General features: G+C 49.0%; 87 protein-coding genes, 2 tRNA genes, 2 pseudogenes, 3 CRISPR repeat arrays and 1 other annotated feature (1 of these 95 only partly in view). Of the genes and pseudogenes, 64 read left to right on the forward strand and 27 right to left on the reverse strand.

Annotated features, from left to right (window positions below; all coding sequences use genetic code 11):
• Positions 1-611: the 5' portion of an amidohydrolase gene (locus tag ABNN70_RS07200; protein ID WP_353949285.1), read on the reverse strand. It extends 544 nt beyond the left edge of the window; 611 of the gene's 1,155 nt are visible here — the first part of the coding sequence; the start codon lies at positions 609-611; its stop codon lies beyond the left edge, outside the window.
• A 157-nt stretch (positions 612-768) separates the two neighbouring features.
• Between ABNN70_RS07200 and ABNN70_RS07205 the strand changes: the two genes are divergently transcribed.
• Positions 769-1,824 (forward strand): metallophosphoesterase, encoded by a 1,056-nt coding sequence (locus tag ABNN70_RS07205; protein ID WP_353949286.1) that lies wholly within the window; start codon positions 769-771, stop codon positions 1,822-1,824.
• A 55-nt stretch (positions 1,825-1,879) separates the two neighbouring features.
• Here ABNN70_RS07205 and ABNN70_RS07210 read toward each other — a convergent pair whose 3' ends face one another.
• The gene (locus ABNN70_RS07210) at positions 1,880-3,139 is read right to left on the reverse strand and encodes an OFA family MFS transporter (RefSeq protein ID WP_353949287.1); all 1,260 of its coding nucleotides are present in this window, start codon (positions 3,137-3,139) and stop codon (positions 1,880-1,882) included.
• 323 nt (positions 3,140-3,462) lie between these two features.
• Here ABNN70_RS07210 and ABNN70_RS07215 point away from each other — a divergent pair.
• Together ABNN70_RS07215 and ABNN70_RS07220 are read left to right on the forward strand one after the other, a co-directional pair.
• Positions 3,463-3,535, forward strand: a tRNA-Ala gene (locus tag ABNN70_RS07215).
• Between the two features lie 555 nt (positions 3,536-4,090).
• On the forward strand, positions 4,091-6,826 hold the full coding sequence (locus tag ABNN70_RS07220) for a cation-translocating P-type ATPase (RefSeq protein WP_353949288.1): 2,736 nt from the start codon (positions 4,091-4,093) through the stop codon (positions 6,824-6,826).
• Between the two features lie 78 nt (positions 6,827-6,904).
• Here ABNN70_RS07220 and ABNN70_RS07225 read toward each other — a convergent pair whose 3' ends face one another.
• Positions 6,905-7,288 carry a RidA family protein gene (locus ABNN70_RS07225; protein ID WP_353949289.1) on the reverse strand — a complete coding sequence of 128 codons (384 nt, stop codon included), beginning with the start codon at positions 7,286-7,288 and terminating at the stop codon, positions 6,905-6,907.
• Between the two features lie 140 nt (positions 7,289-7,428).
• Between ABNN70_RS07225 and ABNN70_RS07230 the strand changes: the two genes are divergently transcribed.
• The 10 genes from ABNN70_RS07230 to ABNN70_RS07275 all read left to right on the forward strand — a co-directional run bounded on the left by ABNN70_RS07230 (position 7,429) and on the right by ABNN70_RS07275 (position 15,498).
• A complete protein-coding gene (locus ABNN70_RS07230; protein ID WP_129930090.1) occupies positions 7,429-7,647 on the forward strand; it encodes a DUF1659 domain-containing protein in 219 nt (72 codons plus the stop codon).
• Between the two features lie 42 nt (positions 7,648-7,689).
• Complete coding sequence (locus ABNN70_RS07235) at positions 7,690-7,905, forward strand: DUF2922 domain-containing protein (protein WP_353949290.1); 216 nt, start codon at positions 7,690-7,692, stop codon at positions 7,903-7,905.
• A gap of 77 nt (positions 7,906-7,982) precedes the next feature.
• Entirely contained in the window at positions 7,983-8,162 is a 180-nt protein-coding gene (locus ABNN70_RS07240) for a YvrJ family protein (RefSeq protein ID WP_129930092.1), read from the forward strand.
• Positions 8,162-8,365, forward strand: a complete 204-nt coding sequence (locus ABNN70_RS07245) for a hypothetical protein (protein ID WP_353949291.1) — start codon at positions 8,162-8,164, stop codon at positions 8,363-8,365. Before ABNN70_RS07240 ends, ABNN70_RS07245 begins: the two co-directional genes overlap by 1 nt.
• Before the next feature lie 54 nt (positions 8,366-8,419).
• Positions 8,420-8,587: a hypothetical protein gene (locus ABNN70_RS07250; RefSeq protein WP_353949292.1), complete on the forward strand. Its 168-nt coding sequence runs from the start codon at positions 8,420-8,422 to the stop codon at positions 8,585-8,587.
• A 56-nt stretch (positions 8,588-8,643) separates the two neighbouring features.
• Positions 8,644-9,444 (forward strand): L,D-transpeptidase family protein, encoded by an 801-nt coding sequence (locus ABNN70_RS07255; RefSeq protein ID WP_353949293.1) that lies wholly within the window; start codon positions 8,644-8,646, stop codon positions 9,442-9,444.
• 191 nt (positions 9,445-9,635) lie between these two features.
• A complete protein-coding gene (locus ABNN70_RS07260) occupies positions 9,636-11,549 on the forward strand; it encodes a PTS mannitol transporter subunit IICBA (protein WP_353949294.1) in 1,914 nt (637 codons plus the stop codon).
• Positions 11,550-11,631: 82 nt separating this feature from the next.
• On the forward strand, positions 11,632-13,716 hold the full coding sequence (locus tag ABNN70_RS07265; RefSeq protein ID WP_353949295.1) for a BglG family transcription antiterminator: 2,085 nt from the start codon (positions 11,632-11,634) through the stop codon (positions 13,714-13,716).
• 6 nt (positions 13,717-13,722) lie between these two features.
• Positions 13,723-14,874 carry a mannitol-1-phosphate 5-dehydrogenase gene (locus ABNN70_RS07270; RefSeq protein ID WP_129930097.1) on the forward strand — a complete coding sequence of 384 codons (1,152 nt, stop codon included), beginning with the start codon at positions 13,723-13,725 and terminating at the stop codon, positions 14,872-14,874.
• Positions 14,875-15,309: 435 nt separating this feature from the next.
• Positions 15,310-15,498 (forward strand): hypothetical protein, encoded by a 189-nt coding sequence (locus ABNN70_RS07275; protein ID WP_129930162.1) that lies wholly within the window; start codon positions 15,310-15,312, stop codon positions 15,496-15,498.
• Positions 15,499-15,766: 268 nt separating this feature from the next.
• Here ABNN70_RS07275 and ABNN70_RS07280 read toward each other — a convergent pair.
• A tRNA-Gln gene (locus tag ABNN70_RS07280) sits at positions 15,767-15,838 on the reverse strand.
• A gap of 418 nt (positions 15,839-16,256) precedes the next feature.
• On the opposite strand from ABNN70_RS07280, the gene ABNN70_RS07285 reads away from it, so the two are divergent.
• The 5 genes from ABNN70_RS07285 to ABNN70_RS07305 all read left to right on the forward strand — a co-directional run bounded on the left by ABNN70_RS07285 (position 16,257) and on the right by ABNN70_RS07305 (position 23,507).
• A complete protein-coding gene (locus tag ABNN70_RS07285; protein WP_353949296.1) occupies positions 16,257-18,746 on the forward strand; it encodes an excinuclease ABC subunit UvrA in 2,490 nt (829 codons plus the stop codon).
• A gap of 120 nt (positions 18,747-18,866) precedes the next feature.
• Positions 18,867-20,243, forward strand: coding sequence for a sugar phosphate nucleotidyltransferase (locus tag ABNN70_RS07290; protein ID WP_353949297.1), 1,377 nt, complete (start codon positions 18,867-18,869; stop codon positions 20,241-20,243).
• A gap of 25 nt (positions 20,244-20,268) precedes the next feature.
• On the forward strand, positions 20,269-21,681 hold the full coding sequence (gene pepV, locus ABNN70_RS07295; protein WP_353949298.1) for a dipeptidase PepV: 1,413 nt from the start codon (positions 20,269-20,271) through the stop codon (positions 21,679-21,681).
• A gap of 230 nt (positions 21,682-21,911) precedes the next feature.
• The gene (locus ABNN70_RS07300) at positions 21,912-22,652 is read left to right on the forward strand and encodes a gamma-glutamyl-gamma-aminobutyrate hydrolase family protein (RefSeq protein WP_353949299.1); all 741 of its coding nucleotides are present in this window, start codon (positions 21,912-21,914) and stop codon (positions 22,650-22,652) included.
• A 330-nt stretch (positions 22,653-22,982) separates the two neighbouring features.
• Positions 22,983-23,507, forward strand: coding sequence for a hypothetical protein (locus ABNN70_RS07305; RefSeq protein ID WP_353949300.1), 525 nt, complete (start codon positions 22,983-22,985; stop codon positions 23,505-23,507).
• 222 nt (positions 23,508-23,729) lie between these two features.
• Here the strand turns inward: ABNN70_RS07305 and ABNN70_RS07310 are convergent, their stop codons facing one another.
• From ABNN70_RS07310 to ABNN70_RS07325, 4 genes are all read right to left on the reverse strand, one after another.
• Positions 23,730-24,734: an NAD(P)/FAD-dependent oxidoreductase gene (locus ABNN70_RS07310; RefSeq protein WP_353949301.1), complete on the reverse strand. Its 1,005-nt coding sequence runs from the start codon at positions 24,732-24,734 to the stop codon at positions 23,730-23,732.
• An 87-nt stretch (positions 24,735-24,821) separates the two neighbouring features.
• The gene (locus ABNN70_RS07315; RefSeq protein ID WP_353949302.1) at positions 24,822-25,838 is read right to left on the reverse strand and encodes an ABC transporter substrate-binding protein; all 1,017 of its coding nucleotides are present in this window, start codon (positions 25,836-25,838) and stop codon (positions 24,822-24,824) included.
• 47 nt (positions 25,839-25,885) lie between these two features.
• On the reverse strand, positions 25,886-26,647 hold the full coding sequence (locus tag ABNN70_RS07320) for an ABC transporter ATP-binding protein (RefSeq protein ID WP_353949303.1): 762 nt from the start codon (positions 26,645-26,647) through the stop codon (positions 25,886-25,888).
• A gap of 4 nt (positions 26,648-26,651) precedes the next feature.
• Positions 26,652-27,728 (reverse strand): iron ABC transporter permease, encoded by a 1,077-nt coding sequence (locus ABNN70_RS07325; protein ID WP_353949400.1) that lies wholly within the window; start codon positions 27,726-27,728, stop codon positions 26,652-26,654.
• A gap of 241 nt (positions 27,729-27,969) precedes the next feature.
• Positions 27,970-28,239: a binding site (T-box leader), on the forward strand.
• A 131-nt stretch (positions 28,240-28,370) separates the two neighbouring features.
• Between ABNN70_RS07325 and ABNN70_RS07330 the strand changes: the two genes are divergently transcribed.
• Positions 28,371-29,210: an S-adenosyl-l-methionine hydroxide adenosyltransferase family protein gene (locus ABNN70_RS07330; RefSeq protein WP_353949304.1), complete on the forward strand. Its 840-nt coding sequence runs from the start codon at positions 28,371-28,373 to the stop codon at positions 29,208-29,210.
• A gap of 402 nt (positions 29,211-29,612) precedes the next feature.
• Positions 29,613-29,777, forward strand: a complete 165-nt coding sequence (locus ABNN70_RS07335) for a hypothetical protein (RefSeq protein ID WP_353949305.1) — start codon at positions 29,613-29,615, stop codon at positions 29,775-29,777.
• Between the two features lie 75 nt (positions 29,778-29,852).
• On the opposite strand, the gene ABNN70_RS07340 is transcribed toward ABNN70_RS07335, so the two are convergent.
• Complete coding sequence (locus tag ABNN70_RS07340) at positions 29,853-30,761, reverse strand: aldo/keto reductase (RefSeq protein ID WP_129930170.1); 909 nt, start codon at positions 30,759-30,761, stop codon at positions 29,853-29,855.
• 161 nt (positions 30,762-30,922) lie between these two features.
• On the opposite strand from ABNN70_RS07340, the gene ABNN70_RS07345 reads away from it, so the two are divergent.
• From ABNN70_RS07345 to ABNN70_RS07385, 9 genes are all read left to right on the forward strand, one after another.
• Entirely contained in the window at positions 30,923-33,268 is a 2,346-nt protein-coding gene (locus ABNN70_RS07345) for a YfhO family protein (protein WP_353949306.1), read from the forward strand.
• Positions 33,269-33,450: 182 nt separating this feature from the next.
• Positions 33,451-34,515: a PTS sugar transporter subunit IIC gene (locus ABNN70_RS07350; RefSeq protein WP_353949307.1), complete on the forward strand. Its 1,065-nt coding sequence runs from the start codon at positions 33,451-33,453 to the stop codon at positions 34,513-34,515.
• 292 nt (positions 34,516-34,807) lie between these two features.
• Positions 34,808-35,392, forward strand: a complete 585-nt coding sequence (locus tag ABNN70_RS07355) for a competence protein ComK (protein WP_353949308.1) — start codon at positions 34,808-34,810, stop codon at positions 35,390-35,392.
• A 259-nt stretch (positions 35,393-35,651) separates the two neighbouring features.
• Positions 35,652-36,053: an IS200/IS605 family transposase gene (gene tnpA, locus ABNN70_RS07360; RefSeq protein WP_129930199.1), complete on the forward strand. Its 402-nt coding sequence runs from the start codon at positions 35,652-35,654 to the stop codon at positions 36,051-36,053.
• 9 nt (positions 36,054-36,062) lie between these two features.
• Positions 36,063-37,214, forward strand: a complete 1,152-nt coding sequence (tnpB, locus tag ABNN70_RS07365) for an IS200/IS605 family element RNA-guided endonuclease TnpB (protein WP_353949309.1) — start codon at positions 36,063-36,065, stop codon at positions 37,212-37,214.
• 151 nt (positions 37,215-37,365) lie between these two features.
• Entirely contained in the window at positions 37,366-37,596 is a 231-nt protein-coding gene (locus ABNN70_RS07370) for an EAL domain-containing protein (protein WP_353949401.1), read from the forward strand.
• Positions 37,597-37,753: 157 nt separating this feature from the next.
• Entirely contained in the window at positions 37,754-38,425 is a 672-nt protein-coding gene (locus tag ABNN70_RS07375; protein ID WP_353949310.1) for an MtnX-like HAD-IB family phosphatase, read from the forward strand.
• Positions 38,412-39,476, forward strand: a complete 1,065-nt coding sequence (locus ABNN70_RS07380; protein WP_353949311.1) for an iron-containing alcohol dehydrogenase family protein — start codon at positions 38,412-38,414, stop codon at positions 39,474-39,476. Before ABNN70_RS07375 ends, ABNN70_RS07380 begins: the two co-directional genes overlap by 14 nt.
• A 542-nt stretch (positions 39,477-40,018) precedes the next feature.
• Positions 40,019-41,308: an MFS transporter gene (locus tag ABNN70_RS07385; protein ID WP_353949312.1), complete on the forward strand. Its 1,290-nt coding sequence runs from the start codon at positions 40,019-40,021 to the stop codon at positions 41,306-41,308.
• An 873-nt stretch (positions 41,309-42,181) separates the two neighbouring features.
• On the opposite strand, the gene ABNN70_RS07390 is transcribed toward ABNN70_RS07385, so the two are convergent.
• Positions 42,182-43,012, reverse strand: coding sequence for an ABC transporter permease (locus ABNN70_RS07390; protein ID WP_353949313.1), 831 nt, complete (start codon positions 43,010-43,012; stop codon positions 42,182-42,184).
• Positions 43,009-43,995 carry an ATP-binding cassette domain-containing protein gene (locus tag ABNN70_RS07395; protein WP_353949314.1) on the reverse strand — a complete coding sequence of 329 codons (987 nt, stop codon included), beginning with the start codon at positions 43,993-43,995 and terminating at the stop codon, positions 43,009-43,011. The genes ABNN70_RS07390 and ABNN70_RS07395 overlap by 4 nt, the downstream gene beginning before the upstream one ends.
• A gap of 273 nt (positions 43,996-44,268) precedes the next feature.
• Between ABNN70_RS07395 and ABNN70_RS07400 the strand changes: the two genes are divergently transcribed.
• Entirely contained in the window at positions 44,269-45,168 is a 900-nt protein-coding gene (locus ABNN70_RS07400; protein WP_353949315.1) for an ROK family protein, read from the forward strand.
• Between the two features lie 69 nt (positions 45,169-45,237).
• Here the strand turns inward: ABNN70_RS07400 and ABNN70_RS07405 are convergent.
• Positions 45,238-46,655 (reverse strand): annotated as a pseudogene (locus tag ABNN70_RS07405) (NAD(P)/FAD-dependent oxidoreductase).
• A 233-nt stretch (positions 46,656-46,888) separates the two neighbouring features.
• Between ABNN70_RS07405 and ABNN70_RS07410 the strand changes: the two are divergent.
• The 4 genes from ABNN70_RS07410 to uraH are packed head-to-tail and all read left to right on the forward strand — an operon-like array spanning position 46,889 to position 50,607.
• Positions 46,889-48,067 carry an amidase gene (locus ABNN70_RS07410; protein ID WP_353949316.1) on the forward strand — a complete coding sequence of 393 codons (1,179 nt, stop codon included), beginning with the start codon at positions 46,889-46,891 and terminating at the stop codon, positions 48,065-48,067.
• A gap of 23 nt (positions 48,068-48,090) precedes the next feature.
• Entirely contained in the window at positions 48,091-49,713 is a 1,623-nt protein-coding gene (locus ABNN70_RS07415) for a PucR family transcriptional regulator ligand-binding domain-containing protein (protein ID WP_240697350.1), read from the forward strand.
• 24 nt (positions 49,714-49,737) lie between these two features.
• Positions 49,738-50,265, forward strand: a complete 528-nt coding sequence (gene uraD, locus ABNN70_RS07420; protein ID WP_353949317.1) for a 2-oxo-4-hydroxy-4-carboxy-5-ureidoimidazoline decarboxylase — start codon at positions 49,738-49,740, stop codon at positions 50,263-50,265.
• Positions 50,266-50,271: 6 nt separating this feature from the next.
• The gene (gene uraH / locus ABNN70_RS07425; RefSeq protein WP_353949318.1) at positions 50,272-50,607 is read left to right on the forward strand and encodes a hydroxyisourate hydrolase; all 336 of its coding nucleotides are present in this window, start codon (positions 50,272-50,274) and stop codon (positions 50,605-50,607) included.
• Between the two features lie 118 nt (positions 50,608-50,725).
• Here the strand turns inward: uraH and ABNN70_RS07430 are convergent, their stop codons facing one another.
• The 3 genes from ABNN70_RS07430 to ABNN70_RS07440 all read right to left on the reverse strand — a co-directional run bounded on the left by ABNN70_RS07430 (position 50,726) and on the right by ABNN70_RS07440 (position 53,508).
• Positions 50,726-52,063: a nucleobase:cation symporter-2 family protein gene (locus ABNN70_RS07430; RefSeq protein WP_353949319.1), complete on the reverse strand. Its 1,338-nt coding sequence runs from the start codon at positions 52,061-52,063 to the stop codon at positions 50,726-50,728.
• 54 nt (positions 52,064-52,117) lie between these two features.
• The gene (locus ABNN70_RS07435) at positions 52,118-52,378 is read right to left on the reverse strand and encodes a ferredoxin (protein ID WP_353949320.1); all 261 of its coding nucleotides are present in this window, start codon (positions 52,376-52,378) and stop codon (positions 52,118-52,120) included.
• A gap of 89 nt (positions 52,379-52,467) precedes the next feature.
• Positions 52,468-53,508 (reverse strand): aromatic ring-hydroxylating dioxygenase subunit alpha, encoded by a 1,041-nt coding sequence (locus ABNN70_RS07440; protein ID WP_353949321.1) that lies wholly within the window; start codon positions 53,506-53,508, stop codon positions 52,468-52,470.
• A gap of 335 nt (positions 53,509-53,843) precedes the next feature.
• Here ABNN70_RS07440 and allC point away from each other — a divergent pair, with 335 nt between their 5' ends.
• Genes allC through ABNN70_RS07455 form a run of 3 tightly spaced genes read left to right on the forward strand, consistent with a single transcriptional unit; the run spans position 53,844 to position 57,804 of the window.
• Positions 53,844-55,136 (forward strand): allantoate deiminase, encoded by a 1,293-nt coding sequence (gene allC / locus ABNN70_RS07445; protein ID WP_353949322.1) that lies wholly within the window; start codon positions 53,844-53,846, stop codon positions 55,134-55,136.
• Positions 55,117-56,391, forward strand: a complete 1,275-nt coding sequence (locus ABNN70_RS07450) for an alanine--glyoxylate aminotransferase family protein (RefSeq protein WP_353949323.1) — start codon at positions 55,117-55,119, stop codon at positions 56,389-56,391. The genes allC and ABNN70_RS07450 overlap by 20 nt, the downstream gene beginning before the upstream one ends.
• Positions 56,392-56,445: 54 nt before the next feature.
• Positions 56,446-57,804, forward strand: coding sequence for an allantoinase (locus ABNN70_RS07455; RefSeq protein WP_353949324.1), 1,359 nt, complete (start codon positions 56,446-56,448; stop codon positions 57,802-57,804).
• An 819-nt stretch (positions 57,805-58,623) separates the two neighbouring features.
• On the opposite strand, the gene ABNN70_RS07460 is transcribed toward ABNN70_RS07455, so the two are convergent.
• From ABNN70_RS07460 to ABNN70_RS07485, 6 genes are all read right to left on the reverse strand, one after another.
• Entirely contained in the window at positions 58,624-58,881 is a 258-nt protein-coding gene (locus tag ABNN70_RS07460; RefSeq protein WP_353949325.1) for a DUF4430 domain-containing protein, read from the reverse strand.
• Positions 58,882-59,049: 168 nt separating this feature from the next.
• Positions 59,050-59,568, reverse strand: a complete 519-nt coding sequence (locus ABNN70_RS07465) for an ECF transporter S component (protein WP_353949326.1) — start codon at positions 59,566-59,568, stop codon at positions 59,050-59,052.
• 11 nt (positions 59,569-59,579) lie between these two features.
• Positions 59,580-61,808, reverse strand: coding sequence for a ribonucleoside-triphosphate reductase, adenosylcobalamin-dependent (gene nrdJ / locus ABNN70_RS07470; RefSeq protein WP_353949327.1), 2,229 nt, complete (start codon positions 61,806-61,808; stop codon positions 59,580-59,582).
• A 631-nt stretch (positions 61,809-62,439) separates the two neighbouring features.
• On the reverse strand, positions 62,440-64,542 hold the full coding sequence (locus ABNN70_RS07475; RefSeq protein ID WP_353949328.1) for a TRAP transporter permease: 2,103 nt from the start codon (positions 64,540-64,542) through the stop codon (positions 62,440-62,442).
• On the reverse strand, positions 64,539-65,051 hold the full coding sequence (locus ABNN70_RS07480) for a DUF1850 domain-containing protein (protein ID WP_353949329.1): 513 nt from the start codon (positions 65,049-65,051) through the stop codon (positions 64,539-64,541). The genes ABNN70_RS07475 and ABNN70_RS07480 overlap by 4 nt, the downstream gene beginning before the upstream one ends.
• A 106-nt stretch (positions 65,052-65,157) precedes the next feature.
• A complete protein-coding gene (locus ABNN70_RS07485; RefSeq protein WP_353949330.1) occupies positions 65,158-66,141 on the reverse strand; it encodes a TAXI family TRAP transporter solute-binding subunit in 984 nt (327 codons plus the stop codon).
• Positions 66,142-66,865: 724 nt separating this feature from the next.
• Between ABNN70_RS07485 and manA the strand changes: the two genes are divergently transcribed.
• Both manA and ABNN70_RS07495 read left to right on the forward strand, forming a co-directional pair.
• Positions 66,866-67,822 carry a mannose-6-phosphate isomerase, class I gene (gene manA / locus ABNN70_RS07490; protein WP_353949331.1) on the forward strand — a complete coding sequence of 319 codons (957 nt, stop codon included), beginning with the start codon at positions 66,866-66,868 and terminating at the stop codon, positions 67,820-67,822.
• Between the two features lie 25 nt (positions 67,823-67,847).
• The gene (locus ABNN70_RS07495) at positions 67,848-68,291 is read left to right on the forward strand and encodes a hypothetical protein (protein WP_353949332.1); all 444 of its coding nucleotides are present in this window, start codon (positions 67,848-67,850) and stop codon (positions 68,289-68,291) included.
• 58 nt (positions 68,292-68,349) lie between these two features.
• Here the strand turns inward: ABNN70_RS07495 and ABNN70_RS07500 are convergent, their stop codons facing one another.
• Positions 68,350-69,210, reverse strand: coding sequence for an NAD(P)-dependent oxidoreductase (locus tag ABNN70_RS07500; protein ID WP_353949333.1), 861 nt, complete (start codon positions 69,208-69,210; stop codon positions 68,350-68,352).
• A gap of 161 nt (positions 69,211-69,371) precedes the next feature.
• Between ABNN70_RS07500 and ABNN70_RS07505 the strand changes: the two genes are divergently transcribed.
• From ABNN70_RS07505 to ABNN70_RS07525, 5 genes are all read left to right on the forward strand, one after another.
• Positions 69,372-70,280 carry a peptidase U32 family protein gene (locus ABNN70_RS07505; RefSeq protein WP_353949402.1) on the forward strand — a complete coding sequence of 303 codons (909 nt, stop codon included), beginning with the start codon at positions 69,372-69,374 and terminating at the stop codon, positions 70,278-70,280.
• A gap of 37 nt (positions 70,281-70,317) precedes the next feature.
• Positions 70,318-71,541: a U32 family peptidase gene (locus ABNN70_RS07510; RefSeq protein WP_353949403.1), complete on the forward strand. Its 1,224-nt coding sequence runs from the start codon at positions 70,318-70,320 to the stop codon at positions 71,539-71,541.
• A gap of 615 nt (positions 71,542-72,156) precedes the next feature.
• Positions 72,157-73,356: a glycosyltransferase family 4 protein gene (locus tag ABNN70_RS07515; protein WP_353949334.1), complete on the forward strand. Its 1,200-nt coding sequence runs from the start codon at positions 72,157-72,159 to the stop codon at positions 73,354-73,356.
• A complete protein-coding gene (locus ABNN70_RS07520; RefSeq protein WP_353949335.1) occupies positions 73,337-74,470 on the forward strand; it encodes a glycosyltransferase in 1,134 nt (377 codons plus the stop codon). Before ABNN70_RS07515 ends, ABNN70_RS07520 begins: the two co-directional genes overlap by 20 nt.
• A 78-nt stretch (positions 74,471-74,548) precedes the next feature.
• On the forward strand, positions 74,549-75,448 hold the full coding sequence (locus ABNN70_RS07525) for an aldo/keto reductase (RefSeq protein ID WP_353949336.1): 900 nt from the start codon (positions 74,549-74,551) through the stop codon (positions 75,446-75,448).
• Positions 75,449-75,638: 190 nt separating this feature from the next.
• Here the strand turns inward: ABNN70_RS07525 and ABNN70_RS07530 are convergent, their stop codons facing one another.
• Positions 75,639-77,063 carry a C69 family dipeptidase gene (locus ABNN70_RS07530; protein WP_353949337.1) on the reverse strand — a complete coding sequence of 475 codons (1,425 nt, stop codon included), beginning with the start codon at positions 77,061-77,063 and terminating at the stop codon, positions 75,639-75,641.
• Positions 77,064-77,455: 392 nt separating this feature from the next.
• Between ABNN70_RS07530 and cas3 the strand changes: the two genes are divergently transcribed.
• The 11 genes from cas3 (at position 77,456) to ABNN70_RS07585 (ending at position 99,092) form a co-directional block, all read left to right on the forward strand.
• Positions 77,456-79,909 carry a CRISPR-associated helicase Cas3' gene (gene cas3 / locus ABNN70_RS07535; RefSeq protein WP_353949338.1) on the forward strand — a complete coding sequence of 818 codons (2,454 nt, stop codon included), beginning with the start codon at positions 77,456-77,458 and terminating at the stop codon, positions 79,907-79,909.
• A 330-nt stretch (positions 79,910-80,239) separates the two neighbouring features.
• Positions 80,240-80,962, forward strand: a complete 723-nt coding sequence (gene cas5c / locus ABNN70_RS07540; RefSeq protein WP_353949339.1) for a type I-C CRISPR-associated protein Cas5c — start codon at positions 80,240-80,242, stop codon at positions 80,960-80,962.
• Positions 80,959-82,869, forward strand: coding sequence for a type I-C CRISPR-associated protein Cas8c/Csd1 (gene cas8c, locus ABNN70_RS07545; protein WP_353949340.1), 1,911 nt, complete (start codon positions 80,959-80,961; stop codon positions 82,867-82,869). The genes cas5c and cas8c overlap by 4 nt, the downstream gene beginning before the upstream one ends.
• Positions 82,870-82,918: 49 nt before the next feature.
• Positions 82,919-83,779, forward strand: a complete 861-nt coding sequence (gene cas7c, locus ABNN70_RS07550) for a type I-C CRISPR-associated protein Cas7/Csd2 (protein ID WP_353949341.1) — start codon at positions 82,919-82,921, stop codon at positions 83,777-83,779.
• The gene (gene cas4, locus ABNN70_RS07555) at positions 83,769-84,431 is read left to right on the forward strand and encodes a CRISPR-associated protein Cas4 (RefSeq protein ID WP_353949342.1); all 663 of its coding nucleotides are present in this window, start codon (positions 83,769-83,771) and stop codon (positions 84,429-84,431) included. The genes cas7c and cas4 overlap by 11 nt, the downstream gene beginning before the upstream one ends.
• On the forward strand, positions 84,428-85,459 hold the full coding sequence (gene cas1c / locus ABNN70_RS07560; RefSeq protein ID WP_353949343.1) for a type I-C CRISPR-associated endonuclease Cas1c: 1,032 nt from the start codon (positions 84,428-84,430) through the stop codon (positions 85,457-85,459). Before cas4 ends, cas1c begins: the two co-directional genes overlap by 4 nt.
• A gap of 10 nt (positions 85,460-85,469) precedes the next feature.
• Positions 85,470-85,760: a CRISPR-associated endonuclease Cas2 gene (cas2, locus tag ABNN70_RS07565; RefSeq protein ID WP_353949344.1), complete on the forward strand. Its 291-nt coding sequence runs from the start codon at positions 85,470-85,472 to the stop codon at positions 85,758-85,760.
• A gap of 168 nt (positions 85,761-85,928) precedes the next feature.
• Positions 85,929-91,069: direct repeats of the CRISPR family, unit length 32 nt; unit sequence GTCGCACCTTACATAGGTGCGTGGATTGAAAT.
• A gap of 135 nt (positions 91,070-91,204) precedes the next feature.
• Positions 91,205-92,797, forward strand: coding sequence for an IS21 family transposase (gene istA, locus ABNN70_RS07570; protein WP_353948397.1), 1,593 nt, complete (start codon positions 91,205-91,207; stop codon positions 92,795-92,797).
• The gene (gene istB / locus ABNN70_RS07575; protein ID WP_353948396.1) at positions 92,794-93,567 is read left to right on the forward strand and encodes an IS21-like element helper ATPase IstB; all 774 of its coding nucleotides are present in this window, start codon (positions 92,794-92,796) and stop codon (positions 93,565-93,567) included. Before istA ends, istB begins: the two co-directional genes overlap by 4 nt.
• Positions 93,568-93,663: 96 nt before the next feature.
• Positions 93,664-97,838: a CRISPR direct-repeat array (repeat unit 32 nt; unit sequence GTCGCACCTTACATAGGTGCGTGGATTGAAAT).
• Positions 97,839-97,937: 99 nt separating this feature from the next.
• Positions 97,938-98,216 carry a transposase gene (locus tag ABNN70_RS07580; RefSeq protein WP_353949345.1) on the forward strand — a complete coding sequence of 93 codons (279 nt, stop codon included), beginning with the start codon at positions 97,938-97,940 and terminating at the stop codon, positions 98,214-98,216.
• Between the two features lie 171 nt (positions 98,217-98,387).
• Positions 98,388-99,092 (forward strand): IS3 family transposase, encoded by a 705-nt coding sequence (locus tag ABNN70_RS07585; protein ID WP_353949404.1) that lies wholly within the window; start codon positions 98,388-98,390, stop codon positions 99,090-99,092.
• A 204-nt stretch (positions 99,093-99,296) separates the two neighbouring features.
• Positions 99,297-99,528: a CRISPR direct-repeat array (repeat unit 33 nt; unit sequence TGTCGCACCTTACATAGGTGCGTGGATTGAAAT).
• A gap of 268 nt (positions 99,529-99,796) precedes the next feature.
• On the opposite strand, the gene ABNN70_RS07590 is transcribed toward ABNN70_RS07585, so the two are convergent.
• Positions 99,797-100,177, reverse strand: coding sequence for an OsmC family protein (locus ABNN70_RS07590; protein WP_353949346.1), 381 nt, complete (start codon positions 100,175-100,177; stop codon positions 99,797-99,799).
• An 844-nt stretch (positions 100,178-101,021) separates the two neighbouring features.
• On the opposite strand from ABNN70_RS07590, the gene ABNN70_RS07595 reads away from it, so the two are divergent.
• The 5 genes from ABNN70_RS07595 (at position 101,022) to ABNN70_RS07615 (ending at position 108,042) form a co-directional block, all read left to right on the forward strand.
• Entirely contained in the window at positions 101,022-102,203 is a 1,182-nt protein-coding gene (locus tag ABNN70_RS07595) for an aminotransferase class I/II-fold pyridoxal phosphate-dependent enzyme (protein WP_129928824.1), read from the forward strand.
• Positions 102,204-102,228: 25 nt separating this feature from the next.
• Positions 102,229-103,560: a D-serine ammonia-lyase gene (locus tag ABNN70_RS07600; protein ID WP_353949347.1), complete on the forward strand. Its 1,332-nt coding sequence runs from the start codon at positions 102,229-102,231 to the stop codon at positions 103,558-103,560.
• Positions 103,561-103,948: 388 nt separating this feature from the next.
• Positions 103,949-104,482 carry a VanZ family protein gene (locus tag ABNN70_RS07605; RefSeq protein ID WP_129928822.1) on the forward strand — a complete coding sequence of 178 codons (534 nt, stop codon included), beginning with the start codon at positions 103,949-103,951 and terminating at the stop codon, positions 104,480-104,482.
• A 91-nt stretch (positions 104,483-104,573) separates the two neighbouring features.
• The gene (locus ABNN70_RS07610; protein WP_353949348.1) at positions 104,574-105,863 is read left to right on the forward strand and encodes a methyl-accepting chemotaxis protein; all 1,290 of its coding nucleotides are present in this window, start codon (positions 104,574-104,576) and stop codon (positions 105,861-105,863) included.
• A 31-nt stretch (positions 105,864-105,894) separates the two neighbouring features.
• The gene (locus tag ABNN70_RS07615) at positions 105,895-108,042 is read left to right on the forward strand and encodes a methyl-accepting chemotaxis protein (RefSeq protein WP_353949349.1); all 2,148 of its coding nucleotides are present in this window, start codon (positions 105,895-105,897) and stop codon (positions 108,040-108,042) included.
• A 100-nt stretch (positions 108,043-108,142) separates the two neighbouring features.
• Here the strand turns inward: ABNN70_RS07615 and ABNN70_RS07620 are convergent, their stop codons facing one another.
• Positions 108,143-109,375, reverse strand: a complete 1,233-nt coding sequence (locus ABNN70_RS07620) for an aminopeptidase (RefSeq protein ID WP_353949350.1) — start codon at positions 109,373-109,375, stop codon at positions 108,143-108,145.
• Between the two features lie 150 nt (positions 109,376-109,525).
• On the opposite strand from ABNN70_RS07620, the gene ABNN70_RS07625 reads away from it, so the two are divergent.
• The gene (locus ABNN70_RS07625; protein ID WP_129928852.1) at positions 109,526-109,624 is read left to right on the forward strand and encodes a YjcZ family sporulation protein; all 99 of its coding nucleotides are present in this window, start codon (positions 109,526-109,528) and stop codon (positions 109,622-109,624) included.
• A gap of 70 nt (positions 109,625-109,694) precedes the next feature.
• Here ABNN70_RS07625 and rsgA read toward each other — a convergent pair whose 3' ends face one another.
• Complete coding sequence (gene rsgA / locus ABNN70_RS07630) at positions 109,695-110,759, reverse strand: ribosome small subunit-dependent GTPase A (RefSeq protein ID WP_353949351.1); 1,065 nt, start codon at positions 110,757-110,759, stop codon at positions 109,695-109,697.
• Between the two features lie 344 nt (positions 110,760-111,103).
• Between rsgA and ABNN70_RS07635 the strand changes: the two genes are divergently transcribed.
• Both ABNN70_RS07635 and ABNN70_RS07640 read left to right on the forward strand, forming a co-directional pair.
• Entirely contained in the window at positions 111,104-112,132 is a 1,029-nt protein-coding gene (locus ABNN70_RS07635) for a transporter (RefSeq protein WP_353949352.1), read from the forward strand.
• A gap of 305 nt (positions 112,133-112,437) precedes the next feature.
• Positions 112,438-113,643: pseudogene (locus tag ABNN70_RS07640) on the forward strand (Nramp family divalent metal transporter); the annotation flags it as partial.
• A 79-nt stretch (positions 113,644-113,722) separates the two neighbouring features.
• Here the strand turns inward: ABNN70_RS07640 and ABNN70_RS07645 are convergent.
• Positions 113,723-113,899: a hypothetical protein gene (locus ABNN70_RS07645; RefSeq protein ID WP_165364236.1), complete on the reverse strand. Its 177-nt coding sequence runs from the start codon at positions 113,897-113,899 to the stop codon at positions 113,723-113,725.
• A gap of 244 nt (positions 113,900-114,143) precedes the next feature.
• On the opposite strand from ABNN70_RS07645, the gene lacD reads away from it, so the two are divergent.
• Positions 114,144-115,151, forward strand: coding sequence for a tagatose-bisphosphate aldolase (gene lacD / locus ABNN70_RS07650; RefSeq protein WP_353947434.1), 1,008 nt, complete (start codon positions 114,144-114,146; stop codon positions 115,149-115,151).
• Positions 115,152-115,343: the final 192 nt, after the last annotated feature.

Genomic DNA, 115,343 nt, shown 5'->3' on the forward strand with positions numbered 1-115,343 from the left:
TCACTCCCCTTTTCAGGCGTGGCGCCATGCGTACCGATACCTGTGATATCGATGATAAACCGGTCGACAGCGGCCATCAGCGGACCGGAACGGATGCCGATGGTACCCGTCGGTAAAGACGGCATAATGTGCATGCCGCAAATGGACTGCACATCATCAAGCAGACCGGTTTTCAACACCTCAATGGCCCCATTGCCATTCTCCTCGGCCGGCTGAAAGATGATTTTAACGGTCCCCGAAAGTTCCTCCTCACGTTCCTTCAGTAAACGCGCAGCACCCAGCATCGTCGCCATATGCACATCATGCCCGCATGCATGCATTTTTCCCGGATGAACTGAGGCAAAAGGCAATCCGGTCTGTTCTGTTATCGGGAGTGCGTCAATATCTGAACGCAGGGCAATCGTCGGACCCGGTCTCTGCCCGCCGATGACGGCCAGAGCGCCGGTTTTCAAAGGAAATGCAGCCGTTCGAATGGAAAACTGATCCAGCCATTTGCTGATCCGGGCGGTCGTTTTGTATTCCTCAAAAGCGAGTTCAGGCTCACGGTGCAGTTGTCTGCGGCAGCTGACCAGCCATTTTTCCACTTCGGCATCTGATCTTTTTGGAGCCATATGTTTTTCCTCTCTTCCCTGATCCGAAAATTCTGAAGTTAAAGCAAGAATACATGATTTTCACGGTGCCGGCAACTGGTACCTTTTTCATTCAGAGTTCATATTTTACGAAAAAACGGGCATGATAACACAGCTGATGAAATGGGAGGATGCCGTTTTGAGAAAGCTGCGAATCAAATCGATCATGCCTGTTATCTGTCTGTGCCTCCTCGCCTCAGCGTCTGTTGCTTCGAAACCGGATGCCGGCGCTACCCTGGAAACGATCATGCAGCAGGGCACCGCTGACTCCGGTGCCCTGCTGCTCAGAAAGTCAGACTGGCTGATCAGTCAGCTGGAGCCGGTGCAGCGTAAAGTATCCCATCCTCTGTTTCAAGATGCCCCCCATGTCGATTTTACTTTCGGCGTTCTGCCCGACACGCAGTATTACAGTCAGTCCTTTCCGAAAACATTTAAAAAAATGAACCAGTGGTTTGTCGCTAACCGGGCATCGCTGAATCTAAAATATATTTTTCATCTCGGCGATATCGTCAATAACTTCAACCGGAGTTATCAGTGGAAGAGAGCCGATCAGGCGATGAAGATTCTGGATGATGCAAAATTACCTTATGGCGTCGTGACAGGGAATCATGACGTTGGGGATCAGGCCGGACACTACAGCATGTACGGCCAATATTTCGGCGAAGAACGCTTTCGCTGGAACCCGTGGTATGGCGGCTCGTATAAAGATAATCGCGGACACTTCGATCTGATTGATGTAAAAGGTGAGAAGTTTATCATGCTCGGTATCGGCTGGGGCATCGGCGGGGAAGAAGTCGGCTGGATGAATCAGATATTAAAAATCTATAAAGATCGGACCGCTATTCTTTATGTGCATGATTACCTGGGAAATAACGGGAAAAGAGCCGGACCCGGTTCGATGCTGTTTGAGCGCATTGTACGTCCAAATGCCAATGTGAAAGTGGTTCTCAACGGGCACAGATTCGGAGCAGCCAGACGCGTGGATCAACTTGATGATGATTTTGATGGAAACCCGGATCGGAAAGTCCTGCAGATTCTCTCCGACTATCAGTCGATTAAGGGAGGTCAGGGTTATATCCGTCTGCTGGGGTTTGATCTGATCCATCACCGGATCTATGTGCGGACGTATTCACCGGAAACCGGTCGCCACTATGTATTTAAAAAGAACGTCGATAACTTCAGCGTCGGATACTGAAGAAAGAAATGGTTAAACCATAGTAGCAGCCCCCCTTTCGAAGCAGGCTCTGAATTCAGGATTGATGAACCAGCTTTTTCTGATTTGAAAGTTGCTTCCGGGCCATCAGTGAAAGTAGTCCGACCAGAATCAGGCCGATTGCGCTGAGAGCGGCTGCGACAAAGTAGGCGGGAACAAACGATCCGGCCGTCTCGCTGAAGTAGGCTGCGATTCGAGGCCCAACGAAGGCACCGCCGGCATATCCGAGGAAAACGATCGCATAGTTGATCTCGAGATACTTTAGTCCAAACAGCTGACCGGTCAGCGGCGGGAAAAGGACCAGTACTCCGCCGAAGGAAAAGCCGAGCAGGATGATGCAGACGACGAAAACCACTAAGGTATCGGCGAATGCGATCAAAAGAAGCGCGCTGATGGTGATCAGAAGATCGAAAACCAGTGAACCGAATGCGCCCATCTTCTCGAACAGAACGCCAAAGCTCAGACGACCGATAAAGTTTGACAAGGTACTGACACTGACAATGATCGCGCCAAGAGAGGCGGTCAGCCCGATCTGCTGCTGGGCGATGACCGATACGGAGCTGACCAGCATGGTTCCTGCCGTACTGGCGACAATCATAGTAACGAGCAATAGATAAAACAGCGGCGAGGACACCATGACTTTCCAGTTGATATTGATTTTCTTCGGTTTTGTCTGTGATGATGATTTTGAAGGGCGAAAGCCGGGTGGCCGGTATCCCTCAGGGGCACTGTCCAGTTTCCAGGCGACGGCCCACGCCAGAATCAGGAAGGAAACGCCAAAGATGCGAAAGGCATTCAGCACACCGAAGAGCTCGATCACCTTCGCCGCGACCGGTGAAAACAGAAACGGGCCGATCGCTGCACTGGACAGGAGCAGACCGGATATCCTTCCTGATTGTTCGGGGAACCACTTCAGCGCGGTGACAAGAGACGGGTTATAGAGAATACCGGAACCGGCACCGGCGACAATGCCGAATGTGATATAGAACGCCGGAATAGATGAGGCAAAGGATGTAAGGAACCATCCGGCTGCAATGGTGAAACCGCCAACGTACATCATTTTCTTTGCCCCATGTTTATGCATATACATGCCGGCAAATATGGCGGTGACGGCCTGTATCAGCGTATAAATGGAATAAGCAAGGTTAAAGCTGCCAAGAGACCATCCTCTCAGCTGAGTCAGCGGTTCAGAAAAAACACTGTACATCGCAATAGATGAAATAATCAGAATCAGAACCCATGCAGAAGAAAAAACCGACCATCGGTGATGAGCCAGTTTTGCGGGATCATCAGTCATTTGCAGGACCTCCTGTGATATGTAAACGCTATCATTACAGACCTTATTATATAACAGGTTTTGCACTATCCAGCGCGCAAAATGCGACAATCATGTGATATGTGCTGGCGGATCCACCGTTGCAGGAGTATCCGATAGCTGAAAGGTCGCACTCATGCGAAAAGCCTGATGGAAAACGAAAATAAGCGGTATCCCGCCATTGTGCCGGAACGGCGATACGTATGCTGGTATAAAGGATACGCGATGTCATGGAAGAGTCAGAAAAAAGGTTTGACAAAAGGCCCGGTTTTTGTTAATCTTTTTCTTGTCTTGAGCAAGGTTTTGGGGCATTAGCTCAGCTGGGAGAGTGCTTCGCTGGCAGCGAAGAGGTCAGGAGTTCGAGCCTCCTATGCTCCATAAAGCCCGTTGCAGTGGGATTTTTAAGCATACAACAGGGCAAAAATGCACAGCGTTCACTGACAGACCTGGTTTTGACCAGTTTTGAACCTCTGAGGGTGAGTTTTCAGAAACTTACTCCTGGAGGTTTTTTCGTAACGCACGGGAGACATCCTGTCATTTATCGAAACGTAAAAACCGGTTGTGGCGAAAGACTGAGCCATACCGCTGCCTATACTTTCGAGCTGATCACTGAAATATGCTGTAGGCGCTTTAATTGCATCACCCCATACATTGATATTCTCTGACAAATTTGTGAACGATCAGCCCTGAAATTGGCTCAGAGCCCGGGTTCATAGGGATAATACAGGGCGTTTGTAATCGCTATTGTTCAGATGTTTCTGACTGTAAGCGATTGAATAATCCCGCAGAGTCCTTTAGACTTGATTATAGGGCAGCGACATGCGCCCTGTTATCGCATGTGAATGATTTCTCCAGGAACAGATGAATGTCTTCCTGATTGAACCTGTTCATGAATTTGTCGCTTCTGTTCGATAAGCGGTGAAGAAAAGGGTAATGCTAAAGGAAACAGAAATGCAGTCGCTGCGTAGAAACGGTTTTCCGGAGGATGGAGTTGAAGAGATAATGTGGTTTACCAAACCAGCGAAAGATGCCTTCAGAGAATTTGAGGTTGGGCCGGACCGCGGGCTCTCGGCTGAGGAAGCGAAGGCAAGACTGGAAAAGCACGGGGAAAATAAGCTGAAGGGCAAGAAAAAGAAAAGCGTCATTGCTTTGTTTTTTGCTCAGCTGAAGGATATGCTGATTTACGTCCTGCTTGGGGCGGCAGTGATCACGCTGCTCATCGGAGAGTACACCGATGCGGTTATCATCCTGCTTGTTGTGGTATTAAATGCCGTGATCGGCGTTTTTCAGGAATTTAAAGCCGAAAAGGCGATAGAAGCGCTTCAGAAAATGACAACGCCGCGCGCGCTTGTACGCCGTGACGGAGAAGTAAAGGAAATCGACTCCCGTACCCTTGTGCCGGGCGATATTGTTGTTCTGGATGCCGGGCGGTACGTACCTGCCGACCTCAGACTGACAGAAAGCGTCAATCTGCAGATTGAAGAGTCGGCACTGACCGGTGAGTCGGTGCCGACTGAGAAGAGGGCGTCCGACCTGCACGAGGACGCGAAAACACCGCTTGGCGACCAGTCGAATATGGCGTTTATGTCCACGCTGACGACTTATGGACGTGGTGAAGGGGTGGTTGTCGCAACCGGTATGAATACGGAGATCGGCAAGATCGCCAAAGTTCTTGATGAAGATCATGAAGAACTGACGCCACTTCAGAAAAGACTTGCCGGACTTGGGAAAATGCTCGGGTATCTTGCCATCGCGATCTGTGCCCTGATGTTTGTGATCGCCCTGATTCAGAAGCGCGACCTTTTTGAGATGTTCCTGACTGCGATCAGTCTCGCCGTAGCCGCCATCCCGGAAGGACTTCCGGCCATCGTTGCGATTGTGCTTGCCCTGGGCGTAACCCGCATGTCGCGGATCCACGCGATTGTCAAACGGCTGCCAGCTGTTGAAACGCTTGGTTCGGTGAACATTATCTGTTCGGATAAAACCGGGACGCTGACGCAGAACAAAATGACGGTCGTGCATACGTACACGTATCGCCATTTTGAAGATGTGCCGAAGGAAGGTGCAAAGACCGCCGGGTCCCAAGATCTGAAGGACATGATCAAATCCTTTGTCCTCTGCTCCGACGCGACTTATGAGGATGGGGAGAGCACGGGCGACCCCACGGAGGTAGCCCTTGTTGTGCTGGGCCAGAAATATCATCTGGCGAAAAAGGATCTGGAGGGATCCTTTGCACGTGTCGCTGAAAAACCTTTTGACTCCGACAGAAAATTGATGTCTACGCTGAATAAAGAGGGTTCCGGGTATCGTGTCCATACAAAAGGGGCAATCGACAATATTCTGAAAATCGCCACTCGTGCCCTTGTGGATGGACAGGTTGTGCCATTAACGGACGAGATCAGGGCCAATTATCTGAAGGCCGCTGAAGAAATGTCCGACCAGGCACTGCGTGTTTTAGGTGCCGCGTATAAAGATACAGACCGGGTACTGGAGCCGGATGAAATGGAAAATGATCTGATCGTTACCGGACTGGTCGGTATGATCGATCCGCCGCGACTTGAAGTTAAAGATTCCATCAGCAAGGCAAAACGCGCGGGCATCACACCGGTCATGATCACGGGTGACCACCAGCATACAGCGGCGGCGATCGCAACGCAGCTGGGGATTGCCACCTCACTCGATCAGACGATTTCCGGAAGTGAAATTGACGCCATGCCGGCTCAGGAATTCAGAGACAATATTAATCGGTATCGCGTGTTCGCCCGGGTGTCCCCTGAGCATAAGGTAAAAATAGTCAATGCCTTTCAGTCACACGGTAACATTGTTTCGATGACCGGTGACGGGGTTAATGATGCGCCGTCATTGAAAAGCGCAGATATCGGCGTCGCCATGGGGATTACAGGCACCGATGTGTCCAAGGGCGCGAGCGATATGATTCTGACCGATGATAACTTTACGACGATCGTCGCAGCGATTGAGGAAGGCCGGAATATATATAACAACATTAAAAAATCGGTGATCTTCCTTTTGTCCTGTAATCTCGGGGAAATCATCTCGATCTTTGCTTCGGTGCTCTTCTTCTGGCCGGTGCCGCTTCTTCCGACTCAGATTCTCTGGATTAACCTGATTACCGATACCTTCCCGGCCATTGCCCTCGGTGTTGATCCCGGGGATAAACATATCATGAAAAATAAGCCGCGGAATCCCAAAGAAGGATTCTTTGCTCACGGGGCGGCTTTCCACGCGGTTCTGGGCGGAACACTGATCGGTGTCCTGACCTTACTTGCCTTTTATTTCGGCCTGAACGAATACGGCTTTAATATGGGTTCGGATAACATTCCCGGACATGTGCTGGACTATGCGGAAACAATGGCCTTCGTTGTTCTGGCGGTTTCGCAGCTCTTTTACTCACTTGCCATGCGGAATTCCAGAAAATCTATATTCCAGATCGGCCTGTTTTCCAATAAATATCTGATCGGTGCCATCCTGCTTGGTATGCTGCTGCAGTTTGTTGTCATTTCAATTCCTGTTCTCGCCGGCGCCTTCCATGTTCAGATGCTGTCGCTTAGAGACTGGCTGATCGTCATCCTCTTTGCTCTTGTCCCGCTGGTTGTCAACGAATGCATCAAGATCGGTCTGAGAATGCGGAGCCATACTAACGAGGCGTAACTATTTTCCAAAAAAGGAAGAGGATCATGAAACACCGGACAGGTGGGTCATGATCCTCTTTTTTTGACCGAATCGTGATTATTCGCGATAAGCCGTGCAGGAGATTTCCAGCTTCGCGCCCTTTGGCAGTGCAGCAACCTGGACAGCGGACCTGGCGGGCAGAACGCCGCCTTCAAAGTATTTTCCGTAAACGTCATTAACCGCATTGAAATCGTTGATGTTGGTCAGAAAGACGGTAGCAGAGACAACATGTGAAAAATCCAGCCCGGCTTCTTTTAATATCGCGCCGATATTTTGAAAAATCCGGCCGGCCTGACGTTCAAGGCCTCCTTCAACGAGTTTCCCGCTTTCCGGATCCAGTGGAATCTGCCCGGAGACAAAGACGAAGTCACCGGCGGATACAGCCTGTGAGTAAGGACCAACTGCCTGAGGTGCCTGATTTGTTGCAATACGTGTTTTCATAACGATCATCCCTCCCCGTGGGCAGGCGCCAGTTGACGCCGCCCCTCTTATCTATTGTACACGATTTTCATTTTTCAGAAAGAACAGACTCACCATTTTTTTCTCTCTTGTCTACTTATTAGACACAGGAGGTGATAAGCATGGCAAACAGCGCAATTACTCAGTCTGCCTTTGTCCTGACTTTTGATGGCGGGCTGGACGAAGAGGACAAACCGGTTGTCCTGACCAAGGTATTCCGGAATATTAAGCCGGCCGCGTCAGCCGACGCACTTCTGGCCATCGCCGGCAAGCTGGCTCCGCTGCAGCAGCATCCGTTCGTCTCTGTTGAGCGCGATGACACATCGGAAATCACGGCCTGATCCCGCTCATCAGGCTATCCTTAAAGAAAGGAGAGAGGCGAAATGAAGAGACTGAATCTGGTGTTTTTGAATACGGCAGGCAAGAGCGTCACTCTGTCACTTAATGATCCTGTCGAACCCGCTGATCCGGTTGCCGTTCGAAGTGCCATGGATGAAATTATCGCTCAAAATGTCTTTGAATCAACCGGCGGAGAATTGACTCAGGTCAAATCCGCACGTATTTCGGAAAATAACACCACACCGATCGAGATGGCCTGAGTTCCATCAGGCAGAGCCGGAGGGAAAATCTGATCATTCCCTTCGGCTTTTTTTATAAAATGAAAGGAGGAACTCTCATGGACGTATGGCTCCCGATGATCAGGGATGTGGGTTTCCCGGCAGTTGTCACTTTTTTCCTGTTACATCGAATCGAAGGGAAACTGGACGAACTGATTCAATCCGTCAAAGCACTTCCTCTGCTGCAGGCAGCCGCCCGGACAGAGGGGTCTGAATCTCAGCAGATCCATATGAAATAATGATCCAGGCACCCGGTTCACCGGGTGCTTTTTCTTTATACATTGCCTCCGGTGAACGGGTTGGTTGTTTTTCGCTGTACCCGCAGGATTTCGCTTCTTCCGCACAAGCCATAAAAGGCAAAGGCGACGGTTCCGGCAGCGCCGTCGATTTTCTAATCGGTGTTTTTTTCTTAAAAAATGGTTTTTTTGAAATAAATTTTTAACTGCCAGTGTAACCATGATACACTAAAAGTACAGTATCATGAGGAGTGACAGCAATGAGGGAACTGCGGAATATGATGGCGGTTTCCGTTATCCTGTTTATCGGCGTGCTGCTGACAGCCTCCGGGTCTGCTCAAAATCATCCGGTTGTGAAGCATATTCCTGCTGATCACTATGAAACCCGTGAAATTGTCATAAATCCGGTCGAGACCGGGAACACGTAAGAAACCGGGAGGAGACCATCAGAATTTATGCAGCCTCAAAGCGTCAAACCAAAACCATGAGGGTTCAGACCGGAAGGCGTCAGCCGGCAAAGAAAGAACAGCAGCAACAAAAGCCATCGGAAAAATTCAGTAAAAAGGGGACAGTGAACAAAGTGGCGACAAAGTCGAAAAAAGAGAGCAAACCTGCCGCAACCGGAGATGCTCCATCCAAACCGGCGGCTCCACCCAAACCTCAGGCACAGCCCGCCCCGGCAGGCACGCCGGCACCGAAGCCTGCTCAGCCGCCTGTTGCTGAAACCAGGCTTTCCGGCCGAACGGGCCAGATTCTGACCGTTGTGGCTTCCGGCAGCCGGGCGCATATTGAATTTTGGGAGAAAAAAGGTCAGTCCTGGGTCCGGAGCCTGTCGACAGACGGACATGTCGGGACGAACGGGATCGGCCCGACACGTGAGGGTATGAGCAGAACGCCGTATGGTGCTTATCCGCTTGGCTTTGCCTTCGGGACGGAAAATCCGGGGACGTCGCTGCCCTTCAGAAAGATCACCCCTCAGTCCTGGTGGGTAGAAGACAGCAAAGATCCGCAGTACAACACCTGGCAGGAGGGGGCTCATTTTCATGCGCCAAGCGAACATCTTGCCGACTATCCGTTGCAGTATCGTTACGCGGTGGTAATCAATTATAATACGGCACGAAAGCCCTTTGCGGGTTCAGGCTTCTTTGTTCATGTCGATAATGGCCGTCCGACAGCCGGATGTGTTTCACTCCCGGAAGGCGAAATGAAGAAGCTGCTGCAGATCCTCCATCCGGGTGCCTATATCATCAACGTGAACGGGGAAGAAGAGATCAGGCGTTTTTAGTCAAAACGCTTTCAAAGTTTTGTCATCCGTACTGTGACAAAGTTAACTTTAGTTTCTCTTGTTATCCGGTTTTCCTGACCCCTATAATAAAGGCAGAGAGAAAAGGGGTTCAGGCACTTACAAATGTAAGCGCTTATACCCTGCATCTTTTTGCATCATATATAGAGAGATTTATCAGGAGGTTGGAAAATATGTCCGAAGGTAAAGGCATCAAAGTTAAAATTCAGAAATTCGGAAACTTCCTCAGTTCGATGATTTTACCGAACATGGCCGCATTTATTGCGTGGGGGCTGACAACCGCATTGTTTATCCCGACAGGCTGGTGGCCGAATGAAGAACTGGCCAAACTGGTTGGCCCGATGGTCACGTATCTGCTTCCGATTCTGATCGGCTATACAGGCGGTAAAGTGATTTACGACCATCGAGGGGGAGTTGTCGGAGCTATCGCGACTGCAGGTATCATTATTGGTTCTGAAATTCCAATGTTCCTTGGTGCCATGATCATGGGACCACTCGGAGGGTATCTGATCAAAAAATTTGATCATTTGATAGAAGGTAAAGTTAAAGCAGGGTTTGAGATGCTGGTTGATAATTTCTCTGCCGGTATTCTTGGCGGACTGCTGGCAGTCTTCGCTTTTCTTGGTATCGGCCCTGTAGTGGATAGTATCAGCAGCGGACTCGCATCCGGTGTGGAGTGGCTGATTTCAGCCGGACTGCTGCCGCTTGCCAGCCTGTTCATCGAACCCGGCAAGGTGCTTTTCCTGAATAATGCCATCAACCACGGGGTTCTGACACCCATCGGGGTCGAGCAGGTCAGACAGACCGGACAGTCCGTTCTGTTCCTTCTCGAAGCGAACCCGGGTCCCGGCATGGGCGTCCTGCTGGCTTACTGCTTCTTTGGTAAGGGTAATGCGAAAAAAACGGCACCTGGGGCAGCCATTATCCACTTCTTTGGCGGGATTCATGAGATCTATTTTCCTTACATTTTAATGAAACCGCTTCTTTTCTTCGCGACTATTCTTGGCGGAATCAGCGGAGTATTTACTCTGACGGCACTGCATGGTGGTCTGGTCGGTCCGTCATCTCCAGGCAGTATCATTGCCATGCTGATCGCAACGCCGCATTCTCTGGGCGCCTTTACAGCCAACATCCTTGATGTGGCGGTTTCCATGACGATCTCTTTCCTGATCGCAACGCTGATTCTGAAGAGAGATAAGAAGGGTACGGGTGATCTTGATGAAGCCACACGGAAAATGGAAGGTATGAAAGGGAAAAAGAGCAGTGTATCCGGTATGCTGGCAGATGATCAGCCGCTTCATCCGGCAAAGGTTGAGAAAATCGTTTTCGCCTGTGATGCCGGAATGGGATCGAGCGCCATGGGGGCATCCCTTCTGCGGAAGAAAGTCAATGCCGCCGGTCTGAATATTACGGTCACGAATTCGGCTGTCAGCTCGATACCTGGGGATGCTCAGATTGTTGTGACACAGTCGGAGCTGACGCCACGGGCAAAAGATAAAGCACCTCAGGCTTATCACGTATCAGTCGATAATTTTCTGGAAAGCCCGACCTATGATCAGCTGATCGACAAGCTGAAAAAGGGCAGCAGTGATCAGGCAACACCGGCACAGAAAAAGGATGAAACTGGGGGCAATGTTTTCGCGGACGCTAACGTACTGAAGAAACAGAACATTTTCCTGAACAAATCCTTCTCCAGTAAAGAAGAGGCGATCCGGTTTGCCGGGCAGGCACTTGTTGACGGCGGCTACGTGAAGCCAACATATGTCGACGGTATGATTGACCGTGAAAAGGATATGTCCACGTACATGGGCAATGAGATCGCGATTCCGCACGGGACAGAAGCAACGAAGAAGGAAGTCATTAACTCGGGTATTGTCATTGTTCAGGTTCCTGAAGGTGTTGCCTTTGGTGACAACACCGCCCGGATGATCTTCGGTATAGCAGGGAAAAATAACGGCCACCTTGCGATTCTTTCAAAGATTGCCGTGGCCTGCGCAGATATTGAAAATGTGAGGAAAATGGTAAAAGCGGGATCTGCAGATGCTCTTCTGTCGATTATTAATGATACGATAAAGGAAAGCAGCTGATCCCGACGTATCATCAAAGTTAAGTCACACATTTTTATCGATGATCGCCACTGCTGAGAAGGAATGGGTTGATTCGATGTACATGACGAGCAGAGAAAAAACGATCATCGAACTGCTGATCAAAACAGGAGGAAGGCACACGCCGATGTCCATGGCGAACTATCTTCAGGTCAGTGTACGAACCATTGACCGGGAACTGAAAAAGATAGAAAAAATGGTCAGTCGCTTTGGCCTGAAGCTGGAGCGGATGGGCAATGACAGCGTGGAAATTAAAGGACCGGATCAGGCCGTTTTCAAACTGGCTCAGGCCCTGTCGGAAGTTGAACCTCTGGATCTGTCTGTGAAAGAGCGGCGACTGCTTTTGCTGCTCCAGCTGATGCAGGCCCGTGAACCGGTCAAAACGAGCGCCCTGGCTCTGGATCTGAATATATCGGTCACGACACTGATGTCTTATCTGGATCAGCTGACCGACTGGCTCAAAGATTTTGATGTGGCCATTGTGCGCAAACGGGGCGTCGGCGTCACCCTGTCCGGATATGAACGATCGAAGAGGCGGGCACTGGGCAACTTCTTTCTGCTTTATTTTAATGAAGAACTGATTAGATCCATTTTCAGTCTGGATCATTTCGATGCCGCATCAGACAGGCGAATCCTGCATTATTTCAAATCCCGTTATTTGCATGACATTGACCAGGTCATCCGGGATCATATGTCGTCTATGCCGGCTGAGCTGGCCGACAGTGATTATGTGGGATTCATGATTCAGGTTTGTATCACGGTGCAGAGGTTTCAGGATGGCTTTTCGTTGACTGCTGAGGAGGATAAAGGCGGGGCGGCGTCCCATCTGTTTATCGACACCCTGTGCGATGTGCTGGCAACGCGTCTCGGCGTCACCTTGCCGGCTGCAGAGAGGAATTATCTTGACGATATACTGAAAGGTTCAAGGCTGCAGCATGCTGATTCCGTTTACTATGATCAGGCCATCACCGGCAGGGAAATAAAAGAACTGATTCAGCATGTATCCAAAGCGATGCAGGTTGATCTGACCGGAGATTTCTCCCTGTTCCAGGGACTGATGGCCCACCTCGAACCCTCACTGTTCCGGATCAGAAAAAATATCCCGTCAGCAAATCCGCTGACCCGGCAAGTGAAACATCAGTTTCCCGGCCTGTTCAAGGTAACGGCCGATTGTCTGAAACGGGTATTCAGTAAAATTGATTTTCCGGATGATGAGGTGGCCTATGTCGTTCTCCATTTCGGCTCGGCACTCGAACAGAGAAAACAGACGGTACGCCTGCGTGCGCTGGTTGTCTGTCCGACCGGTATCGGGGCGTCAAAGATGCTTGCGATGAGACTGAGAAAAGAGATACAGGAACTCTCATCGGTGACGGTTTCGTCAATCAGCGATATGGAAAAGATGGATCTTAATCACTTTGATCTGATTCTTTCAACCGTGCTGCTGCCAAAGCAAAAAATCCCCTGTATTACGGTCAATCCGCTGCTCAGCCGGGAGAATATTGATGACATCAGGGCACTAGCCTCGGAGCTGATCTCACGACGAAAAGCCGTACCCCGGGCATTTACAGGCCGTGCATCGAAGGAGATCAGGCGCTACCGGGGGAAACCGGAGCGGTCACTCGGGCAATTTCTGAACGAAATGGATAAGGCGCGAACCGGAGTGAAAGACATTCTGGACAGCTTTACTGTCGTGCCCGTAACGGACGCCGGTTCGATGGAGCAGGTGATCCGGATCATGTCGGATCAGGCGGCACGTCTGGCTCTGACCGATCATCCGGACAGCGTCTCCGGAAAACTTCTGAAACGGGAAAAAGCAGCCGGTCTCGCCATTCCGGATACCCGAATGGCGCTGTTCCACTGCCGTGACCGTTCAATCCGCCATATTGCCTTTCTGATCGGTCACACGGATCATCCTTTTAGATTAAGAGGAATGGATGACAGCCGGGTGGACGTAACTGAATTTCTGATTCTGCTGGCCCCGGAGCCGCTGGACGTGATCCTGCAGGAGGTCATCAGCATGATCAGTTCTTCACTTGTTGAGGATGAGGAAGGCATACTGGTCTTTTCCTCAGCGAACGCGAAAATGATTCGCGCGAAACTGGAAGATATTTTTTATAGATTTTTGAAGAATAAATTTTCAAAGGGATGATCTATGATGGAGAAAGTCGTACATTTTGGAGCAGGTAATATTGGCAGAGGATTTATCGGTGCCCTGTTTGCGGAATCAGGCTATCATGTCACATTTGTTGATATTGCCGGACAGATTATTGATGCACTCAACGAAAAGGGAACATACACGGTGCGTACGGCCTCCGAGCCTCAGCAGGCAGTGACGATTACAAATGTGTCCGGGATCAACAATAAAACCGATCCTGAACAGGTTGTTTCGGCGATTCAGGACGCTGTCTATATTACAACAGCCATCGGTCCGAAGGTGCTGCCCTTCATCGCACCGCTGATTGCACGCGGCCTGAGAGAACGCCTGAAAGTGAATGACAAAAAAGTATATGTGATTGCCTGCGAGAATCAGATTAATGCGACGGATCTCTTGAAGAAAGAGGTTCTGAAAGCGCTGGACGATGAGACAAAAGAAAAGCTGGAAGGCACCGTCTATTTTCTGAATTCAGCCGTTGACCGGATTGTTCCGCTGCAGCACAATGAGGAACTGCTGGACGTCCTTGTTGAAGACTATCATGAATGGATCGTCGCGACGGATCAGCAGCTTCCGAAAGTGAAGGGCATGCAGATCGTCCCGGATCTTGCTCCTTATATTGAACGTAAACTGTTCACCGTCAATACCGGGCATGCAGTGACGGCTTATCTTGGCTATCTTGCAGGAAAGAAAAAGATTCATGAAACGCTCCGTGATCAGAAGATTTATCAGGACGTTAAAGGAGCCATCGAAGAAACAGGTGCCTATCTGATCAAAACTTACGGCTTCAAGCCTGAAGTTCATGAACAGTATATTGAAAAAATCCTGCACCGTTTTGAAAATCCGAAACTGAATGATGATGTGACACGTGTCGGACGTTCGCCGATTCGCAAGCTTGGCCCGGAAGACCGGCTGGTTAAACCGGCAAAAGAGGCAGAAAAACTGGGTCTGTCGTACACGTATCTGGCAAAAGCGATGGCGGCAGCGCTTCAGTTTGATGCAGCGGGCGACAAGGAAGCTGTTGAACTGCAGAATAAGCTGAAAGCCTCTTCAGTCACGGATGTTCTGAAAGAAATCAGCGGGCTTGAAAGTGATGATCCGATTACGCGTGAAGTGATTCACCAGTACGAACAGAGATCAGCAGTTAATAAGTAATCCATGATTTCTTTCTTGAGAAGCGCAGTGTCTCAGTCAAAAAAATGCTTCATAAGGACAGGTCGGTGGCGGCCTGTCCTTTTCGGTTATTCAGAGATTTTTTTCTGTTCTGCGGGCCGGTATCATCTGCCCCCTTGTTGCATTCGGTCCTGTTATTGAGCATCTGAATAAAGCAGCAGGATGAAGCTGTAGCCGGCAGGAATGCGATTGCTGCCGAAAACAGGGCGATCAGGATGGACTCAGGCGGCAGGGAAAAAGAACTCAGCCTGCCAGGTGAATGATAACCAATATTTACCTTAATGAAATGGTCAGACAGAAGTCCCACAACACTTTCAAGAGGGGGGTTAATGTTTTCGTTTTGGGATAAAATTATAGAAAAGAACATTAGGAGATGTTAAAAAGAAAAGTAGTGAATATAAAGGAGATGAGCACAAGTTGGCAACACGAAATGAAATGTTGGATCAGGATTTCGTCATTGACGAAGCGGCTTTAGAACGTATGAAGCAAGTTAATGTCCTCCCTGAAGATTTAAAATCTCCTTTCGTCATCTATGAATCTGCAACTCCGGAACAAAGGAAAACGATTGAAGAGAAAATGCGACGTGTATGGGGGCAAAAGCAGTAATGTTTTCTATGGATTTGAATCAATTTACAGGCTTCGCAGGGAAAGAGGGTGTGAAAAATGCACTCTCTAATTTTTATTAATCTGTATGAAGACTTTGGGTTTCGCTATGTTCAAGACCATCCAGTGACAAAAAATCGTCTTGCTCTTTATGATTTTAGATCTTTATCGGCCAACAATCGGTAGTAATAGTATCTCTCACAGCTGTGAGACAGCGCCAGTAAAAAAGCCCGAAACCTTGATTGATCAAAGGTTTCGGACTCTTGTTTGATTACCCCATCTGGATTCGAACCAGAACATCGCGGCCCCAGAAACCGCTGCCTTACCGTTTGGCCATGGGGTATTAAATCAGAACAAGAATTATTATATCCACTATTGACGAATAATGCAAGTCCATTTCCGGGAAAAATTGAAAGTCTATATTTTTACAATTTTCCTGACAACATTTGATCCCTCATGAACGGGCAGTACCCCATCAGGGTCACGAGGGTAAATGAATGGGCCAGGGCGCGGGATCACTGCCCGCAGAAGCCCAATGGATTCAACGAGCAATCAGCGGAGATGAAACAGGCTAAAAATGCGACATCCAGTCACAACGCATGCACGAGCACGTCCTGTTCGCCCGAAACCCCCACTGATTGAAGTTTCATTTGATTCCTCCGCCAGGCATCAGATTTCCTGGAATGATAAAATATGGATAGTGGACCCGAGCCAGGATCACTCGTGCAGGGTTCATGATAACGATAGAGGAATGAGGGTTTATGAACAAACAGCCAGAGAATATTGAGATATATCATGCACGGACTCATAATCTGAAGGATGTGTCGCTCCATATCCCGCTTCATCGTCAGGTTGCGATTACCGGCGTTTCCGGTTCCGGCAAATCGTCGCTCGCCATGGGCGTTCTGTACTCAGAAGGAAGCAGACGCTATCTGGAAGGCTTGTCCGCTTTTGCCAGAAGGAAAATTCATCAGGCGGAGCGTGCAGATGTCGAGCGGATTGATTTTTTGCCTCCGGCGCTGGCACTCAGACAGCGACCGCCGGTTCCGGGACGGAGAAGTACCGTCGGCACGATGACTGAACTTTACAATCTCGTGCGCCTGATTTATTCACGTCTCGGAACGCACCGGTGTCCGCGGGGCCATCAGGTGCCTCCTTCGATGAAGGCCATTTTTGATGAAACCTGCGTCTGTCCGGTGTGCGGAGCCCACTTTAATCTGCCGTCTGCCGAGTCTTTTTCATTCAATTCAGCGGAAGGCGCCTGTCCGGACTGTGGAGGACTGGGCGAACGGGCTGAAGTCGACCCGACGCTTGTGGTTCCCGATCCGGAACTCACGCTTGAGCAGGGCGCAGTTGCTTCCTGGCGGGCAGCCGGACGCGGCTATACGGTCCGGCTGGCTGCGCTCCTTGGTGTTCGACTGGATGTCCCCTGGAAGAAACTTACGGATCACGAGCGCGATATTGTGCTGAATGGACCTGAAACGCGCCGACCGCTGATTTTTCACAACCGGAAGACGGGCGAAGAATATCCGATTACCTTTACATACGATAATGCGGTTGAAGCGGTCCGGAAGTCACTGGCCGGCGACCGAAACCAGACCCGCTATGCCCGGATGAGAAAATTTCTCAGTGTCCGTCCCTGTGAGACGTGCGGCGGCCTGCGCCTTCGCCGGGAAGCGCTGCAGACGACTGTTGCCGGTAAGTCCATTGCCGAGGTTACCGGGATGTCGCTGTCCCGGCTGGATCAACTGGCAGCCGCTCTGCCTGAAGCGCTGCCGGTCTCTGTTCGTGAGGTGGCCGGGAAACTGTCCGCCGGACTCCGGGACGGTCTGAAGCCGCTTCTGGATCTGGGTGTCGGTTATCTGACACTGGATCGTCAGGGAAACACGCTGTCCACCGGGGAACGTCAGCGGCTTGAGCTGTCCATGATGGCAGGCGGGCGTTCGACCGGCGTCCTTTATATCCTCGATGAGCCGTCGGTCGGACTGCATCCGGCAAACGTCGACGGTCTGAAGCAGCTGATGCGGAAAATGGTAGCGAACGGGAACAGTCTGATCGTTGTTGACCACAACCTGGATATCATCCGAAACGGTGATTATATGATTGAAATGGGACCTGGAGCCGGCGACCGGGGCGGAACCGTTGTTGCCCGGGGAACGCCGCACGAGATCGCAGGCGAAGGCAGGACACTGACCGGCCGTTATCTTTCCGGCAGCAGAAAGGTCATTGTCCGGCAGCCTCAGCCGGTATCTGCGAAAGATGAATGGCTGCGGATCGCAGTACGGAGCAGGCATAATCTGCATCACCTCACCGCCGGATTCCCGCTCAGACGGATGACGGCGGTCACGGGGGTCTCCGGGGCCGGCAAGACCGCGCTTGTTTTTGACTGTCTGGTGCCGGCACTGAAAAAAGCACTGGGCAGGAAGAATCCGCCTGATTTTATTGAATCGCTCAAAGGTTTTGAACACATTCGGCGTGTTGTCAGAGTCGACGCGACCCCGATCGGTCGAAATGCCCGTTCCACACCGGCAACCTATACCGGATTATTTGACGGGATCAGGCGGCTCTTTGCCGGGACAGATGCAGCGCGAAAAAGACACTGGTCGTCGAGCATGTTTTCGTTCAATGTCAAAGGCGGCCGCTGCGAAGCCTGTGAAGGCCGGGGGGAAATGCTGCTCGATATGCAGTATCTGCCGGAACAGCGTGTCCGCTGTCCGCATTGCAACGGCACGCGTTACCGGCCGGAAACGCTTGAAGTCAAATATAAAGGCAAATCGATTGCCGATGTCCTTCGTATGAGTGTGGACGAAGCGCTCAGATTTTTCACCGACCAGCCGGATCTGGCTGATCAGCTTGAGACGCTCCATGATGTGGGTCTGGGGTACCTGCTTCTCGGCGAGGCGACGCCCGGACTGTCCGGCGGTGAAGCGCAGCGGATCAAACTGGCCGGAGAATTGAAACGCCGCCATACGGATACGCTGTATGTCCTTGATGAGCCGTCGACCGGACTTCATGTCCATGATATTGAAGTTCTGCTCGGCGTGCTGGATAAACTGATGCAACTCGGGGCGACAATCATTTTGATTGATCATGATCCGGACGTGATCGCAAACTGTGATTATGTTCTTGATCTCGGACCGGGTGGCGGATCAAAGGGCGGACGCATCATCGCTGAAGGCACGCCGGCGCAGGTCGCAGCGTCTCCCGCCAGTCTGACCGGAAAATATCTTCCCGGACATGGAAGACTCTGATCACCGTCTGATGGCAGGATAGACGCGCGATGACGTGTATTGAACACCCTTTATCATTCGTGTCATAATAGAGCTATGATTACAGTCGGTTAAAAAAAGTATAGAACGGGAGAGGTCACTATGCATCTGGTATTATTGTCCGGAGGTTCGGGGAAAAGGCTCTGGCCGTTATCAAATGATGCACGTTCCAAACAGTTTCTGCGTGTGCTGGAAGATGATCACAGGCAGTTACAGTCAATGGTGCAGCGCGTTTTCGGGCAGCTGAAAAAAATTGGGCTCGGCGATTCGACGGTTGTCGCAACCGGCAAGGGACAGGTTGAGATGCTCGAAGATCAGCTGGGCGGCGATGTTCCTCTGATCGTCGAGCCGGAACGCCGCGATACGTTTCCGGCGATTGCACTGGCGGCGACCTACCTGTATTCCCGATCAGGGGTTGATCCCCATGAAGTGGTTGCCGTTCTTCCGGTGGATCCGTTTGTTGATACGTCGTTTTTTAAACGGATTATGGATCTTGCCCCGCTTCTTGACAGAACGCAGGCAGATCTGGCGCTGATGGGCGTCAGACCCACTTACCCGTCAGAAAAATATGGTTATATTGTTCCTGAAAAAGGCGAAAATGCGCACTATATCCGTGTCGATCATTTCACAGAAAAACCGAAAAAGGGGCTGGCGGAGCAGCTGATCCGTGAATCGGCGCTGTGGAACTGCGGTGTGTTCGCTTTCAGACTGAATTTTGTAATTCAGAAACTGGAATCACTCGGGCTGCCGCTGGATTATAAAGAACTGTCCCGGCAATTCACGAAGCTTCCGAAAATCAGTTTTGATTACGCGGTCGTTGAAAAAGCAAAGCATATTGTCGCTCTGCCTTATGATGGATTCTGGAAAGATCTCGGCACATGGAATACCCTGACCGAGGAAATGGACACGCAGAGAATTGGGAAAGGGATCATCAGCAAGGATTCTGAAAACACCCATCTGATCAATGAACTGGATCTTCCTGTAACGGTACTCGGCATCTCCAACGCTGTTGTCGCTGTCAGTCCGGACGGCATTCTGGTTTCCGATAAAGAACAGAGCCCGAGAATCAAGGAAGTCATGAAGGGCTTTGATCAGCGGCCGATGTACGAAGAGCGGCACTGGGGATCTTACCGGGTGCTTGATTACACAAGCTATTCAAAGAACCATGAAGAAGTTCTGACGAAAAAAATCAAGATCAAAGCGGGACTTAATATCAGTTATCACTGCCATCATATGCGTCAGGAAGTCTGGACGATTCTTAAAGGTCGGGGCCGCTATGCTGAGAACGGTGTGATCCGGTCACTGAAACCAGGCGATGTGGTCATTGTTCAGGCGGAGACGATGCATGCGATTGTTGCAGATGAACCGATGGAACTGATTGAAGTGCAGATAGGCAGCCAGCTGATTGAAGAAGACATTGACCGTAAATATCTGAACTGGAAAGAAATTGAAGAAAACTGTGCCTCCATCAGGGGCTGAAGAAATCAGGAAGAGGGATGGATGTATGACGGAAAAAGTAAAGGTCAGGCCGAATAAGGAAGATTTTCTGAAAGACCTGTCGGCGCTCATTGCCATTAAAAGTACGAAGGAGAGTTCAGAAGCGAAAGACGGAGCCCCGTTTGGTCCCGGACCGCTTGCGGCATTAAATCACATGCTTGAACTCGGTAAACGCGACGGCTTCCGGACAAAAAACCTGCTGGGCTACGCGGGGTATATTGAATACGGACCGGAAGATGCTGAGGACTATATTGCCGTCCTTGGACATGTCGATGTCGTGCCGGCGACAGGTAACTGGTCACATGACCCTTTTACCCTGTATCAGGAGGGCGACACGCTCTATGCCCGCGGCGCAATCGATGACAAAGGGCCCACATTAGCGGCGTACCATGCCCTCAAATCCCTGAAAGCGTCCGGCCTGCCGATCAGGCACCGGATCCGGCTGGTTATCGGTACGGATGAGGAGAGTGGCTGTGAATGCCTGATTAAGTACAACGAGCTTGAACCGATGTCGCTGTTCGGTTTCGCGCCGGATGCCGAGTTTCCGTTGATCTTCGCTGAAAAAGGGCGGATCTTTGCCCGCATCGATGTACCGGGGGAAGAGGAGGCAGGCGCTGTCCAACTGGCGGAGTTTACCTCCGGAGAGCGGGTGAACATGGTCCCGGATCATGCGTATGCGGTGCTTTCAGGAGCTGAAGTAGAAAAATGGGCGAATGAGGCGAAGCAAAAATTAAACGATCAGGGGACCCCTTTTTCAGCAGAAAAAACAGCTGGAGGGGTCAAACTGACGGTTAAAGGGAAGTCCGCCCATGGGTCACAGCCGGCGGACGGCATTAATGCGTCCTTTCTCCTTGCATCAGCCCTTAGAGAGATTCCATTTGCCTCATCGGAAAAAGCCTTCATCTCACTCCTGGCTGATACGCTGAATCGTGATTTTTCCGGTGAACGGCTCCATGTCGCTTTCAGTGATGACATTTCAGGAGACCTGACGGTAAACGCGGGACTCTCCCGCTACAAAGGCGGTCAGGGGGGGTCAGTTTCTCTTGATCTTCGTTGCCCGATTAAAGCTGATTTGGAGCAGACGGCAGAAACGCTGACACAGACAGTAGAAGGCTTCGGTTTCAAAATCGGCAGGCTTGAGAAGAGCAAGCCGCTCTATATGGATCCGAAGCTGCCGGGTGTACAGATTCTGAAGCGGGTGTATGAAGAACACATGGGCCAGAAAGATGTGACGCTCCTGACCTCCGGCGGCGGGACCTACGCCCAGTATCTCGACGCAGGTGTAGCCTTTGGCGCCTGCATGCCGGGTTATCCGTATACCGGCCATCAGGTGGACGAGCATGTCAGACTGCATGATCTCCTGAAGGCATCGGAAATTTATGCAGATGCCATGTATGAACTCGGAAATTTGGAGAAATAAGCACTTCGAATAAAGTGAAACTTCAATCAGTGGGGGACTCTTTATCCTCCACTGATTGTTAGTTGAACTAATCGGGCAGCTGCGGGCAGTTGTCCCCACCTGCCCATGTTCATTTACCCTCATACTCCTGAAGAGGAAAAACAGCAGAAAAAAAGGATAAAGTGTTTGACGGTTCGCAAAAAGTCGAATATATTGTTTTTAAAAGCTTTTTGTGAACGGGAGAGATGAGTATGGGAGACAGGCCGGTAATCGGAGTGACGGCGAGCTTTGTCAAGAAGACCGATTTTTCTCTCGGACCTTATACACATCGTGATTATGTGACGGCCCTCTTAAACGCAGATGCTCTGCCGGTGATTTTGCCGATTGCCCCGGAAGAGACGGCAGACGCTTATCTCAGCCTGTGTGACGGTATTATTTTCAGCGGCGGCGGGGATGTCGATCCGAGGTTTTTCGGCGAGTCGCCATCCCTTTATCTGGATACATTCATCACGGAAAGAGACCGGATCGAATTCGCGCTGATGAAAAAAGCAGTTGCTGCGGGCAAGCCCATTCTGGGTATCTGCCGTGGCATGCAGGTGCTTAATGTGATGTATGGCGGTACGCTGGTGCAGGATCTGCCGACCGAATGGAAAAATCCATTGCAGCATGACCAGAAAGTGCCGCGGAAGAAGGCCAGCCACAGCGTGCGTCTGCTTTCGGGCAGCCGTCTTTCGGCACTTTTTGACGATAAAGAGTCGCTTTATGTGAACAGTCTTCACCATCAGGCGATTAAAAAACTGGCTGCGGGTTTTCGTTCGGCCGCTGTCGCACCGGACGGCGTAATTGAGGCCATTGAACACGAGACAAATGACCGGATTCTCGGTGTCCAGTGGCATCCTGAATCAATGGCTTCAGGCGGTGACCCGATGATGTGCCGTCTGTTCCGTCATTTTGTCAGTCAATGTGACCGGATTAAAGAAAAAATGGTGTAAGGGACAAACCGGAGCAGCTGAAGGCTGCTCCGGTTTGTGCTGATATCAGATCCTCACCCGGGAAAACGGCACAAAAAAGACGTAAATTCCGGTTACTTTTCATGTGCGAGGCTGATAGGTTAAGGATGCTGAACATAACTTTTAAAAAAAATTTCCGGGGGATTGTTTTTTCATGACAAAAGGGATTATCTGGCTGATTGCGAGCGTGCTGATAAATGCTTTTGGGAATGCACTGACCGTTAAGGCGGCTCTGGGATCTGCCCGTGGACGGCGGCAGGTCTGAATCTGGCCCATGTTTCCGGGATAACAGTCGGAAACGCGCTGATTATCATGGGACTGGTCGTTCTGGTTGCTGATGATTTTCTGAGACGGCACTGGAACGGGATTAAAGATGTTTTTAATTTTCTGTATCTGCTTTCATTCGGTTATGTGGTGGACCTCTGGCTTTTTGTCATACAGCGCGTGAGTATTGACGGGATCTTGTTCAGGGTCGTCGTCTGTGTATTCGGAGTCGTCTGTATCGGCGCAGCGCTTTCCATCTATTTTCGTGTCAATCTTTGCCTCCACCCTTTTGATGATCTGATGAAAATCCTCCGTGAAAAGTATTTGCATGGGAATGTCGTGCGCGCTCAGCGGATTTCACTTGGCATTCCGCTTTCCATCGCACTCATGATCGGTCTGTCGCAGCATCAGCTGATCGGGATCAGTCTCGGAACAGCGGTCAGCTTTTTATGTATGGGCTATTTTATCATATTCTTCGATAAAAGGCTGCACCTGTATCTGAATCGAAAATGGACGTTCGGCCTGCATCTGCCGCATCGGAGGATGAGTAAAGCCGGCCATTTAAAATCCTGAACAGATTCATTTCAGTAAAGCAATTTTTATGCGTTGGTATTCCCAATTCAGTATGCAATCGTGCAGATGGACAGCTGTCAGGCAAATCTGATGCAGTTTTAATAAGCATTGAAAAATGGTGATGCCTCTGCCTTTTCCATTTCTAATAAAGTTCATTTTATCGTCATTTAGCCCATAGACAAAGCATGAATGTTGTTAACTGACTCAGGCAGCCCGGTTTACTTAATCCTTTTGGACAAATTTTTCATGATGTGTGCTCACCGTTGCCTGAGAGGGCGCCTCCGGATCCAAATCGTGCTTAATAGCATTAACTGCCGCAGCACCTTCAACGAAACCGACAGCAATCAGGTAGAACTTGTTCGGATAAGAGGCAGCGTTGCCGATCGCAAAGATACCCTTAACGGAAGACTCCATCCGCTGATCGACCACTATCCCGTTATTTTCTATTGACAACCCCCAGTTTTCAATCCCGCCGAGCCCAAACCGGAACCCGTGATTAACAATGAGGGCATCCGCAGGAATCACTTTAGTCTGGCTCGTTTTCGTTTCCCGTATCGTCACGGATTGCAATTTATCCGAACCTGACAAGTCGATCAGTTCAGAATTAAGCTTCACATTAACTGAATGCTTTCTCAATCGACGTACTTGGTGCTCCAATGCATGAGTAAACGAATCACCTCTGTACACGACTGTAACCTGCCTGCAAACCTGCGAAAGTTCAGCCGCCCAGTCTAGCGCGGCATCACCGCCACCGGAAATGACTACACGCTTGCCGGAAAATTGCCGGATCTGATGAACGGCATAGAACAGGCTGGTGTTTTCAAAGCGTTCCGCACCATCAAGCTGCAATTTATTCACTTCAAATGTTCCACAGCCAACGGCTAAAATGATCTTACGTGTAACATGCACATCACCATTTGTGCTGGTCAACTGAAAAAGACCATCTTCCTGGACTTTAAGTCGATCAATCACCTGATTTTTTACAATTTTCGGCTGGAATGTTTTCGCCTGCTGTGTCAGTTGTTCAATCAGTTCTTCACCTCTGATTTTTACAATTCCGCCAACATCATAGATGCATTTTTCCGGATAGAAATGCGTGACAACGCCACCTAAATCAGGTTTTGCCTCAATCAGTTTTGTTTTCAGGGAACGCATGCCGCTGTAAAAAGCGGTGTAAAGTCCTGCTGGTCCTCCGCCAATAATCGTCACATCGTATAAATCGTTCATTGCTGTGCTCCTTTACTGTGAAGCTCATTTTCTTCAAAAATTTTTATGCATCAATGATTAACTCGTGCTTTCTCATATTGATGAAGATCAGTGATACAGATCCGGATACATATCTTTTGCCAGCTGTTCAAGCCCGTCCAGTGTATTGTAGCTGTAACTGAACAAATAATTATAATCCATGGTGTATACCTGCCTGTTTTTAATTGCTTTCATACTGGACAGTTTCGGATTGTTATAGAGCGCCTTTCTGATTTCATCCCTGTTATGATGCCATTCGAGAACGATCAGGACATCCGGATCCGACTGAACCAGAGTCTCAACACTGATATCCCCCCGCTTATGGGCAAATATATTATTTAGTTTAACCATCTGAAATGCTTTATTGAAAAAGGTTTCTCCATACGCAGGGTAAACATAGATATTGTTCAGATCCGACATATGCAGATACGCAAAAGATTGTGTCCTGGGGATTTTTGATAATTTGGAGGTAATCTTTTTCTGACGCTCTTTCAATTGATCGGAAAAAGCCTGTGCCCGATCCTGCACGTTGAATATTTTCCCGAGATTCCTGATGTCTGTGTAAATGGAATCAAATGAACCACCAGGAATAGAGGATTCAAGAACATAGGTTCCAATGCCCATATTATTCAGTGAGTCGATGGTACCGACACCCCAGTCTGCATTTTCAAACAATCCTCCGCGACTGACGATGATATCCGGATTCGTTCCGATTGCTGCTTCTTTTCCCACATAAAAATGACTCAGTTTCTTCAGTGATTCATAATCAGAAGAGACAGATTTATCAGGAGTCCCGAAGTCTCCTCCGACACCAACAATTCGGTTTTTCAGCCCGAGATGAAGGAGCAACTCAGCGACGGTCCGTGTCGTTGCCATAATCCTTTTCGGTTCTTTTTGAAAGACCTGATCCTTCCCGTGCCATTCTGCGCTGCCTTCTGCTTTTGTATAGTTATGAACAGTGACCGGATAATGGGATGGATTGCTGCCTGCTTTCCCGTCTGATTCTTCTGTTGCTGAACTCCCACAGCCGGCAATAAGCAGAACCATGGCCAGAGAACCGGCGACCAATACTTTCAACTTATTCATTTTCTATTCTCCCCTTTTGTGAAACAGTAAGTATTGCTTTTGAGTGATCAGAACCCGTAAGCGAAACTGAGGCGATGGGTCACAGGATTTTCATAGGTTTGACATTTTATGTGGTACAGGGCTTCAATCGTTCCAGGTGTAAGTACCTCTTCCGGTTTTCCATGCGCATAAATTTCCCCGTCTTTAATTGCATACAAATAATCACAGTACATCACAGCCAGTTCAAGATCATGCAGAGCTGCAAGAACGCTGATACCCAGATGTTTCACGCAGTTCAGAATTTCATACTGGTAACGAATATCCAAGTGGTTTGTGGGTTCATCAAGGATCATGAGTTGCGGCTGCTGGGCTATGGTGCGTGCAAGAATCACGCGCTGCTTTTCACCGCCGGACAGTGACAGATAGCTGCGCTTGCGGTAATCGAGCAACTGAGTACGTCGCAGGGCCTCTTCGAAAATCTCATAGTCCTGTGCTTTGTCTGATTCAAGCAGTTTTTTATGCGGCGTCCTTCCCAGAAGGACCATCTGCTCAACTGTCAGGTCAAAGCTCATTTCATTAAACTGACCGACAACCCCCAGATGTTGCGACACCTTTTTTTCGGAACTCTTCAAAACATCCAGTTTATCCAGAAATATGGTTCCGCTTTGTGGCTGTATACTTTTATAGATACTTTTCAGCAGTGTTGACTTTCCACATCCGTTAGGACCAATCAAGCCGACAAATTGCCTGTTTTTCACAAAGACAGAAACTTTATTGATAATTTCTTTTTTGCCTCTTCTCACCTTCAGGTCTTCTGCAGCGAGTTTCATAACCTCATCCTCCGAAATTGTAGCCTTTTTTCACGATAATATAGATGAAGAGCGGGGCGCCGATTAAAGAAGTAAGAATACCGATCGGCAGGTCAACATTCGGGATCAGCGTTCGTGACAGAATATCTGCCCAGATGAGGAACAGACCGCCGACAAGTATGCTAGCCGGGACCAACCGCTTATGATTTGAGCCGAAGATACCCCGGCAAATGTGCGGTACAATCAGTCCCACAAAACCGATTGTGCCGGTATAGGCAACCATTGTCCCTGTAATCAGCGCTGCAATAATCATATAAATCTTGCGAAAGGCGCTCAGATTGATCCCAAGGGTAACAGCGGATTCATCACCGAGCAGCATGGTATTTAACACACGGTGCTGGAACAGAAAAATAAAACAGCCGCTCAGCACAACAACAGAGAGAATCGGAATTTTATCCCAGCTCGACTGAGCAAGGCTCCCCATTGTCCAGAATGTTACGTTCTTGATTCCCTCAGCATTGTTGGAAAAGTAAATCACCAGACTGGCAAATGAACTGCAGAATGCACCAACCACGACACCGGAGAGAACGAGCTTCACTGAAGTTGCCCTGCCGCCAATGCTCGAAAGCAAAAGCACTGCAGCTGATGTGACTGCTGCACCGACAAAAGCACCGAATGCTGTGCCAAAATTTGAAAAAAAAGCGCTTGCACCAAAACCGAAAAGGATGGCAACCGTTGCACCAAGTGAGGCACCTGAAGAAATTCCGATAATATAGGGATCTGCAAGCGGGTTCTGTACGACGGCCTGCATAACTGTCCCGCACAGGGAAAGTCCCATGCCGATCAGTAAAGCGAAAATAACCCGGGGCATTCGAATCTGATAGATGATATTGAGATAAGAATCCTCAGTCAGGCCGTCTATTGAACCAAGCCGGCCGTGGGTCAGAACATGCAGTAAAACATTCATTGACTGGTTGAACGGAATATGTACCTGTCCTGTTGATACCGAAAATACTGTCGATACAGCGATCAGAAAGAGAAGGAAAAGTAAGATCGGAAAGAAGAAACAACCAATGATATCATGCCCGGCTCCGCGTTTAATCAAATGATCACCTCGCCATCCTGTTTAACTGATAATGATTATCATTATCTAGTAAAATATTAAGCCTAATGATAAAAAAATTCAAGGGACACCAGAAATAAATTATTCTTGACATTTTGCATGTCAGTCGCAATAATAAGTGTTAATGAAAAACTTCGCGGCACCAGATTTTCACGGCCTGGATTGAACTCCGGCTGCACCGGGGTATGATCTCTGGAGTTTTATCATTTTAAAAATGTGTGAAAAAGCGATGATGAGAAGAAGTAGAAAACGCTGCTTTTCCGCAGAGAGCCTCCGTCCGGTGAGAGGGGGCAAAAGTAGCCTTTCGAACATGGCCTCAGAGCTGCGTGTCTGAATAACGGAATGACCGAAGTAAGACACGACGGGTAAGGATACCCGTTACAACAACCGGAGTATAAGAACTGCACGGCAGTCCCGTACTTACTGAGGCCGGTAATGTGAGTTACCGGTGAATAAAGGTGGTTACACGAATTAAAACCTCGTCCTTATGATTAAGGACGGGGTTTTAAATTTTCCGGCAAATAATAAAGTGAGGCTTCAATCAGTAGGGCCTTACGGGATTAAAATTAGCTGAGAAAGAGACGGGACGCCGCGAAAAAAACAGAAGGAAAGGTGAAGAACATGACTCGAGCATTGGTATTTCAGACAGATTTCGGTTTAGGAGACGGGGCGGTATGTGCGATGTATGGCGTTGCGACCCAGGTTGATCCATCACTCAGAATCGTCGACCTGACTCATGAGATCCCACAATATAATATCTGGGAAGCTTCTTACAGGCTGCGCCAGACGATTGATTACTGGCCGGAGGAGACTGTATTTGTTTCTGTAGTAGACCCGGGCGTAGGTTCCAAAAGGCGCAGTGTAATCGCAAAAACACGGCGGAACCAGTATATCATTACACCTGATAACGGAACGCTGACGCATATTAATAAGGTTGCAGGCATTAAAAGCGTCCGGGTTTTTGATGAAAAGAAGAACAAGCTGGCAAGCGCAGGTGAATCGTACACGTTCTACGGCCGTGACATCTACGCCTATACCGGCGCCCGTCTCGCTTCAGGGAAAATTGATTATGATCACTTCGGCGAAGAGGTTCCCGTCGACTCCATTGTCGAGCTGCCCGTGACCCCATCCTGGTGCGAAGGAAATCAGGTCAACGGCATAATTGATGTCCTGGATGTGCGGTTCGGCAATCTCTGGACAAATATCGGCAATACCCTGTTCCACACACTTGACGTGCAGCACGGCGACCGTCTGGAAGTCAATATCACGAATGACAGCCGGAATGTCTATGAAAACAAAATGGTTTTTGCCCGTTCGTTTGCTTCTGTAGCGATCGGTGAGCCGGTGATCTATGTGAACTCGCTGGAGAATATGGGGGTGGCGATCAACCAGGGCTCATTTGCCAAAGCCTACAGTATCGGAACCGGGACAAACTGGAGAATCTCATTACGGAAAATCTGACTGCCCTTTAGAGGAGGTGACAGACGACCCTTTAACAGGATCGTTATTTTTTTTGCTTAATAAGCGGAGGTTTTCCGCTTAAATGCAGAATAGAACGGGTTTCAGAGTATCATAAGCGGAGAATTTCCGATTAGGCAATGAAAAGCCCCTCATTTTCACGGTTTCCGAGTAAATAGGCGGAGTCCCTCCGTCTATTGAAGCTCGCTTTTATCCTTTTTACTCAGTTAAGCGGAATTTTTCCGCCTAATTTATAGAACTCGCCGGGCAGCGATACCGGGCCGACGTCCGCGATCGGCCGGGCAAAAACACAAAGCGGGAAGTGGGCAACTGCGTCTGGAAAATCCTTCATGCACCGGCCCGGGAGCTGCTTGCCTGGACCGGATCGAGACGATCAGTAACGGTATGGAGCTGCGCGGTTTCGGCAAAAAGAAGAAACGGACATGGTACAGTGCCCGTCCTTTTGCTGCAAGAGATTTCCTCGCCATGGGTTTTTCAGCAGCACTGCTGATCGTCTCGCTGGCTTTGACGCTGATCCGTGGCAGCAGATATTATAATCCCTTCATATAAAAAAGGCATCCCCTGAACAGGGATGCCTTTTTAAGTGAATCCGTACAATGTCTTTCTGCCGGCGGAAAGACCTGATTAGACAATAGCCAGAGGAACTTTCGACGATGGACGCGGGAAGGCGCGGTCAAGTGCGTGCTGTTCCTCTTCAGTGAGAACGACTCCGGCCGCCCTGGCGTTTTCAATGACATGTGCCGCCTGACTGGCTTTCGGGATCGCGATGATCCCATCCGATTCTGTATGACGGATGCACCAGGCGAGTAAAAGCTGAAGTGGTGAGATGTGGTGGGCCTCAGCAATTCGCCGGACCTGTGTGTCTGAAGTCAGCTGGCGTTTAAGGGAGCCGGCTTCGGCGAGCGGACAATAGGCCATTATCGGCATATGATGGCGACGCTGCCACGGGAGAAGATCCACCTCAATCCCGCGTGAGCCGAGGTGATAGAGGACCTGATTTGTGGTGCAGTGCGCGCCTTCCGGCTGGCTTACCAGGTTCTCCATATCAGCTGTATCAAAATTGGAGACGCCCCAGCGCAGAATTTTTCCACTTTTCTTCAGGGCTTCCATCCCCTCAATCGTTTCTTCAATCGGAACGCTGCTCTTCCAGTGCAGCAGGTAGAGATCCAGATGATCCGTGCCAAGCTGCTTCAGACTTCTCTCACAGGCAGCAGCCAGATCTTTCCGGCTGCCATGACTTGGCATGGCTTTGCTGACGAGAAAAACGCGGTCACGGATCCCCCTGATCGCTTCGCCAACCAGATTTTCAGATTTTCCATAACCGTATAATTCCGCAGTATCAATCAGGACCATGCCGAGATCAACCCCGGTTCTGAGCGCTTCAATTTCCTGCTTTCTTTTGGACGGATCGTCGCCCATATGCCATGTACCCTGTCCCACCGCAGGGACCTTTGTCCCGTCAGGTAAAGTCACGCTGCGGGCGGCCAGTTGGGTACGGATTTTTTCTGCTTCCTGATCATTGATCCCTTTCATGACGGTTACATCTCCTGAAAATTTATTTGCAGACATTCGCCGGACGCGCCAATTGAAATTTGACAGAATCCGGTGGTTTCGAAATTCAGACGAAACATGCATAATATAATAGAAGTATAACTTTCTCAGATTCTAAAGAGAGGACGGGAGTCATTATTTTTATGCCGCAATACATGCTGAGAAAAATAGGCAAAAATGATTATACAAAAGTTTTTCTTCTCTGCCTCCTGACTTCAGGAATGATGTTTCTTCCGACACTTCTGATGAATAAAGGTCTGTTCTCCCTTGTCGGAGATTTTAATTATCAGCAGATCCCGTTTAATATCCTCAGCAACCGGGCAATTAAATCGGGGGATATATTCTGGAACTGGTATACGGATCTTGGCAGTAATTTTATCGGTTCCTACAGTTTCTACACACTGGGCAGTCCGTTTTTCTGGCTGAGCCTTCTGTTTCCGCCGTTTGCTTTTCCTTATGTGGTTGCTCCGCTTTTGATGCTGAAATACTGCACGGCCGGTCTGACGGCTTACGCTTATATCCGCCGCTATGTCAAAGACGGTCGTTATGCAATCATTGGTGCGCTGCTCTATGCGTTCTCCGGATTTTCAACTGTGAATCTGATGTTCAATCATTTTCATGATGTCATTGCCCTTTTCCCGCTTTTGTTATTCGGTCTTGACCGGCTGGTTCTGAATAAAAAGTGCGGATGGTTTGCTGCAGCGGTTGCGCTGAATGCGACTCTGAATTTTTTCTTTTTCACCGGAGAAGTGGTCTTTCTGCTGCTCTACTTTATCGTACGCTTTCTGGCGGAAGATTTTAAGCGATATGTCCGGCGCCTGCCGGCTGTCCTGCTTGAAGGCGTGATCGGCGTGGGTATGGCCGGTGTCCTGCTGCTCCCGGCCGTGCTGTTTACCTTGCAGAATCCGCGCCTGGATGCATTTCTTTATGGTCCGACGGCACTGATTTTTGATGGGAGACGGTACCTGGAGCTGCTCAAAGCCTTCTTTATGCCTGCAGATATCATGCCGCACCAGTCCGCCATTTATCCGTCTGATTTTACGTCAAGCGGCGCCTGGCTGCCGCTTTTCGGCCCGGTCGCCGTCTTTGCCCTGCTTATCGGGTCCAAAAAGAGCTGGATGAGCCGGCTGTTCAAAGTCCTTGTCGTGATGGCCTGTGTGCCGCTTCTGAACAGTCTGTTCTATGCGTTCAATGCATCCTACTACGCGCGCTGGCTCTATATGCCCGTTCTGATCATGGCACTGATGACCGCTGTTGTTCTTGAAAAAAGGGAAGCGTATCCTTGCAGCAGAGCACTTCTTGTAACCAGCGTGGTAACCGGTCTGCTCGCTGGTTTTCTGCTCTTCTATCCATGGAGTGAAAGCCAGAAGAGCGCTGTTCTGCAGATGGATCTCTTTCTGTTCTACCTGTGCAGCACGGCGGCCGGTCTGACGACAGCCTATTATCTGCTCATCCGCTTCCGGAATGCCAGGCGCTGGATGCTGTTCACCACGATCGGTGTCGTTCTGTTCTCAGGCGGACTGGGCTTTTTCAATATCGCTTCGATTCATTCGATCTATCCCTGGCAGTCTCCCCAGGCCATTGAGGATACCGTAGTCAAAACGGGTCAGGAAGTGAAGCGGGTCCTTCCTGACCGGGAGGACTACCGGATCAGTATCAGTGATAACGGATGGAATCTGCCGATGGTATCGCAGACGCCGACGGTCAATTCGTTCACCAGTATGGTTAACGGGTCCATTTTTCAGTTCTATGAATCGATCGGTTCACCGCGCGATGTGAAAACGATCATCCCTGAAGACTATTACGGACTGAAGCCGCTGCTTTCGGTCGGCTATGCTGTTCAGACGCAGCCCCGGGCAAAACAGAAGCCTTATGCTTCTTTTTTTAACGGCACGAATACCATCTATATTTATAAAAATCCCGATGCGTTGCCCGTCGGTTTTACCTACGATTACTATCTGACGGAAAGCCGGTTCGACCATATCGCCGATCAGTATAAACATCTTGTCTTACTGAAGGCAGCAGTTCTGCCTGACGGCGAGGTGAACAGGGTCAGGAACAGGATGCTGCCGCTGCCTGAGTCCCAGATCTTCACTTTTGAGAAAAACGATTACAGGAAGGATCTCGAGGCGCGTCAGAAAGAGGCGTCCAGATCGTTTCATCATGATGCGCGCGGCTTCACATCGGAGATCGATGTGGATGCGAATAAGTTCGCCTTCTTCAGTGTCCCTTATGATAAGGGCTGGTCGGCGACCGTGAACGGACGCGCCGTTCAGATTATCAACAGCGACGGCTTTATGATGGTCCCGGTGTATGAAGGAAAAAATATCATTCGTTTTAATTATCATACACCGGGACTCACTGCAGGGATCTTCCTGTCGCTGGTCTCCGGTTCAGGGTTTATCGTCTGGATTTTCCGAAGAAGATTATTCAAAAGGAAAATGATCAGGAAGCGCAGGCTGCCTCAACAGTCGCTTTTCCGGACGTGAAAGGATGACTGGAATCCGCCCGCAGTATGGCGGCTGAACCGGATCACCTTCTTTTTTTGAAGAAATGCTTTAGCGATTAAACGCGTTCTATCGACAAATTAGCTAATTGCTGTTAGAATAGCAGGCACAGGTCTGATTTTTAGTATATAGAGAGAAATGCAAACAGAAGGGTGTGTTGATCCTTGGAAGGTCAGCCGGTTAAAGGGAAAATGTCGGTAAAAACTTTTGTCAATAACATTCTGGTCGGACACGCGATCGGAATCGTTGCCGGACTGGTTCCATCAGCTCTCCTCGGAGAAATCTGCAAGGCACTGCAGAACCAGCTTCCGGTGTTCGGTACGATTTATCAGCTGGTGACAGCCTATATGATTGCCGTACCGCTCCTGATTGGTGCGGCCTGCGCCTTTAAATTCGGGATGAAGCCGATCCCGATGGTCTGCGCTGCTGCGGCAGCCTTCATTGGATCAGGCGCACTGGAATTTACGCCGAATGGGGTTCTGGTTCACGGCATGGGCGACCTGGTCAATACGCTGGTCACAATCAGTCTGACCTGCGGGCTGATTCTGCTCATCGACGGAAGACTGGGCTCGTTCGAACCGCTGCTTATGCCGCCGATTGTCAGCGTCATCGGCGGAGGGATGGGCGTGATTGCCTATCCTTTTGTTCATGCGATTACAGTCGGTATCGGCCGGGTGGTTGACAGCTTTTTCGTCCTGCAGCCAATCCCGATGGCCATTCTGGTCGCCGCCAGTTTCTCAGTGATTATGATTTCACCGGTTTCGACGGTCGCAATCGCTACAGCAATCAGTATGAGTGACCTTGCTTCAGGTGCCGGCAACCTCGGCTGTGTGGCGGCAGCGGTCGGGATGTTTGTCGGCGGTCTGCGTATCAATCCGATGGGTCTGTCTCTCTCAATTGTCCTTGGTACACCGAAAATCATGATCGGCGCGCTGGTCCGCAATCCAAGGATCGCCATACCAATCATGCTGAATGCGGCGGTGCTGGGTATTTTCGGCGTCCTGTTCGACATCAAGGGCACGCCGATCAGTGCCGGATTTGGATTTTCCGGCCTTGTCGGACCGATTAATGCGATCCAGTTTATGGAGGGGGGTGCGACAGCGGTCAATTTTCTGATCCTGGTTCTGGTTTACCTGGTCATTGCTTTTGCCGGCGGTTTCTTTTTTGAATGGTTCTGTCGCCGCGTGCTTCACCTCTATAAAGCGGAGGATTACGGCGCAGATGCGTAAATAGAACGAAATACAGGTCATGGCAGGAACCGGAGGAGTGACGCTCTGGTTCTTATTTTTTGTCTATTTATCGAACAAGTATTCAGCAGTGGACATTTTTTTAACTTAACACATTGTTAATTATTGAATGATTTTTATATTTCTGTATAATTGTGGATATAAGAGATTCCTCATAGATCTGTCGACTCATAAGCAATCCTCAGTTATTGCTTCCAGAACCCCCTTCCCGTTCGCATTTCAGGACAATCAGTAAACACATGGCAAACTAAAAAAGCATAAAGGAGCTGTAAAGATGATGGAAACACTGAATCAGTATATCATTAGGAGAGAAACAATGGCCCTGTTGCCACTTGATGCTGAGGATGGCAGTCTGCACACCATCGTTGTGGAAGAGGGCAGGATGCTTGAAGTTTTACTTTCACCTCTTAAAATTGTCCAGAATTCATGCAACTATTTCGGATCCACCTATAAAGGAAGAAAGAAAGGGGCAGCCTGTCTGGGCTTCAGGAGTATGCCGCCCATCTGCATCTGCAATGAACTGGGCATCTATTTCTATCCCTTAATGTCTGAGTCCCAGCGCGGCTGCATCTGGATCGGGCATTCCCATGTGAACAACTGGGAAGACGGCGGGCAAAAAGATGTTCTCGTACATATGACCCATGATCAGAGCCTGCGACTGCCGGTACCCGTCAGTGTGTTCCGAAATAAAACGATGCGAACCACACAATTCCGGCACCAGATCAGACTGCGTATCTCACCCTATCAGATGATGGAAACCGGTGCATTAATCAGAGAAGACGGGCCGCAGCTTCATATACAGTTCAATGAAAGAGGAACCTTTTCGCTGAAGACAGATCAGGAGATGCGAATGAGATGAGCACCTGCCTGTCTTATCGCGTCCTGAAGATTCTGAGCGGTATGCCCGGTCGCTGTTTCCTGTTGACCATTCTTCTGGACCGCTGATGCTGAATAAACAGGAGCCATAATTTTATTGATTTGTTGCGAACGCACACTCGTGACTTCAGTCATGAGTAAGTGATCATATGTTATTATCGTACATTTAAAAAATACTACAATATCAGTATATTAAGTTCCATAATCTATTAACATATGTTATATTATTAACGGTGATAAAAATGTCAGAAGTTAAACATGGACGGGGATACGTTTATTCCATCCAATATCATATTGTTTGGTGTGTAAAATATCGGCATCAAGTTTTAGTTAATCATATTGAAAATGGACTCAAAGAGATATTGTATAACATAGCAGATGAGAATGATTTCACTATATCTGAATTGGAAGTGAACAAAGATCATGTCCACTTGTTAGTCGATTGCACGCCTCAGCAATCAATACCTAATATGATTAAATCATTAAAAGGGACTTCTGCTCGTATGATGTTCAAGAGATTTCCTGAATTGAAAAATAAATTATGGGGAGGTAATTTATGGAATCCATCATATTTTGTTGCAACAGTAAGTGAAAATACCGAAGAACAAGTAAGAGAATATATTAGAAACCAAAAGAAGAAGTGAGGTGATCGCATGTTACGTCAAAAAGCATACAAAGTCAGAATTTACCCAACGGAAAAGCAAGCGGTTCAAATAGATAAGACGATTGGATGCTCACGATTTGTGTATAATCATTTTTTGGATTTATGGAAGAGGGCTTATAAAGAAACAGGAAAAGGATTAACTTATAATAAATGCTCAAGTCAACTATCAGCCTTTAAAAAGCAATTTATATGGCTTAAAGAGGTGGATAAATTTGCTCTTCAAAATTCATTAAGGAATTTATCTGATGCTTATCATCGTTTCTTTAAAAAACAGTCCCGGTATCCTAGATTTAAGAGCAAAAGGAATCCTCATCAATCATATAAGACCAACTTTACGAATAACAATATTGCAATCGTTGACGATAAATATATTAAATTACCTAAACTAGGCAAAATTAAATATGCCAGGACAAGAGAAATCGAAGGAAGAATTATTTCAGCAACAGTCAGGAAGAATCCAAGTGGTAAGTATTTTATAGCGATTAATACGGAATGTGAAATTAATGAATTATCTAAAACAAATTCTGAGATTGGCATTGATCTGGGATTAGCTGATTTCGCCATCCTGTCTGATGGAACTAAGATACCCAATATGCATTTTTCAAAACAGTTAGAACAAAAATTAAAAAGAGAAAAACGTAAGTTATCTCATCGTCAATTAATTGCTAAAAAGAGGGTTTGGAAGGATCCTAATAAAACATGGGATCAATGTATGAATTATCGAAAGCAAAAAATTAAAGTGGCTAAATTGTATGAACGAATTAATCATTGTAAAAATGATTATTTACATAAGTTATCAAAGCAAATTGTCGAAAGCCAAGATATTATTTGTGTTGAAAACTTAAATGTAAAAGGATTAATGAAGAATCATAAATTAGCTGAATCAATCGCTGATGTATCGTGGTATGAGTTCACACGACAGTTGCAGTATAAATGTGAATGGTATGGGAAGAAACTAGTCAAGATTAATCGCTTCTTCCCTTCCAGTCAAATTTGTTCTAAATGTGGATGTCGATCAGGTAAAAAGACACTGGATATTCGTGAATGGAATTGTGACAACTGCGGAACTCATCACGATAGAGATATTAATGCGGCTAAGAACATTCTTAATGAAGGAATAAGACAGTTACAGACTGTATAAACAAAAACAACCGTTGGGACGACGGAGTTAGCCTATTAAAATAAATCTGCCTCTACTTATCGCTTTATCCAGATAAGCAAACAGATTGTTCATAGGAAATTCTAATTGAGAAGTTAGAAGCACACGACTTTAGTCGTGTGAGGTTCACAAAATCCATACAGATCTGAAGAGCAATCAGTTTGTCAGCACGATCATTTCCATGCTGCATCAGATGAATCTGCCGGTCCTTGCAGAAGGGGTAGAAACAGGCGAGCAGAATGCTTTTCTCGATCTGAATCACTGCGATATCATCCAGGGCTACTTGTACGGTCGGCCGATGCGGATGAAAGAGGTGGATACCCTGCTGAGGAAAGGATCGCCTGAAACCGGCCATGGGCAGTAATCCGCCCGGGTATGCATGTCTGACATCTGATTACGGGAAGAATAATGATGTTTCACGACTTCGCCATATTGGCGACGTTTGCAAAGTCATCCCGCAGTCAGGTGTTTTGATATACTTGGACTGTAATATAACAGAACAAGAAAAGGAGCATTATTGTATGACAAAACAATTCCTTTTTCTCTCTGATTTTGACGGCACGCTTTCGGAAAAAGATTTCTTCCATGTCATCATCGACACGTACTTTCAGAAAGACAGCGAGAAGCTGTATGCAGACTGGGATCATAAAGTGATGACGGATCTCGAATATCTGAGCCGGATTTTCCAGTCGATCGGGCGGGATGAGGCCGGTATTGATGAAGATATTCTGCGTATTCCGTTCGATCCGAATGCAAAAAAAGTGATTGATCACGTTCAGCGGCTTGGCGGTGATTTCGTTGTCATCAGTGCAGGCACAGATTATTATATCCGGAGAATATTTCAGCATTATGGCATTTCGCATGTCCGCATTTTCTCCAATCCCGGGGTTTATGCCAACCGCGGGATCCGGTTGAATGTGGATCCGGCCGGGAAATATTACTCTCCGCTTTATGGAGTTGACAAGGAAAAGATTGCAAGGGATCTGATGCAGGATTATCAAACCGTCTTTTATGCCGGAGACAGCCGTCCGGATCTCGAGGCCGCATTGCTCGCAGATACGATCTTTGCCAAAGGGAAGCTGCAGCCGCTTCTGGATGAAAAAAAGAAACCGTATGTCGCTATCCGTAATTTTGCGGATGTGGAAGATTATCTGAACCGTCATAAGGAGGTGTTTACTGATGGCAGCCGATAACCATCAGATTGTTGTTCCTACTTTGCTGGATGTCAGAAAAGGGAATCTAGGACAGGTTGGACGTCTTCTGACGCGCCATGGACTGATGAAGGTCGTGATTTTTTTTGGAGAGGGTCTGACCGATCTGCTTGGAGGGCAGGTGCTGAATTCGCTGAAAGATTACAGTGTGGACTGTCTGAGCACAGAGGAAGTATCCGATATTGATATCGATGCGGTGGTCGACCGGGCATTCCAGCTTCCGGCACAGACGGAGGCCGTTCTTGGCATCGGCGGTGGAAAAGCACTGGATGCGGCAAAATATACGGCACTTCTGCGCAAATGGCCGTTTATCAGTGTCCCCACTTCATCGTCAAATGACGGATTTTCCAGCTCCAACACGTCACTGACGATCCATGGCCGGCGAATTTCCGTGCACGCCAAAATGCCTTATGGGATCATTATCGATATTGATGTGATTAAAAAGGCACCGGAACGATTTATTTATTCAGGCGTCGGAGATCTGGTTTCAAAAATTACGGCGGCAGAAGACTGGATATTTGAAGAGAAAAACGGACGGATGAGGGTTGATGACTGTGCACTGATGCTTTCGAAAAAGGCAGTCAACAGCTTCGTCCGGACGGACTTCGGGACGATTCACGATGATCTGTTTCTTAAGGAACTCGTCGATTCACTGACGATGGCCGGAATTTCTATGGAAATTGCCGGCAGCAGCGCGCCGACAAGCGGAAGCGAACATCTGATTTCACATGCGCTTGACCGTTACGCCAAACAACCGCAGCTGCACGGTCTGCAGGTCGGTGTGGCGACTTACCTGATGAGCCGTGTGCAGAATCATCGCTATGAGCGGGTAAAGAATGTTCTGACACGGACCGGTTTTTTTGATTATGCTAAAACAACAGGGATGCGGCTATCTGATTTCGATATGGCGATTGACAAGGCGCCTGAGATCAAACCGATGCGCTGCACGTATCTGCACGTTGCGGAATATCGTCAGCTTGCCCATCGCATTTTGCATGAGGATCCGATCCTGCAGGATGTGCTGAGCAGATAAGAAAATCAGGGCGGGGCGGCTTTACCTGTCTGATGGTGATTGGTAATTTATGGATTCCGTTCCTGAAGGTTACGCTGCTCAGGAGTGAAGCCGACACCGTGATTCCAGTGGCGACGGCGTTAGACAGACGCTGCCTTTAACAGGGTGGCCTGGATTATTGGCTGTTTTACGGACTTATACTTGTAACGATCGGAGCTGTTCGGCTCCTTTTTCGTGTCAGGAGAAAGTTTCGGTTACCCATACCGAAAAAGGAAATGCAAAAGATCTGCTCGATCTTCAAAGAGCAGGTATGAGCTTTCCGGGTGACAGTTGCCAGATGATTTATAGCACAGTATAATCGAATCTATGGCTCTGAAGCAGGCACCATAACGCCGGGGGTTATGCATGAACGGTTTATATTGAGCTTTCAGACTGCTTAATCATTTGCACCGTGGACAGATTCGTAAGCATTCGGTAATTTTTAGAGCCTGCTGCTGAAGTATGTTTCAGACCTGCTTCAAGCGGCAGGCTTTTTTGTGTGAACAGGGACAGGAGAGATCGATTTGAAATGGAGCGACTGGGATATTAATCTCAAAGTTCGTTTAATTGGTGAAGGAACTTTTAATCTTCTATTCTGGATGTTCTTTCCTTTCATGGCTATTTATTTTTCTAAACATTTCGGGCAGGAGACGGCCGGGTTGCTGTTGATTCTGTCACAGTTTATCGGGACGGTGATCGGTCTGTTCGGCGGGTACTGTGCTGATCATTTTGGCAGAAAAAAGATGATGGTTTTTTCCGGAGCCGGCCAGGCGGCGTGCTTTATTTTCTTTGCGCTGGCTAACTCTCCCTGGCTGGAGTCACCGTTTCTGACCTTTATCAGCTTTTCACTGCTCGGTCTGTTCGGACAGCTGTACTGGCCGGCGAGCAGTGCGATGATCGCGGATGTCGTTCCTGAGAAGTATCGGCCGGGTGTCTTTGCTATATTTTATACGTCAATCAATGTCTCGGTGGTGATTGGTCCGCTGCTCGGAGGCTTCTTTTTTTTCAAACACCGATTTGCCCTGCTTGTTGCCTGCACCATCGTCAGTTTTATCCTGCTTCAGGCCCTGAGAGTGTGGATTCACGAGACAGTCCCGCAGTCGGCTGCTGCATGTAAAAAAGAAAACGGATCATCTGGATGGATTCCCTTTCTAAAAAATCAGTTTCGGGATTATGGTGTGATTCTCAGAGATCGTATTTTCCTGCTCTATATTCTGGCCGGTGTGCTGGTGGCACAGACTTTCATGCAACTTGATATGCTGATCGCCGTCTATACTTCTGACAAGGTGCCGGATCAGACACTTTTGTCCTTTGGCGGGTGGTCTTTCACCGCCTCAGGTCACCAGCTGTTCAGCCTGATGGTTTCGATGAACGGACTCTGTGTAGCCCTTTTCACCGTGCTGGTTACGAAATGGATGGCGCGATACCGGGAAGGCGGAGTATTCATGATTTCTTCCCTGTGCTATGGTGTGGCGATGATTTTAATGGGATCGACAGTAAATGCGTGGCTGCTGCTTTTTGGTATTGTGCTGTTCTCATGGGCGGAACTGATGACAGTCGGCGTTCAGGACAGTTTTGTTGCAAAACTGTCACCGCCTGAATTGCGCGGACAGTATTTTGCCACATCCGGGTTGCGTTTCTCGCTTGGCCGGACGATTGCCCCGATTGCTATTCCGATGACCGTCTGGTTTGGTTATCCAGCAACCTTTATCATTCTGGCTGCGGTGGCGTTTCTTGGCATGATGCTCTATGGGGTTCTCTTTGCGATGTTTTACCGGAGACAGAGAGTATCCTTAGCATCGAAAAATGTGTAATGAATGATTAAGGGAGCTTCTCCTGATACCAGGAGAAGCTCCCTTTATTTATTATGAAAAGTGGATTTCAAGGTGAAAGACCCACGGCGGTGGGCAGTCAGAATGCTGCTTATCTAACGGGGGGCGAGGAATTCAGTCAGTTACCCGGATAATTCAGCGGGGCTCCCGGATATTCCAGCCGGTTTACCCCTTATTTCAGCCGGGGGCGAGGAATTCAGCCAGATGCCCCTGTTTATCAGCCGGTTGCCCGGATAATTCAGCGGGGTTCCCGGATAATTCAGCCGGATGACGCCATAATTCAGCCGGGGAATGGAATTCAGCCGGTCCCCCGGATAATTCAGCGGGGTTCCTGGATAATTCAGCCGGTTCCCCAAATAATTCAGCGGGGATCCGGGATATATCAGCCGGTGTGCGCTTTATTTCAGCCGGGAAAATGGAATTCAGCCAGTTACACTGGTTTATCAGCCGATCCCCCGGATAATTCAGCGGGACTCCCAGATAATTCAGCCGGTGTGCGCCTTATTTCAGCCAGGGAATGGAATTCAGCCAGTTGGCACTGTATATCAGCCGATTCCCCGAATAATTCAGCGGGACTCCCGGATATTTCAGCCGGTATGCGCCTTATTTCAGCCGGGGAATAGAATTCAGCCGGATTACACCATAATTCAGCCGATTCCCCGGATAATTCAGCGGGGTTCCCGGAGAATTCAGCCGGATGATGCCATAATTCAGCCGGGAAAATGGAATTCAGCCGGATGACGCCATAATTCAGCTGATTCCCCAAATAAATCAGCGGGGCTCCCCGATATTTCAGCCGGAAATGGGAATTCACCCACTCTGCCGGCGAACTGGACCCGTACTGCGCGGGTCAGCCTACCGCTTGTTCCGATAAAGATACATTGTGATCGGTGCAAAAATCAGAACAAGGATTGCAGAAGACAGCAGCACCCAGATGATGTCTGCGGAAGCTGCGCGTCCCTGCATCAGCCCGCGCGCGGCGGTGGTCAGAAGCGAGACGGGGTTGACGTCGACAAAAGCACGGAGCCAGTCGGGCATCGTCGAGGGATCGACAAAAATATTGCTGGCGAAGGTCACCGGAAACAGCAGGGTCATACTGATCCCCATGACGGAGTTTGGTGTCCTCAGGATCAGCCCCAGTACAGTGAACACCCATGAAAGGCTGAACGAGAAAATCAAAACTAGTACAATGGCAAGAATAACGCCGATCAGTCCGCCTTCCGGGCGAAAGCCGAGAATCAAACCAAGAAGCATGACAATCACCGAGGCAATCGTATAACGGAACGTGTCGGCCAGCAACATGCCGACGAGCGGGGACGGGCCCCAGACCGGCAGCGAACGAAAGCGGTCGAAAATCCCTTTGGAGATGTCCGTGTTCAGTGCGACCCCGGTATAGACTGTCGTAAAAACGACGGTCTGGACGAGAATACCCGGGAGCAGAAATTTCAGATATTCACTCGTTGACCCGGCGAGCGCCCCGCCAAACAGATACGTGAACATCAGCGTAAACATCACGGGGAAAAAGGTGACGTCCAGCAGCTGCTCGGGAACATATTTGATTTTCAGCAGAGCGCGCCACGTGAATGTCAGCGATGCGGACAGGGCGCCGGCACGCGGCGGGCGCGTCTGTCCGGAAAAGGCCTCTTGAAGCCGGGATAATTTTTCCTGTGAGTCATTTGTTGTCATGCCTGTACCTCCGCTGTCTCTTTTTCATCCTCCGCCGGCAGACCGGTCAATGTCAGGAATACTTCGTCCAGACTGGGCTGCCCGAGCGAGAAACTGTTGATACGGATCCCCGCCTGACTCAGAGCAGTGAGTGCCTCCGGTGCGCGTTCCGGATGGTTCATTCGCGCGGACAGGGCGGCAGGGTCGGAGGCAAGCTGAACCGGTACGTCCAAATGCTCCGTTAACAGACGCTGCGCCTCCGGTCTTTCATCTGCACTGCTCAGCCGGACATGAAGCACACCGGAACCGATCGACGCTTTCAGCTCACTGCTTGTTCCCTCTGCAATGATCTGTCCCTGATCGATGACGGCGATCCGGTCTGCCAGCTGATCGGCTTCCTCCAGATACTGTGTCGTCAGGAGCACGGTCGTTCCGGTTGAAACAAGGGCGCGGACGATATCCCAGATCTGATTGCGGCTGCGCGGGTCAAGGCCCGTCGTCGGCTCATCCAGAAACAGGAGATCCGGCCGGACGACGATACTTGCGGCAATATCGATCCGTCGTCTCATCCCGCCTGAATATTTTTTGACCTGCCGTTTCGCCGCTTCCTCAAGTCCAAAGGCGCCGAGCAGTTCATCGGCCCTGATTCCGGCTTTTTTCCGGGAATAACCCATCAGACGGGCAATCAGAATCAGGTTTTCTTTTCCGGAAAGGTCTTCGTCGACCGAGGCAAACTGTCCGGTCAGACTGACCCGGCGGCGCACGGAATCCGGTTCAGTCACAAGATCATGGCCGAGAATTTTTGCTGATCCTCCATCCGGCTTCAGCAGGGTCGATAGCATACGGATTGTCGTCGTTTTACCTGCACCGTTCGGACCAAGAAAACCGTAGACAATCCCGCGCGGAATGGCCAGGTCCACCCCGTCAACAGCCCGGTGTTTACCAAATATTTTCACTAGTCCCGAGGCCCTGACAGCCAGTTCTTCTTCAGTGTAGTGATCCAAATCATTTTCCTCCGATGATTTATAGATTTGCTTTTTGTCTATTATGTGTCAATTATACGAAATCTTTTATATATTCACAAACGAGAAGAAACAGAATTCGTAATAAAACAGAAAAATCAAATAAATAAGGGAATATTTATCTATTATTTATAAAAAAATGTCACATAATTACAAACAAAGTAGAGTCAAATATGTTATAATAAATATGTTGAAAAAGCGCTTACATTAATAACGGTGAGCTTACATTAATATTAGTGATTGGATGCGATAGACATGTATTTAGGCGGTATTGAAGCAGGCGGCACGAAATTTGTCTGTGCCGTCGGAGATGATCAGGGCACCGTTTTTGCCAAAGAAAAAATCGAGACAAGGGATCCGGAATATACCATGAGCCGGGTGATCAGTTTTTTTAAAAATTTCAAGATCGAATCACTCGGCATCTGCTCATTTGGACCGGTTGACCTGCACAGGGACAGTGCAACCTATGGATATATTACGTCGACGCCCAAGGCGGGGTGGGCCAATTATCCGTTTGTCCGGACAATGGAAGAGGCACTGCATGTTCCCGCCGGATTTACGACAGATGTGAACGGAGCGGCACTGGGTGAATTGGCATGCGGCGCCGCGAAAGGACTTGACGGCTGCCTGTACATCACCGTGGGTACAGGCATCGGTGCCGGGCTGATTACGGAAAACCGGCTGCTCAATGGGGTGACGCACCCGGAGATGGGCCATATTCTCCCGCGGCGTTACCGGGGCGATGACTTTGAAGGGATCTGCCCGTATCACAGGGATTGCCTGGAAGGGCTTGCTTCCGGCCCGGCACTCAAGGCGCACTGGGGGCGTCCGGCTGCCGAACTGCCGGCCAATCACGAAGCCTGGACGATCGAAGCAGATTATCTGGCACAGGCACTGATGCAATACGTGCTGATTGTGTCACCGAAACGGATCGTCATGGGCGGGGGTGTGATGAAGCAGAAGCAGCTCTTTCCAATGATTCGGAGGAGGCTGCAGGAACTGCTTGCCGGTTACATTGTCGCTTCTGAAGTAAAAGAAAATATTAATGATTATGTGGTTCCGCCTGCGCTCGGTGATAATGCCGGAATAACCGGTGCGCTGATTCTTGCCAGGCAGACCCTTGATGAAAAAAAGCAGGATAAAAAATACGCGTAATCTGAAGTATGATGCACAGGGTGCGCTTCCATTTTGGGAGCGCACCCTGTGCTATTTACACATGACAACTCAGTGGACCCCGGACCACTCAGCGGTAAATTCGGGTTCATCGTAGGCGAAATAACGGTTCAGATACGTCATTTTGTCATCCTGAAAAAGCTGACCGGCAATATCTTTAACAATTGCCGGCAGGCTGTATTTCATCCCTGAGAGAGCGGAAGCCGACAGACCGCAGCTGATCATGCCTGAATAATTATAGGCATAAAGACCGTGGAGCTGCTTTTTTCCGGCTTCATCGCGGCTCTGATAGCCAAACCCCGGACTCAGGCAGGGATGAGCATCAAGAATCGGATTGGCGATTTCCTCCGGTGCGCGGTAGCGGTCGCCCCATCTGGCAATATGTTTTTCAACCAGACGGAGTTCCGGCCTGAGCGCCGGATCCGTGCGCAGGCCGGTGCTGATGATGAGAAAATCAAAGGTGAACGTCTGATCAGGCGTGGTCACAACGGCGAGTCCGCCCTTTTCCGTCACGCTGAGCCAGGGCGAGTGAAGGTGCAGGTGGAATCCCGGTGGGAAGAAGCCCGTCTGAACATATCATTGGTCGGCGGCTGATTCAGTTTGAAAAAGTGAGCCATCACGGCATACTTTTCTGCATCGGTCAGTCTCTGAAAATGTTCGATCAGGCCGGATGGTTCCATTTGCCGGATCAGGTTAACCCGGGGCAGTTTTTTACGTCTGACAAAAATGTGGACCTCCGCGGCGCCTTCTTTTAATGCAAAATCGGCGTTGTCAAACGCAGAAGCTCCGCCACCGAGGACCGCTATTTTTTTCCCTTTCAGCCGGTCAAAAGAAATGTTTTCTGATGTATGCGCGTAGAGCCGGTGCGGCAGATTTTCCGTGACGACCGGCGGCGTATACCAGGTCCCGCCCCCCTGTATGCCGGTGGCGAGGACGACCTTCCGGGCCAGAAGGTGGTCTGTCGAAGCACCGGCGCCTGAAACATGCAGACGGAACAGACCCTCTGAAAGCGGTTCGACCAGATCGAGATGCACCTGATTCTTAACCGGGAGGCTGAGTACGTTCCGGTACCAGCGCAGATAACGCATCCAGTCCTCGCGGGGAATTTTGTCCAGCGCGTCCCAACTCTCCGCGCCATACTGGGCCACCCACCAGGCACGGAAAGTCAGGGACGGGACGCCAAAATTGACTGGAGTCAGTTCTTTCGGCGTACGCAGGGTCGCCATCCGCGCATAGGTCACCCATGGGCCTTCACGGCCTTCTGCGTTTTCATCAAGCACCAGAATATTGAAGATCCGCTCGCGCATCAGTCCGAAGGCAATACCGAGCCCGCACTGCCCGCCGCCGATAATGACCGTATCGTAGACATGTCCCTCCGGATGGCGAAGCGGGCGAACCCAACTTTTACGATTAAAATCAAGAAATGAAAGATCCTGTTTCACGCGTTCATTCAAAGTTGCGAGGGTCATTGTCCTGCCTCCCTTTTAGCCGGTCTGTTTCATTATATGACATCGTCTGTTATTTATATTAACGTCATTCTGCCATGACTTCAATTGTAAAATATCTAAATTTTCTTTAGGACATTGGGCAGATTCAACAGATATGGATTGTATCGCCCGGAATGTTCTATCGCAATGTCTGATTTTTGCAGTATAATAGATAAAAATGAAATTTCTGAAACAGGAAACGGGAGGCGGTCCGGATGAAAAAGGATTACGGCGCGTTTATTGAGGATCAAATGAATCTGGCACCGACCGGGAACGGAGATCTTCGCGGCCGGTCATTTGCTGTAAAAGATATATTTGCAATAAAGGATCACGTCTCAAGTGCCGGAAATCCGGACTGGCTGAAGACGCACCAGGCAGCCGAAGCCGATGCCCCGGCCGTTGCCGTACTGAGGAAAAACGGAGCCCTGCTGCGCGGCGTCACGGTGACCGATGAGCTGATGTACAGTCTGAAGGGGGACAATATTCACTTTCCACCGACCATTAATCCGGCTGTCCCCGATGCGTTCACGGGCGGATCGTCGAGCGGATCGGCGGCTGCCGTCGCCGGAGGACAGGTTGACTTTGCCATCGGTACCGATACCGGCGGGTCCGTCCGTATTCCATCTGCTTACTGCGGCCTGTTCGGGATTCGTCCAACCCACGGCGCGATATCGCTCGAAGGTGTGATTCCGCTTGCCCCTTCTTTCGACACGGTCGGATGGATGGCGCGCTGCGCGAAGGGGCTTGAAAATATCGGATCCTGCCTGCTTCCGGGACAGCCGCTTCGTTCTTACACCCGGTTTTATGTGCTTCAGGAAGCCTGGGATCTGATCCGTGATCCGTCCGTCAGGGAAACGCTGATGGATTTTATCAGGAAAACCTGCCCCGCTATAACGTCCCAACCGGTTCCATTGCCTGTTTCATCGCTGCCTGAGATTGCGGAAACCTTCCGGATCATCCAGGGGACAGAGGCGTGGCAGATGCATGGCGCATGGATTGAAAGGACGCACCCAGCCTTCGGGCGCGATATCGCTGGACGTTTTGAAGCGGCGTCACGGATGACAGATCATGCGCAATCTGAAAAAGCCGCCACAGTCAAGGCACAGTTCAGTCAGGCGATGGCGCGGATGACACAGGCAAACGGACTGATTTTGATTCCGACGACTTATGGACCTGCCCCGAAACGGGTGGCTTCATTTGAAGAAAGTGAACGTGTGCGGTCGCGGACGATGCAGCTGACCTGCATTGCCGGTGTTTCCGGCCTGCCTCAGCTGACGGTGCCCGTCCCGCATCTGGACGGACCGATTGGTTTGTCCTTTATTTCGGGACGGGGGACGGACCGGCAGCTGCTCAGATGGGCAGCTGCACACTTTGCCGGCACGGAAGGCGGATAAACAATAACTACGGGAGTGCTTTAATGATGAAAGTCTCCGATTTATTTCACTATCCGGCGTTCAGTGATTTCCGACTTCTGGCCGGAAAGGACGGAACAGGCCGGGAAATACGGAATGTCAACATGATGGATGCCCCGGATATCATCGACTATCTGAAGCCGGATGACTGGCTGATTACGACCGGCTATCATCTGCAGGATAATCCGGAGTTCTTCTGCCGTCTGGTGGCCCGGATGGCGGAGAAGAGCTGTGCAGCACTCGGGATTAAGACCCGCCGCTTCATCCACGGCGTACCGGCTGAAGTGATTCGGCTCGCCGATCGGTTGTCTTTTCCGCTGATTGACCTGCCCAACAGCCTTGCGCTTGTGGATATTGCCAATCAGACCCTGTCCACGATTCTTGATGCCCGGACGAAGGAACTGCAGTTCGCGATTGACACCCATCAGCAGTTTACCAAACATATTATGCGCGGAGAGGGTATCGACCGCCTGCTCAAAAGGCTGGCCGAACTGATCGGTGCCCCGGTGATTCTTCTGGATTCCTGGTCCAAAGTGATTACTTCCTCAGGCGCGGCGTCTGAGCCTGATTTTCTTTCCCGGCTCGGAAAAATGGGTCAGGTATTTTTTCAGATGAAGTCGCGTGTCACGTCGTTTTCCTTTATTGCGACACGGGAAACCTGTTCTCTATTTACACTCTATACATATAAGCGGAAAAGGTTTTTTCTTTTGATCCGCAGATGGGTACCCTCCACTGAACGGCTGATTACGCTGACGATCGAACAGGCGTCGAATGTGATTGCCTTCGAGCTGATGAAAGACGAGGCTCTGAAACAGACCGACCGAAAAGTTCGTGACGCCTTTTTTGCCAATCTGGTCAGCCGGTCATTTGCGACGGCTGAAGAAGCAGAGGGTCGGGCGAAGGAATTCGGGCTGCACCAGGGGCGGCCCTGCGTCTGTGCCGCGGCAGAACTGGATATGGATCAGACGCCGATCAGTTTCACACATTTTCAGATGGAGACAGGTGAAGAGTTTGAATACCTTGAAGGGGAAGTCGGCCATCTGCCGTTTCCGGGCCATTTATTCGTCAGGGATCATACCTGCATCCTGATTATTGAACTCATGATGAACGGGGAGCATGCCATGCGTTTTCTGAAACCGGCCCTCGCCCATATGCAGGAGCAGGTGGCGCGCTTCTTCCCGCATACGCTCTCTTTTGGCCTGAGTAATATTTTTGATGAAGTGGCCGGTATCCCGGAAGCCTTTCAGGAAGCCGTCGATGCCCTTCATGCCGGTATGCAGATGGGGCGAAGCGCGTTTATCCAGAACTATCAGTCCCGGGGCATCGCCGACCTGTTGCGGAGGCTTCCTGAAGAAGATCTCGCCAAACTCTATGAGGAGACGCTTCAGAGTCTCGCTTTTCCGAAGCGGGAGGAGGATCGGGATCTGCTCCATACACTGTATGTCTATCTGGAGTCAAACTGTCAGATTTCGGAAACAGCGAAGAAGCTCTTTGTTCATCGTAATACGGTCATATACCGAATGGACAAATGTGAACATCTGCTTGGAAAAGATTTGAAGGATCCGGATACTGTCTTTCAGCTGCGTTTTGCGCTGAGGCTGAAACCACTTCTTGGATCAAGACGGTGAAAAATACAGGACGGAGGCAGCACGATGGACATTACGACATGCAATCAGATGGATGAAGAGGCGTTTGTCCGGATGCTGGGCGGCATCTTTGAAAAATCACCATGGGTGGCGCGGGCGGTTTCAGGGAAAAGGCCTTTTCGCTCAGCAGATGACCTGTTCTCGGCCCTGGCGGCGGCCGTCCGCGGGGCTTCACCGGCCGGACGCCGGGCACTGATCAACCATCATCCGCGGCTCGGCGGATCCGGAAAGATGACGGCGCAGTCCGTGAATGAGCAGAAAAGGGCCGGCCTCAGTCAGCTGGAGAAAAAAGAAGCGGCGGATATGGCGGCATTAAACGCGGCTTATGAACAGCGTTTCGGTTTTCCATTTATTCTGGCTTTGCGCGGGAAAAAGAAGCAGGAGATTCTGATCGACATGCGACAGCGTCTGACGCACACTCGGGCCGTCGAGTTCACGACTGCTATTGAAGAAATCATCAAAATCGCCCGTTTCCGTTTTGATGACCTGTTCGATCCGGAGCGGGATCATTCCGGAAACAGGAATGGAGCGTGACAGGCAATGGGAGCATTAACGACACATATTCTCGACCTGACCCGGGGGAAACCGGCAGCGCACGTCCGGATTGACTGTTATGTCTGTGACGGGGCGTCTCTTCGCTTCCTTGGCAGCAGCATGACAAACAAGGACGGACGGCCGGACGAGCCGCTGATCCGATCATTGAAAAAGGGGCGGTATGAGCTGCATGTGCATATTGGCTCATATTTTGGCATCGAGCCGGATCGGACGTTTCTCGATGTACTGACTATCCGATTTACCGTCTCCGATCCGGACCAGAATTTTCATGTCCCGCTGCTTGTTTCCCCATACGGGTACCAGGTGTATCGCGGCAGCTGAGCACAGAAAAAGAGCACGACAGGGATTGTCGCGCTCTTTTTCATGAAAGATGGCTGAAGCCCATCAGGCGGGCTGCTCATCGTCAATATGCGCCGTGCTCTTTCTTTATTAAAGATGATCAGGATTTTGCCGCACTGGTTTCCGCGAGCACCTGGCCGGAGAGGTTGGTGGATGTCTTCTGTTCAGTGTGGCGGCCGGCATTGAAAATGATATTTAAGATCAGTGCAGTGAGACTGCCGGAGACAATGCCGTTGTTGGTCAGGATCTGAATCAGGCCGGGGAATTTGGCAAACAGATCCGGCTGAACGGTGACGCCGAGTCCGACACCAACGGAACAGGCGACAATCATCAGATTTTCCTGACGTGAAAAATCAACCTTGCCAAGCATCCGCACACCGGAAGCAACCACCATGCCGAACATGGCAAGGGTTGCGCCGCCAATCACTGCATTGGGAATCAGCACGGTCAGCGCACCGATTTTCGGAATCAGTCCAAGCGCAATCAGGCAAATCCCACAGACGATGGCCACGCTCCGGGTCTTTACACGTGTCATCTGAACGAGCCCGACATTCTGGGAAAAAGTGGTGTAAGGGAAGGCGTTAAAAAATCCACCAAGGAGAATGGCCAGTCCCTCCGCACGATAGCCCTTCTGCATATCCTTTTCATTGATCGGCTGATCGCAGATCTCACTGAGTGCCAGATAGACGCCTGTGGTTTCAATCATACTGACGATACCGACGATGGACATGGCAAGAATCGCATCAATGTGAAACGTCGGCAGGCCGAAGCTGAACGGTGAGATCAGGCTGAACCAGCCGGCCCCGGAAACGGTAGAAAAATCAACCATGCCCATGAAGGCGGCGACGATGGTTCCGGCAATAATACTGATCAGGATCGACAGGGTCCGCAGAAAGCCTTTGAAAAAGCGGTTCATGAAAATGATCAGGGCAAGTACGCCGAATCCCAGTCCGAGATTCTGAGCACTGCCGAATCCTTCAGCGCCGACTCCGCCGCCAAGGTTGTTGACGGCAACGGGAATCAGTGTAATGCCGATAATCATCACGACCGTACCGACGACAACAGGTGGAAAGAGGTGGACGATTTTTCCGAAAAAGGTGGACATCAGAAGGACAACCAGTCCGGCAACGAGGATCGCTCCGCATATACCGGCCATCCCGTACGATTTTCCAATGATAATCATCGGGGAAACGGCGGTGAAGGTGCACCCCATCACAATCGGCAGACCGATACCGAAATAACGGTTTTTCCATGCCTGAAGCAAAGTAGCGATACCGCAGGCCGCCAGGTCAATCGAGACGAGCAGAGCAAGTTCCGCTCCTTCCAGGCCCACTGAAGCCCCGACAATCAGCGGAACAATGACGGCACCGCCGTACATGGCCAGCATATGCTGGATACCCAGTGAAATGATTCTTCCCGGTTTATCTGTTGTTCCCAAATTTTTCACTCCCATTCTTAAACTCTTTGCAATCGCAGGATGTCGTTAAAAAAATCAGCTTGCCTCATTTTCTGCCTTCAGCGGATTTCCGTTGAACGGCGTATGGCTCATCTTTATCGATTCTGAAGGGCACCCCTCAAAAGCGTCTTCCACATCATCGAGCAGTTCATCCGGAATCTTTGCCGTTCCCTGATTAAGATCCAGCAGGACTTCGGATAATCCCTCCTCGTCATATCCGAATACGTCCGGCGCCGCACATCCGCATGCGCCGCAGGCAATACAGGTATCTTTATCAACGATGACGTATTTTGCCAATTCACTCACCTTCTTTTTTCAGATGATCACGGGATCAGCTTGTAAACGATTTGCCGGGTCTTCTAAGCTCTCTACTATTATGTCCATGATCAGCTCGTATACTGTTTGCCGAGTCCCATCTCTTTCAGCAGTTTACGGTAGGCGATAGACGTTTTGTCGGCCATAATGTGCGCCTCCGCCTGCAGGTCAAGCGGCAGCTCCTCCGGTTTCTGATTTTCTACCATTTCCCGGTCTTCATTGAAGATCCGCAGGTTAAAGGTACAGGCCTCTTCGACTGAAAGATTTTTATCGAAATTCTGGGCGATCGGACAGAAGAGCCGGGTCTTTCTGGCGGAAACCGGGCAGACGGCATTCAGAATCCAGAGCCGTTTTCCCCGGGGAAAATGAACAACCAGCCGAGCCGCGAGCGGCGGGTAGACGTCATATTCACGCAGCCACTTGAAATCAGCCGGTGACGGATCTTCCATTCCCTTCGGATAATTGCTGACCGTACTCAGATAATCGGTATGAATCCCGTAATCCGTGCGCGTGACCTTGTAACTGGGAACAAATGCATTATTCCGGTCGGCAAACGTGTCGGTGTGGACCCAGGCAAAGTGTGCGACGTCCAGGAAACCTTCCACCTGACGCCCGGCCGATCCGTTGATATCAATCACCGGTGCGAGGAAGGACAGGTAATCCGGATCCTGCCATACAGGAAGCGGCGGGATATTTTCATCGGTTCCATTAAGTGTTGTCCAGACCAGTCCGTAGCGTTCGACGACCGGATAGATGGTCAGACAGAGGCGTGGAGAAATTTTCGCACCGGGGTGGGCCGGGATCGAGACGCACCTGCCATCTGCCGCATAGCTGAAGCCGTGATAGGGACAGACGATGTTTTGATTTTCCACCCAGCCCATACTGAGCGGTGTCCCCCGATGGATGCAGAGGTCCCTTGCCACTACGGCTTTCGCACCCGCCCGGTAAACGACGAGCGCCACATCCAGCAGTTTAACCGCGAGCGGCTGATCCGTCACCTCTTCACTTTTTGCTACGGGATACCAGTACTGGGCCAGCACCTTCCAGTCTTCTGGTGTAAATGTGCAATCCGCCGGCAGTGGCGTGCTTCTTTTTACAGACATCATCGCCATATTGGTTCCTCCTTTACTTCTTGCTTGATTCTTTAAAAGCTTATAACAAATCTGAAAAGAACGAAAATAAAATGTCAGCATATCTGACAAAAACAGGCGATTTTTGTACAGATAGTCTAAAGTCCGAAGTGTTTTTGTATTATTTATCTTAAAAAGTGTAAGTCGGGATAACCGGTGCTCAGATGCCCTGTGGATGCCCGGATTTTAGCCATATTAACCAATCCGTCAGGTGAAAATTAGATGAATTGATAATGGTCGGGAAATCATCATTTGCTACAATAAACATGTTTCAATCAGTATATGTCAGGTCATACAACATGAGAAGGTGAGGAATGATGATTGATCAGACCTCAGTGTTAATCAGGGATGAACTCCGTGATTCTATCGAATGGCTGTCCCATTACGGGAAAACGCCGTCCGGCGGCGTCCGGCGTCTGCTTTATGATTCAGCATGGCGCAAGGCCCAGCATGCATTAGCGGAAAAATGGAAGCACATGGGGTTTTCGGTCCGTTTCGATGATGTCGGAAATCTGTTCGGACGCGTCCAGGGAAGAGGGACGGATAAACAGGTGATTTTAACCGGCTCCCATATCGATACCGTGATTGATGGCGGTAAATACGATGGAGCATATGGTATCCTTGCCTCGATGGTTGCTGTCAGCCGTCTTTTAAGGAAGTACGGGACCCCAGAAAGGTCGATCGAAGTTGTTTCGCTCTGTGAAGAAGAGGGCAGCCGCTTCCCACTGTCTTTCTGGGGATCAGGTAATCTGACAGGAAAGTATCGGCCGGATCTGGCCGGACATATTGTCGATTCGGAGGGGATCTCACTCCTGAAGGCCATGCAGGACGCCGGGTTTGGATTGGGAAAATACAGTCAGCCCGAACGCCGGGATATAGCCTGCTTTCTGGAAACACATATTGAGCAGGGGATGACGATGGAAAACCGGCACCAGGTGTGGGCTCCGGTCAGCCATATCGTCGGTCAGAGGCGTTTTACGATCACGCTCACCGGCGCAAGTAACCATGCCGGCACCACGCCGATGGACAGCCGGCGCGATACACTGGCTGCAGCGGCCCGGATGATTGCCGGAGTCAGTCGGGATGCAGCGGAAATGACGAATGGTCTTGTTGCCACCGTCGGCCGGATTGAGGCGGAACCCAATACAGTCAATGTGATTCCCGGCAGATGCCGCTTTTCACTCGATATCCGCCATCATCAGCAGTCGGTTATTGATCAATTCAGTCGTAAACTGACCCGCTTTTTTAAAAAAACAGCGGAGCAGTGTCATGTGGACATTCAGATGGATCAATGGATGGATGTGTCTCCGGTCAGGCTGGATCCACAGCTCCTGGCCTTAAATATGAAGCTGGCGGAAGAAGCCGGCCTCCCCTGTAAGCAGATGGTCAGTGGAGCCGGTCATGATGCGCAGATATTCGGAACATACTGCCCGACTTCCCTGATGTTTGTTCCGAGCCACAGGGGGATCAGCCACGCTCCGGAAGAATTTACCCGGCCGGAGGATCTGGCGACAGGTGTCAGGATGCTGATGAAATTGCTTTATCAGCTTGCCTGGACATCTGAAAAATCAGGGAAGCGAGTGATTCACAATGACGAAAAACCCATCTGAAGCGAGAAATCTGTCGGTGCCTCCGCGCACGATCATGACGCCGGGACCGGTTGAAGTCGACCCGCGCGTGCTGCGCGCGTTATCGATGCCGATTCTCGGACAATTCGATCCGGCGTTCACACAGATCATGAATGAAGTGATGGAGATGCTGCGCGCGGCGTTTCAGACGAAAAATCACTGGGCCTACCCGATTGACGGGACATCACGTGCAGGTACGGAAGCACTGATTGCCAGTCTGATCGAGCCTGGAGATAAAATGCTTGTTCCGATTTTCGGACGGTTCGGTGATCTGTTTGTTGAGATTGGCGAACGTTACGGTGCGGAAATTCATACCCTTTCCTGCCCCTGGGGAACCGTCTTTGATCCGGAAAAGGTGATCGCGGAAATAAAAAAAGTACATCCAAAAGTCGTCACGCTCGTTCATGGCGAGACATCGACAGGACGGATGCAGCCCCTGGCAGAAATTGGCCGTGCCTGCCGCGAGAACGGTGCTTTGCTCATCGTTGATGCGGTCGCCACTTTTTGCGGAGTGGATATCAGAACCGATGAATGGTGCCTTGATGCCGTGATCGGCGGTGCACAGAAGTGCCTGTCGATTCCATCAGGCATTGTTCCGATAACTTATAACGACCGCGTCCGGCAGGTGATTCAGAAAAGGAAGAAAGTGGAGCGCGGGATCGCAACGGCAGCCGACAGACTGGAGGCAGAAGGACATGTGCCGGTTCGAAGTAATTATTTCGATCTCGGTCAGTTGCAGGATTACTGGAGCGAGCGGCGCCTGAATCATCATACGGAGGCCACATCAATGGAATACGCCCTGCATGAAGGACTGAAGCTGGTTCTTGATGAAGGGCTCCAGAACCGTTTTGCCCGGCACCTGCTGAACCAGAAGGCGCTGATTGCCGGCATCCGGGCGATGGGTCTTGAATTGTTCGGCGATCCGGACTGTATCATGCCGACCGTAACCTGCGTGAGCGTGCCCGATGGCATCCGGGCAGATGAAGTCCGTGAGGTGCTGCTGAAGCATTTCGGGATTGAAATTGCCGGATCGTTCGGCGCTCTGCAGGGGAAAATCTGGCGGATCGGCACGATGGGCTACAGCTGCCGGGAAGACCGGGTTCTTTCCGTTCTTGCCGGACTGGAAGCGGCCCTGATTCGCTGCGGTGCGCAGGTGAACCGCGGGGAAGGCGTTCAGGCCGCGATAGACGTTTATACCCGGGAAGCCTCCCTGAAAAAGACTGCCGAATCACGATGAAGAAGCTGAACTGTCCTGGATACGGAACAGAAAACAGTGAAGGAGGTAAACGTCATGTCTTTTGATCTTTTGATTAAAAATGGGAACGTGGTGCTTCCGGACGGTGTTGTGAAAACCAGTATCGGCATCAGCAAGGGAAAAATTGCGGCCCTCGGTGCACCGGATGCGGAAGCCGGTCAGGTCATTGATGCGGAGGGGATGACCGTACTCCCCGGCATGATCGATGTTCATGTTCATTTTGACGAGCCCGGCCGTACGGAATGGGAAGGCTTTGAGACAGGGTCATCGATGCTTGCTGCAGGCGGATGCACCACCTTTTTCGATATGCCGCTCAATGGTATCCCGTCGACTGTCACCCGACCGGCTTTTGAGGAAAAAGTTCGGATCGGCGAAAATGAATCACATGTGGATTTTGCCCTCTGGGGCGGCCTGGTCCCTGACCATGTTGATGATCTTGAAGGATTAAGCCGCGCCGGTGCCATTGGTTTCAAGGCTTTTATGTCGCCTTCAGGCAATCCGGAATTCGAATCGGTCGATGATCTGTCCCTGCTTGCCGGCATGCGCCGGATCGCCTCGCTCGGCGGCATCCTCGCACTGCACGCTGAAAGTGCTCCGATCGTCACCTTTCTGCAAAAGGAAAGAGAGGCACAGGGCCTGACCGGATATGATGATTATGCCGAAAGCCGGCCGCCGGTGGCTGAAGCTGAGGCGGTTTCCCGTGCATTAATGTTCGGTGAACTGACAGGCTGCCGGCTGCATTTTGTCCATATCAGTACAGTTGAGGCTGTGGCCTGCATTCAAAGAGCGAAGAAAAAGGGCCAGGATGTTTCCCTGGAAACGTGTGCCCACTATCTGATGTACAGTCATGAAGATTTTCGCCGGCTGGGTGTCGTGGGAAAATGTGCGCCGCCGCTTCGCTCCGAAGATGAGCGAAAAGGTCTGATTGATTGCCTGATTCGCGGAGACCTGGATATGGTCTCCTCCGATCACTCACCCTGTGAGTGGAAAGACAAAGAGCGGGACAATCTGTTTCAGGCATGGGGCGGGATCGGCGGCGGACAGTTCACTCTGCTCAGTGTGCTTGAAATCGCCAAAACCCGTCATCTGCCGCTCACACGTGTCGCCGAATGGACAGCTGGAGCTCCTGCTGCCCGCTTTGGGCTGAATGACAAGGGACAGATCCGTATAGGTGCCGATGCGGATCTGGCGATAATCAGGCCGGACGCCCCATTCAGGGTCGAGCGCGAGAAACTCTTTCAGAAAAATAAATTCAGTCTCTATGAGGGACACGAATTTCCTTCCTCTGTCGCTGCCACGATCAACCGCGGCCGGGTTGTCTTCCGAAACGGTAAGATCAGTCAGGCGGCAAAGGGCCAGTGGATTCGCCCGTCTGTGCTGCACCCTGTCAGGTAACCAAAAATCAGACCTGGTTTCGGGAAAATGTCCTGGATCATGACGGAGTAAAAATGAACCATCATCATCTCGTCAAGTCAATGAATGGAGTCCTGGTCGCAAAGGTCAGGACTTTTTTGTTAGATAAATTCACACAGATACGTCGTATTTAGTTAATATGTTGCAAAGGCGAGCGGCACATTGGAATGGGGGAGGGTACGCAGTGAAAATGTGACAACGCAGGCACAGACTTCTCCATTGGACCGCTGATTAAGGGAAGAGTCGGCCTGCACGACCCGGTGATAGCTGCACAGTTCCCGGGGCGCAGAGATCTGCCTGAAAAAGATATATCAGCCAAGTTCCGGATATATCAGCCGACTCTTGGATTTTATCAGCCGCTTCTGACCATATTTCAGCCGACTTTCGGTTTATATCAGCGGCTCCAGAAATATATCAGCCGGTCCCAGGTTCATCAGCCAATCCTGAGCATATTTCAGCCGCAATCCGGATTATATCAGCGGCTCCAGAAATATATCAGCCAGGCACGGATTTATCAGCCGCGTCTGACCATATTTCAGCCGCCTTTCGGGATTTATCAGCGGCTCAGTAAATATATCAGCCGGGTTCCGGATATATCAGCCGACCCAGAACATATTTCAGCCGCAATCCAGATTATATCAGCCGCTCCGTAAATATTTCAGCCAGACCGTCGGCTTCAACACCTTTTTTCAATTAAAGAACTTTATTTGTACTGTCCAATTCAAAGTCAAGAAAAGAGAGACTGATGAAGTCTCTCTTTTCCCGTTCTATGTGATATAGCCTCTTGCATTTCAATGACCGTTAAAAATGACTGTAGTGCCAGTTAATTCGGTCATTTTTGTGGAGGGTAAATGCGCCGGCACCGACGTCCGGCTGTTTCCCGTTCACTGTAAACAGCCATCCGGCATTTTTTGCCGCTTTCTTATGATTCAAGCTGGTCACATAAACCATTTTTCCTTTACCGCTGCTGCTCATTTCGATATGCTTTGCTTCAGTAAACTTTTGCAGTGCTGTAAAAACTGTTTCATCTTCCGATAGTGTGATTTTTCCCTTTTGCACACCTGCATCGGAACCGTCATCAATACTGATGAATACGGCACTCTTCTCCGCCGGGGATCCGATACGGTTTTCGGAGCGGTCTTTTGTCCGGTCAGAAATCCGGCCCCAAATAAAAGAAGGGCGGCAATAAGATAAATGATGATTCGATAGAATGATTTCACAACAACTTCACCTCCCAGGATACCTGCCAGACTCGCCGGCTTTTATTTTTTCGGCTTCACGCCCGAATATCCTGAACAGAAGAGGTGAAAACAGGCCGAAAATCAGATTTCCTGCCGCATGGAAGCTGTCAAACCACAGGCCGCTGATCCACAGACTGATCACGGTCAGGACAGAAGCAGAAAATGCGAAATAGGACAGGGCCATAATGAGGCCGAATAAAAAGGCGGAAAGAATCAGCCATAAAAAATAGATCCAGTGTTTCTTCGGAAGCCATGCCGACAGCAGGCCGATCAGTCCCCATGCGGCAAGATGAAAGGGGGTCCAGTATCCGAAACCGAGAAACAGATCGGAAACCAGAGCAGTCAGCATGCCTTCTGCACACCCCATTTTCCAGCCGAAAAACCATCCGGTCAGAATGATAATCAGCGTTGCCGGCTGCGCATTAAAGCCATGAATCATCAGCCGTCCGGCAACAGCGGCAGCGGTCAGGAGAGCCAGCAGTGTGATTTTACGAATGTCCGGCATGATGAACACGATTATTTAATCGGGCAGGCGCCGGTTGCACAGTCACTCTGGTCAACTAATTCAAGGTCTTTTTCTGACTGATTGCTGTTTAAGGATTGATAGATGGTTTTGACATCACCGGTAATCCCTGACTTGATTTCACGGTATCTGTCCTTACTGATCGGTTCCTTTGGCGCTTGTGCGAATCCGTGTCCACTGTAAGGCAGCAGCGAGGTGGACTTGCAAGCTTTCCGGTATTGGCGGAGCAGTCCGGCAATCTTTCCGGCTTCATCTTTGTGGAACGTAATGGTGCAGCTGACCGAGTTATCAGCCCAGTACGTCTGAAGAAAAAGCTGGGTTGCAAACTGTTCGTCAATAGATACATCATTGGCGGAGACGAACCGATCATATTCAGCACCGCCGGCTTTGACCGGGAATTCGGCAACCATCGTATTTTCAGAGTAGACGTCTTTTTCAACCTTATAGCCGGCTTTACGCAGTGCAGGCAGCAGAGGGTCACTGTCCTGGAAACGAATGCGCTGAATCAGATATTTATCGAAACTGAAGTGCATGCCTTCAGAAATCCCGGCGAGCTTGGAGACCGTTCCGGAAGGTTTGACGGTTGTATGCTTGATAGACGGCCGGCAGCTGAGTTCTTCTGAATAGGCCTGATCAGCAGCGACGGTGGACTGGTAAAAGGCATCAAAAATTCGGGCGGCTTCTTTGTTAAAGACCGGTTTCCGGTAAGTCTCTCCGGTTTCCGAATCACGGATGTTTCTGAACCCGGTCACCAGACGTTCACCGAAACGCTTCAGGACCCAATCCTGAATACCACTCATTGATATGCCGATCCGGCGATTCTTCCGGATAATCGCTCTGGAGCAGGCCCAGTCATAGTGTGAAAAGGTGACGCGTTTTGCATAGCGGACGGCAAGACGAAGCACCTCATCCATTGCCCAGCCCTGGTGTTCTGCAATTTCCGGAAAGACTTCAAACAGATTGCAGGGTTCTCCGTTACAGAGTGAGATTTCCCCGCACGGATTGGTTCCTTCAGCCTCGCCGTCAATCCCGGGCTGCCGGCCGTCCGCCAGCCGTCCGTAGTTACGGATCATATCCATATTCACGACGCCCGGCTCGCCATTATCGGCGATGGCACGCGCAACCTTGCTGTAATGGGTGAATTCAGGCGTGACGAGGACACTGTTATTGGATGCCCAGCGGTGATCCATTAATTGCTTCTGATCCTGTTTCATGGTGATGAAGTCCTGATCATCCGGATCGCCGAGTGCAATTTCGGCGCTTCTGCGGACGTTACCGGCGACGACATTTTTACCGATTAAGTTGCAAATATCCGTGCAGTCAACGGAGGTGAGCGGTCTGCCGCTGGCCTGATTCAGCACCTGGTTGACGGCGCCAAGCATCTCAATAAACGGCACCGGTCCGGCGGCTACCCCACCGAAGCCATGTATTCTTTTCCCTTTTTCACGAATTTTGCTGACGTCGATGGCCAGATGACCGCCGTTTTTTATGATCGATGAGAAGTGAGCGTCAATGAGCAGGGCACAGGACTCTACCCAGCCTTCGCGGGTATCCGGTGTCTGATAAGTCATCACGGCTGAAGGATCGTGATGCTTTTTCCAGTCCTCGGCATCCACGGCCCCGGCCTCAACCGCTGCGGCGTAATCTCCGTTCTTTTTACTGATTAAGATATCCAGATCCACCTGGCGATCTGCCGGCGGGATCTGGCTGATGTTTTTCCGGGAAACGGAGAATCCGACACCGCCGCCCTTCATCAGTTCATCAAAAAGGAAGGAGAAGGGCATCGAAACGGCCGGCTGGTCTTTTTTCAGATAGAAGGGCACGATATGGCTGTCCCCATATGCCTGCGGCCGTATCGCAATGAACCAGCAGTTATTCAGCGCATCGCCGACCCGCTTCTGGTAGTCTGTACCGGAAATCCACAGGTTACGCCCGGATGGCGTTGAGGCCAGACCGTAAATCAGTTTAAACAGGTGCTTTGCTTCCTGATTGAGCAGGCGTACGGTATCGGGTGTTGCTGTCCCGTTCTGCAGACGCGGATCGAGATTGATGTTGCCTTCAACCACACGCTTGACCGTTTCGTCCCATTCTTCAAACCGGTTCAGCCGGTCAATCCAGCGCGCATAGGTCCTTTTATACGTGACCCATCCGAGTTCTCCCCAGTGCGGATGAACGGTTGATTTTATTTTCCTGATATAGTCGTCAGATAATTTAATGTTCATAAACGGATACCTCCAGTAAGTTACCTGATTATAATACCATATATTGTGCCGCAGTCAAAGGAGTGATCTATATGTGGTATCACGACGGCCCGGACGAAAAATGGCTCTGCAGCGCAGATTTGGGGGGACAGGCAGCAGAATCCGTAAGAAGGAATTTTTTTTATGTCATGCAATCTTCAATTTTAACAGATTGAAGCGGCCGCCTGGAGTCAGAACGGTGTCCATTCTGATCATCCAGCCGGCGCGTTTGATCATGAAGCAGTCTAATGGAATCAGAACGGTGCGCCCATTCAGATCCGAATTTAAGAAACATGAGTATTTATTTTACTCAGGAGAGCGGGACCTGCATGCCGAAAAAAACATTCCAGAGCTGCAGCTGACAAAAGGCAGGCAGAAACTGAGCCCCTCTTGAACAGATGACTAAAAATGGAAAAATGTTGAATTGGGGAGAGGAGCACGTATCCCGCTTCTAAGCTTTCCGGTTGACCCTTTCCGGCCGGCAGATTGGATGGCCCTTCAGCAGGCAAAAAGACCAGCCACCCCCAGGTATGCGCTGCATGCGTAAGGGCACGCTGACCGGCACCTGCTTTCGGCGCTGCCTTTTTCGCCTCGTAACTCAGCGAAAACAAAATCATCCCCCGGCCTGTTCCGTCTGAGGAGCGGAGCGCCTGATCAGATATTGGCCAAGGATAAGGAGAACGAATACCACAGCGCCGGCCAGGCTGATCACGATATTTGGATGGATGAGCGCGATGCCTCCGCCGACGGAAATGAGGCGCTCGATCCAATACAGCCGGCGGTACCAGTACCCGATCAGACCAACTCCGAGGGCAATCATGCCGGCGACCGCTGTAGTCAGGATCCAGGCCAAATACGGATAACTGTCGACATTCATTAAAAGCAGCTGCGGTTCAAGCACGAACATATAAGGAATGATGAAGGCAGCGATGGCGAGTTTCGTTGAAATGACGCCCGTCTGCAGTGGCCGACCTCCTGATATCCCGGCAGCCGCAAATGCGGCCAGCGCGACCGGCGGCGTGATATCTGCGACAATGCCGAAGTAGAAAACAAACATGTGAGCCGGCAGGTCGCTGACGCCAAGCAGGATGATGGCCGGAGCGGCGATTGTCGATGTGATAATATAGTTTGCCGTTGTCGGGGAGCCCATGCCAAGGATGATCGACGCGATCATTGTAAAGAAAAGGGTCAGCAGCAGTTTTTCATCCGCAAGGTCGATCAGTCCGTTGGCGAGTTTCAGACCGAGGCCGGTTTTCGTGACCACCGCGACGATGATTCCCGCGGCAGCGGTTGCGGACACAACGCTGAGTGCGGTTCGTGCGCCGTCTGCGAGCGCTTCGAGCGTTTCCTTAAAATTATCGTCGAAAAAGTAGCTGGCGATGACCGTGACGAGGGCGGCGCAAATCAGCGCGGTTCCGATTGAAAAACGGCCCGAAACGCTGCTGTAGATCAGATAAAGGACGAAAACAAGACCGAAGATAACGGTATATAAGTGGCGATATCTTTCCTTTCTTAACAGGCCGACCAGAATACAGGTCAGAATGCCGTAGACGGCCGCGCGCATGATACTGAGCCCCGAACTTAAATAAAAGATCATGGCGACAATCGGGATGAGCAGGTACAGTTTGCTCAAGACGTCTTTTGCCCTGGGCAATTCTTCTCTGGTCAGTCCCCGTAAACCTGTTCTTTTCGCTTCAAAGTGTGTCATGATCCAGATCCCGAGAAAATAGAGCAGGGCGGGGATAAGAGCTGCTTTGGCGATGGTCCAGTAATCAATACCAATGAATTCAACCATCAGAAAAGCAGCGGCGCCCATGATCGGAGGCATCAGCTGGCCGCCGGTTGACGAAGCCGCTTCGACTGCACCGGAAAAGTTTCTGTTGTAGCCGAGCCGGTTCATCATCGGGATGGTGAAGGCGCCCGAAGTGACGACGTTGGCGACTGAGCTCCCGCTGACGGTCCCCTGAAGGGCACTGGAGAAAACGGCGACTTTGGCCGGTCCGCCGACCCTTTTTCCGGCTATCAGCAGCGCCAGATCGTTGAAATAGTTGCCGACGCCGGTTTTGATCAGGAACGAACCAAATAACAGGAAGAGAAAAATGAACGTCGAGGATACGGCAAGCGGTGTGCCGAGAATGCCCTCGGTCGTAAAAAACATGGATTGAACGAGACTGTCCAGGTTAACGCCGCGGTGAATGAAAAAGCCCGGCATAAACCGCCCATAATAGGCGTAGGCGAGAAAAGCAACGGCGATTAACGCAAGTGGCAGACCGACCGTCCTTCTTGTCGCTTCAAGAACGAGCAGAACGGCAGCGGCACCGACTATGAAGTCTGTTGAGGTGATCTGACCGGCCTGGCTGACAATTTGTGTGTACATCAACGGCCAGTAAGCTCCGACGGCAAATCCGGCAAGCGAAAAGAGATAATCATACCAGGCGATACGCCGGCTTTTTCGTTTTCGCTTCGATGCCGGGAAGAGTAAAAAAATCAGGCCGAGACCGAACCCAAGATGAATCGATCGATGAATCTGGGCCGGAAACTGGTGGACAGTGGCGGTAAACAGCTGGTAAAGGGAAAAAGCAAGAAGAATGAAGAAAAGAATGCCGGCCATCTTTCCGCCTGACGGCCTGAGGCGGGATTCTTTATCATATTTTTCCAGAAGTGCCTGCTGGTTTTCTGCTGAAGTGCGATTCTTTCGGTCGATTTTGTGGATCAAGTCAGCTTTCCTCCCCGCCATAAGCTCCAGTAACTGATTTTTTTATATGTGATCAGAATATTTTTTCCGGGCCCAAAATTATTTTTTAATGAATAGGTCTTTCCCTGATAGATCATCCGATGGTTGGCCACGATCGCGCCGATTGTCAGGTTCAGCCCGTGATAGGCCCCCTTCAGATTTTGTATCCTGTACTTTCCGTTTTTTACCGAAAAGGATTCCCCGTCGCCGGCATTTGCCGGCATGCCGACCGCGGTATCGGAATACGTGAGCTGAAAAGGATAAATTTTGCCTTCTTTCAGCACATATTCTTCACAGACATCGGATAAATGTACGGAATGGGTGAACACAATCTGAAAATGGTCCTTCTCGTCGACCGGAAGACTGGCGAGCAGCCGATGGGTTTCGGGATCTTCGAAAATGAGGGCGGGACGATTTGGGTAAAACAAAAACATCAGTACAGACCCCGTCATAACGATGACAATGGATATATAGCTTATTCTGCGCGTCATTTCATCCCTCTGAAAAAAGGCCGGAAACCGAGCTCCCGACCTGAGTGTGTCATCTGAAAGTGACAGGCTGGCTGCCGTCAGCAAAGGGCGATGCGGTTAAACCGGGTTACTTCTTTATGCCCTTTTCATCAAAATATTTCTTTGCGCCCGGATGCAGCTCGATACCCACACCGTTCAAAGCCGTATCAGCCGAAATATCTTCTTTTTTCTGATGGCCGATAGCGTCGGTATGCTCAAAGATGGCTTTCGTGATGTTGTAGACGAGATCTTTATCCATTCCTTCCGTTGTCACAAGCATGGATTGAACGGCAACGGTCTTCACGTCTCCCTTGAGACCATACGTTCCCTTTGGAATTGTGAATTCAGAATAGTAGGGGAGTTCTTCCTTTAATTCGGCGATTTTGTTTTCATCCAGGCTGACGATAGAGATGTCCGTGCTTGCCGCCAGGCTTTCGACCGCTCCTGTCGGCGTTCCGGCCGTAATGATCGCTGCATCGATGGTGCCGTCCTGCATGCCTGAAGTCGATTCGCCGAAGTCGAGATTCTGCGCGTCGATATCATCCATGGACATGCCGTAAAGAGCCAGGATGTCCTCGGCACTCGCATAGGTTCCCGCTCCAGGGGCACCGACCGACACTTTTTTGCCTGCCAGATCTTCAACCGTCCGGATCCCGCTTTTGGCGGTGGCAACGATTTGAATTGTTTCCGGATAGAGGGCGCCGATCGCCCGAATGCTGTCAATCGGCTTTCCCTCAAACATCTGCTTTCCGTCCACTGCGTAGGAAGCGATGTCCGTCTGCGTGAAGGCAATCAGGTCGTCTTTGCCGTCTTTCAGCTTGTTCATATTTTCTACAGAAGCACCGGTAGACGTCGCTGTAGCCTCGACCTTGTCGACATGGGTGTTGATGATTTTCGCAAAACTTCCGCCCAGCGGATAGTAGGTGCCTTCTGTGCCGCCGGTCAGAACACTGATAAAGTCTGTATCGTTGTTATCCGAGCCTGAACCGGCTTCCTCGCCGCCGCAGGCACCGAGAACCAGGGCCAGTCCCAGAAAGAGTACGATAGGTAAAAACCGTCGCTTATGCTTCATGCAGATGAATCCCTCCAGCTGTTTTTTTGTGCGCGTATGCGATCAGATGCTGCCCGGTCATACCCACATTTGCACGCTTCCTAAAGAGGCGATCCGCAGGCATCCACATCCGGCAATCTCACTGTCCATGCATTGAAAGATTAAGGTTGCGGGAAAAAATCGTCCAGGAATCGCGCTGCCTGCGTGCCAAGGCTTTCGCTGCTTCCGGCAATCTTTCAACTCTTTTTCTGACAGGGATAAGGATCAATAGAATCCGATCACATCGCCGCCCGAAACCATTTACCCTGCTCTGATGCAAACACCATCAGAACACAATTATAATAATTCGCTATATTGTTATAATTAAGATTATAAACCGCTTACTTAAAAAATGGCAAGCGGGAAGACGCGGAAAGCATTCAGCCATAACCTGTTTCTAATCAAGGGGCGTGTAAAATGCGACCGGTACAGGTCACCCTGGAACAGGCGGTAAAGTGACGGGCCGGGAGATGGCCTCTTTTGGCGTGTACAGATTCTTCAGCAGGACGCGGCCGAAGACAGGTGCGATGATGGTCGCCCCGTCCGCGCCTGATCAGACGCACTAGAGAGTGATCTGCAGTCTTCAGCAGATTGTCAGGAATTCCCCCTTATTCTGTGACCGGTCATGGTATAATAACAACTGGACAGAAGCCGCCGGATCATGGCGGCAATCAACAGACGGAACTTAGTGGAAGAAGGCACTTCTATGGATAAGACACCTCTTTTTTTACAACCTGCCCTTCATGAAAAAATTTGGGGCGGAACAAAACTTCGCGATGTTTTTGGCTATGACATTCCGAGTGAGACGACGGGCGAGTGCTGGGGCATTTCTGCGCACCCGAACGGACCGGCCGTGATTAAAAACGGACCGCTCGCCGGCCGGACACTCGCTGAAGCGTGGAAGGATCACCGCGAACTTTTTGATCAGTATAAAGGTGACGCTTTCCCGCTCCTGACGAAGATTCTCGATGCCCGGACCGATCTGTCGGTTCAGGTGCATCCCGATGATGCTTATGCGCAGCAGCATGAGCATGTGCCGTTCGGTAAGACGGAATGCTGGTACGTTATCGACTGTGATGAAGGGTCAGAGATCGTCTATGGCCATACCGCACCGACGAAGGAGGCCTTTCGTCAGGCCGTGGAGGAGAAAAAATGGGACACGCTGCTCCGGCGCGTGAAGGTCAAGCCGGGCGACTTTTTCTATGTGCCGAGCGGAACGATTCACGCCATCTGCGGCGGCTGCCTGATCCTTGAGACGCAGCAGAGTTCGGACACGACTTACCGCGTTTATGATTATGATCGCCCGGGAAAGGACGGAAAGCCGCGTGAACTGCACATCAGGCAGTCCATTGACTGTGCGAACTGTCCCCATGTCGATCCGCAGCTGACCTATCATGTCCGTCAGAAAGCGCAGGCAAAATTTACCGAACTGCTCCGTGAAAAACTGTTTACGGTATCGCACTGGGACATTCGCGGTCAGTCCGGGCCGATTAAGAAAAACTGGCCATTCCTTCTGATCAGTGTGCTGGACGGAAACGGCGAACTCATCATTGATGAGACAAAATATACCTTGACAAAAGGCGATCATCTGGTGGTCCCATCAACCGTTGAAGCGATATCGTTTGCCGGCAAACTCGACCTGATCGTCTCCAATCCGGTTTGAGATGCGGCGCAGACGGTTCAGGCATGTGCCGACGATCACGCTTATCGGAAACCCGGCTGTGGAACGGGCAGGCTATCTTGAAGAGAGCGGAACGATGGTGGCACCCGTTTCAGATCCTGCGACGGGCAGAACGGGGTCCGTCTCTGTTCTGAGACGTCCTGCCTTCCGGCTGATCCTGGTTCGTGGCGGGGATCGCGGCGCAGATCAGGCGGATATACGTGCGGCTGAAAAAATAATCGCCAGAAGCAAACTGATTTTACTGATGCATGATGTGACTGTGGGTGCCGTGATGCGCATAGCAGATCTGGCAAAAAAAAATCAGATAAAGGTCGTCATTGATCCCGTTCCCTCCATGGCTCTCTCTGAAAAAATACGCAGAGCTATTCAGATGCTCCCGAAAGCGGGAAATTACAGAAAACGGTCCATCGGGAAAAAGTGGCGCAGAAGGAAACTGAAAACGGTAAAATGAAAGCGGACCCCGGAGAGGATCCGCTTTTACATATCATATGTTCGCGAAAAAAGCTGTGTTATTTTTTCAACAGCGAGTAAATCGCGGCGAAGTCGTACTCCCCTTTACCCTGCTGTTTAATCAACCCGTACAAAGCTTTCACAAAATTGGAGAGTGGCAGGGCAAAGTTGTGGGCGTAGGCTTCCTCAGAAGCCAGCTCCATATCTTTATAGATGCTGCTGACCTTGAAATCCGCCTGATCAAAATCTTCCTTGAGAAACTTCGGCTCTTTGAACTGAAGGACAGGGGCGCAGGTCGGACCGGCAAACAGCGACTCAATGAGGCCTTTTTTATCCAGCCCCAGACTTTCCCCGAAGGCAACAGCTTCCGAGAAGGCGGCGATGGCCTGCCCGAGCATCAGGTTATTGACCAGTTTCATTGCGGTTCCGCTTCCGCTTTTCCCTTTATACTGTACGGCTTTACCCATGATATCCAGGAGCGGGCGTACCTTTTCCAGCTCTTTTTCTTCACCGCCGACAAAGAAGACCAGTTCGCCCTTCTCAGCCGGTCCGGTCGAACCGGCAACCGGTGCATCAAGAAAATGAACGCCCTTTTCGGCAGCGGCCTGCGCAAGTTTTACCGAAGTCGCCGGGTTGATCGTACTGCTGTCGACCCAGATGCTGCCCGGCTTCAGTCCGTTCAGCAATCCGTCATTACCGAAGGCGACCGCCTCAACGGCCTGCGGATTGGCCAGCATCGAGAAGACGACATCCGCCTGAGCCCCGACTTCACGCGGAGTGTCCGCCCATTTTGCTCCGTGAGCAACCAGGGTGTCGGCTTTCGCCTTTGTCCGGTTGTACACAACGAGCGCTTTACCTGCATTCTGGAGACGGGCGGCCATCCGACTGCCCATGATACCGATTCCGATAAATCCTATCATTTATGCTCTCTCCTTTTCAAGAATCATCCATCCATCGATAGCATAGCACAGAGATTGGCAGCACTGAAAAGAAATGCCTTATAACCCTATAAACATCGAACGGGCGAGCATGTTATAATAATTTTTGTACTTGAATTGACATTATCGGAGGTTATCTTGTGATCAATCTGATTGCAACAGCGGAGTCAGTCGGTCAGGCGGAAGCGCTGCTTGATGCCGGTGTGGATACGCTCTATGTCGGCGGGCATCCGTTCGGTCTGCGGCTGCCCCGTCCGCTGGGCATCGAAGAAATTAAGGAGATCATTCATCTTGCCCACGGACGCGGGAAAAAAGTGACGGTGGCCTGCAATGCGCTGATGCATAACAAAGAGATCGAGCAGCTCGGCGCGTATCTGTCCAGGCTGGCCGAACTGCAGGCGGATGCTATAACCGTGGGCGATCCCGGCGCGATTCTGACGCTTGAGGAACTTAAACTGCCGCTGCCCTATATCTATGACGGAGAAACGCTGGTGACTTCGGCCGAACAGATTGCCTTCTGGCTGAAACACCATGCTGTCGGCGCGGTGGCCGCCCGTGAACTGACCCTTATCGAACTAAAAGAGATGCAGAGCAGGCTGGAGAAGCCGATCGAAGTTCTGGTCTATGGACCGACCTGCATCCATCAGTCCGGCCGCCCCCTGCTCTCCAATTACTATCGCTATGAAGGAATGAGCGAGCGGTCGGATAAAGACCGCGGCCTGTTCCTTCGTGATCCGAAAAATCCTGAAAGTCAGTATCCGATATTTGAAGACGAAGACGGAACGCATATTTTTTCAACGGAGGATTTGTCGCTTATGGCTCAGCTGCAGGATCTGAAAGAGAACCGGCTGATCTGGTGGAAGCTGGATGGCGTGCTGCTCCGCGGCGAGCCGTTTGTGCGGATCGCTGCTCTTTTTGCTGAGGCAAAGCAGGCCGTTGAATCGGGGACCTTTGAACCCGCCGGCTACTGCAACCGTCTTAAAGATCTGCAGCCGGCAAACCGGCCGCTCGGAACGGGTTTTTACTTGAAAGATCCGAAAGAGATTCACTGAGTTTAACAGTAAACTGATGAAACGAAGGGAAGACATGATGCGAACAAGGGTCAAAAAGCCGGAAGTACTGGCGCCGGCCGGCAATCTGGAAAAACTGAAAATGGCCATCCGATACGGTGCTGATGCCGTGTATATCGGCGGACAGGCTTACGGCCTGCGCTCCCGGGCGGGCAATTTTTCTTATGATGACATGAAGGAAGGCGTCGCATTCGCTCATCACCGCGCAGCGAAAGTCTATGTCGCTGCCAATATAGTGACGCATGAAGGGGATGCCGCGGGTGCGGATGATTTTTTTAAAACCCTTCAGGTCATCGGTGTGGACGCTGTGATTATTTCCGATCCGGCGATGATCATGATCTGTGCGGCGGCGGCTCCCGGTCTGCCGATCCACCTTTCGACTCAGGCCTCGGCGACGAACTATAAAGCGCTGGAATTCTGGAAAAAAATCGGCCTTGAGCGGGTGGTTCTTGCGCGGGAAGTCGGAATTGAGGAGATTCGCGAGATGCGCCGCCATACGGATATCGAGATCGAAGCTTTTATTCACGGAGCCATGTGTATCGCTTATTCCGGCCGGTGTACCCTGTCGAATCATATGGTGAACCGTGACGCCAACCGTGGCGGCTGTGCCCAGTCCTGCCGCTGGAAGTATGATCTGTTCGACATGGAGGGCGGCAAAGCGAAAAGTCTGATTCCTGAAGGCGGGGAGGCGTTCTCAATGAGTGCCGTTGACCTGTCGATGCTGCGGCATCTGCCTGACATGATTGACGCCGGGGTGAACAGCCTGAAGATTGAAGGACGGATGAAATCGATTCATTATGTCTCAACGGTCTCTAATGTTTACCGGAAAGCCGTTGACACGTACTGTGCGGATCCGGAACATTACACCTTTGATCCGGCCTGGGAAGATGAAATATGGAAAGTCGCTCAGCGCGATCTGTCGACCGGTTTTTACTACGGCGTACCGACAGAGAAGGAGCAGCTGTTCGGCAAACCACGTAAGATTCCGAAATACACCTTTGCCGCACAGGTGATGAGCTACGATCCGGAAACGAAGATGGCGACCCTGCAGCAGCGTAACAACTTTGGTACAGGTGAGGAAGTGGAGTTTTACGGACCTGGTTTTGTTCATTTCAAACAGACCGTTCACGATCTTTTTGATGAAAACGGCGAGCCTATTGACCGCGCACCGAATCCGATGATGACCTGCAGGATGACGGTGGATCAGCCGGTCGAACCGCATTTTCTGATGCGGAAGAAGTAAATACAGTCTGATTGAGGCCGTTCCCTGTTCAGGAGCGGCTTTTTTAACTTCAGGCCGTGGGTCACACATGGCCTGTTGCTTTGAACGCGTCACACCCTCAGGGTCATGAGGGGAAACGTACAGGCCCGAGGTCCCGTAAAAGTCCGACGGGTTCAACGGGGGATGCGGGCAGGCTGAAAACGAGGGCGTCTTATTGCAACATGTTTCCGGAGTTGTTCAAAAAAGCGGAGGGATCAGGCTGAAAACGCGTCCTGGCGCAGCGCCTGCACGGGCACGTCCGGTGCAGCCAAAACCCCCCACTGATTTTATGAGCCTGAGCGGAAGGTGCGGGACTCCCGCAGGCCAGAGGCCAGGTGAGACCCCAGGGGCGGGGAGATCGGGTGAGCCGGTCACGGATCACGCGAGTATCCGGTGCGAAAAAAATAAGGTGACCGGAATCCTGCCTGAAAACGGGCAAAACAGGGGGGCCTGTCTCCACAAATGGACAGGGGAGGCCTTGAATTTTCCGAAAAAATAAATTATTATGGTATTAGCAGCACCACTTTCTGAGTGCTAACGAAACCCTGAATAACCTTAATGCAAGTGTTTTGTTTAATTGAAAGGATGCGATTCATTATGAGTTATCAGGTTGCCTACATTAGTACTTATCTACCGCAAAAATGCGGCATTGCGACGTATACGTACCATCTCAGACAAAACGTCCAGAAGGCAAGACGCGACTCGCTGGATGATCCCGTCGTCGTGATAAAGGATAAACATATACACTATCCTGAAGATCACTTTTTTAATATAGCGATTAAAAGAGATTGCCGGGAGGATTACATCAAAGCGGCTGAAGCTTTGAATAAAAGTTCTGTATCAGTCGTCTCCCTGCAGCATGAATTTGGCATTTTCGGGGGAGAAGGCGGGAAATATATTCTCGAACTCGTTCGCAGACTGAAAAAGCCGCTCGTTACCACGTTCCATACCGTCTTCAGGACGCCGGTGCCTCCGTACACCCCCATCCAGCGCGAGATTGCGGACAGAAGTGACCGGATTATTGTGATGAACCACAAGGCCGTCGGTTATCTGACCCGTATGTTTCATCTGCCGGCTTCAAAGATTTCGTTTATTCCGCATGGCACACCGCAGCCTGATCTGAAGGGGCGGGAAGGCTTCCGGGAAGCGCTCGGCTGGACAAACCGCAAAGTCATCATGACCTTCGGCTTCATCAGCCGGAACAAGGGGATCGAAGCCGTGCTCCGTGCCCTGCCTGACGTCGTAAAGCGGGTTCCGGACGTCCTGTATGTCATCGCCGGACAGACCCACCCCAATGTCAAACGGCAGGAAGGGGAGTCCTACCGGAATTTTCTTAAAAAGATCATTCGCGAAAACAGGCTTGAAAAACATGTCCTGATGATCGACGAGTTTATGACGGAGCAGGACCTGGTTCACTATATTACGGCATGTGATCTGTATATTACCCCTTATCCGGGCATGGAGCAGATCACGAGCGGGACGCTGGCCTATGCGGTCGGACTCGGTCGGCCGGTACTGACAACGCCCTATCGTTATGCCCAGGATCTGCTGAAAGGAAATGAAGCCCTCTTCGTTCCATTCAACGATCAGGCAGGCTGGTCGGAAAAAATCAGTGTCCTGCTTTCAAAACCGGCACTTCTGAAAAAATACCAGAATAGCATCGCCCACATCGGTCAGATTATGAGCTGGCCTCAGGTGGGCAAAAGATACAGTCAGCTATTCGCCGAATCGGCATCCCGTGCACATGCAGAGTCTGTGATGACGGAGGCGGATAATCTTGCCGGAGAAACCAGCTGACTTCACTCATCTGGAAAACATGACGGACGACACAGGCCTTCTTGAGCACGCCATCGGCAGCCTCCCCCGCCGCGGCGAGGGGTACACAACAGATGACAATGCCCGCGCGCTTTGGGTCGCAGCCGGCTGGTATCACCAGCTGGCTCAGTCCGCTCATCCGGACAGAGCTCAGATGAAGCGCCTCCTGCGTCTGGCAGACACCTATCTCGCTTTTCTCGTCTGGGCGCAGGAGCCGGACGGCCATTTTTACAACAATTTTGCCTATGACCGGAGAAAGGAAGCGGAACAGCCGTCCGACGACTGTCTCGGACGGACGCTCTTTTCATGTGCCGAGGCCTGCCGCCTTCTCCCGGATAAAGACCGTCGCTATGTGCTCGCCGAACTGCTGCAGAATGGATTCTGTACTGCCGACCGTCTCGTGCATCTGCGCGGGATCGCCTATGCGCTGGCGGCGGCCTGCTCACTGATGAAGATGGCTGAAACCGTTCCGACTGAGCCAGGATTTGCGACGTTTATTTATAAAATGATGCCGGAGCTGATTGATCAGTTTGAATCGAAACTGAAGGCCCATTATCGGGATCATGCCGATCAGGACTGGCACTGGTTTGCCCCTTCAATCACCTACAGCAACGGCATTCTGCCCTGGGCTCTTCTGAAAGCCCGCCTGATTACCGGAAAAAGCGATACACTGCGTATCGCAGGCGAAGCACTGGACTTCTTGATTGAGAAGATGACCGCGCCGGAAGGCCATCTTCGTCCGGTCGGAAACAAAGGCTGGTGCACGCGGAAAAGCTGCGCCATGTGGGACCAGCAGCCGGTGGATATCATGGCGCTCGCTCTGGCGGCGGAAGAGGCGGCGGGTGCAGCCGCCCATCCCGCACGCTATCTGGATGTGATTGAAAAAGCTCATGCCTGGTTCCTCGGGAAAAATGACGGGCAGCGCCCCATGGCCAATCTGAAAACAGGTGCCGGCTATGACGGCCTGCTTCCGGACGGCGTCAACCGAAACCAGGGGGCAGAATCCACAATTGCTTTCCTGATCACGGAACTGGTTTATATAAGAAATCTGCCCGATGTAAAAGAAAATAAAGAGGTCGCCGGACAAACTGTCTGACCAGTTATAAAAAGCCGGGTGATCCGGCTTTTTCTGCGTACAGAGGAGCGGCCTTTATGATATGAGGAGGGGTTATGCATGGAATATGTGAAAGTGACAGAGGATCTTCGTTTTTCAAGGGTTATTGCAGGCACAATGCGGGCCAGTCGGGAAGGCCTGTCCGGGAAAAAGATGGCCGATTTTGTAGACCGCTGTCTGGACGCCGGAGTGACGACATTCGATCACGCCGATATTTACGGATATTATGAGAGCAGCCGTCTGTTCGGTGAAGCGGTACTTCAGGATCATCCGGCACTTCGAGACAAAATGCAGATTGTGACCAAGTTCAATATTATTTTGCCGCGTAAAGAAAATGGATACGCTCATTATTACGATTCATCAGTTAAGCACTTAAATGAGTCGCTGGATAAATCTCTTGAAGTCCTGCATACCGATTATGTCGATGTCTTGCTGATACATCGCCTTGATCCGCTGCTGAACCCGAAAGAACTGGCAGAGGGACTCAACAGGCTGATCAAACAGGGGAAAGTCAGACACATTGGCATCTCAAACGCCAGCTACACCTATTTTGAAATGGTCAATAAATATGTCAAAACGCCGCTCGTCACCAACCAGGTTGAAGTTAGTCCGCTCCATACGGATACCCTTTTCAATGGGGTCATGGACAGTGCTCTGATTCATGAGATCCCGGTCATGGCCTGGTCTCCGCTGGGGGGCGGACGCCTGTTCCACCCGAAAACCGGTCAGGAATTCCGTACCCGTGAAATTTTGCAGCAAATGGCTGAAAAATACGGAGTGGACTCGATCGACAAGATCGCCTATGCCTTCATCTATAAACTGCCGGCAACAGTCTGCCCGGTCGTCGGATCGACAAAGTTTGACCGCGTTCAGTCGGCGATCGATGCCCGGGGGATCGAACTGACGAACAAAGACTGGTTTAAAATACTCGAAGCCTCGCGGGGAAGGGAAGTCCTCTGATCGTCGAGAGAGGCTGCCTCTTTTTGAACCGGTCCATTGTGTCATAAAGCCGAATCACAAACAGGAAATCATCAGAAAAAAACCGGTGGCTGAAGCCCGATTACATGCCGGACGTCAACTACCGGGATACTCACTTTGGAGATCACGATCCGATTCAGGAAACATCGGATCGCTCTTTTTGTTTTTTGGATTACAGGTTTTTATCCATACGGAATGTCAGTTTTGACAGGGACATGGCGTCCATCGTCAGTTTCTGGAGCAGGGCGCGCGTCCGGTCTAGTGCCGTTTCCGCACAGAGGGCAGTCGCTTTGGTCAATAGCTCCGGCACATCTGTCCGTTCAGGCTCTGCCGCTTTCTGATCCGTTTTCTCAATCTGCCCGAGAAAGAAACTGTGCAGCTGATCCTTGTAATCCATCACTTCTTTATAGAAGGCCTGATAATGTGGTTCGACAATCACAGGAATCGTCTTATAGAGCCAGTAAGCCGAATCCAGTGACAGCTTCATCGGTGTCACGGCGTAGTTTTCCGGCACCGACGTGATATTCGTGTAGAAGGGCACATAAGGGGCAAACGTGCCGGCGAGCTGAATCCACTGGATACCGGCAAGGGCATCTGATCTCTTCGGGCGGATCTGCAGAATATGCGAATCCTGCGTCCGGTTCAGCGAAATCGCCCGGAACCGTGTCCGGTCCGCTTCACTCCCGCTGCCAAGCGGATCATACGGCGTCTCCTGATAATGCGAGCTGAGAATATAGCTGATATCCTCAACACCGATTCTCCGGCTCGCCTTGCGGATAAATGGCAGCTGGTCGGACATCGGATCCTGTTCCAATTCCGGATTCAGCACCTTCTGGCCATACCAGACGCGCGGTGTATTGTAGTGGCGGTCCTGAACCGTCCGTGTGCCGAAAATCTGTCTGAAATTAATCCCCTCAGGACCCGCGTTCAGATGATGCCTGTCAATGAAATCAATCAGATCCGGTGCAAGCATAAAGCGGTCCTTGTCGTCGGGGTCAATCTCCTGTATCGCCATCTGATTGGCAACAACAGCATACGAATCATCCGGAATGCGCTGGGCAGCCCAGAGGTGTCCGGTCGCAATCTCCATATACCAGACTTCATCTTTATCGGAGAACAGCACCCCGTTCGACTCAGCTGCGCCGTATTTTTCAACGATCTCACCCAGCCGGCGTACACCGTCCCGTGCTGAATCAATATACGGCAACACCACCGTCACCATGCAATCCTCGGCAATCCCGTTCTCAACAAGCGGATCATAGCCCAGCACGCGCGGGTTGGCATAGATACTCTCCGTCGCACTCATACCAACGTTCTTTTCATTAATCCCCGCATCCTCAAAAGTCAGGTATCGCTCTTCCCGGTCCGGAATCGCCGTGTAACGATACCGCTCCTTTGGCAGGCTGATCGTAAACCGGTTATTCGGCGAGACGCAGGTGTCTTCATGATCCAGAAGCTGATGTGGGTGGACGACCACCTTCTTCGGAACCAGAACATCGTAACTGTCCCCGTTCCGGGCGATCATCGTTGACCCGTCAAGTGTTGCGCCCTTGCCGACCAGAATCGTCGTACAGGCGCCGTGTTTTCTGTGAGGCATGATGTCATCCCTTTATCATTTGAATTAAAAATCTCCCTGTCTATTTTATAACATAAAACTAACGATTTCCTGAAGCACAGGAAACACATAGGATCTGGAGAAAAGGCGATGGTGGGAGGAAGCTGATTTTATGCCGGAAACGATGACTGATGCTGCTCCATCAGGGCGGTTTATTTTTTATCCTGTTTCTGCTGTGAATACAAGATAAAAAGCTACCTTTTCGCTAAAACATTTTCTTTTCCTCCTAATTCCGCCAATAAATTATTTACACAAGGAAAAATAGTCTAAAGAGATTAAGAAAAATGAACTATAATAGAGGATTTTTGTCGATTGATGTAGAAGTTATGGTTATGTGGAATTGTTACATATGTACATGTTTGGAGATGGGACGAATGAGTTTGATTTCAAGACAATTTACTGCTCATTATAGAAGGGATGACCATAAACCACAATCAGTGAAAGATCATCTGTTAAAGGTGCGACAACTTGCTGAGCATTATGCAAAAGCATTGAAAGTTAGCCATATAGCAGGATTGGCTGGTATGTTGCATGATGTGGGAAAGTACACTGATGCATTTCAAAATTATCTCTATATGGTCGTTTTTTATCCTGAAGAAGCTCCGAGACGTGGATCTGTTGATCACGCATCAGCAGGTGGAAAATTACTTTTTGAAATACTTCATAACGCGAATCATAAAGATGTTTACAGTATAATATTGGCCGAAATAGTTGGGAATGTCATTATTTCTCATCATTCATATCTTTATGATTTTCTGGACCCGGATCTGGGGTCTCCATATCTGAAACGAGTTACAAAAAAAGAAGAAGACCTTCCAGGTTACGCAAAAGCTGTTAAAATTTTTTACCGGGAAATAATGTCCTATGATGATCTACATAATTATATTCAAGCAGCTGTTCATGAATTAAAACTTTACATAAAAAATAACCCCGGGAACATTATGGAAAAACTGACTTTACTTATTCGCTTCATTTTTAGCTGCCTGATTGATGCAGATCGAACCAATACACGTGAGTTTGAAGAAAACAATCCAATCTCCTTACCTGTTGAACGAAAAATTCTTTTTCAACGCTACTATAGAAGTTTATTAAATTATCTTAATAAATTAAATGCGGACCAGACTTCATTTTCAACGATTAATGTGTTAAGAGAAAAAATGTCTTTACAATGTGATCAATTCGCTGAGAATGTTCCAGGAACCTATACGCTGTCGATTCCAACTGGTGGAGGGAAAACACTTGCAAGTTTGCGTTACGCCTTAAAGCATGCGCAAAAATATAATAAGAAGCAAATCATTTATGTTGTGCCTTATACAACAATTATTGAACAGAATGCTCAGGTTATCCGTCAAGTGTTGAAAGATGATGAGCATATTCTGGAACACCATTCTAATCTGGTGATCGAAGATGAACAGGATAGCGAAATGGATGAAGGGAAATTATCCGTTCGTGAAAAACTGGAGCTGGCCAAAGACAATTGGGACTGTCCGATAATTCTAACAACAATGGTCCAGTTTCTGGATACTTTTTATAAACGCAGCTCACGAGATATTCGTCGGTTGCATCACTTGACTCAGGCAGTCATAATTTTTGATGAAGTGCAAAAAGTTCCGATTCATTGTATCACACTTTTCAATCAGTCTCTGAACTTCCTGAAAACATTTGGACAATCAACAATCCTGCTCTGTACTGCAACACAACCGGCACTTGATTTTGTCAAACATCGCCTTGAAGTAAGCAGCGATGGAGAAATAGTCGGCAATTTAGGACATGTATCCGAAGCGTTCAGACGGGTTGAGATCATTGATAAATCTTATCATAAAACATTTAATAATGAACAGCTTGCAGATTTTATCAATCAATGTCTTCAAAAGATTAACAGTATGCTGGTCATACTCAACACGCGTACTGTTGTTCGCAACCTATACAGGATTTTAAAGGATCGCGTTCAGCCCATCAATCTTTTCCATCTGAGTACTTCAATGTGTGCAGCACACAGGGATAAGATTCTTTCGGAGATTAAAGAGTGCCTGAAGAACGGCGATAAGGTAATCTGCATAAGTACGCAGTTAATTGAAGCAGGCGTTGATGTCAGCTTTGAGTGTGTCATCCGTTCTCTTGCCGGACTCGATTCAATTGCTCAGGCAGCCGGCCGATGCAACCGAAATGGTGAATACGATGGTCTGCGTAAGGTTTATATCATTGATCATTCAGAAGAGAAACTGGCTTCGCCTGCTTTGAAAGCAATTCGTGAGGGAAAATCTGTCACTAAGAAATTACTGGCTGATTTGCATCGCGATCCATCAAAATATGAAGGTAACATTTTATCAAAATCAGCCATGGATTGGTACTTTAAAAATTATTTTTCGTTGATGCGTGACGAATTGGATTTTAACGTGAAACAACCGCAATCGACGATGGTTCATCTTCTGTATGACGATCAAAATACAGGTTATGCAAAAGCCTATAGTGAAAGCTATCATCATCGTCTTCCGCTGTGTCTTGTCAGCAGCCTGCGAACAGCCGCAGACAAATTCTATGTGATTAAAAATGCAACGACATCAGTTATTGTTCCATATGGTAAAGGAAAGGAGATCATTGCACAGCTGAGCAGTGAAAGGTCTATTGAGGACCTGGGCAACATACTAAAAAGAGCCCAACACTATTCGGTAAATATGTATGAACAGGAAAAGATACGTCTGAGCCAGGCCAAACAATTATCATTCTATCTGGAAGGACAAATTATTGTTTTAAACGAGGCGTCATACAGTGATGAATATGGGTTGGATGTTGAAGGGGAGAGCAAACATGATCCGTATGTATATTAAAAACCTATTAAAGGTTGTTAATAGGTTTTCAATAACAAACACATTATTATATTTTTCAATCCGCGCTTATCAAAGCGATGATCGTATTATAGCACACTTACTAAAATGAATAAAAAACAGTAAATTAATTTTCATATAATAATGAGGTTTATATTTATAAACCTCATTATATGTTATTGACATAATTAAAATATGGTATATAGTGGGAATAGGACAAGTTCATCAAAATATGAAGTTCAACAAATGAGTAGGAGGGGGCAACATGGATGGGAAAAAGTACCCTTAAATCATTCCATTGTGAAACCATCATTTTCAATGGAGGTGATAAAGATGAAGAATGCCTATGAATTTGTTGTCTACGGCCACTATGGATTATTCACTGATCCGCTGACAAAAATAGGGGGAGAGAAGAGCAGTTACCCGATTCCCCCATACCAGGCGTTGAAAGGAATTGCAGAATCCATATATTGGAAGCCGACGATCGTCCATTATATTGACGCTGTCCGAATTATGAATGTGATCCGAATGGAGTCCAAGGGCATACGTCCAATTGAGTATAGTGGGGGGAATACTCTGGCAAATTATACTTATTTGAAAGAACCCAGATATATCGTGAAGGGACACTTTGAGTTTAACATGAACCGTCCTGATCTGGAGCCAGACCGGAACGAAGGAAAGCACTTTAGCATTTTTCAACGAGCCTTGAAGGCAGGCGGACGTCGGGACATTTTCCTGGGGACCCGCGAATGCCAGGGATATGTCGAACCTTGCTCATTCGATGAAGGCACCGGTTATTATGATAATCAGCAGGAAGATGTGTATTTCGGTACCATGGTTCATGGCATTTCTTATCCCGATGAAACTGGAAGAAATGAACTTGAAGTTCGCCTCTGGCGGCCGGTTATGCATAAAGGCGTGATTCGATTTATCCGTCCGGAAGCGTGTACACTCGTAAAAAAAGTAAAAGACATGGTTCCAAAGAAGTTTCAATTGAATGACATTGAAACGGCGGAGACCCTGCTTGAAGATATGGAAAGGGGGGCCGGACATTGAGCTTCTTAATGAACCTGTATGAAACCTATGAAGCTAATAAGGACTTTATAGGAAAAGTTGAAAAAACTCACAGCGGAAAGTCGTTTATGCTGCTTCCCATTTCTCACACAACACAAACGGCTCATATTGAGGTCAGTGTGAATGAGGATGGTTCTTTTCACACAGCGTATGTTATTGAAGACAAGAATGACCGGGACACCGTCATTCCGTGCACCGAGGATTCCGCAAGCCGTGCAGGCGCAGCTAACGCCCCATATCCATTACACGATAAACTTAACTATGTAGCAGGAGACTATGCAACATATGGAGGAACATCTAAGAATAAGGAAGAGTATACAAAATACATTACAAACCTAAAAAAGTGGGCAGAGTCTGCTTATGCTTGTCCTCAGATAAAAAGTATTTATACCTATCTGAGTAAGCAATGCCTGATTAAGGATCTTGTTACTGAGAAAGTCCTTTGGCTGGATGAAAATGGTCACTTAATCAGAAAATGGAAAGAAAAATACAAGCCTCTCTGTGGTGGGGTGAAACCGGTTATTTTTTCGGCTGTTTCATCAGATCAGGGCAGTGCCTTTGTCCGGTTTACTGTTTACTCACAAAATAGAATCATGCCTGAAACCTGGAAAGATAAAAATGTCTATGATTCTTTCATTGATTTTTATAACAATCAACTGCATGACAAAAAGCTCTGCTATGTGACAGGAAAGCAATTACCGGCGACCGGGAAGCATGCAAACAAGATCAGAAATTCGGGAGACAAGGCTAAGCTAATCTCCTCAAATGATGACAGAGGTTTTACATTCAGAGGACGATTTGAAAACAGTGAAGAGGCAGCTACCATTAGCTATGAAGTCTCTCAAAAAGCACACAATGCATTGAAATGGCTGATCCGGCGTCAGGCAAGAATTGTTGATAACCGAGTTTTTCTGGTGTGGTCAATTGACAATCATACATTGCCTGATCCAAATGATGATATATATGATATTTCCAAATTAAGTTCTGCAGATGAGGCTATCGAACGTAGTGCTTATACAAATAAAGAATTTGCTGAGCAGTTCAGCAAAGCCATGGATGGTTTCCACAACAGTCTGGATCACAATGAGAAAGTAAATATTGTAATTCTTGATTCTGCGACAACTGGACGGTTAGCTGTTCTTTATTACCGAAATATGCAGCAGGACATTTATTTTCAGCGGCTGATCAACTGGCATTCGCAATGTGTCTGGTGTCACAATTACAGACGTGGAAAGGACAAACAGGCACAACCTTATTTTGGTGCTCCTGCGACAAAGGATATTGCTTTTGCAGCTTATGGACCAAATGCAAGTGACAAGATTATAAAGAACCTAATGGAAAGAATACTGCCAGTTATCGTTGATGAGCAAAGAATACCCACGGATATTGTTCGGTCGAGCTTTTTTCGATCAACCAGACCGGAAGCAATGGAAAGATGGGAATGGGAAAAGACTTTGAGTATCACCTGTGCTTTGATAAATCGGCAGGAATTTGAACAGAAAAAGAGGGGATACACTGTGGTATTGGACGAACAACAAACAGATCGAAATTACTTATTTGGACGACTGCTGGCTATCGCTGATGTACTGGAGCATCGTGCGTTGAAGTCGGAAGATTGGCGGCTCAGTAATGCAATGAGATATATGAACGAATTTTCAGAACATCCTGAACGGACATGGAAAACCATACAGGCAAGCCTTATTCCCTATCAGGCAAAACTTGGTCGGGGAGGATGGTACCTGACTCAGCTTATTGACGATGTATCTTCTAAATTCAGTTTTGACAAATTTAATAATGAACCTTTGAATGGTAAGTTTCTGCTCGGCTTTTACAGCCAGCGCTATCAGCTTTATCAAAAGAAGCCGAATGTAGCATCTGTTAACGAATAAAAAGACAAACTAATATTATGAAAATTTTAAATAATTGGGAGAGATTCATATGACAATTCTTGATCATAAAATTGATTTTGCCGTTCTACTAACTGTTACTAAGGCCAACCCAAATGGGGATCCGCTGAACGGAAATCGTCCAAGACAGAATTTTGAAGGATATGGAGAAATCTCCGATGTTGCAATCAAGCGCAAGATAAGAAATCGACTTCAGGACATGGGTGAAGCTATTTTCGTTCAGTCTAATGATCGGACAACAGATCAGTTCAGTAGTCTGCGAGAAAGGGCAGATGGAAATGAGAAATTAAAAGAAATTGCAAAAGACAAGAAAAAATCCAGCGATGATTATGCGGCTGCAGCATGCGAGACATGGATTGATGTTCGAAGCTTCGGTCAAGTGTTTGCCTTTAAAGCAAGCGGCGGGAAGGGAGTTTCTGTCGGCGTCCGTGGGCCCGTTACGGTGCAGACTGCGGTCAGCATTGCCCCAATTGATATTTCAAGCATGCAGATCACTAAGAGTGTGAATTCTGAGCCAGGTGAAGGTAGAGGATCGGATACAATGGGCATGAAGCATCGTGTTGACTTTGGACTCTACCGTTTTAATGGGAGCATTAATACACAGCTTGCAGAAAAAACAGGTTTTACAAATGAAGACGCGATTAAAATTAAAGAAGCGCTCCTATCCCTTTTCGAAAATGATGCATCATCTGCCCGCCCGGAAGGAAGCATGGAGGTTTACAAAGTATATTGGTGGGAACACAGAAATAAACTTGGCCAGTATTCTTCGGCTAAGGTTCACCATTCTCTTGAAGTAAAGCCTGCTGTTGAGTTGCCGAAAAAGCTGGAGGACTATGAAATTACGCTGGATAAGTTGGACGGACTGGAAGTCGAAGAGTTAAATGGCAGATAATGAGAATGATGACTATCTTATGCTATCCGGCATTCAGCATTTCCAGTTCTGCAGAAGACAATGGGCATTGATTCACATCGAACAACAATGGGATGAGAATGTACAGACCATCGAGGGTCAATTTCTCCATCGGAATGCTGATCAGCCGTTTATACGAGAAAAACGAGGCAATAAATTAGTTGTAAGAGCTATGCCTGTCAAATCACATAAATTGAAAATTAACGGTATTTGTGATGTTGTTGAATTTACTAAGGATGACAAGCAAGGTGTCACAATTAACGGTATGGATGGCAAGTATACACCTTACCCCATTGAATATAAGCATGGCAGGCCTAAAGTCGATGATGCCGATGTCCTGCAACTTGCAGCACAGGCGATGTGTCTCGAAGAAATGCTGCTCTGTGAGGTGCCAAAGGGATATATTTTTTACAATGAGATTAAACACAGAATTGAAGTGGCATTGAACGACTCTATTAAATCAAAAGTTACGTCAATGGTTTCTGAGATGCAGGAATATTATAAAAAACGCTATACGCCAAAGGTTCGAACAGGTTCATACTGCAGGAGTTGCTCACTTCAAAATATATGCTTACCTGAGTTGATAAAAAAACGCTCAGTTAAGAGCTATATTGAAGGGAAAATTAATGAATGAAAAAGCTCTTAAATACCCTGTATATTACTCAGCCGGACACTTATATATCTTTAGATGGTGACAACATCGTTTTATCCAGAGATAGAGAAAAGATTGGACGACTCCCGCTTCATAATCTAGAATCCGTTGTGGCTTTTGGCTATACAGGAGCCAGTCCCGCACTAATGGGCTATTGTGCCGAACACAATATTTCAATTTCTTTTCTGACTATAAATGGCCGGTTTTTGGCTCGTGTTATTGGTAAAAGCAGAGGCAACGTCGTCCTTAGAAAGAAACAGTACCGCGTTTCTGATAGTGAAGAGGGGTCGGCTGCAATTGCACGAAATTTTATCATTGGGAAAGTATACAACCATAAATGGATACTGGAGCGTGTAACTCGTGATTATCCTTTGCGGGTTAATGTTCCGGATTTTAAACGAGCTTCACACGGTCTGTCCCTGTTAATTAAAGATATACGTGAATGTGAGGATCTGGAACGTCTGAGAGGTTTGGAAGGACAGGCAGCAATCTGCTATTTCGAAAAGTTTGACAGCATGATTCTTCAGCAGAAAGAAGACTTTGTATTTAAAGGACGAACACGAAGACCACCAATGGATAATGTGAATGCGATGTTGTCATTTGCTTATACACTGCTGGCGAATGACATGACTTCGGCACTCGAAGGAGTGGGATTGGATGCGTATGTTGGATTTCTGCATCGCGATCGGCCTGGACGAGCTTCGCTTGCACTCGATCTAATGGAAGAACTTCGTGGAGTATATGCAGATCGCTTTGTACTATCTCAAATAAATAAGAAAGTAGTGCATGCAGATGATTTCTTAAAAAAGGAAAATGGTGCAGTCATCATGACTGAAGATGCACGAAAAAACTTTTTGAAGGCATGGCAGAACAGGAAGCAAGAGAAAATCATGCATCCGTTCTTAAAAGAAAAAATTACATGGGGGCTTGTACCTCATACACAGGCCTTACTATTAGCCCGTTTTTTGAGAAATGATCTTGATGAATATCCGCCATTTTTATGGAAGTAGGTGTTGCACGTTGATGGTTGTAGTTACTTATGATGTCAGTACGGTGACATCTGCCGGTCAAAAAAGGCTGAGAAAAGTGGCTAAAATATGCCAGAACTATGGGTTACGTGTTCAGAATTCAGTGTTTGAGTGCGTTATTGATGCCACTCAATTTGCAACATTAAAAATAAGACTCGCCAGTACTATAGACAAAAAATTGGATAGTCTCAGATTTTATCAACTTGGGAATAACTACAAAAATAAAATTGAACATATTGGTAATAAGGAAACTATAGATGTTGAAGGCCCGTTGATGTTCTAGTGCGAATGTGAAGCACACAGAAATTCCAGGAATCATTCGCACCCATTTTTTTGGAATATATATTCAATATATGTAAAATTATGTTAATTTTATGTATGTTTTATGTCTTTTTAGCGCGATTTCATGAAATAGGGGATATCTTTTTAACTGAAATCATGATAAATCGCCGTCGCACCTTACATAGGTGCGTGGATTGAAATATTGTCGCGAATCAGGTCACCATTTCGACCGGGAGTCGCACCTTACATAGGTGCGTGGATTGAAATAGACAGGGATGCTGTTGGAAACCATTTACTCAGTGTCGCACCTTACATAGGTGCGTGGATTGAAATTGCGAACAAGTCCCCGTGCGGCAGAGTGAATTTTTGTCGCACCTTACATAGGTGCGTGGATTGAAATATCAAAAAGGCCTTCCAGCTTTTCTTCCGCCAGAGTCGCACCTTACATAGGTGCGTGGATTGAAATCCGATCGGATCACCATAACCAGACAGGCGTGCTTCGTCGCACCTTACATAGGTGCGTGGATTGAAATATGTGACTGCTATACGCTATTTCCAGTTTCGGAGTCGCACCTTACATAGGTGCGTGGATTGAAATACCTCGACCTTTCGAATGTCAAACCCCATGCCCTGCAGTCGCACCTTACATAGGTGCGTGGATTGAAATATAATCTGCCGCCTATTATTGTTTATCGCGATAGTCGCACCTTACATAGGTGCGTGGATTGAAATTTGGCACACTCCTCACACATCGGCACATCGCAAGTCGTCGCACCTTACATAGGTGCGTGGATTGAAATCTCACCTCCTTAGCTGTTTAAATAAATCTGTTTGGTCGCACCTTACATAGGTGCGTGGATTGAAATTCGAGCCGGTCAAGATGATGCTCAATAAGATCATCAGTCGCACCTTACATAGGTGCGTGGATTGAAATACATCGGACATCCCGAGTGCCTTATTGAGCGAACTGTCGCACCTTACATAGGTGCGTGGATTGAAATATATACGAAGTACTGGAAAAACGTGGGATACGCCCGTCGCACCTTACATAGGTGCGTGGATTGAAATCGACATACGGCGGGCCGTATGACAGCTATACGAGTCGCACCTTACATAGGTGCGTGGATTGAAATCCGAAAACGGATCTTGTTCGAGCGCATAAATAAACGTCGCACCTTACATAGGTGCGTGGATTGAAATCGGAATGGATGGATCGGCCGTTTTCGCCATGGTCGTCGCACCTTACATAGGTGCGTGGATTGAAATTAGTGATAGATTTACCGCTCCGGGCCATTTAACCGGTCGCACCTTACATAGGTGCGTGGATTGAAATTTGTCCTGACTGTCTTTGTCGAATAGCAACCACGGTCGCACCTTACATAGGTGCGTGGATTGAAATCCGTACACTCCGATAGACAGCATGCCACCAGACAGTCGCACCTTACATAGGTGCGTGGATTGAAATCCTCGCTACCTGATACCAAATAATTTATATTTTGTCGCACCTTACATAGGTGCGTGGATTGAAATATCTCGACAAAGACGATTCGGGCACCTGGAAAAGTCGCACCTTACATAGGTGCGTGGATTGAAATGAGTGTCCAAAAACGATGTCGTTAACCAGATCAACGTCGCACCTTACATAGGTGCGTGGATTGAAATTTTAGGCCTTGTTTTATATATTCGCAGCCCAGTCGCACCTTACATAGGTGCGTGGATTGAAATCATTTGACCGATGTTTCCGGCTGCCTGATCAGTCGTCGCACCTTACATAGGTGCGTGGATTGAAATATTATCACAGGTTACTTTGGATACCTTGCCACCAGTCGCACCTTACATAGGTGCGTGGATTGAAATCTTTGTATTAATTGGCTCTGGCGTATTCAGGCTGTGTCGCACCTTACATAGGTGCGTGGATTGAAATTTCCTTCGGGCTGAGTGGATTGACGATCTTCTTTCGTCGCACCTTACATAGGTGCGTGGATTGAAATTCTGATTGGGAGATTGCCTTATCCGCAGAACTCGTGTCGCACCTTACATAGGTGCGTGGATTGAAATCTATATCATCTAAGCTATCAATACCATATTACGTCGCACCTTACATAGGTGCGTGGATTGAAATGATAAAGTCTGGAAAGCAAGTGTAATCAATAGTAAGTCGCACCTTACATAGGTGCGTGGATTGAAATTTTGCAATGTTTGACAAGCGCATCGCGTGGGTTCGTCGCACCTTACATAGGTGCGTGGATTGAAATTTTTAATAAGAAACATCTCGGTAAGGTTGAAATCGTCGCACCTTACATAGGTGCGTGGATTGAAATCTTTGGGATTAAAGTAAGCCCGATACTGCACATGCCGTCGCACCTTACATAGGTGCGTGGATTGAAATAAAAAAAAGTGGAAAAAAATACTCGATCACTGGCGTCGCACCTTACATAGGTGCGTGGATTGAAATATTAAAAACGAAAGGGGTGACAATGTGCAAAGTAGTCGCACCTTACATAGGTGCGTGGATTGAAATAGAAATACCACTTGTTACTGCCCCAGTATCAATGTCGCACCTTACATAGGTGCGTGGATTGAAATTGATTCGTTATCAGCATTACTAATAAAATCTGTGGTCGCACCTTACATAGGTGCGTGGATTGAAATTGTCCTGACCAAATACAATGTAACCAGGACAAAGGTCGCACCTTACATAGGTGCGTGGATTGAAATGTTTCGTCGCAGCACTTATCAAGGCTGAAGGGAGAGAGTCGCACCTTACATAGGTGCGTGGATTGAAATAATTCCATCCGCCTTCGCATCTTTAATTTCTTGAGTCGCACCTTACATAGGTGCGTGGATTGAAATCTGTAAAGCCTTGATTATGTCTGAATCTGTGAAGTCGCACCTTACATAGGTGCGTGGATTGAAATTGAAAACTTAGATCTTTAATTATCTGACTATTCAGTCGCGCCTTACATAGGTGCGTGGATTGAAATCTCCGTGAAGGAGTGACAGGTGATGGCAGATGTACGTCGCACCTTACATAGGTGCGTGGATTGAAATATTTTACCATGGAAGAAATACGTGAAGCAATAAGTCGCACCTTACATAGGTGCGTGGATTGAAATCTTTTAATATTGACGGCTGACCATATGAATCACGTCGCACCTTACATAGGTGCGTGGATTGAAATCATATTCTATCGCTTACCTTGTAAGCGAAAGAAGTGTCGCACCTTACATAGGTGCGTGGATTGAAATTTTTCGTTGTCGTTTTGTAACGTGTACCGGCAGAGTCGCACCTTACATAGGTGCGTGGATTGAAATAATTCTAGCGTTGATCGGTTAATAACTTACAAAAAAGTCGCACCTTACATAGGTGCGTGGATTGAAATTCTTCTGACAAATTTTGCTGGCTCACTTGTCCGCGGTCGCACCTTACATAGGTGCGTGGATTGAAATACTGCAGTATATCGCCTATGGCATTGTTGCAAGCGGTCGCACCTTACATAGGTGCGTGGATTGAAATGGCATATACAGGCAAGTATATATCATAGTCTGTCGTCGCACCTTACATAGGTGCGTGGATTGAAATCTAGAAAACGTTGTCAGATACTATGACATGGACGTGTCGCACCTTACATAGGTGCGTGGATTGAAATTGTCACCCCCGTTGATGACGGTCTTTCGACCTAATGTCGCACCTTACATAGGTGCGTGGATTGAAATGATAACACCACGCTGAAGCGTATCCGTGGACAGCGGTCGCACCTTACATAGGTGCGTGGATTGAAATCACCATATTCCAGCGGGGAAATGTCCCCATAGTTGTCGCACCTTACATAGGTGCGTGGATTGAAATAATTCCCGTGAAAAGTGATTATAGTACCTTTCCGGTCGCACCTTACATAGGTGCGTGGATTGAAATAATTCCCGTGAAAAGTGATTATAGTACCTTTCCGGTCGCACCTTACATAGGTGCGTGGATTGAAATAATGATGATTGAGCATTCGCCGCCTGTAGATACGTCGCACCTTACATAGGTGCGTGGATTGAAATCAGATCCATGTAATAGACCTTCAGTCCTCTATCGTCGCACCTTACATAGGTGCGTGGATTGAAATTTGCACTTTAATCGCCCATTTCAATTCAGATATTGTCGCACCTTACATAGGTGCGTGGATTGAAATTTTTCGACAATGTCGGCGTCAAGTTTGGCTTGTGTCGCACCTTACATAGGTGCGTGGATTGAAATAAGTTTCTTCTTGCGCTCATCTTCCTCATTCGCAATGTCGCACCTTACATAGGTGCGTGGATTGAAATTGTATAAAAAAGGCGCCTTTAGCTTTACGTGATAAAAGTCGCACCTTACATAGGTGCGTGGATTGAAATAACTTACGTGAAACCCACGAGAAGCAAAATCTCAGTCGCACCTTACATAGGTGCGTGGATTGAAATTGGAATGACTATGTAGTTGCTGATGTGGCGCCTGTCGCACCTTACATAGGTGCGTGGATTGAAATTAGATAGATCTTGTCAGTCTGTGCCTGGTTAAGCCGTCGCACCTTACATAGGTGCGTGGATTGAAATTAGTTATCCGTCCGTCATGTTATCAGAACAATACCCGTCGCACCTTACATAGGTGCGTGGATTGAAATAATATTTAGAAGAGGAGGAGACCCCTAATTAACGGTCGCACCTTACATAGGTGCGTGGATTGAAATACAGTGTGCATCGTGTCCTATAATATGATACACTGGTCGCACCTTACATAGGTGCGTGGATTGAAATACCTGCTAATGGGGAAACGATTGAGGCTAACTAGTCGCACCTTACATAGGTGCGTGGATTGAAATACTCCCTTTATTTCGTTTTAGATGTCAACTTCGCAACGTCGCACCTTACATAGGTGCGTGGATTGAAATGTCAACGGCATCATGACCGACCGCCTGATTGGCCGTCGCACCTTACATAGGTGCGTGGATTGAAATATAGCGTCTCCTGGATTCCCAGTAAATCTTAGAACGGTCGCACCTTACATAGGTGCGTGGATTGAAATTCTCTTTGATCAATACCATAAGCAAAAGACAAAGTCGCACCTTACATAGGTGCGTGGATTGAAATAACATCGACTTTACCAGCGATAGTCCTTACTGGGTCGCACCTTACATAGGTGCGTGGATTGAAATTACAGTTGCGATTGCCGGAGTTGGTGGCTATGCGTGTCGCACCTTACATAGGTGCGTGGATTGAAATAATCTGCAACCGAGCCGGTATATTGAGCACGGAAAGTCGCACCTTACATAGGTGCGTGGATTGAAATCCGGGAACCTTGGAAATATGTACACCGAAGTGTATATAGTAATCTAAAAGTACCCCAGGATAGTCACTGAAAATTCCCCCACTCTATTATAATAAACCCACAGACTATAAATTCTTTTGTGGGGAGAATGGGAAGATGATTGCTTTGATGCAGAAACAAGACATTTTACTTATGTATTTGAGGGAGGGGCGATCCCAAAGAGAGATTGCGAGAGAAACGGGGGTTGATCGAAAAACCATTCGGAAGTATATCCATGACTACGAGGAGAAATTGAAACAGCTTCAAAAGGTTGATCATGAGGTCGATCGAGGTGAATTAATCCAGGAGTTAGTTGAGAAGCCAAGGTATCACGTGAACAATCGAAAAAAGCGCGTTGTAACGGATGAGATTGAACAAATGATTCGGGGTCATCTTAAGGAAAATGAGAACAAACGGAAACAGGGGCTCCATAAGCAACAAAAGAAACCGATGGATATTTTCGAATCGCTGCAGGCAGGAGGTGTTCCTATCAGTTACAGTACGGTTCTTCGAACCGTTCGATCCATCGAGAAAAAAGTGAAGGATGCTTATATTAAAGGGTCTTATACTCCAGGGGACATTTGTGAATTTGATTGGGGTGAAGTCAAAATAAAGATTGGAGGAAAGCTGAGAACGTTTCAGATGGCCGTGTTTACGTCTGCTTATGGCAATTTTCGCATGGCGTACTTGTTTTCAAAACAAAAAACGGAGTGTTTTCAAGAAGCACACGCGATGTTCTTCAAAGAGGTGGGTGGTGTCTATCATACCATGGTTTACGACAATATGCGTGTGGCGGTGAAACGTTTTGTCGGGCCGAATGAAAAAGAGCCGACCGAGGGTCTGCTTAAACTGTCGATCTATTATGGATTCACTTTTCGTTTCTGTAATACAAGACGCGGAAATGAGAAGGGGCATGTTGAGCGGAGCGTGGAAGTTATTCGTAGGAAAGCGTTTGCCTTTCAAGATTCCTTTGAAAGCATCGAGGAAGCCAATAGCTATTTGTATCAAGTCTGCATGCGATTAAATCAAAAGGAGCGATCATATAACGATCAGACACCTGTAGTGGCTCTGGAGGCTGAACGTCCCTTTTTCCTTCGTCTGCCTGAGCCCTTTGACGCCGCTCGATACGCGACATTGCGGGTAGACAAATATGCCACGGTTGTGGTTGATCAAAATCACTATTCGGTTCCAGATCATTTAGTGGGTGAACAGGTTCAGGTTAAAATTTATACGAATCGGATTCACTGTTTCTATAACGAACAAAAAGTCGCTGAGCACAAACTACTGACCGGTTGTCATGAATGGGGTCTTCAGATTGAGCACTACCTTGAGACCCTAAGGAAAAAGCCCGGTGCATTAGCTGGTAGCGCAGCACTGCAACAGGCAGATCCCAAAATCAGAAATATCTACACTACCCATTATATCAACCGTGAGCGTGATTTTATAGAACTGATTCATTATTTAAAAGAAAAAGCTACACTGCCGGAGATTGAACAGAGCATTCAGGAGCTCAGACAAATGGGACCGAATCATGTAACGACCGATAAGATTAAAGCCGTCTGTGCAAAAAATCGAATACCCAAGGATGTTCCCCCGCTCACATCAGAGGAAACGCAATCCATTGCAAGTCAGGCAGAACGGCATCTCAGACTTTATGACGAATTATTCAACACGACAAAGGTTGGACAGCATGAGGAGGTATGCGTATGAACAAGTCAAACAACGTGAACGATAGAATTTACCAGTATTGCAAGGATATTAAATTACCGACGATTCGTGAATGCTTTAAGGAACAGATTAATGATGCGGTGATCCGTGACATCAATTATGAAGCCTTTTTAGCAGAACTCCTGCAAAAGGAATGGGATGCCCGAAGGCAGACTGCACAGGCTAATCGCATTCGACGCGCTAAATTTCCATACAAAAAATATCTGGAAGATCTGTCCGTTCAGGACTTGCCGGAGGATGCCCAAAAGAAATACAAACAACTGAGAACCCTTCAATTCATCCAGGAAGGAAGAAATCTTATTTTAGCCGGCAATCCCGGAACCGGGAAAACCCATACAGCTATTGGACTTGGCATCAAAGCCTGTGAGGAAGGGTATAGCGTTTGGTTTACGACGGTTCCCCTGCTCATTAATTATATGAAAGAGTGTCGATCAGAACGGACGCTTCGCGCCTTTCAAACCCGCTTTAAAAAATATGATTTGGTCATTTTGGATGAGATGGGCTATATCTCTTTTGACAAGGAAGGGGCAGAACTCTTATTTACTCATCTTTCACTACGGGCAGGACAAAAGTCTACCCTCATCACAACAAATTTATCCTTTGAACGATGGGGCGAAATCTTTCAGGATCCCGTCATGACTGCAGCGATGATTGATCGACTCACGCATCAGGCGTATTTAGTCAATATGAATGGCAATTCCTATCGAATGAAAGAAACAAAAGCTTGGATGGAGCAGCAACAAATCGGTTGAACTCTATCCCATTCCCCCATGAGCTTAATAAGTTGGGTGGGGGAATTTTAAATGACTATATGGGGGATTTTTCAGTTGACAAATACACCGAAGAAGGTCGCACCTTACATAGGTGCGTGGATTGAAATTTAGTACATTCTTTATCATTCTTGTTTATGGGTACGTCGCACCTTACATAGGTGCGTGGATTGAAATTCATCGATGAACGTCTCCATTGCCCACATGACAAGTCGCACCTTACATAGGTGCGTGGATTGAAATGCTTCAATTTGCTTCTTGCCGATGTTTAAAGTTGTCGCACCTTACATAGGTGCGTGGATTGAAATTTTAACAATGCCGACAATGTATGAGCTGGAGAACATGTCGCACCTTACATAGGTGCGTGGATTGAAATTATAAAAGATATTGTCGTAGAGGTGGTAAACCACGTCGCACCTTACATAGGTGCGTGGATTGAAATGGATAAGTACCGACATCAGCGATACAACAGGCGGTCGCACCTTACATAGGTGCGTGGATTGAAATGACACGATGACATACTTATCCAGTCTGGATATACCCGTCGCACCTTACATAGGTGCGTGGATTGAAATCAGCGTAAAAAAGAAGGGCACGAAGCCCAGCCGTACCGTCGCACCTTACATAGGTGCGTGGATTGAAATGTTAGGGCCGCCGTCTATCCGCCGGAATACCGATCCGTCGCACCTTACATAGGTGCGTGGATTGAAATAAATAACATCTGTGACAGGTCTTTTTTTGTGAACTCGTCGCACCTTACATAGGTGCGTGGATTGAAATACTCGCTCGTTGCCGTCTGTATCAACGTATGCCAGTCGCACCTTACATAGGTGCGTGGATTGAAATTTTTGAGATTTCTTTTCGGTATGTTCCAGATAACGGTCGCACCTTACATAGGTGCGTGGATTGAAATAAAAAAGAGATTTACATGTATGTCTGGAACGAGAAAACGTCGCACCTTACATAGGTGCGTGGATTGAAATTCTGTATCTTGTTTCAACGGCTCCGCCTCCCATGTTGTCGCACCTTACATAGGTGCGTGGATTGAAATACGTAGGGGCGTGGGGTGCATGGAATGACACCAGGTCGCACCTTACATAGGTGCGTGGATTGAAATTGAACGCACAGGATCGACTGTATCGGCTTAAAAAGTCGCACCTTACATAGGTGCGTGGATTGAAATACGCTTTTTTTGTCTATCCACGAATCAGATGTGTCGTCGCACCTTACATAGGTGCGTGGATTGAAATATTAGTTTCAAGGTCTATATCATAATATCTAACGTCGCACCTTACATAGGTGCGTGGATTGAAATAACTCCTTTCAACTTTGCGTATCGTGATTACAAAGTCGCACCTTACATAGGTGCGTGGATTGAAATAAGAAAGCAGTTAAACTTGCAAAGACGTTCACCGGTCGCACCTTACATAGGTGCGTGGATTGAAATTGCTCTGCTGGAAATGCCACGGGAACGTGCAGACAGTCGCACCTTACATAGGTGCGTGGATTGAAATATGCCATGCAATCGTTTTTGTCGCTTTATCAACTGTCGCACCTTACATAGGTGCGTGGATTGAAATCTTTGCCCAGAAAGATGCTCTTGATCTGCGAGACGTCGCACCTTACATAGGTGCGTGGATTGAAATAGTTACCGGTGCATCCTGTTTGACTTTGTATTGGCCGTCGCACCTTACATAGGTGCGTGGATTGAAATCATGTATTCTATCTCATGCACGACCGCCCAGTAAAGTCGCACCTTACATAGGTGCGTGGATTGAAATATTCCGCGGATCAGGAGGTTAAACAGCAGAAAGGGGTCGCACCTTACATAGGTGCGTGGATTGAAATATTTTCCCATGCGATAACTGTCCGCTTGGTAACGTCGCACCTTACATAGGTGCGTGGATTGAAATCAATCGCGGCTATTAAAAGATATACCGGCCTCGTCGTCGCACCTTACATAGGTGCGTGGATTGAAATATAATCTGATCCGGTGTTTTACCAGCTGTATGAAAGTCGCACCTTACATAGGTGCGTGGATTGAAATAGAACATAGTATGTTAGTATAGAAATATGGAAGGTGTCGCACCTTACATAGGTGCGTGGATTGAAATTCCGTCAGCGATTCTGATTTTTTCGATCCTTATCGTCGCACCTTACATAGGTGCGTGGATTGAAATGAAAACTCCGCCTTATAAAGGTCATTACGCGCATCGTCGCACCTTACATAGGTGCGTGGATTGAAATCCGATACGTCAACGTCATGTGTAACTCATTTCCCGGTCGCACCTTACATAGGTGCGTGGATTGAAATGGTTATTGTGCGAGATTTAATCGTTTAGACGACGCGTCGCACCTTACATAGGTTCGTGGATTGAAATCCCTAGAGGCAATGGATACTTTTAGGTATAAAACCGTCGCACCTTACATAGGTGCGTGGATTGAAATAGTTCCCTTGAAAAGTGGTTGTAATATTTTTCAGCGTCGCACCTTACATAGGTGCGTGGATTGAAATAGGTCGGGATTTAACCGGTCAGCGTTTTGGACGAGTCGCACCTTACATAGGTGCGTGGATTGAAATCGGACGTGGCGGCTGGTACATGTCCCAGCGTGACAGTCGCACCTTACATAGGTGCGTGGATTGAAATTCCTCTCTGGTTAATTTTGATGTCCATCAGCTGTTGTCGCACCTTACATAGGTGCGTGGATTGAAATTGTAAATAGCGTCGTAATCGGCATCTTATGCTCGCGTCGCACCTTACATAGGTGCGTGGATTGAAATCCAAGTATTGTAAAAATACGTCTACTTCCATCTGTGTCGCACCTTACATAGGTGCGTGGATTGAAATATCGGTCCCATCCCGAACCAACCGTGCCGCGTTACGTCGCACCTTACATAGGTGCGTGGATTGAAATGGATTGGGACATGTTGAGTAGATCTGATAAGCGGCGTCGCACCTTACATAGGTGCGTGGATTGAAATAAAGCAAACTGTTAGTAGATGGGAGCTTGGGCAAAGTCGCACCTTACATAGGTGCGTGGATTGAAATATTAAACAGAGTTGCCCTCAGATATTGATTAAAGTCGCACCTTACATAGGTGCGTGGATTGAAATTCAAAAACATCTCTTCCAAGTGTTGTATCAGGGATGCTAGTCGCACCTTACATAGGTGCGTGGATTGAAATCATTTTCCCGAGACGCTTGTCTGTGTCCCTTTTAGTCGCACCTTACATAGGTGCGTGGATTGAAATTCACCAAAGGCTTTATGTACAGCGGTGCGGATCCGGGTCGCACCTTACATAGGTGCGTGGATTGAAATGCGATAAACAAAGTCGTTAATCAGAATGCCGTAGGCGTCGCACCTTACATAGGTGCGTGGATTGAAATAGCTATGCACATCTTTTAAAACCACAAGCCAGCAACGTCGCACCTTACATAGGTGCGTGGATTGAAATGACCAAAAGCGCGGGCAATTGGTAAGCTGATCGGAGTCGCACCTTACATAGGTGCGTGGATTGAAATCAGGACTTCCAGGTGCTCGTGACTATGGCGTGGACAGTCGCACCTTACATAGGTGCGTGGATTGAAATTCACTGGATCAGGCCTATGTCATCGAAACGAACGGTCGCACCTTACATAGGTGCGTGGATTGAAATCTCTGCTCCATTTAATATGAGATAGCAGGCAAACGTCGCACCTTACATAGGTGCGTGGATTGAAATTTTATCGGAAAGGATATTACAGCAGAGAAATTAAGGTCGCACCTTACATAGGTGCGTGGATTGAAATACCACCAAACTTGCTAAAGAAGTCATTATCTTCAGTCGCACCTTACATAGGTGCGTGGATTGAAATAATACAATGATTGATGATCGTCCGGTGGGCAGTCGTCGCACCTTACATAGGTGCGTGGATTGAAATAAATATCTATCCAGCCACTCAGCACGTTTCTTTGTGTCGCACCTTACATAGGTGCGTGGATTGAAATCAGACGATCTCAAGTATTGATTAATTGTTTCCCGGTCGCACCTTACATAGGTGCGTGGATTGAAATAATGGCTGTGATCGTACGTCCATAAAAAACTTGGAGTCGCACCTTACATAGGTGCGTGGATTGAAATTAAACAGATTGATCTAGCCTCAGAAAAATCCAAGTCGCACCTTACATAGGTGCGTGGATTGAAATTTGTCTGACGTGACGTGGATCCGAAACGCTGTACGTCGCACCTTACATAGGTGCGTGGATTGAAATAACGAGGACCACTTAAACAATATCGAAAGAGGTGATGTTAGGATAGTCTTACGGACACATTTTAGTTAAACTAAGAATTAACGAAAGGGTGTGTCCCGTATGGACAGCGGAAAGACGACCAAAAAATTCAATAAAGAATTTCGGCAGATGATTGTGGAGCTCTACCAGGCAGGCACTCCGGTCAAAGATCTCAGCAGCGAATATGGCGTATCGGAAACGACGATTTATAAATGGATTAAGAAACTGAATCCCATTCCTTTAGAAGATGGGAAATCCTTCACTCCTGAGGATTACCTGAAGCTTCAGAAAGAGATACGACGCATTCAGGAGGAAAATGAAATATTAAAAAAAGCTATGGCCATATTCGCAAAAAAGTAACTTCAGCTGAGATGTGTGTTTTGATTGATCGCCTGCAACAAAAACATCCTATAAAAACGGTATGCCAAGTGCTGGACATGCCGCGAAGTACTTATTATCAGGCTAAAAGTGCCTGTGAGTCCAGCCTGGCCCGTGAGAATCGAGAGTTGATGCAGCGCATTCAGGCCCTTTATACAGAAAGTAAACGAATATACGGAGCTCCCAAGATTCAGAAACGGCTTGAGAAAAGAAGGCTTCAGGGTCAGCCTCAAACGCGTGCAGCGGTTGATGAGACGAGCCAATCTGCGTTCCATCATTGTGAAAAAGTATCGTCCGCAATCGAACCAGGGACCAGTTGAGAACAGAAAAAATGTACTGGCTCAAGATTTTACAGCCACAAAAATCAACCAAAAATGGGTGGCTGATATCACTTATATTCACACAATCAAAGAGGGCTGGTGCTACCTGGCCTCAGTCATGGACTTGTGTACACGAAAAATTGTCGGTTATTCTTTTTCACGGAGCATGACCACGGAGCTCGCCCTGCGGGCTTTAGATAACTCTTGTGTCAATCAAAATCCTGAACCTGGTCTGATCCTGCATACGGATCTTGGCTCCCAGTATACAAGTCATGAATTTGAGAAAGCGAATCAAGAGAAACAAATCGTCCATTCCTTCAGTAAAAAAGGCTGCCCGTACGATAACGCTTGCATTGAATCTTTTCATGCGACCTTGAAGAAAGAGGAAATTCATCAGACGACCTATAAAGATTTCGATGAAGCAAGACGTGCTCTCTTTCAATACATTGAAGGCTGGTACAACAGGGCTAGAATACATAGCTCTCTCGATTATCTGACGCCTCAGGAAGCAGAAGACAAGTTTTTGAAGACGGCCTGATCAACATGCCGCACGAGCACCGCTTGACATGGAGAGGCGAGCGATGTAGGCTATCTCGCCAGGCGAAAGAGATTTACCCTTTCGCTCTACGCCAAAAAACATCGCCCGTAGAGGCTCCATGTCAAGCGATCAAGCTCAAAATGATGCAACAAGCTCTCAATCTAAACTTTTTTGTGTCCAATATATTGACTTACATCCAAGGGATGTCGCACCTTACATAGGTGCGTGGATTGAAATAGTTTGCTGAAGCAAGTCTGATACAAACTGCCCGTGTCGCACCTTACATAGGTGCGTGGATTGAAATTGTTTATTTCACATGTGCATGATAAAATATCATTGTCGCACCTTACATAGGTGTGTGGATTGAAATTCCACGGATAAAACAACAGCTTTGATGCGTGAACGTCGCACCTTACATAGGTGCGTGGATTGAATGGATGAAATTGGCGATCAGGAGACAGATACATAATAATAATATTCCACTTCGTTCAGATTACAGAAGTCCCAACGCTCAAAAGTATTATTACAACGCATCCCGATTAAACTTTGCAGTAAATCTTCAATCATGTTTTATATATCTTTGAAATACAATCACATTTCTATTCCGATAGTAATATCGATTGGAAATGCCTGACTTCGTCGTAAATTTTGTTATTGGCACACGGTTTCCCTGCTTATTAATGATTGTCGATATGACAAAACCATTAATCCTCCACAATCTCCAGCTCTTCCTCAACGTCAATGGCACCTTTGACAGACTGGGCAATAGTGCAGTTGGGATAGACGTGTGTGAACAGGCGTTGGATCAGCTTTTCATCAAGCCCATGACCTTTAAGTGTCATATGAATGGTGATCTGTGTAAACCGACGGGGTTTTTCGTCCGCCCGTTTGTGTGTGGTGTCAACTCTCAGCTCATCATAGCTGATGCCACGGTTGGCCAGAATTTTTTTGAAGACAAGTCCGCTGCAGCCAGCGACGGATGTAACCAGCAAGTCGCCCGGGGTGAAATCACCTTCCGTATTGATCTTCAGATTTCCATGTGAACTATTAAAAGTCAGACCTTTCGAGTCAGAGACAAGTGTCATAATAAAGGTTCCTCCTATTAACTTCCTATTATAAAGCATCTCCGGTTAGGTGAGAATGAAAAAGAATTGTACGGGTGTCATACCTGCTGAATGGTGATCAGCTGGAACATACACGACCTGTTGATTCACATCAGCATTATTATGACGATCGTCAGTCGCGCTTCCCTTTTTACTGATCATGTTTCCGGAAGGTAATCTGATCAGTACACCAATTAGACCATCCGTTATTCGGCAGGCTCGATAATGGTCACCATGTTTTAATTCATGCATCGATGGACAACAGTCTAGCAATCAGTCCCTGACTGAAACAAATGTATAATCCTTCTGCAGAAGGCTATGCTGTTTGTCACATGATCCCTGTTTTGCTTATAATACAGGGGAAAGTTTTTACAACAAAGGAATGATGGCTTCCATGAAAAAATGGGAGAAGCGCTTACGGATGTCTCGCCTGTTTTTGAATATATATCGCAGCAACCGCAGGCAGGAGTCGGTTGTTCATGCTCTGCAGGAGACCTGCCGCAATTGCAGAATTCTCTGGGCGGACTGGCATAACAGAAATTGAAGCGTTTGATGATGCGGACATCTGAAACACCGCCGGGTTCGATCAGGAAACGGATCCGGCGGTGTTTTTTTTATGAGAATCAACTTTTGCGGAAAAAGGTTCAGAAAAACGAAACCTCTGATGTCTGTCGCCGGCGATGTCGGTCGACCCTTTTTTTCATTAAATTTTATAAATATGATATAAATACTGTGAATTGGATTGACGGCTGGAAAAGTGCGGCTTATCATAAAATTAATAACAATGAAGAATACATAGAAAATTTGAAGCTGAGGGGGAAGAAAAATGGCAGACGATAACAGTCAGGGATTTCTGACACGCTGCGTGCATGTGGGAAACGGAATTGATAAAGAGACGGGGGCGATCCGGCGTCCGATTACGATGGCAAACAGTTACAGACTGCCGGATGATGCCTCAACGATCAACTGGAGTGATCCGAATAATCTGATATATACACGGACGACATCGGCGAATCAAATTTATCTGCAGGAGCGTCTGGCTTCGATCGAAGGCGGGGAAGATTGCGTCGTCCTGGCCAGCGGTGTAGCGGCACTGGCCGGTGTGTTCTTCACTTTTCTTGATAAAAACTCGCATGTCATCTGCACAGATGTTTCCTATATTGCTGTATACCGGCTTTTAAATGAATATTACCCGGATAAGTATGGGGTGGAGGTGTCGCTTGTCGATACGTCCGATCTGGATCAGATCCGTGCTGCGGTCCGGCCAAATACGAAACTGATCCATCTGGAGACCCCGGGCAATCCGACGACGCGGATCAGTGACATTGCAGCGATTGCGAAAATCGCGAAAAAAGCGGGTGCCCTTCTTTCCGTGGACAGTACGTTTGCTTCGCCGTATCTGCAGCATCCGCTTGATCTGGGTGCTGATCTGGTCATTCACAGTCTGACGAAATACATTAACGGGCACGGTGACGCGATGGGCGGTGCCGTGATCGGGCGGAAAGAACTGATCGACCAGATTAAGGCCCAGGCAATGGTCAATCTCGGTGGGGCGATCAGCCCGTTCAACGCCTGGCTGATTATGCGTGGTGTGGTCACGCTTCCGCTTCGGATGAAGCAGCACAGTGAGACGGCGCAGAAGGTGGCTGAATTTCTCGAATCGTATCCGGCGGTGACTTTTGTCCGTTATCCCGGGTTGAAGAGCCATCCGCAGCATGAACTGGCGAAGCGGCAGATGAGCCTGTACTCCGGTATGATGTCGTTTGGACTAGATGCAGATGTTGAGACCAATAATAAATTTGTCAATTCACTGAAACTGATCATTTCTGCCGTGTCACTCGGTCATGATGAGAGCCTGATTGTTTACATCGGACCGGATGATGAACGGAAAGACTATTACCCTGAGATTTTCAGAGAACATGGATTTCTCAGATTCAGTGTCGGCCTGGAAAATGCAGAGGATCTGATCGCCGACCTGAAACAGGCATTTAAACAGGCCGGATTGTGATACGACGCCCTGAGGAGGCTGGCCGATGGCGGAGAAAATAGCCGGAAAAAGTCTGGCGCAGTGGCTGAGGGAACTCCCGGATCTTCAGCCCGTAATAGATAAAAAGGAGATCTTATGGCTCAATCCGCGGTATGGCGGAACCGGAAAAGGTGTTGTGACGGCGTCCGATGTAACGGAAGCGGAAGCACGGCTGCGCCGGTTCGCGCCGTATCTGAAAACCGTTTTTCCGGAGACGCGGGCCGCGCACGGACTGATTGAATCGCCCTTTTACCCTGTGCCGAAGATGCGAGACTGGCTGGAGGCGTCATCAGGTATCCGGATACCCGGGCGCCTGATGATGAAGGCGGACAGTGAACTGCCGGTGTCGGGATCGATCAAGGCGCGTGGCGGGATTTATGAAGTCTTAAAGACGGCTGAACAGCTGGCGGTCCGTGCCGGTCTTTTGTCCGAAACAGATGATTATGCGAAACTGGCACATCCGGATTTCCGCCGCTTTTTTTCGAAATACGCGCTTGCTGTCGGCTCAACAGGCAATCTGGGCCTCAGCATCGGTATCGTCGGGTCAAAGCTCGGATTTCGGACCACGGTCCATATGTCACATGACGCCCGGCAGTGGAAGAAGGATCTGCTGCGGGAGAAGGGCGCGATGGTCAGGGAATATCCGGACGATTACAGTGTTGCAATCCGCGAAGGCAGGAAAAAGGCGCTGTCTGATCCGTACGGCCATTTTATCGATGACGAGAACTCAAAGGATCTCTTTGCCGGTTATGCGACGGCCGGCATGCGCCTGAAAAAGCAGTTTGATGCCGCCGGGATAAAGGTGGATGCGCATCACCCGCTTTTTGTTTATCTGCCCTGCGGTGTCGGCGGCGGACCGGGAGGCGTCACCTTCGGACTAAAGCAGGCGTTCGGCACGCATGTTCACGCCTTTTTCGTCGAGCCGACGCACGCGCCGTGCTTTTTACTTGGGCTGATGACGGGGCTTGATGATCAGGTGAATGTAAAAGATTTCGGTCTGGATAACCAGACCGCGGCGGACGGACTGGCGGTACCGAAACCGTCGGCACTCGTCGGTAAAGCGGCCGGACACCTGATATCCGGGTGCATGACTATTGACGACCGGCGTCTGTTTCAATACCTGAAGAGCCTTTGGGATACAGAAGGGCACCGGATTGAGCCTTCAGCTGCGGCCGGTCTGATCGGTCCGGAGCTGCTGTTTGGAACGAAAGCCGGACAAAAGTATTTGTCGGATCATCGCCTGACGGGGAAAACAGATCAGGCCATGCATTTATTCTGGGCGACCGGAGGCGGCATGGTGCCGCCGGAAGAATGGAAGACTTATTATCAACAGGTTTAACGCTTGCGGGGACCCTTTCAGTCTGAGAGGGTCCCCTTTCCTTTAGCCTTACAACCGCTGCTCCGTGTTCCTGGTCCGGTCTGAACCTGCAGGATCGGGGAAAAAAGTTTCAGAGAAAGTTCACGAAGACGTACCGATGAAAAAAAACTACAAATCTCTCTTCTTTTTGCGCTATAATTGAGAAATAAAGTGAGACTTCAATCAGTGGGGGTTCTCTTCATCCCCCACTGATTGTTCGTTGACCCCATCGGGCAGCCCCGCCTGGGTATGTTCGTTTCCCCTCATAACTTTGAGGTGGAGATCTTACCGCCCGTTCATGCGGGATAAATCCATTTGCAGGGCCGGACTCTTTCAGGGCACTGCAGACCTTCAGAGGAGGGTGTCATTGATGTTAAAAAACAGAAGAGCTTTCCTGTTCTGGTTGATTCTCTCCGCTCTAATCATCGCAAGTATTTACAGAGGCTCGTCTATGCCTTACTCAGAACAGAATTTACAGCCTTTTTTAAAGGCACATTTTGAATGGACGGCGGAGACCTTCCCGCATATTGACTTTATGTATGACGGGGTGCTGGTCACGACAAATAATCCCTATGCCTTTTTTGAATTCGCCGTACGTAAGGCGAGCCATGTCGCAGAATATGCCCTGCTTACATTTATGCTGATTAATATGCTGATGACGACGGTTATGCCGCGTCTGCTCTCTTACCTGTGCGGCCCGGCCGTAGCCCTGTGCTATGCCATGTTTGATGAATGGCACCAGACCTTTATCCCGGGAAGAACCGGCCATTTCGTTGATGCGTTTACTTTTGATCTGGCGGGGATGGTGCTGGCTATGATTGCCGTTTTTTTGCTGGATATCTATTTCAGACTGCTGTATACCGGGAGCGGATATCAGAGGAATCCGCATCTCGGAAACCATTAGCCTGATAAAATAAAGATTTTCGAAAAAGATGCCGATAACGAGATTGAGAGGGTTGATGAGTCGGCCTGAATGGGAAAGGGTGATCGGAAATATGTCTTCTGAAAAGCCGAATCATGCAGTGAACACCCGGTCAGAGAAAAAGCATGTCAGGCAGGTGATCCTCCTAATCCTGCTTCTGGCTGCGTTTACGGGGCTTGCCCTGATATTTTTTTTGTTTGGGAGGTATGACAAAGTACCTGAGGCTGCTGTACTGCTTGTTCTGACGCTGGTTGCAAGCGCTCTGGTGCTCCGTCTGGTTTTCCGTTTTTATAATCAAAGGATTCATCAGCTGAAACAGACAGTGGAAGCTGCGGAGGCAGGCGATTTGCGCGTCCGTGCTTCGCTGAAGGGCAGCGATGAACTGGAGGAGCTGGGCGATCTCGTCAACAGGATGCTCACCGGTCATCAGAAGATGCTTGCCCATATTCACCAGGTCGCGGAAAAAGTCGGTGATGCTTCGCAGACGCTCGTCTCGAACAGCGAAGAGCATACGGCATCGGCCGGTGAAATCGGATCTGCGATGTCTGAAATTGCATCCGGCGCGTCCAACCAGGCGGAACTGATGAGTAAAACAGGCCAGGCAGCTGAAGAACTGGAACGTTATACAGGGGACATCGGGCAGCATACCGATCAATTGAAAAAGGGCGCTGCAGTCCTGCTTGAAGCATCGGATCATAATAAAAAGTCTGTTGCGGCGCTGCGCAAGCATTCCGAGCGAACCATCGGCGCAACAGCAGATATAATTTCAGCGATCCGTTCGCTTGAAGGGCGTTCGAAAAATGTCGGTTCGATCATCGAGACGATCTCAGATATCGCCGGACAGACGAATCTCCTGGCACTGAATGCCGCAATTGAAGCCGCACGTGCCGGTGAGCAGGGGAAGGGTTTCGCTGTCGTTGCCGATGAAGTGCACAAGCTTTCTGAGCAGACTGACCGTGCCCTTAAAGAGGTATCGGAATTAATGACCGGGATTCAGAAAGATACGGCGGATACGGTCGCTTTTGCCGGAAATACCAGTAAAGTGCTTGAAGAACAGTTTGGTGTGGTTGCCGATTTTGAAAACGAAGCCGGACAGACGGCAAAAGCCGTATCGGAAAACAATGCACGGATTGAAGAAATCGTTGGCGCCATCCATGAAATGATTCAGCGGATCCGGCAAATGAAACAGAACATAGACGGCGTCTCAGAGATCAGTGAGCAGACGGCTTCCGGCACCGAGGAAGTGACGGCTTCAATCGAAGAACAGACGGCCGGAATGGAACAACTGTCGACGCTGGCTACGGATCTGGAAAAGAACGCTGAAGATTTGCGCCGGGCTGTATCCCGTTATACTTATTCATGAGGGATCCGGAACAACCGGCAGAAGAATACATATGAAACAGGTGAAACAGAGTATGGGAAAGGACAGAAAAGATGCCACCCGGGAAGGGGACAGTAAGCCGGCGGCCGGAGCACATCCATCTTCTGATAAGCGCTCAGGTCGTTTTGCCGTGATCAAAAACAGAATGACACGGGGTCTGAAGAAAAAGTTGCCGCTGCGCAGCCTTCAGTCCCGGTCCATACGGGGTCAGCTGCTGGTCCCGATGATCACGCTGGTTGTGATCATCGGCCTTGCCGGCGGCATCGTCAGTTATTTTATCGGGGCGAGAATGACCACTCAGGCACTGATCCGTTCCACGGCGGCTCAGCTGCAGTCGACAAATACCAATTTTGAGACGTATTTCGCGGATGCACAATCCGTTGTCCGTCAGTTCGCGATTAACAAGATGCTGAACGATGTGTCACAAAATGAGGAACAGATTCATGATGCATTCCAGAATGTCCTGAGTTCGAATGATAAATATCAGGCACTGACTTTCGGATCGGCGAATAAAGAAGTGATTCGCTCACCGCTCTATTTTTTCCCCGAAGGCTATGACCCGACAAAGGAAGCATGGTATCAGTCCGGCATCCGCGGTGAGGGTAAATCAGTCTGGACTAATCCTTATGAAGATACCGTGACGAAGCAGAATGTGGTCAGTGTCAGCCAGGCGGTAATGAACCATGGAGAAGTCAGAGGTGTGGTGAAACTGGATCTGTTCATCCTCTCGATTGTCAATCAGGTGAAGCATGCCCGTTTTGGACAGACGGGTTATGCTGTGCTTCTCGACCGTTCGGGGAAGTACATTGCATCACCCGGTAAAGAGCGGACGGGATCCGGAAGGCTGGATCAGTCCGTATTTGATCAAATGAAAAAAATGGGAACAAGCGGCCAGTTTTACACAAAAATCGGCGGACAGCAGAAACTGCTCTGCTTTCAGACAAACAAAACAACCGGATGGACATTAGCGGGTGTTATCGATAAAAGTGAAATCTCTAATCAGGCGAATGTCATCGCTCTGCCGTCAGCGATAACGGTCATTCTGATTATTCTGGCCGTCGTCCTGATATCCAGTGTACTGGTCAGACAGGTCACCGGTCGCCTGGGTCATCTGCAGGAGGCGGCAAAACGGATCGAGGAAGGGGATCTGACTGTCTCGCTGCCTGTAAAGGGATCGGATGAGATTGAGAAACTGACCGGAAGTATCAATAAGATGGCTGCCGTTAACAGGGAGGTATTCAGAAAACTCTCTGAAGTGGCCAGAGAGTTGTCCGGGGCGGCGCAGACGCTTGTGGCGAGCGTGGAAGAAAATACGGCTTCCTCAAATGAAATCAGTGCGACCGTCACCCAGATTGCGACCGGGGCCACGAGTCAGGCATCAGCACTTGATCACAGTCAGTCTTCACTGGATTCGCTGGTTAAGCAGGTTAAACGTATGGATCAGGAGAGCCGGGAAGTGCTCCACGGCGCAAATGAGATGGATGCCACGTCAAAAGGCGGAAGCAGGCAGATGAAGCACCTGTCTAAGCAGTCTGACGCGTCCACCAGGACGACCGGGCAGATTATTGCGGCGGTTACGGATTTGCAGAAACATGCAAAAGAAATCAGTAAGATCATCGATGTGCTGGACAGTATCGCCAGACGGACCAATCTGCTGTCTCTGAATGCGAGTATTGAGGCGGCGCATGCCGGTGAAAATGGCAGAGGTTTTGCTGTTGTGGCCAGTGAAATCCGCAAGCTTGCCGGACAGACCGGTCAGTCGCTGAAGGAAGTGACGGCAACCGTCCGGATGATGACGGAAGGCATGGCGCAGGCCGTCAGTCTGTGTGAAGAGACGAGCGGTCTGATTCGAGATCAGGGGACTGCTGTAAGCGATACGAGCCATGCCTTTGACCAGATTGAAGCCACAGTGGCGAAGAATGTTTCCGGCATCAGGCGGATAACGGATGCCATCCGCAAGACGCAGGACAATATTGAAGAGATCAGTCAGGGAACGCAGACGATTGCTTCGACCAGTGAGGAAACGGCGGCAAGTACGGAAGAAGTCAGCGCTTCAGTTGAGCAGCAGACGGCTTCGATGGAAGAGCTGAGCAAACTGGCTACCGGTCTTGGTCAGCAGGCACAGCGGATGGAAGACGCGATCAGGCACTTTAAAATATAATTCCAAAGAGGAGAAAACGCCGGGGAGAAAGTATCCCCGGCGTTTTTAGCTCTATTCATGCTTCGTGTGGATTGGAGCGAAAAAGACGAGCCCCCGCAGCTTAAATCGCCCAGTTCCCTTTTCGGAACAGAGGCACCCGTTTTCCGTCCTGCGATTCTCCGTCAATATCAAGTTTGGCTGATCCCACCATAAAATCAACATGAGTCAGGCTGAAGTTGGCACCTTTTGCCGCAAGCTCTTCCTCACTCATCTCCTGCCCGCCACGGTAATTGAAGGGTAGACAGGTGCCGATGGCCAGATGGCAGGAAGCATTTTCATCAAACAGGGTGTTGTAGAAAATCAGATTCGTCTCCGAGATCGGCGAACGGTGCGGGACAAGCGACACTTCGCCCAGGTAGTGTGACCCTTCGTCGGTATCGATGATTTTTTTCAGTGTCTCGTAGCCCTGTTCTGCCTGAAAGTCGATAATCCGGCCCTCTTTGAATGTGATTGAAAACCGTTCAATCAGATGACCTCCGAAATTCAGCGGTTTAGTGCTGGAGACTGTTCCGTTGACCCCTGTTTTCAGTGGCATGGTGTAGATCTCTTCGGTCGGCATGTTTGGCTGGAAACGGATCCCTTTCGTCGTCGTCATGCCGCCGCCGACCCAGAGGTGCCCTTCCGGCAGTTCAATTTCCAGATCGGTGCCCGGGGCTTTATAATACAGTTTTTTAAACCGTTTCTCGTTAAAATAATCCAGCTTTTCCGTCAGTGTATGGATGTGGTCCTGCCATGCGGCTACAGGATCTTCCCGGTCCGCGCGTGTGATGGTGAAGATCTGTTTCCACAGGGCTTCAATCCGTTCCGCTTCTCCGAGTTTCGGAAAGATTTTCGCCGACCAGCCGGCAGTTGGGACAGAAACGATGGTCCAGCTGACCCGGGCATTGAGCCGGTCATCGGAGAACTTTTTATTGGCTGTGACCGATGCTTTCTGAGATCGGGTGACTCTGCCGGGATCAATCCCTTTCAGCAGTTCAGGATTCGGTGCATAGATATAGAGGAATGCCGCATCGCGGTCTGCCCGTTCCTCAAAGGAACGGGCACGCCAGGACGGGAAAGTGTCGAACGTCCGATCAGGCGCTTTTTCGAAACGGATCCGCGTGATCTGATCATCCGTCCAGTCGACGTACACATTTTCTGCTCCCGCCTCATAAGCCTTCCGGACGGTCTTGCGGACAAAGCCGGGCGATTCAATCGGAGCGAAAATGACGACGTCCTGACCTTTCTGAACGTTCAGGCCGATACGGACGGTAATATCTGCATACCGATCAAGCAGATTATCAAAATTTTTCATGAAAAAGCCTCCTGTTCACTCTATTGATTTCCATTTTATCACGCCGGTTTGCGAAGCGCGTTTCTGCCGGGCAATTTCTTTGAAAATAAGGACCGAATCAGGCGCCCTGCATAGAATGATACGGAATACATGACGGAGGTGACGGCGGACATGGGTGCTGTTGAAGGATATGGTAAAAATTCGGGGTTCGCACTGCTGGTGGTCCTCTTTATTCTATTGATCATCATCGGAGCCACCTGGGTTTACTGATCAGGCTGGAAAAGCATGTGAATCATGATGAAAAGAGAGAAACGCCATAGCCGCGTTCCTCTCTTTTCTTTTAATGATGGTTTTGTTTTCTCATCGTCTTGCTTAGCTTCTTCCAGCGTGCCTTTTCCTGAAGCATTGCCTGTCTGTCCGTCTTCCGTCTCACGTGGGCAAGCTCCCGCTGCAGCTTGAGGTAACTGGTGTATCGCGCCTGATCCAGCCGTCCATCGTCAAGGGCACGACGAACAGCGCAGCCCGGCTCATGGGTGTGGGTGCAGTCGCGGAACCGGCAGCGGGAGGCGAGTTCTTCAATATCCGCAAAGCTGTGACCGACCGATTCGTCCGAGGCGTTCCAGAGCTGCAGTTCACGCATCCCGGGTGTATCGATCACCACCCCTCCGGAAGGCAGGAGGATCAGTTCACGGCTGGTCGTCGTGTGACGCCCGCGGTCGTCATCCGCACGTACCTCCTGAACGCTTTGCCTTACTTCTCCGCAGAGCCAGTTGACCAGGGTCGATTTTCCGGCACCTGACGAGCCGAGAAAAACAACGGTCTGTCCCTTGCCCAGATACGGATCGAGCTGCTCTCTTCCCTGGTTTTGCAGGGCACTGACCGGAAAGATCGGTACCCCGATGGCGACCTCTTCCACTTCGGAAATTTTCTGCGCGACGTCCGGACAGAGATCGGCTTTGCTTAAGAGGATTACCGGGTTTGCCCCGCTTTCCCAGGCCATCGTCAGATAGCGCTCCAGCCGGCGGAGATTAAAGTCATGGTTCAGCGCCATGACAAGGAAAACCGTATTCATGTTTGCGGCGACGATCTGCTCTTCGGTCGTCTCTCCGGCGATATTTCTGGAAAATTTACTCATGCGGGGCAGGATGCGGTGAATCGTTGCCCGGCCGTCTGATGGGCGCACATCTGCTGTGATCCAGTCGCCGACGGCAGGAAAATCCCTGCGCCCCGCAGCCAGATGGCGCATTCGGCCGGTAATTTCCGCCGGGAAAAATCCGCTTTCTGTGACAATCCTGTATTGTCCCTTATATTCAGAAATCACACGTGCGGCAGATAATCCAGATGCAAGATCTCCTGCCGCCCGGGTTCTGAGCGTCTGATTCCATCCATAATCAGCTAATGTCATGTGTTCGTCCTCCATCGTTTTTGATTTTCGGGCATAAAAAAAGGCTGTTACACACAGCCTGATTCGTCACTTTATCCGACAGCAGCCCTGTATACTTATCCGGCTGCCCCCGTCAGTCAAAAACAACATGAAGACATGACAGAAGGGGACAGGCCGGTCAACGCAATAAGCTTGTCTGAGGTCTTTCTTCTGATAACGGCCATAATACATGTCCCCTTTCTCCTGCTGATTCTTTCAAAATAAGTATAGCGGACAGCGTTTGCCGTGTAAAGAGAGAATCATGAGTGGGACGCTGCACGCATAAGATGAAAAGGTCAGCAGGACAGGCCGGGAGGAGACAGAGGATGAAAAGGGTGACAGGCACGCTGCAGATCGCCGCAACTTATATAGGAACGATTGTCGGGGCGGGTTTTGCCTCCGGACGGGAAATCATTCAGTTTTTTTCCCAGTATGGCCCGGCCGGGACGGCGGGAGTGATCGTCAGCGGGATTCTGATGACCTGGATCGGAACGAAGATGATGCTTTATGCAAGGAGGATTGAAGCCTGGTCGTTCAATGAGCTGATCACGCATCTTTTGGGCATGCGGTTTGGTACATTGATTGAGACGCTGCTTTTTTTCATCATATTTGGAATGACCGGAGTGATGCTCGCGGGAGCGGGGGCTGTTTTTCAGGAACAGCTGGGCTGGAGCCGCCACGTCGGGGTTGCACTCACGATTCTGACGGGTCTTTTCTTCTTACTGAAAGGGGTACGCGGCCTGCTCTGGATGAATACGCTCGTTGTTCCGGTGATGGCCGGTTTTATGTTGCTTGTCTTTTTCATCGGCAGTCCGTGCGCCGGCAGCGGGCAGCTGACCCCGCAGGCCGACTGGGTGCTTTCCGGTGTCGGTTATGCCGCCTTTAATATGCTGACGGCGCTAGTTGTGCTGGTTCCGCTGGCTCAGGAAATCCGGGATGAGAAGGTGCTCGGCGCCGGCTGTCTGCTCGGCGGGGCGGGACTGACCGGTCTGATTTTACTTGAACACTTCCTGATTCTCGGGAACACGGGTGTTACCCTGTTTGACATGCCGGTAGCTGAGCTGATCCGCCCGTTTGGTCCGGCGCTGCATCTTGTTTTTGTTGCTGTCATTTTTGGTGAAATTCTGACGACATTCACGGGTAATCTTTTTGGCCTTGCCCGCCAGCTAGAGAGCCTCTTTCCGGCCGTATTCACTCCGGGGAGGGCCCTCCTGAGTCTGACTGCGGGTGCACTTCTGATCGGGCAGGCCGGCTACAGTTCGCTGATCGCAACCCTTTATCCTCTTTATGCCGCCCTCTGCGCCGCTGTTTTTCTTTACTTCGGCCTCATTCGTCTGCCGGAGAAAACTCCCTGATTTTCTGATCGTCCAAAAAGATACAGGAAAAAATGACACATAAATTTATCATGAAAAATCTTTTCTTTGTCTTGCATTTTGAAGCTAAATGTCGTATGTTGAATTTAGGACATGAGTTTCCTTTGGGAAACAAATATTCGCTAAGTGAATAGGGGGATGGTTAAATGTCCGATCGACAGGATGATCGAACATCCCGGCAGATAGCTGCAGGAGATGTTTTTGCCGCCGGGGCGGTTCCCCAAAAGGGTCGCAAAAGAAAAAGTGAGCCGCCTGCTCAGTCCTTCAAAGGGGCTGTCGGGAGCAAGAAAGGCTGGCGGCAGCTGCTGCCGTTTATCGGGCCGGCATTCATTGCCGCGGTTGCCTATATCGACCCGGGGAATTATGCGACCAATATTCAGGCCGGGTCGCAGTTCGGTTATATGTTACTGTGGGTTGTCGTTATTTCCAATCTGATGGCGATTCTGATTCAGATGCTGTCAGCCAAGCTGGGCATAGCGACTTCACACAACCTGCCGGAAACGATACGGAATGAGTGGCCGAAAGGGGTCTCCATTTTTTACTGGATACAGGGCGAAGTCATGGTCATGGCGACTGACCTTGCAGAATTTATCGGCGCCGCCCTCGGGTTTCATCTTGTATTTGGTCTGCCGATGATTCCGGCGGCCATTCTGACGGCAATTTGTGCTCTTGCTATTCTCACTTTTCAGGTCAAAGGGTACCGGCCGCTGGAAATGGTGATCGCCTCGATGGTCTTTATTGTCGTGATCGCGTTCAGCTTTGAAATTTTATTCTCATTGCCGGCATTTGAGCCGCTGATGCATGGTTTTATCCCGCAGTTTCAGGGAACGGACAGTGTTTTGCTTGCTGCCGGAATCCTGGGGGCGACGGTTATGCCCCACGCCATTTATATGCACTCAGGTCTGACGTGCAGACGGGTTATTGGCCGGACACCGGGAGAAAGGAAAAAGATTTTCCGTTTTGAACTTGTTGATATTCTCATTGCGATGATTATTGCGGGAATCATTAATGCGATTATGCTGACCGTATCCGCATCGACATTTTTTGGAAAAGAAGTCATTTCTGATCTGACCGTTGCTTTCCATGGTTTTGATCAGTATATCGGCCCCACAGCAGCGTTTCTGTTCGGTATAGGGCTGCTGTCAGCAGGGCTCTCCAGCTCTTCAGTCGGGACGCTGGCCGGGGACATCATGATGCAGGGCTTTATTCGAAAACGGATTCCCGTGTTTATCAGGCGGATCTTTTCGATGCTGCCGCCGCTGATCCTGATTATTTCAGGTGCCAATGCGACACAGGCCCTGGTAATGAGTCAGGTCGTTTTATCTTTCGGCATCGCGCTGGCGATTATCCCTCTGGTCCTTTTTACAAGTAAAAAAAGAATTATGGGTTCGCTTGTCAATCGACGGCTGACGACGATTACCGCCTGGGGAATTACGGCAGTGGTTGTTTGTCTGAACATGTTTTTACTGTTCCGGACGGTTACCGGACAATAATCAGGGGAAAAATGGTGAAAACGGCAGAACAAAGCCCTCCATTCCGGATCAAGAAGGGAGGGCTTTGCACGTATGATCGTTATCGCTGAGGGGTCAGGTTTCCTGCGATCTGCTGAGCTGTTTTTCCCATTTGCTGCATCGGCTTGTTGACCATATCAGGTAAACTGTTCTGCCGGCTTCTCAGCCACATAAATGCAGCAGCGCCTGCGCCACATGCGGCGAGAACAGGAATAATGTTGCCGTTCATCTGTGCCATATTTTTCACCTCCTCTGAAAAATTCTTCTATATTTTCAGCTTCTGTGAGGCAATCTATGTGATGAAAAAACAGGAAAGCCGGTAATTGTTCACAGGATTATTGAATTTGTCAAATTGACTTTATGAAGGATAATGACGTAAAATGAAAATTGTGAGAGAACGCGGCCGGCGTTACAGTTATACCGGCTGATTGAATAAGATGGGAATTTTTGCGCCCAAATTTTAGCTGTGGAGGAATTAAATAATGGTTAAACTGCAAAAAGGTAAGTTCCAGTTCCTTGAAAAGCTGTCCAACAACGATGGCGTTATTGCTGCCCTCGCTATTGATCAGCGTGGTTCTCTGAAAAGAATGATCGGCGCTGCTCAGGGCAAAGACGCAACAGATCAGGAACTTTCAGATTTTAAATCACTGGTATCAGAAGAACTGACAAAATATACCAGCGCGATTCTGCTTGATCCGGAATATGGTCTTCCTGCCGGCAAGAAGCGCGACGCAAATTGCGGCCTCTTGACTTCTTATGAAAAGACCGGATATGACGCTACGGAACCCGGACGTATCCCTGACCTGCTCCCGAACTGGTCGGTTAAACGGATCAAGGAAAACGGCGGCGACGCGGTTAAGCTGCTTGTATACTACGATCCGGATGAACCGGATACCATTAACGATGTGAAGAAGGCATTTGTAGAACGTGTCGGCTCTGAATGCAAGGCCGAAGACATTCCGCTGTTCTTCGAAATCGTCACATATGATGAAAAAATTTCGGACAAGGCTGAATATGCCAAGGTTAAACCTCATAAGGTGCTTGAATCGATCAAGACCTTTACTCAGCCCCGTTATGGCATTGACGTTCTGAAGCTCGAAGTTCCTGTTGATATGAGCCGCGTTGAAGGTGTCGGCGACAACGAACCGGTTTATTCTAAGGATGAAGCCGGGAAGTATTTCCGTGAAGTGGACAAGGAAACAACGCTTCCTTACATCTGGCTGAGTGCCGGTGTTTCTACGGACCTGTTCCAGAAGACTCTGGTATTCGCTCATGATGCCGGATCGAAATATAATGGTGTACTCTGCGGCCGTGCAACATGGCGTGAAGGTGTTGCAGCTTATGGCAAAAACGGAGAAAAGGGTGCCAATGACTGGCTGAAGACTCAAGGCAAAAAGAACGTTGAAGAACTCAACGCCATTCTCGCTAAGAGTGCAACGCCATGGTATGAAAAATACGGCGGCAAAGACAAGATCGAAGTTGTCGACTGATTATCATTCCGTTGAGGGAAAAGTGATCCGAGGGGGAACTCTGTCGGGTCATTTTTTTTGCTCTGATTACCCCCTGTTTTGTCAAATGCCGGCGAATATTATTTTTCAGTCAACAGGGACAGTTTATCCCGAATGATTTTGTTACCCGATCCGTTCGTGCTGTAACAGCACGATTAAATAACCATACTGAAG

It is taken from the genome of Sporolactobacillus sp. Y61, assembly GCF_040529185.1.
Classification (GTDB): Bacteria; Bacillota; Bacilli; order Bacillales; family Sporolactobacillaceae; genus Sporolactobacillus.

Coding starts and splice junctions, on each gene's coding strand:
- ABNN70_RS07635 (WP_353949352.1), top strand. CDS start 111,104: ATGAAAAGGGTGACAGGCACGCTGCAGATCGCCGCAACTTATATAGGA.
- ABNN70_RS07285 (WP_353949296.1), top strand. CDS start 16,257: ATGAACAAACAGCCAGAGAATATTGAGATATATCATGCACGGACTCAT.
- ABNN70_RS07305 (WP_353949300.1), top strand. CDS start 22,983: ATGGGACTGGTCGTTCTGGTTGCTGATGATTTTCTGAGACGGCACTGG.
- ABNN70_RS07310 (WP_353949301.1), bottom strand. CDS start 24,734: ATGAACGATTTATACGATGTGACGATTATTGGCGGAGGACCAGCAGGA.
- ABNN70_RS07620 (WP_353949350.1), bottom strand. CDS start 109,375: ATGAAAAATTTTGATAATCTGCTTGATCGGTATGCAGATATTACCGTC.
- ABNN70_RS07255 (WP_353949293.1), top strand. CDS start 8,644: ATGAGGGTTCAGACCGGAAGGCGTCAGCCGGCAAAGAAAGAACAGCAG.
- ABNN70_RS07400 (WP_353949315.1), top strand. CDS start 44,269: ATGTATTTAGGCGGTATTGAAGCAGGCGGCACGAAATTTGTCTGTGCC.
- uraH (WP_353949318.1), top strand. CDS start 50,272: ATGGGAGCATTAACGACACATATTCTCGACCTGACCCGGGGGAAACCG.
- ABNN70_RS07375 (WP_353949310.1), top strand. CDS start 37,754: ATGACAAAACAATTCCTTTTTCTCTCTGATTTTGACGGCACGCTTTCG.
- ABNN70_RS07610 (WP_353949348.1), top strand. CDS start 104,574: ATGTCTTCTGAAAAGCCGAATCATGCAGTGAACACCCGGTCAGAGAAA.
- ABNN70_RS07380 (WP_353949311.1), top strand. CDS start 38,412: ATGGCAGCCGATAACCATCAGATTGTTGTTCCTACTTTGCTGGATGTC.
- ABNN70_RS07300 (WP_353949299.1), top strand. CDS start 21,912: ATGGGAGACAGGCCGGTAATCGGAGTGACGGCGAGCTTTGTCAAGAAG.
- ABNN70_RS07645 (WP_165364236.1), bottom strand. CDS start 113,899: ATGGCACAGATGAACGGCAACATTATTCCTGTTCTCGCCGCATGTGGC.
- uraD (WP_353949317.1), top strand. CDS start 49,738: ATGGACATTACGACATGCAATCAGATGGATGAAGAGGCGTTTGTCCGG.
- ABNN70_RS07465 (WP_353949326.1), bottom strand. CDS start 59,568: ATGCCGGACATTCGTAAAATCACACTGCTGGCTCTCCTGACCGCTGCC.
- ABNN70_RS07450 (WP_353949323.1), top strand. CDS start 55,117: ATGACGAAAAACCCATCTGAAGCGAGAAATCTGTCGGTGCCTCCGCGC.
- ABNN70_RS07605 (WP_129928822.1), top strand. CDS start 103,949: ATGTTAAAAAACAGAAGAGCTTTCCTGTTCTGGTTGATTCTCTCCGCT.
- ABNN70_RS07410 (WP_353949316.1), top strand. CDS start 46,889: ATGAAAAAGGATTACGGCGCGTTTATTGAGGATCAAATGAATCTGGCA.
- ABNN70_RS07335 (WP_353949305.1), top strand. CDS start 29,613: ATGGAGCTGCGCGGTTTCGGCAAAAAGAAGAAACGGACATGGTACAGT.
- cas1c (WP_353949343.1), top strand. CDS start 84,428: ATGAAAAAGCTCTTAAATACCCTGTATATTACTCAGCCGGACACTTAT.
- ABNN70_RS07240 (WP_129930092.1), top strand. CDS start 7,983: ATGGACGTATGGCTCCCGATGATCAGGGATGTGGGTTTCCCGGCAGTT.
- ABNN70_RS07485 (WP_353949330.1), bottom strand. CDS start 66,141: ATGAAGCATAAGCGACGGTTTTTACCTATCGTACTCTTTCTGGGACTG.
- ABNN70_RS07230 (WP_129930090.1), top strand. CDS start 7,429: ATGGCAAACAGCGCAATTACTCAGTCTGCCTTTGTCCTGACTTTTGAT.
- lacD (WP_353947434.1), top strand. CDS start 114,144: ATGGTTAAACTGCAAAAAGGTAAGTTCCAGTTCCTTGAAAAGCTGTCC.
- ABNN70_RS07330 (WP_353949304.1), top strand. CDS start 28,371: ATGACTCGAGCATTGGTATTTCAGACAGATTTCGGTTTAGGAGACGGG.
- ABNN70_RS07455 (WP_353949324.1), top strand. CDS start 56,446: ATGTCTTTTGATCTTTTGATTAAAAATGGGAACGTGGTGCTTCCGGAC.
- ABNN70_RS07250 (WP_353949292.1), top strand. CDS start 8,420: ATGAGGGAACTGCGGAATATGATGGCGGTTTCCGTTATCCTGTTTATC.
- allC (WP_353949322.1), top strand. CDS start 53,844: ATGATTGATCAGACCTCAGTGTTAATCAGGGATGAACTCCGTGATTCT.
- ABNN70_RS07340 (WP_129930170.1), bottom strand. CDS start 30,761: ATGAAAGGGATCAATGATCAGGAAGCAGAAAAAATCCGTACCCAACTG.
- ABNN70_RS07315 (WP_353949302.1), bottom strand. CDS start 25,838: ATGAATAAGTTGAAAGTATTGGTCGCCGGTTCTCTGGCCATGGTTCTG.
- ABNN70_RS07480 (WP_353949329.1), bottom strand. CDS start 65,051: ATGACGCGCAGAATAAGCTATATATCCATTGTCATCGTTATGACGGGG.
- ABNN70_RS07210 (WP_353949287.1), bottom strand. CDS start 3,139: ATGACTGATGATCCCGCAAAACTGGCTCATCACCGATGGTCGGTTTTT.
- ABNN70_RS07390 (WP_353949313.1), bottom strand. CDS start 43,012: ATGACAACAAATGACTCACAGGAAAAATTATCCCGGCTTCAAGAGGCC.
- cas7c (WP_353949341.1), top strand. CDS start 82,919: ATGACAATTCTTGATCATAAAATTGATTTTGCCGTTCTACTAACTGTT.
- ABNN70_RS07220 (WP_353949288.1), top strand. CDS start 4,091: ATGCTAAAGGAAACAGAAATGCAGTCGCTGCGTAGAAACGGTTTTCCG.
- ABNN70_RS07265 (WP_353949295.1), top strand. CDS start 11,632: ATGACGAGCAGAGAAAAAACGATCATCGAACTGCTGATCAAAACAGGA.
- ABNN70_RS07355 (WP_353949308.1), top strand. CDS start 34,808: ATGATGGAAACACTGAATCAGTATATCATTAGGAGAGAAACAATGGCC.
- ABNN70_RS07225 (WP_353949289.1), bottom strand. CDS start 7,288: ATGAAAACACGTATTGCAACAAATCAGGCACCTCAGGCAGTTGGTCCT.
- ABNN70_RS07515 (WP_353949334.1), top strand. CDS start 72,157: ATGAGTTATCAGGTTGCCTACATTAGTACTTATCTACCGCAAAAATGC.
- ABNN70_RS07590 (WP_353949346.1), bottom strand. CDS start 100,177: ATGACACTTGTCTCTGACTCGAAAGGTCTGACTTTTAATAGTTCACAT.
- ABNN70_RS07625 (WP_129928852.1), top strand. CDS start 109,526: ATGGGTGCTGTTGAAGGATATGGTAAAAATTCGGGGTTCGCACTGCTG.
- rsgA (WP_353949351.1), bottom strand. CDS start 110,759: ATGACATTAGCTGATTATGGATGGAATCAGACGCTCAGAACCCGGGCG.
- ABNN70_RS07235 (WP_353949290.1), top strand. CDS start 7,690: ATGAAGAGACTGAATCTGGTGTTTTTGAATACGGCAGGCAAGAGCGTC.
- ABNN70_RS07245 (WP_353949291.1), top strand. CDS start 8,162: ATGATCCAGGCACCCGGTTCACCGGGTGCTTTTTCTTTATACATTGCC.
- pepV (WP_353949298.1), top strand. CDS start 20,269: ATGACGGAAAAAGTAAAGGTCAGGCCGAATAAGGAAGATTTTCTGAAA.
- cas3 (WP_353949338.1), top strand. CDS start 77,456: ATGAGTTTGATTTCAAGACAATTTACTGCTCATTATAGAAGGGATGAC.
- ABNN70_RS07440 (WP_353949321.1), bottom strand. CDS start 53,508: ATGGCGATGATGTCTGTAAAAAGAAGCACGCCACTGCCGGCGGATTGC.
- ABNN70_RS07530 (WP_353949337.1), bottom strand. CDS start 77,063: ATGCCTCACAGAAAACACGGCGCCTGTACGACGATTCTGGTCGGCAAG.
- cas5c (WP_353949339.1), top strand. CDS start 80,240: ATGAAGAATGCCTATGAATTTGTTGTCTACGGCCACTATGGATTATTC.
- ABNN70_RS07580 (WP_353949345.1), top strand. CDS start 97,938: ATGGACAGCGGAAAGACGACCAAAAAATTCAATAAAGAATTTCGGCAG.
- cas4 (WP_353949342.1), top strand. CDS start 83,769: ATGGCAGATAATGAGAATGATGACTATCTTATGCTATCCGGCATTCAG.
- manA (WP_353949331.1), top strand. CDS start 66,866: ATGGATAAGACACCTCTTTTTTTACAACCTGCCCTTCATGAAAAAATT.
- ABNN70_RS07510 (WP_353949403.1), top strand. CDS start 70,318: ATGCGAACAAGGGTCAAAAAGCCGGAAGTACTGGCGCCGGCCGGCAAT.
- ABNN70_RS07595 (WP_129928824.1), top strand. CDS start 101,022: ATGGCAGACGATAACAGTCAGGGATTTCTGACACGCTGCGTGCATGTG.
- tnpB (WP_353949309.1), top strand. CDS start 36,063: ATGTTACGTCAAAAAGCATACAAAGTCAGAATTTACCCAACGGAAAAG.
- ABNN70_RS07415 (WP_240697350.1), top strand. CDS start 48,091: ATGATGAAAGTCTCCGATTTATTTCACTATCCGGCGTTCAGTGATTTC.
- tnpA (WP_129930199.1), top strand. CDS start 35,652: ATGTCAGAAGTTAAACATGGACGGGGATACGTTTATTCCATCCAATAT.
- ABNN70_RS07320 (WP_353949303.1), bottom strand. CDS start 26,647: ATGAAACTCGCTGCAGAAGACCTGAAGGTGAGAAGAGGCAAAAAAGAA.
- ABNN70_RS07600 (WP_353949347.1), top strand. CDS start 102,229: ATGGCGGAGAAAATAGCCGGAAAAAGTCTGGCGCAGTGGCTGAGGGAA.
- ABNN70_RS07345 (WP_353949306.1), top strand. CDS start 30,923: ATGCCGCAATACATGCTGAGAAAAATAGGCAAAAATGATTATACAAAA.
- ABNN70_RS07260 (WP_353949294.1), top strand. CDS start 9,636: ATGTCCGAAGGTAAAGGCATCAAAGTTAAAATTCAGAAATTCGGAAAC.
- nrdJ (WP_353949327.1), bottom strand. CDS start 61,808: ATGAACATTAAATTATCTGACGACTATATCAGGAAAATAAAATCAACC.
- istA (WP_353948397.1), top strand. CDS start 91,205: ATGATTGCTTTGATGCAGAAACAAGACATTTTACTTATGTATTTGAGG.
- ABNN70_RS07615 (WP_353949349.1), top strand. CDS start 105,895: ATGAAACAGGTGAAACAGAGTATGGGAAAGGACAGAAAAGATGCCACC.
- ABNN70_RS07525 (WP_353949336.1), top strand. CDS start 74,549: ATGGAATATGTGAAAGTGACAGAGGATCTTCGTTTTTCAAGGGTTATT.
- istB (WP_353948396.1), top strand. CDS start 92,794: ATGAACAAGTCAAACAACGTGAACGATAGAATTTACCAGTATTGCAAG.
- ABNN70_RS07290 (WP_353949297.1), top strand. CDS start 18,867: ATGCATCTGGTATTATTGTCCGGAGGTTCGGGGAAAAGGCTCTGGCCG.
- ABNN70_RS07500 (WP_353949333.1), bottom strand. CDS start 69,210: ATGATAGGATTTATCGGAATCGGTATCATGGGCAGTCGGATGGCCGCC.
- ABNN70_RS07270 (WP_129930097.1), top strand. CDS start 13,723: ATGGAGAAAGTCGTACATTTTGGAGCAGGTAATATTGGCAGAGGATTT.